The organism is Grimontia hollisae CIP 101886 (assembly GCF_000176515.1).
Lineage (GTDB): Bacteria > Pseudomonadota > Gammaproteobacteria > Enterobacterales > Vibrionaceae > Enterovibrio > Enterovibrio hollisae.
Genome location: NZ_ADAQ01000013.1, coordinates 1 through 115,343, shown reverse-complemented (window position 1 = coordinate 115,343; position 115,343 = coordinate 1). Strand labels below are relative to the sequence as shown.

Genomic DNA, 115,343 nt, shown 5'->3' with positions numbered 1-115,343 from the left:
AAGGTGTAGGTGGCGCCGCTCATTTCGTCAGGCGTCAACCGGTTTTCCCGGGCTTTTTTCGCCAATTCAGCAATTTTCCGTGCCAGACCAGAGACATTCATGGTGTCAGCATCTTTAATCACAGGCACGACCAGCCCCTTGTGATTCAAATCGACAGCAATGCCCAGATGCACCGGTGCACTAAGCACCAGTTTCTCACCACTGACCTGACCGTTGAGTTGTGGGAACTCCTGCAATGCCTTAACCACCGCCCGGGCGATAAACGCCAGCGGCGTCAGGCTGACACCGTATTTCTGTTTGAAATCTGCTTTGTGTTGCTGGCGCACCGCTTCTACTTCATCAAACGAGATTTCCATTCCCTGCGCGACGTGAACAGCATTGTCTTTCGACGACGACATTTGACGGGCAATCTGCTTACGCATGAAGGAAAACGGCACGTCTTGGCCGGTAATCGAAACAGGTTGTGGTTCAGCCTTCATCACTTGTGACGTTGTCACAGACCGAGTCGCGACTGTTTCTCCACCATCCAGATAACCCAGCACATCTTCTTTGGTGATGCGGCCATGCTTTCCGGAACCTTCGATTTGATTGACATCAACATCATGTTCCGTCACCAGTCTCCTGACAGAGGGAGACATGAACGCTATGGCTTCATCGTCAATCGCAGCCATTTCACCTTGCTGTTGTTGTGCAACGAACGCCTGCACATCACGTTTGGTGATTCGGCCATTGCTGCCCGTTCCTTCAATCTCAGACAAGTCCAGATCGTGCTGGCGGGTCAGGTACTTCACCGCAGGTGACAGTAACCCATGACCTTGCTGTGAGAAAGTCTGGATCGCAGCCGGTTTTGAGGGTTCTGAAGCCGTTGTCTGTTGTTCGATGATGTCTTTGGCAGGCTCAGCGACTTTCGCCTCTTCACCTTCCACAGCCATTTCACCAACAGGTTCGCCCACAGTAATCACCTCACCCACCTGGGCGAAGATGTTGGTCAGCACACCTTCTTCCATTGCCGGCACTTCCATCGCCACCTTGTCGGTGGAGATTTCAAACAACACATCACCTTTCTTGACGCTGTCACCCTCGGCTTTATGCCAGGCGAGGATTTCACCTTCTGCGACGGTTTCCCCCAGTTGGGGCATAATAATATCCATATTTGCCTCCGCTATTGTGGGGAACCCGGCCAATCAAGGCCGATGTACTGGGTTTCGGTAAACTCTTCGATGCCTACATATCCGCCTTCACGGCCCAAGCCGCTCTGCTTCATGCCACCAAACGGAGCGGCCGGATCGGAGATCACGCCTTTGTTGATGCCCACGACACCCGCTTCCAGTCGCTTAGCAACGGAGACGGCATGCGCGGTGTCAGAAGACATCACATACGCGGCCAGACCAAAAATGGTGTTATTGGCTTCGGCAATCACCGCCTCTTCATCATCAAAGGGGATGATCACTGCTACCGGACCAAAGATTTCCGTGTGCAGGATTTCTGCATCATCAGGAATGTCATTTAATACCGTCGGCGGATAGAAGTAGCCATTTCCTTCAGGCAACTTGCCCCCGGTCAGGAGATTGGCCCCTTTGGCGATGGCATCATCCACCAGCGAAGCGACTTTCTGTTGGGTGTCTTTGTTAACCAGAGGGCCAATATCAACGCCCTCTACCCGGCCATCACCCATATTCAGCGCTGCCATTTTTGCCGCCAGTGCTTCACTGAATGCAGGATAAAGCGAGCGGGCAACAAAAATGCGGTTTGCAGCAATGCAGGATTCACCCGCATTACGGATCTTGGCCACCAGCGTCTGTTCAACCGCGGTATCAAAATCTGCGTCGTCCAACACCAGAAGTGGCGCATTGCCGCCAAGTTCCATGGAGCTGTTCACCACGCGCTCTGCCGCATTGTGCAGCAGCACACGCCCTACTTCGGTAGAACCGGTAAACGAGACTTTGCGCACCCGCGGATCAGCAAACATCACTTCCGACACTGTTCTCGCGCTTTTTGAAGGCAACACGGAAATAGCATCTGCCGGTACACCGGCTTCCTCAAGCAGCGTTGCCACATACAGCGCAGTCAACGGTGTTTCTGTTGCCGGTTTCAGTATCACGGAGCACCCTGCCGCCAGCGCGGGGGCAATTTTGCGAGTTGCCATCGCCGCTGGGAAATTCCAGGGGGTCACCAGGTAAGCAATACCCACAGGATGGTGAGTCACCATGATGGCTTTGTCACCGTTCGGCGCCGGCGATAAGGCGCCATTCATCTGTACCGCCTGATCGGCAAACCAGCGGAAAAACTCCGATGCATAGTTCACTTCACCACGTGCTTCATTGAGGGTTTTGCCCTCTTCCAGCGTGATAATGTGTGCAATGGTTTCTTTGCGCTCCTGCATCAGGTGAAACGCACGGCGCAGAATTTCAGCCCGTTCACGGGGAGACGTTTTACGCCAGGTATTAAACCCGCGCTCTGCCGCATCTATAGCGTCTTTGGTGTCCTGTTCATCGGCGCCGGCAACATGTACCAGCAAGGATGCATCAGCCGGATTAAAGACCGGAATATCGGCACGGTCGCTGTAACGCCATTCCTCACCGATTTTCAAACCGGTGGGAAGATCTACATCATGTACTCTCATACCTTCACTGCCTCCCACACTTCCGCCACAATACGCTCAACCGACGGAATAACATGGTCTTCCAGGTTATCTGCGGCAGGCAGTGGGATGTGTGGCGTGGTAATCCGTGTTGGTGGTGCATCAAGCTCAAAGAAACATTCTTTGCTGACAATCGAGACAATCTCTGAGCCCCAGCCACATAGCTGCGGGTTCTCTTCGACAGTGACCAGCCTTGAGGTGTTTGCCACATCGTCCAGAATGGTTTTGGTATCAAGCGGCACAAGGGTGCGCAAATCAATCACGGAGCAATCAATTCCCGCTTCATCAGCAAGGATTTCAGCGGCTTTCAGGGCGCGCGGCACCATGGCTGCCAGCGCGACGATAGTCACGTCTTTCCCTTTGCGGATCATGTTGGCCTTACCCAGCTCCACCACATGATCGCCATCCGGCACTTCTCCTTTCATCGCATAAAGGGATTTGTGCTCGAACACGATCACCGGGTCTGGGTCACGTACTGCCGCCGCCAGTAAACCTTTGGCATCAGCCGGATTGGAAGGGGCAACGACTTTGATCCCCGGGATCATCATCGCCCAGTTCTCAAGGCTCTGTGAATGCTGAGCACCAAAGCGGGAACCGGCACCATTGGCGGTACGGATAACAAGGGGGACCTTTACCTGACCATCGGTCATGTAGCGGGCCTTTGCCATTTCATTCGCCACCATATCCCAGCAGACGGCCAGGAAGTCGGAGAACATGATTTCTGCTATCGGCTTTAACCCTGTCATTGCTGCGCCCATGGCGGCACCAAGGATTGCCTGCTCTGAAATCGGTGTATCCCTGACACGGTCAGGACCGAATTCTTCAAACAAACCGACCGTGGCTTTAAACACTCCACCGGCGGCCGCGACGTCTTCACCAAGGAAAACCACATCTTCATCGCGACGCAGCTCTTGGGCAATGCCCGCTGCAACTGCCTCGCGGTAACTCATTAGTTGCGCCATTCCCATCCTCCATTGGCCCAGACGTCTTTAAAACACAGTGATACATCAGGCGCCGGAGACGCTTTTGCTGCTTCCGTTGCTTGATTGATTTCCGCATCCACTTCACTTTCGATATTTGTCAGCACACTGTCTTCCACCCCTTGCTCGGCAAGGCGACTTCGATAAAGCGGGATAGGGTCATACGCCAGCCAGCGTTCAACCTCTTCAGCAGGACGGTATTTGCCCGGGTCAGCACGAGAGTGTCCCTGGTGGCGGTAGGTTTTTGCTTCAATCAGTGAAGGGCCGCCGCCATTTCTGGCCTTCTCAATGGCTGCTGTCGCCACGTCAAACATGGCATCGGCGTCATTACCATCGACAATGATGGCGTCGAGACCATAGGCACTGGCACGGTCTGCGGCGGGATGCTCAACGGCAGTAACGGCACCAATCGGGGTGTATTCCATATAAAGGTTGTTTTCACACACAAACACCACCGGCAGGTTCCAGACCACGGCAAAATTCAGTGCTTCGTGGAAGGCACCAATGTTGGTAGTACCATCGCCGAAAAAGACCACGGTCACTTCACCGGTGCCTTTGTACTGGCTTTTCCATGCACTGCCATTAGCAATACAGAGTTGGGCACCGATGATGGCATACGAACCCATGGCACCATGCTCAACACTGGTCAGGTGCATAGAGCCGCCCTTACCACTGAGAATACCGCATTCGCGACCCATCAGTTCACCAAGCAGTGCCGTCATGTCTGCGCCACGCACCAGTGTGTGTGTATGCCCGCGATAGGTACAATAGGTGTAATCACCTTGCTGCATGGCGACACCAAAAGCCGCCGCAACGGCTTCCTGTCCCATGGCGAGGTGGTTGGTTCCTTTCACAAGGTTTTGGAGAAAGAGATCTGAGGCGCGCTGTTCAAACCCCCTCGCCCGCAACATGGTGCGGTAGAGCGACAGCCGTGTCTCCAGACTGGTTTCCGACATAGTCTGTTCCTTTTGAATATTTCCTGAGTGCGCGAGAGGTACATTTGACCTTTCGCGCCCTTCTTTGCTGCATGGTAATACGCAGCCAAATCAATATTTGTTGGCGATAAAGAGTTCCTGGGCCGGGAACAGCGTGATGATCTCGCAACCGTCGGCTGTGACGACCACTTCCTCTTCAATACGCGCAGCGCCATTGCCATCCGCGGATGGGCAATAGGTTTCAAGGGCGAACACCATACCTTCCTGAAGCTCAAACGGGTTCTCCATCGACACCAGTCGGCTGATAATGGGACGCTCATGAAGCGCCAGACCCAGACCGTGACCAAACTGCAGGCCGAAAGCTTCCATCTCACTGGCAAAACCGAACTGTTCCGCTTTTGGCCAAACTGCCGCAATTTTGTCGGTGGTCATACCGGGACGGATAAGGTCAATCGCCGCATCAATCCATTCACGTGCTTGCTTGTAGGCATCCTGTTGAGCCTGACTGGCGCTACCGACATTCAGGGTACGGTAGTAACAGGTGCGATAGCCCATAAAGGAATGGATGATGTCAAAAAACGCCTGATCGCCGGGGCGGTACATACGGTCAGTAAAGTTGTGGGGATGCGGACTGCCACGCTCACCGGATACGGCATTGATGGCTTCTACATCGTCAGAGCCATTGTCATACAAGAACTTGTTGGCATCGGCGACGCTTTCATTTTCGCGTTTACCCGGCTTGAGGTTTTCCGCCAACTGGTGATAAGCACCGTCTACCATGGTCGCTGCCATATTGAGCAATACAACTTCATCCATGGATTTGATTTGACGCGCTTCCAGCATCACTTGCTGGCAATCACGCACTTCAATGCCTTCGGCTTCAAGCGCTTCAAGCATGGGCTTTTCACAGACATCAATGCCCAGCGGCATGTCTGCAACGCCTTCTTCAACGAGAAGCGCTTTGATGTCTTTTGCTGCGTTTTTAAACAGCCCTGCCTCTTTGGCGACAGAACCACGCAGCCCAAGCATGCCTGCTTTAAAATGCTCTGGCTGAATAAGGCCTTGATAGAGTTGATGGTGTTTGGCCGCAGAGCCGAAGTCCCACAGGTACGGATCTGAGTTACCGGTAAACAGCGTATAACGGGCAATTTTGTCACGTGCCCATTCGCCAATCACGGTGCTGGTGAGATAGCGGATATTGTTGTTGTCAAAACATAATACCGCACCCAGCCCTGAGTTTTTCAATGCATCCCTTGCACGCCCTACGCGATAGCGATGCAAACGATTGAAGTCCACGCGCTGCTCAAAGTCGACACTCATTCTTCCCGGTGCAGGAATGCGCTTTGACCAGTCCCAGCCAGGTTCAATATCTGATTCCCGAATGATTTCCGGCTCTGTTGGTTTCACAATGCTCATAGTTATTACCACTCCATTTTTTGCAAACGTTTGCATTAAATAAGCAAATAATAAGTGGTTGATTGTGAATACCAGAAAGCAGGACAAGCACTAAGCACAAAAAACCACCAACTTGCAAACGATTGCAGCACATAGTAAGTTAGCTGTCAATGCAAACGTTGATGCAATGTTAAAACAATGTAGTCAGAATATGTTGCGCAGGAATGGCGGTTAATTTGGGTATTGACTTTGAGTAAAAATAAAAACAAACGTATTACTGTCAAGGATGTAGCGGCGGCATTGGGTGTCAATCCATCCACGGTTTCACGTGCACTGAGTCCGGAAAAACAACATTTGGTGTCTGATCGTGTGATTGAACTCGTGGAAAAAAAGAGCCGGGAAATGGGCTACACCGCGAATCCGATGGCGACAGCCCTGAAATGCGGTGCAACGAAAACCATTGGTATGATGATTCCTGACATTCTCAACCCGATGTTCCCTCCTCTGGTACATGAAATCCAGCAGCTTACCAACAAGTTAGGTTATACCCTTACGCTCGCCTATACCGAAAATAATCAAGAACTTGCGCTTGAGGAGTTAAAGCGTTTGATCGCGAGGAATGTCGACGGCATCATTCTGGCGTCTGCCTTTCGCAAAGATCCTACTGTCGATTATTGTATCGAGATGGGGAAACCTTTGGTGCAGGTGAACCGTGTAGTAGATAAACAAGTGTCAGATCAGGTACTTGTCGATGATCGGGAAGGTATCTATGTGCTATTTGAACACCTCTACAGCCTAGGGCACAGGAAGATCGCACACATTGCAGGTCCCGCTGATATCTCCCCAGGTTTGAGCCGCCGCCATGCATTTTTATCCATTGCGGATATGTTTGATATTCCAGCTTCGGATGCCCCCGTCATTCAGGCGGAAGCATTTACCGAACAGGCAGGCAGAAATGCCATGGAAATACTGTTGAGTTCAGAACGTGATGTGACGGCTGTCGTTGCAACCAATGACCTGGTTGCACTGGGTTGTATTGAAGCAATCGAAGCGTCAGGCAAACGGGTGCCTGGAGACATTTCTGTGACCGGTTTTAACGATATGCCATACCTTGACTGGTTCCGCATTCCGCTGACAACGGTTTCCCTCCCCCAATCCCAGCTTGGCGATCAGGCCGTTCGTATGCTACTCAGCCAAATCCGTAAAGAGAGTGACAGCAGCTTCCCCCGTAAAGTGTTGCTTCAACCCAAGCTTGTGGTTCGTAAATCAACGGGGAAACCGATAAAACACTGAGCGATTGTATCCAATGCATCCCAAGCCACTGACCTCCTCCAGCAGCTTGGGTTGTGAGCTAGAACTTATAACCCAACATCACTGAAAAAACACTGGGGTCAACGTCCAGGTCAATAGTGCGGGAGACGTCGCCTACGCCTGATGTTGCTGTCTTGATGGTAGCATCAGCCGATATCCAGTATTTTGAATAGGCGAAATCAACAAGCCAGGTTTCATCCAAGTGGACGCTAAAACCAACTTTAACGACACCGCCAAAAGAATCGTCGATATCCACATTGCTTTTGCCACCAAACGCATTGTCATACGACGCGTAGGTTTTGCTATCGACATAATGGGTATAGTTAATCCCCGCTCCGCCATATACAGTCACCGTCTTGTTCACGTCATAGTTGTATAGACCAATAAGGGCCGGAAAAAGGGTTTTGGTTTCACCAACTTCACCAAGCGCAGACCCGGTGCCTTTGGCAACCAGCGCCACCGTTGGCGGATAACCGCCCGCAAGCTGTAATGACCAGTTATCGGTAATAAAGTACTCATAAGTTAGGGCTGCTACGCCATGGTCAGCTGCTTCAGCGAGCACGCCGCCGGGTGTCAGATCGCCGCTCAACTCCCCCGATTGAGAGTGGTAGCCAACGTGGGCATAGCCCCCTTTGACTATCTGTGTACCGGCACTGGCCGCCATCGCCTGATGGCTGGTAATGCCAAGAAGGGTAAAGATTAAAGGTAATGCCACTTTTGCTTTCATTTTCCACCTCGATACTCTGAGTGTGTTTGTAATTATCTCGTCGCCTACTCGCCGTTTCGCGAGAGCGTTTTACCACGGATAAGATCTGCTGCCTTTTCTGCAATCATTACGGTTGGCGCATTGGTATTCCCTCCAATCAGCGTGGGCATCACCGAAGCATCCACAACACGAAGACCTTCGATACCACGGACCTTTAACTCGGGGTCAACCACCGCCATCGGATCGCTATCAGGCCCCATTTTGCAGGTGCCAACAGGGTGATACTGGGTATCCGCCCGGGTGCGGATATCTGCTTCGATCTCTGCATCGTTATTGGGATCAACCGGGTACACCATTTTTCCTCGATACGCGTCAAATGCGCTGGCGTTCAGCAGTTGATACTGCTTTTTCCAGCCTTTGATCATTAACGCCATGTCGGCAGGGTCATCAAAGAAATTGCAGTCAATCAGTAAAGGATCGCTAGGGTTAGCCGACGACAGTTTGACAGTGCCTCGGCTTTTGGGCCTGAGCACAGTGACATGGCAGCTAAACCCGTGTGACATATGGAGCTTTCTTCCATGGTCATCAACCAGCGCTTTGACAAATACCAACTCAAGATCAGGCACGTCAACATCAGGCTCGGATCGAATAAAGCCGATACCTTCTGCGTAGTTACTGGTCAGGTAACCTTGTCGGCTTCTCCGCCATTCGAAGAAAGCCTGGGTCAGCCCTTTAATCGCGGGCAAGGACACACCGAGGGTATCCATGTTCTTTTGACGAGACTCATAGGAAAGCACATAGTCGATATGATCTTGTAGGTTCTCCCCTACACCGGCCAAATCCAGCTCAACATCAATACCCAATGATTCCAGATGATTGGCAGGGCCAACGCCCGATAACATTAAGAGTTGCGGCGAGCCAAACGCTCCGGCACTGACTAGCACCTCTTGGTCGGCATAGGCGACGTGATCTTGGTTCTTGCGGCGATATTTCACACCGACGGCTCGTCCTCCTTCAATCATCACCTTTTGCGTTAACGCTTCGGTCACGACAGTGAGGTTGGGCCGGGATAAATGCGGCGTAAGATAACCTTTTGCGGCACTTCCCCGCTCCCCATTTACCTGAGTAACTTGCGTTGGCATCACTCCGTACTGTTCCGCGCCGTTGATGTCCGGATTGTAAGGAATGCCAACTTCCTTGGCCGCTTCAATAAACGCCTGGGTAATGGCACTGGGCTTTCTAAGATCTGCCACGTTCATCGGACCGCCTTTCCCATGAAATTCATCATCCAGCCGTTCGTTATTTTCCGCACGGATGAAGTAAGGCAACACCTCTTTATAGCTCCAGCCGGGGTTACCCAAAAATGCCCAGTGATCGTAATCCCAGCGGTGACCACGGCAATACATCATGGCATTGATTGAACTGGACCCACCGAGCACTTTCCCTCTTGGTTGATACCCTTTCCGCCCATTTAACCCTTTTTGTGGCACGGTCTCGAACGCCCAATTGGCAGGATGAACGGGGTGCATTAATCCAATCATCCCCGATGGGATGTGGATCAGGGAACTACGGTCAGATTTGCCAGCTTCCAACAAACATACAGAGACACTTGGATCTTCTGACAGCCGGCTCGCCAATACACATCCTGCCGAGCCGCCACCTACAACGATGTAATCGAAATGCTCACTCATGTTGACTCCCTTCACTGACTGCTTTTCTCTACTTCTGCTTTTAATTCGCGTTTCAACAACTTCCCTGTTGCTGTCATGGGCAGTTGCGCCCGAAACTCAATATGGCGGGGATACTTGTAATCCGCGAGTTGGCTTTTGCAGTACGCGATAAGCGCATCTGCATCATCAAAACCGTCATGGGCCACCACGTAGGCTTTCACCTCTTCGCCATAGGTGTCATCCGCTACACCCAGCACCGCCACCATGGCAACTTTTTCATGGCGGATGAGTACTTCTTCTATCTCTCTGGGGTAGACATTCATCCCGCCGCGAATGATGAGTTCTTTTTTCCTGTCGACGATAAAGTAATTGTTTCGCTCATCACGTCTGCCGATATCGCCAGAGAAAAACCAGCCGTCAATGTCCAGCACCTCGTCAGTGGCTTCGGGGCGGTTGTAGTATCCTCTCATCACGTTCGGCCCCCGGATCGCGATTTCTCCCAGTTCACCGACAGCAACCGTGTTTCGCTCTACATCGACGACTTTCATTTCAACACCTGTAACGGGTTGTCCCACGCTGCCAGGCAGTCTGTCGCTGTCAACGTGATTAAATGAAGCAATCGGGCTGGTCTCGGAAAGGCCATACCCTTCCAGCAGCGGAACATTAAAGGTTTCATCGAACTGAGTGAGGATGGCAACAGGCAGAGAAGAACCACCGGACATCGCCATCTTGAGCACCCCCTTAATTCCATCCAGCGACACGTCGTTATCTCTGAGGTAATTGAGGATGCCGATGTACATGGTGGGAACACCTGCAAACACGGAAACACGGTGGTCTTTCATTAATTGTAATACCGCTCCTGGCTCGAAACGCGGGACCAGCACCATACTCGCACCCACCAATATGCACGCATTCATTTGTGCGGTTTGGCCAAACGAGTGGAACAATGGCAAGGTAACGAGTGAGGTATCATCCGCAGTAAGCCAAGACAATCCCACCGCGACACGGGCATTACTGTGCATGTTCCTGTGGGTTAGCTGAGCGCCTTTAGGTCTGCCCGTAGTGCCAGAGGTGTATAAAATAACCGCGGTATCTTGCTCTTCAATATTATTAGCAACAGGCTCATCAGATCCGTTAAGCAATATGGATGAGAAGTCAACGATCTCTGTCTGGCGCTGAAAACCACTGACATCTAACCCCAGTTCATCACCCGCTGGCATCACCCACATCTTTCTGCAGGTTTCTACATTAGTAAACGCAGACACCCCAGATTGACCCATCGGCAATTGTTCGGTGCCTTCAAAACAAAAGTACGCTTTCGCTTCACTGTCCTGAAGGTGGTAGGCAATTTCGCTTTCTTTGAGTAACACATTCAGCGGCACAACCACGCCCCCGGCTTTTAAAATGCCGTAGTAAATGATCGGGAAATATGGAACATTTGGGCAACTGAGTGCGACATTGTCACCCGCTTTAATTCCCTCTTCGCGCAATACATTGGCGACCTTGTTGGAATGCAAATCGAGGTCTTTATAGGTTAACTGTTTCCCACCACAAACCACGGCGGTTTTGTCCGGCGTCTGCTGTGCAAAACGCGTCAGAGCATCAACAAGGTTAGATTCTGCGTGTTCGAAATTCTTTGTGTTCATAGCGTCACTTCGCTCCTCTGTGTTTGACACATCCAGGTTGGTGTCAGGCTGCCTTAAGAAAAAACGCATCACTGCTTTTTGTATTTGCGTGCCATAAGGCGGGTAGAACAGCCCAATAGGATAGAAACGATTTCGTTGAAACACGGCTTTGGCATGGGATAAAGTCCTGAATCCTTCAATACCGTGGTATGAGCCCATCCCGGAGTTACCAATACCACCGAAAGGCAAATCATGGTTGAACGCATGCCAGCCCCAATCATTGATGGTCACACCACCAGAGTGTGTTGTGACCAACACCTTCTGTTGTAACGCTTTGTCGTGGCTGAAAAGGTAAATCGCTAATGGACGAGGACGGGCATTAATTTCATCTAACGCCTGCTCAATAGAGCAATACCCCAATACTGGGAGGATCGGGCTGAACAGCTCTGTTTGCATGAGCGTCATGTCGTCAGAAACTGCGCTGACGATATGCAGCGGGTGCTGCCGACCTGCCCCCAGCTCACCACAAGCAGTTATTACGGCACCTTTTTTCTTTGCATCATCAAGGGCGCTCAGAAAACGCTGATTGGCATTTTCATCGATCAATGCCGTGAAATCCGCACCCCCTTCCGTTTGGGGATGCATAGCGAGATAGTGCTTTTTTACTAATGAAATAAATTCACTGACTTTTTTCTCAGGGACCAAGGCATAATCTGGAGAAAGACACACTTGCCCAGCATTGAACGCTTTGCCATGCGCTATCCGTTTTGCCGCATCATTGATATCAGCATCCGGTGCAACGAACGCTGGAGACTTTCCACCCAGCTCAAGAGTGACAGGAACAAGGTTTTCCGCAGCATTGGCCATGATTTGACGGCCAGATTGCGGCGAGCCGGTAAAAATAAGATGATCAAAGGGTAATGACGAAATTTGCATTGCATTGGGGTGGTTACCGGCGATTACGGTGACATGATCGGTAGCAAATATTTCGCCGATCATACGCTGCAAAACACGGGTCACTTCTGGGCAGTTGGGTGGCATTTTTATCATCGCCCTGTTTCCCGCCCCCAAGGCCGCAACCAGCGGACCGAGTGACAGATAAAGTGGAAAGTTCCATGGACAAATGATCCCAACGACCCCTTTGGGCTGATACACCACCTTGGCGCGGTTGCCGGCAAACAAAAGTTCTGTGCTTCTCCGGCTCGGTTTCATCCACTTTTTCAGCCGATGGAGCAGATGACTAATTTCCAGCACAGGGCCAAGTACATCAATCAACTTGCTTTCAGCCGCTGCCCTGCAGCCAAAGTCCTTATTTGCTGCAATGGCAATCACATCCTGATATCTCTGCAACTGCTTTTTCAATGCTGATAAATGCTGTTTTCGCTCTGCTAAGGTTGGGCAAGGGCAGTGATTATAACCCTCTCTTAGCCGTCCAAATTGCAGCGCTATGGGATCCGAATACTGACTGGCTTTGTTTTCCATTTTCGATGCCTTTGGTTTGCTTCTATAACCTCGCTTCAATAAACCACCCAATGAATGTAAACTAAATGTTAATTCAGGCCAACTTTTTGGCATATTTGGACAAGAAAGTAGCGAATCGCCGGTCTAAAGGCCTGTAGACCAAAAGTTCAGCGGGGCTGACATCATCCCTCTGGTTCTCGCTTTTTCGTTACAAATTCAAGTAAGTGTTACAATTAAAAAGAATCGTGGCGGGTAAATTTTAATCGGGTTCCCTTTTTGAAGAGAGAAAACAACGGATGTTAATCGTTGCTGAATGCGAACAAGATCAAGACCGAAAGTGTCATCCCCTTCAGGACATTTATCGTCTTGTTACAGTGATGGAAAGTCAGGGGGTACAGGCAGAAACCTTGCTGGCGGGCAGTGACATTCAGCTTCAGGATTTGACGACCCCCGACGCAAGAGCCTCTTTCAATCAAAAGCTGAGAGTATTTCGTAACGCTGTCAGCCATGCCTCCAGCCCAGATATCGGTCTTATCGCTGGACAACAAACTCACTTTGCCGACTTTGGTTTTATGGGATATGCATTGATGAGTGCTGACACGTTCGAAGAGGCAGTCCAACTCGGCCTCAACTACATTCGGCTTGCGGGCCCCGTGCTTCAAAAATCTTTCGACGTCGAAGGAAACATCGCGCGCTTTGAAGGCATCGAAATACTGCCTTTGGAAGATCTGTTATCTTTCTATTGTGAATATTGGTTTGGCTCGGTATACACACTGTGCTGTGATATTTTGCAGCGCCCAATGCAGAATCACTGTATGCAGTTTCCCTATCCAGCTCCCAAGTATGTCGACAAATACAGAGAATTGTTTAACTGTGATATCGAATTCAACAGCCCAAAATTGCGGTGGGAGTTTTACGCCAGCGAGCTACAAGAAAAACTGCCCAGCGCCAACAAGCTCACCGTCACTATGTGTGTGCAGTCCTGCGAAAATATGCTGGCCGCCCTGCAAGCGACTGACGATATTGCCGCGCAAGTACAGGCATTTATTCTGCAAAGCCCCGGTAAGTTTCCTGGGGCGGAACAGGTTGCCTCTCATTTCAATTGCTCGCTGAGAACCTTAAACAGAAAACTCTCTGAATCTGGGCAGACTTACCAGAAGGTGCTGGACAACACCCGACAGAATCTGGCGGTAAGATACCTTCAACAAACCAGCATGAAAATCGAAGATATCTCAACACTGGTGGGCTTTTCAGAGCCAGCAAATTTTTACAAAGCCTTCAAAAAGTGGACAGGTAAAACTCCAATTGAATACCGGAATGATGCAAAATAGCGGCAAGCCCGGAAGGAACCGATTTTAAGCAGGTCTTTTCTGGCCTGCCTTTTTTCTAATCACGCCACGGCACACACTCCGTAGCATCGGTATAAAGGTTATGTCTCACTCCATTGGAAGATAGTTCTCTGGCATAAGAAGACTAACCGAGCAATATCAGACTCCCCATCATCAATGCTGAAGTCCTTGTTAACACAATAAGTAGATAAACAAGCGTCAGATCAGGTACGGAAAGTATCTATGCGCTGTTTGAACACCTCTACAGCCTGAGGCACAGAAAGATCGCTTACATTACAGGTCCCACTGATATCTCGCCAGGTTTGAGCCGGAGACATTTCTGTGACCGGTTTTAACGATATGCCATACCTTGACTGGTTCCGCATTCCGCTGACAACGGTTTCCCTCCCCCAATCCCAGCTTGGCGATCAGGCCGTTCGAATGCTGCTCAGCCAAATCCGTAAAGAGAGTGACAGCAGCTTCCCCCGTAAAGTGTTGCTTCAACCCAAGCTTGTGGTTCGTAAATCAACGGCAAAACCCAGAAAGCCGTGATCGGTAAAAGGGAACCAGTGAACACTGGCTCTCTCTACCAACCAACAGGGCTTAGATATCAAGAGGGGGGTTGCTTTCGCATTTCTTCCAACGAGCTGCCCATCCTTATCGGATCTGACAGCGATTCGTGCTCATAAACACTTTCAGTGAATTCAAGAGCATCGTAAAAGCCCCACCCCTGATAGGTCAATTCGTTCGCTATTTCCAATTTATTTTTACCTTCGTGGTGCATATCGACCACTTTGGTAAAGGCATCTTTTTCACTCATGGCTGCTACCCCCAAGGCATAGGACACACCATTAACGTAGTGAGAGAATCGCAGGCAGGGTGTATCAAAACCCTGACGATGCCGATCAATTCATTTGTCTGTAAAAAATAGCAACAGCGGGGTCATTCAAATAGAAGGGGGCTTGCTAAGACGCTGAAGAAATGAACTTGCATCTGACAAACCATCGAGATCTCTCATGAAATTGTAGGCAACAGTTTCAAAACATAGACATTTTGGATAGTCATCTCATTGTTGTATCAAAGTGATCGTACACTTATCTGGACTGTATTGAACAACGTCGAGGAATTAAGTATGTACGACATCAATATTAATAACATACCAGTTAATCTCCACCACCCCCAACAACACATTTTGATAACATTGAGCGCGGTACAACCCAATGAAGCCAATAAACGTGTGTTTTTACAGTGTGTCGATGAATACATGCATCAAAATCACTGCTTTGATTTGTTTGAAAAAATCATTTCTTACCGTCTCAATGAAATCAGACAGGCGCAACCACCGGAAGAGTCATGCGGTAATCTTTATACCCGTCTTACTTCACCCCTTGCTGAATCCATTACTGGTGTAAAGCCACTCAAAAACCTTCCGGATCTGTTCTTCTATATTGAGCGCACTGCAATTGCTTATTATGGAGATATTCTGATGTGCTGGGCGGAATTCAAAACTTATCAGATCAACGAACAGGCAAGACAATATCTGCAGGCATACCGTGAACAGCCAGCATCGGGGGATCAGCTCACCACACTGGAGAATTACCGTTACGAGGTCGTTGCAGATATCCGGAATGATGAGCGTTTATTCATGACCTGCTATTCGCCTTATCCAATGACATTGTCACAAGCTAATGTGCTAATTAATTTAGAAACATTTGTGAAACAACAACATTGGTATGAAATGCTTTACTACCTCAATATTTCGGCATCCGGCGAGCATTTCATCCTTTATCAAGAAAAGGGAGAAAATCCACCATTACTGCTTTCTTCAGCCCTTATTCAACGTTATTCACAACACGATAACTGGCTGACTTTTGATCCTTTTTTCCAAACGGAAAGTTGGACACTGACTTTATCAAATGAGAAAATTGATACTTTGGAAAAGTCTGGCATCTTTTCTAAAGGACTGAAATATAAAATTAACACAGAGAGTGTTGAGAAATTTGATTATTCTCTTTTGCGCACCGTTATAAGAAAACCAGCTGTATGTGAAATTATACGGATGGCCATCAGTGGTCCGAGGGAAAAATTAAATCATGTTCTCTATTTAACGCTTAAATATTTAACACTGAAGCTCGCGGATATTGGTTTAGAAGTGGCGTACACCATTGTAGAACAGCCCTCCATCATTGGTTTTTATCAATCAATCAATAACGACAGTAACCACATTTTGCCGTACGTAGCACTGTGCCAGCAAAAAGTGGCTGGAACGGCCTTAACCACTTATCAGGGTATCGTGTTTACCGGACCGATGAGCCAGGCTTTCGAAGAAAACAGTTTCAGGGATTACAACAAGAGAGTCATTTCCATGCGGAAACTCGCGAGAGCCACAACCAATGCATGATCTAGTAGAAACTATCTCCAATAACTGTATCGCGATCTTTTTGATCGCGATTGCCAGCATTGTCGCGATGTGGGCAACAAACTTTGCCCGCATGTTGGCGAATAATAAGTCGGGTGTAGCCCGGCCTTTATACCTGCCCTACACCCTTTACACTGTATTTATCTCCGCATGGATCTTATCCAATGCCTATTTTCAATCCGGTTTGCTGGTATATTTCGGCGAAACAACAGCCATTTATATGGCCTTACTCGCCAATATTTTCTCCGGATTGGCGTTTACTTTTGCTTACCTTTTCTCATGCCAGTTAGTGTCAGGATCTGCCGGTTTTAGAATCCGTCCCTGGCGCTGGATGCTATTTGCCATGGCCTGTGCCATTACGCTGGTGACCAACCTGATCCCCGGATTGAACGTGGACGCTGTCTATATCAGGGGCATTGGCAATTTTGTTATCCACTTTGGTCCTTTTAGTGCGCTGTTTTTCGGCGTTTTGATTTTGCTTTTAATCCTCACCCTGATCAACTTTGTGCTTTCAAGCCGAAGCAAACTTAAGGTACAGCAGATCAAAGCCAACTATATGGTACTGGGAATGGCGGCATTCATTCTTTCGACTTTCCTTGCCCATTTTTTGATTCCGCTGATAACACAGAGCTTCGCTGGTGCCTGGGTGCCGCCGGCGCTGTCGATCATTGAAGCCTTACTGGTTGGTTATGCACTTCTGCATAACCGATTTTATAGCAGCCGCTTTATCGGAATGTTAACGGTGAGCTTTGTGCTCAATGCGACGCTTTATATCATGCCAATATTGATGCTGGGTCTGGTACAACATTTCCAAATGGATACTCTGGTTGTTGTCACCTGGACAGTGATCACTGGTGTGTTTTGGAACCGTTCACTCAAGTTCATTCGCAGACATGTCAACCGTTTACTCTATAAAGAAAAAGGCAACCCGGTAGAAAATATCTGCAACCTGATCGGTGAGTTCCGTTACTCCACTGATCAAGCTGTAGTACAGTTAAACCGCGTATTAAACGCCAAATCAGGTCGCATCCAGAAAGTAAACAGCAACACAGACTACAACCTGTTTCTCTCCTGTTTCCATGGGGATCGTTCCGTTCTGGTGAAGGAAGAGCTTGAGTATGAAATCAAGCACAAGACATCGGAAGAACAACAAGCGCTTCGCGATGTTGCCTGTGCCATGGTCAAAGCCGGTACATCGCTGGTACTGCCAATCACCAATGAGAAAAACGAAGTCACCCACCTGTATATGGTATCGAAGGAAAAAGAAAACGACTTGTTTTCCAGTGAAGAAATCATGGGTCTGCAACGCTTGTTTGATGAGGCTAACCGTTTTATCGTCACCGAAGACAAAGTGCGGAAATCTCAGGTACTGGCTGGCTCCATAGCCCATGAAATCCGCAATCCGCTAACCAAAATCAAATACCATTTTGAACGCATCGATGCGGACATGTTTGGTGTAAAAAACGGCACACTGTCTCCTTTCGCCTCCCAAGACATGCAAAAGTTATATCAAGAGTTGTCTGAAGGTAAAAAAGCAGTACAGCTCGGAACCCGCTTTATCGATGCGATTCTCGATGAGTTACGCGGGGAAGACATCAGCCCCCGCCTGTTCTCCTATTACTCTGCGGGTGAACTGACTGCACAAACCCTCAAAGATTTCAACTTCAGCAGTGATGCGCACCGCAAGCGTGTTGACCTCAACACAGAGAATGATTTTTTGTTTCACGGTAGCGATACCTTGTACAGCTTCCTCCTGCTGAATTTGCTGAAAAATGCGGTTTATTACTTTGATACCCATCCTGAAAGCCGGGTGAGCATTCGTTTTTCACAAACCGGCGATAACAATACCCTACACGTTATGGATACCGGTCCAGGTATTCCGGCACACCAGCTCGGGTACATTTTTGACGAGTTTTACACCCGGGGTAAAAAACAAGGAAATGGCTTGGGCCTTTCTTATTGTAAGCGCGTTATGCAATCTTTCGGCGGTTCTATCACCTGCCATTCAGAGGAAGGGAAATATACCGAGTTTGTCCTAACGTTTCCTTCCGTTGATGAACAAGAACATGATCAGAAAATCAAGCAACGTATCTGCCAATATGTTACAGGCAAGTCTTGCCTGCTTGTTACGTCTTCCGCAGCAGGAAGCTGGTTGTCACAAGCGTTTGAATCGCTCGGGATCTGTGTAGACCATACGGCGGACATCGATACTGCTTTTTACCAGAAACTGAAAGCACCGGTGGACTTTATCGTGGCCGAGAAATCCATGCTAGAGCGTGATATCAGTCTGGTGAATGCACTGCGAGCCGGCGACTTTGGGTATCATGCACAGATCACCCCAATCCTGACGTTTGGCAACTCAGACACGGACACCCCGCACACTCACGCTTTCGATCACGCCGTTCAGGGAGAAATTAAGGGGATTCCCAACAGGTTAGCTTTTCTAAGAGCATTCGACATGCTGATAAACGAAGGAAAACTCGCGAAACTGGGCAACCTGATTGGAAAACGCGTCTTGGTCGTCGATGACATGCAAGTTAACCGCATGCTGGTAAAAGCCTACCTGGTCAGTGAAGGCATTGACGTTGAAGAAGCCACGTCAGGACAGGAAGCCATTGATAAAGTGAAAGATGGACACTATGACCTTATCTTGATGGATATCCATATGCCGGGTAAGGATGGTATTCAAACCGCGCTGGAAATCAGCAACCTCGACCGCACGCTCCCTATTATCGCCCTTTCCGGCGAGTACAGCGAAGAGATCACTGTGACCATCAAGAATGTCATGCAGGACCACCTTGTAAAGCCAATTACCAAACAGCAATTATTGAAAACATTGACCAAGTGGCTGGCATAACACGTTTCAGCAGCAAACAGCCCAATAAAGTAGGTGATACAAGCCAGAAAATCGATGGGGTATATCAATACCCCATAAACTTTTCAATCAACACTTCGAGCTTTTCTTCCAACTCAGATTCAAAGTCGTCGAGGCTTTTTCCAAAGCCCTGTAAATATTTGCCCGCCTGCTCCCGGTTCATCTTCTTCCCCAAGACGTTAAACTGCATTTCGGGCAAGGATTTATCGTTTCTGGGGACCACAGCAAGGGTGATAAACCCTGTGTTCAGGGTGCTCATGTCATCCAGAATATACTGGCAGAATTCATCTATTTTGCTTGCCCCCTCTGGCCCCAAACAACCCGGTTCCAACCGACATACCACCTGTATCTTCATGTTTTCAGGCATGGTTGCTGCGCTTCCCATCACTGTTTTCCTTATTGTTATCTTTAACAATCAGCGTAGCCCAGACCAAAAGAAAAAGCCCAGCCAAGGTATCAGGGAGATGTACCGAAATGATGGATAATTTTAAAACAATCAGGGCCCTGCCATATAATAGGTATGTAACAAACAACATTCACAACCAGTGAATCATTTCGCAACCGCGTAAAAATGCAAATATTACCCCTATTATTCAATGAGTTAAAAAATCTACCTCCCAACTAATTCACTTAGTTATCCACAGATTCTGTTGATAGGTTCACGATAGGCAGAACCTTATTTTTTCTTTTATAATCATATAATTAATGTAATTTTGAAGAAAAAATAAATTTTTCTTGACCTACAAACCAAAAATGATGCCGAAATAGGTAGCCAGAATTCGATAAAAATTGATAGTTAGATGTCGAACAAACTGTTTGCATATCACCGTGTTACACGACGCTATCATGACCGAGAAAAATGAGACTGACGGTTAGAAATTCAGGTCTGAAACGAAAGTGTTATATCCAGGCAACCCGAAGATGCAAGATTCAGGTTATTGAGTACACAAGGTGCGGAGTTATGACGTGACGTTTCTGCATTTTTCGAGCAAGGCATTGTAGCTATCACGAAATGCTTCACTGGTAAAAAACTCATCGTTAATTTCCAATTTGCGACTCTGATGCCAGCTTTGGGCGCTTGCACCTTGTCCATACGGTATTTTATATACATGGAAATGCTGATTTTGGTGTAAATAGATGAGGTTGGCAGCAACACGCAGGGGTTTCAATGGCTCATTGAGATAAAGTTTGAACTCCCCACTGCAATCATTCACGACATACGAGCCATTGGCACTTCTGATCGCGATATACGGTTTATCTGATTCTGTGTAAGAATCCAGCGACCAGATACCAGTTTGGTTCGTCAGTTGCAAAAACGGCAAGCGTTTATTTTCTGTCACAATGGGAAGACTATCTTGCTCTGAAGGTACTTTATTGATCACATTTTCAATAGCTGGGCGCGCATGGATCACCCTTACTGACGGAGGAACAGTGACGGTTTCCGGTTCTTTAAACCAGCCCGTTAATGCTGCCCAGTCCACCATGCTGGATCCCAGAGCAAGCACGATCACCAACGACGACATGGCCATCGCCGGTAACCAGAACTTTTGTGCCCAATCAATCATCCCCGGCATTTTAATGCCGGATTGGCGCTCCAGCTTGGCCTCCAATAATTCAGCCTCTGACAATGCGTTGCGCAACTCACCGGCTAGCTTTCCTTGCTCTGCCACCGCGCACTCTTTCTGTGCTTTAAACCGGTTACGCTCTTCTTTCAGCAACACCATTTCGCCCTCAAGCTGAGCAACTTTCCGGGAATAATCGATACGATTTGGCGAACTGTTTTCTTTTTTGGACTGAGCAAGCTGGGCTTTTAACAGCTGGTTTAATGCCGACAGTTCATCTCGATCTTTTTTGACCGCAGCCAACTCACGCTCAAGCCCCCCCTTGTGAGGACCAGAGGAAGCCTTAGGGATTGCCAGCGAATGGTCACCCTTCCCCTTGATAACATTTTCGTAAGAATGACGGACAAGATGCATGAGTGCCTTGGATCCGCCTTTATCTGGGTGAACACGAATCGATAGCAGTTTGTAACGCTGTTTTACCGTCGCTTCTGAATCACCAGATTGGGTTCCAAGGATCTCATTAAACGTGGTCATTTTTAGGTGTTAATTCATTTTAGGTGAAAATTTATCGGCTGCGGCTGTCGATGTTTGAGTCCTGAATTGCATCTCTTTGTTGCATATTCTTTATCCATCTGAATTAAGATAGTCCAACGCGTTCACACCGACAGTACAATTGTTCAATGTTTGTCCTACCTCTCTTTTTAACACCCTCCACAAGAAATGTTTCATTAACAAGAAATTATCTTTATCGCCACCTTTGGTGTCATTTCAATCAAACGTGTTATTTTTCATTGCATTCGTCATTACGTGATTTATGATGCATTTGAAAATTTGATGACCCGATGAAGGCTGTTGGAGAGAGATGACATTTGTCATCCGCCGAAGAAGTAAATCTTTCAGGCACTCATTAACGCTCTCTTTAGCGTTTGAGTAAGGACAGTAGCTCGAGGGGACTCTGGAGAGATCCGTTAAATCGGACGCCGAAGGAGCAAGCTCACAATCCATTTCTGGACAGTTTAGAGTGAAACTCTCAGGCAAAAGGACAGAGGAGATAACCGCATTGAACGGCGATCTTTTTGTTGTTTTTTTGCGGCTATTCTCCTCCTTTTAATCTAAAGGGGGATAAATGAACCATTCGCTTCACCAGTTTCTACAATCCATTGATAATGTTGTTTGGGGCCCGCCACTTCTACTCCTGCTTGTCGGTACCGGTGTATATTTCACCTTCCGTTTAGGCGCAATCCAGTTTTCTAAATTGCCACTCGCGCTGTCTTACGTTTTTAAAAAAGAAGAAGGCGTGAGCAGTAAAGGGGATGTATCCAGCTTTGCGGCACTTTGCACTGCCCTTTCTGCGACCATCGGCACGGGCAACATTGTAGGCGTCGCAACGGCATTGAAACTGGGCGGTCCGGGGGCATTGTTCTGGATGTGGATGGCTGCCCTGTTTGGCATGGCAACCAAATACGCAGAATGTTTACTGGCGGTGAAATACCGCGAGAAAGATGCACAAGGCAATATGCTTGGCGGCCCCATGCTGTATTTAGAAAAAGGCGTGGGTCAAAAATGGCTGGCGCGCCTGTTTGCTTTATTCACCATCGGTGTCGCCTGCTTTGGCATCGGCACTTTCCCCCAGGTGAATGCCATTGTTGATGCCAGCCATATCGCGTTTAACATTCCGCACGAAATCACAGCTGTTGCTTTAACACTGCTGGTTGCTGCGGTCACCATTGGTGGTATCAAATCAATCGCCGGCATTGCCAGCAAAATCATTCCTACCATGACAGTTGTGTATGTCAGTGCGTGTGTAGGTATTTTGGTCAACAATGCCGGTGCCATCCCCTCTGCCATCAGCCTGATTATCGAGTCTGCCTTTACTGGCCAGGCCGCAACAGGCGGTTTTGTGGGCGCCTCAATCATGGTTGCTATTCAAGCAGGTGTCGCTCGTGGCGTATTCTCTAACGAATCAGGCCTTGGCAGCGCACCGATGGCTGCCGCTTCGGCACAGACCAATTCTTGTGTGCGCCAGGGATTGATCTCGATGGTAGGGACTTTCCTAGATACTATCGTGATATGTTCAATGACTGGCTTGGTACTGGTACTGACCGGTGTCTGGTCCATGGACATTGAAGGCGCGAAAATGACCACAGAAGCCTTCGCTCTTGGCCTCAGTGAAGGATTTGGCCCAATGATTGTCGCCATCGGTCTGGTGTTCTTTGCCTTCACCACTATTCTTGGTTGGAATTATTACGGTGAGCGCTGTGTCGTTTATCTGTTTGGGAATGGTGCGGTTATGGCCTATAAAATTATCTTTTTGGCGTTGATCCTGTCCGGTGCCTTTATCAAGCTCGATATGATCTGGTTGATTGCTGACATTGTGAATGGGTTGATGGCTATCCCCAACCTGATTGGCCTTATTCTTCTGCGCCACGTCGTTGCCGAGGAAACCAACCTCTACTTTTCAGCGCTTAAAAATGCGGTTTCATCGTCAAAAGTACCGAGTACGACAAACGCTTAACCATATGCCCCACCAAGAAAAACAGCGCCAGTTTTTGGCGCTGTTTTTGTGTCGCAATAATTTACTTTACGCGGACTTTATTCTTAACATATCACTCAACCCCAGCTTGCCGAAAATCGCGTCATAATGGACGAAATTAGGGATCCGGGTGTGGTGCTGTACTTTGGTGCCAACGGCAACAAATTCATAACCCAGGGTGCTGGTTGCCATCTTATCCCACTCGCCATCACCAAAATAAACACGTCGACTGAACGTTGCCCCAGAGTCCTGTTTAGCCCGAAAAGCCGCCAGCGCCATAATCTCACTACGTGTCATCGCATCTGAGCACGACGCAAAGCTCACGCCAGTAATATCAAAGCCTGCTGCCCTAAGCTTAATTTTTGCCGATTCTTCCCAGCCACCGGTGGCTATTGCCAGCACGACATTGGGATGCGCTTTCATATCATTTACAAACTCGATGGCACCGGGTGTGGCAACTAAGCCATTGCTGTTTGACGAAATGTATAGGCGCAGTTTTTGCAAAAACAATGACTTCACTTCGCGCAAGATGCGCATTCTATCTTGACGCACACCCTGCTGTTCAATCAATTCTTCCAACACGCCAACATCAGTAACATGGGTAAACGCCCCCCAATCATCAGTCAACTCAATGCCCATCACTTCTTCTATGGCTGAGCGAAAACAATCAGAGTCAAAATCATAGCTGTCGATCAGTGTGCCATCGACATCTAACATAAACAGGTTCATTAGCGCCAGTCCTCAAATCCAGGATACAGAAACAACCTCAAGGCTGATTTGAATTTGCGCTCGGCGGTTCTTCCCGCGCAATGCGAACATTGTATTTACAAATCCAACATCCAAACAACATTCATTGTTGATATTTAGAGATAGTAGACGCACATCAACAATAGCGCACAGGGTAACACGGAATTGTGACATAGGGATGGATGTTGATGGCACGCCCCCTGTCATAGACAGTGTGAAATTTTGATAACTATAACGAGATAACCGATGTGATCACTCCGATATAAAATTGTGCGCTTCAATGCTAGAAAGTGCCACATTGAGCATAGTTGGAAGCCCGTTACAACATGTTTTATGTAGAGAGAAAAATGTCGTCAAAAGAGTGTCTGTCAAGACTTGAAGATCACAGGATATAGTGGTTTGATCTGCGCCCTGCCAAATCGGGACACAATATAGTGGCCTTCGCTCAAAAAGACGGCAATACTTTCGAGGTGCAATTCATAATGGCTAAAACCAAGTCAGCTTCTGATATCGAATCCACAGGCGTGCTCGCCATTCCCTACCAAGCGACGTCCATGGAAATCTGGGACAGTAAATACCGCCTAAAAAGCAAACATGGTGACGCAATCGATGAGACACTGGATGACACCTTTAAACGTGTTGCCCGTGCACTTGCTGATCTCGAAGAAGAGTCTGTACGTGAAAAATGGTACAACGAGTTTTTGTGGGCGCTTCGTCACGGTGCTATTCCAGCGGGTCGTATCACGTCCAACGCTGGCGCTTTTGAGCACAAGCCTGCAACCTCGACCATCAACTGTACAGTGAGCGGTACCATTGAAGATTCAATGGACGACATTCTGGGTAAAGTCCATGAGGCAGGTCTGACCCTGAAAGCCGGTTGCGGTATCGGTTATGACTTCTCTACCCTGCGTCCACGCGGTGCATTCGTTTCAGGTGCTGGTGCTTACACCTCGGGCCCACTGTCGTTCATGGATATCTACGACAAGATGTGCTTCACCGTCTCTTCTGCCGGTGGCCGTCGCGGCGCGCAAATGGGCACCATGGATATTCGTCACCCTGATGTGATGGAATTCATCCGGGCCAAGCGTGAAGATGGCCGGCTGCGTCAGTTCAACCTGTCACTGCTGATCACTGAAGAGTTCATCGAAGCAGTGAAAAATGACGGCGAATGGCAACTGATCTTCCCTGTGACCGAAAAAGAAGCACGTCAGGATGGCACCGACCTGTATAACGATGACAACATCGTCTGGGCTGACTGGCCAAGCAAAGAAGGTCTGCTAGAAGACGACCAAGGCCGCGTTGCGTGTAAGATTTACCGCACCATGCCCGCACGTAACCTGTGGAACGTGATCATGTCGTCCACTTACGACTACGCGGAGCCTGGCTTTATCCTGATCGATAAAGTGAACCAAATGAACAACAACTGGTTCTGCGAAGACATTCGCGCCACCAACCCATGTGGTGAGCAGCCTCTGCCACCTTACGGCGCGTGTCTGCTGGGTTCGGTAAACCTGACGAAATTCGTTCGCGATCCGTTCACTGAGAATGCACGTTTCGACTGGGAGATGTACCGCAAGGTTGTGGCTATCTTCACCCGTATGCTGGACAACGTGGTTGAAATCAACCAGTTGCCACTGGAAAAGCAGCGTGAAGAGATCCAGACCAAACGCCGTCACGGCATGGGTTTCCTGGGCTTGGGTTCAACCTTGACCATGTTGCGCCACAAATACGGCAGTGCGGCTTCTATCGCTTTCACCGAGCAGATTTCACAGGAGATGGCGATCACCGGCTGGGAACAGGCAGTTAAACTGGCGGCTGAGAAAGGTCCAGCGCCTGTAATGGAACAAGAGTTCGAAGTCACACCTAAGATGATGCGCCAGCGCCCTGAAATGGCCAAAGACGGCATCAAGGTGGGTGACAAAGTAAAAGGTAAAGTACTTCATGCCAAATACAGCCGTTACATGCAGCAAATCGGCGAAGTGCGCCCTGACCTGATTGAAAAACTGGTTGAGACCGGTGGCCGTTTCACTCACCACAGCTCAATCGCACCTACAGGTACAATTTCGCTGTCGCTGGCGAACAACGCAAGTAATGGCATCGAGCCAAGCTTTGCCCATCACTACACCCGTAACGTGATCAAGCCGGGCAAGAAGTCAAAAGAAAGCGTTGACGTGTTCAGCTTCGAGTTGCTGGCCTATCGTGAGCTTATCAATGCGAAAGCGATGCCATACAGCACCAAAGAAGAGGAACAACTGCCAGAATACTTCATCACTGCTGACGACATCACGCCAAGCCAGCACGTTGAGGTTCAGGCAGCCGCGCAGCGTTGGATTGACTCTTCTATTTCGAAGACAGCCAACGTTCCGACTGACTTCCCGTTTGAGAACTTCAAAGACATTTACATGGATGCCTATGACAAGGGACTGAAAGGGTGCACGACGTTCCGCTTCAACCCTGAAGTCTTCCAGGGTGTGCTGGTGAAAGAAGAAGATCTGGAAAACACCACCTATGTTTTCACACTGGAAGATGGCAGCACCTTTGAAGCCAAGGGGAACGAAAAGGTTGAATACGACGGCGAAGTACATACCGCTGCCAACCTTTATGATGCCCTGAAAGAAGGCTACTACGGTAAGTTCTAACCTCAGACATACAGGGAGGGGGTGATTCACCGCCTCCCGAAACAAAGAAGTAATTCGTTATGACACGTAAAATTGAAAGCAAAATCGTTGCATACAAAGTAAAAAGCAAAGAAGTCGCACAGGAAGCTCCGGCGACGCCTGTTGTTGAAGCACCTATGCTTGAAACCATGCACGAAGAAATGCCACGTCCGGAAAAACTGCTGGGGTCAACCTACAAGTTGAAGACACCAGAACACGTTTCTGAGCACTCGCTGTTTATCACCATCAACGATGTGGTACTTAACGAAGGCACCGATCATGAAGTGCGCCGCCCATTCGAGATCTTCATCAACAGTAAAAGCCTGGAACACTACCAGTGGATTGTGGCGTTAACCCGCATCATTTCTGCTGTGTTCCGTAAAGGCGGTGACTGCACCTTCCTGGTAGAAGAGCTGCGTTCAGTGTTTGACCCAAAAGGCGGTTACTGGAACAAAGGGAAATATGTGCCATCCCTGATTGCTGAAATCGGCAATGTGATTGAGCAGCACCTGATGGAAATCGGCCTGTTGAAAAACCCTGAGATGGACGAGCACCAGAAGGCGTTTCTTGAAGCCAAACGTGCAGAAAACGCACCGAAAGAAAGCGTAAAAGAAGAAGCGCCAGAAAATACCGGCTTCCCGCCAAGCGCAACACTTTGTTATAAATGCCACAACAAAGCCGTGATCGTGAAAGACGGCTGCCAGACCTGTCTAAACTGCGGTGATTCTAAGTGCGGTTAACCCGCCAACGTTATCGATTGAAGGCTTCCCGGTGGAAGCCTTTTTGTTTCCTATCATTCCCTCGTTCAACTTTTTCGAATAATCACCCCAGTTTTTTCTGCTATTTTAGATTTAGCCAACCTTCTATACTCTGCTTCAACACGATAAAACACGTGAAAATCATATAATTTAGGAGCGAATAATGGCGAATGTTCTGGTGCTGAAATCAAGCATCCTTGGCGAGTACTCTTCTTCTACAAAATTGATCGACCTGATGACAGAACAATTCAGCGATGACACCTTTGTCATTGAGCGCGATCTCGCTGTGCATCCTGTTCCTGTTTTAGATGGTGAATTAGCGCTGGGACTACGCGGCGCAGAAAACCCATCGCCACGACAACTGGACGCATTAGCGTTGTCTGATCAACTGATTAATGAAATCAAAGCAAGCGATACGCTGGTGATTGCCGCACCAATGTACAACTTCAGCATTCCCACCCAGTTGAAAAACTGGATCGATTTTATTGCCCGTGCCGGTGTGACGTTTTCATACACCGAGAATGGTTCTCAGGGTCTATTGACTGGCAAGAAAGCGCTCATCGTTACCACCCGTGGCGGGATGCATGTCGGCCAGTCCAGTGATCACATCACAGGTTATCTGAAAACAGTGCTAGGCTTTGTGGGTATTACCGACGTGCAGTTTGTGTACGCGGAAGCGCTCGCCATGGGCGAAGAATTTGCAAAAGCATCGATGGAGAAAGCGACCAACGAGCTGATGGCGCTGGTTTCCTGATTTACACTCTACTGCTAACTTAAATGTCCTTATTTAGGGTGCCCTTAGGTTTGCAACATCAAGGGCTCTTTTTTATCCTCTTGGCATTCATCGTTTCTTAAAAGATATCCAGATACCCATGTTCTGTGGGGTTCAGTGACCTTATCGGATTGGCATTGTGCCAGACAGCATGATCATTATTTTTGGCAAACTTTTGTAGATTATATGAACACCACAAAACCAAAACACGCACAGATAAACCGCATTAAGAGAATTTAAAGCATAAAATCTCGTATTATTTGATCTGTACCAAATTACCAAAACCTAACTTGAGAGGTTGCACACGAACCTAATGCTTTCATTCAGCTAACATTCATGTTCCATAGGTATTATATGGTTGTGGGCGCCCCTAAAGACAACCAAGAGGTAAGTAAATGGGAAGAATGTTTAAGGCGCTGATTATTGTTCCAATTCTGGCTATTCGTGTTCCAGCATATGCCGATCAGCCTGACGTAAAACCCCTCCCTGAACACCAACGCTTTGCCTATGAGCAAACTCAGCCTCACCAAGCACTAGCGAAACTGCTCGCGATCCCTTCATTCCGGGCCAGCCATGTGGCGCAACCTTTTTCTGATCTTGATGCCTTGTATCAGGCTGCACCTGACGCACAGCAAGAGTTAGAAACACTGGCTGCGAAGATTGCTCAATCCGTTAACGGCAACGTGCTGAGTGCTGGCCTGAAAGGTAAAGCACGCGCAGTAGAAAAAGTGACGAAAGAGCTCGGGGGCGATGCGTCTTTGCTGACAGATATCGTCCGCATTACTGTGGAAACAGACTCTATCGGTTCACTGAACAAGGCTTATGAGCATTTAGCTGCAAATACCCAGACGGTGGAAGTGATTAACCGTTTTCACTTCCCCCAACCTTCTGGCTATCGCGACCTGAAAGTGTTGGTCACTTTGCCAGAAAGCAAACTCATTGCCGAAGTCCAATTTCACCTTCGTGCCATCTCTGAAATAAAAAATGGCCCCGAGCATTATATCTATGAACAAATTCAAGGTATTGAACGTCATGCAGCATCAGAAGGGCGGGCATTGAATGACATCGAAGTGGTAAAAATTGAGAAGCTCCGTGCCGAGTCACGAAAGATGTACCAATTGGCATGGGCACAATACCAGCCGCTGGGCATGGTAGTATAAACAACCAAGGGCGGATCATCCGCCCTTTTTACCGTTTAAATGGCTGTTTTTTGATGGCTGGTTGAATTGATCAGTACATATCAAACTGCGTGATGTCGACATGCTCACCATTGAGTTCAATAAAACTCTGTGCAGGCACACTATTCCAATGTTGTATGTCTGACTCATAGGGCTCTGAGGCTAACACTACCCCACCGTCAAGAGGCTTAAAAAACAAGGTGGGTGGCACGCCAGTCGACGCATACCGCAGTCCCCAGAACTTTGTTCCATCACTCATGCACAAAGATGCCTTAAAGGGTTCAACAATTCCCTTTGCCCGCAATTCTGCCTCAACACGTGCGATGACTCTCTTCAATGCGCCTTTGGGCGACGCTGCCAACCCATCCTGCAACAGCAAGAGGAAGACCAGTTCACTGTCCGTTGTCCCTCTCCGTTTCAGGTAATATTTCTCTTCCAGTTGCCTCTCAAGATTGAATCTCACCCGCTCGAACGCCGGGATTTGTCCATTGTGCATAAACAGCCACTGATCGACATTAAACGGATGGCAATTCTCCCGTGACGTATTGGTACCGGTAGATGCCCTGACATGGGCCATAAAACGGTGGGATCTCACGTGTCTTGACAGTGAATGAAGATTAGCGTCAGACCAAGCCGGAAGCACTTCACGATAAAGTGCCGGGGTTTCTTTTTCCCCATACCAAGCCACGCCAAAGCCGTCTGCATTTACTGCTGTCACAGCTTTACTGGCTTCCATACTTTGCATCACCAACGAATGGTTGGGCTGATGCAACATTTCATCCAAAAAACAAGGCACTCCCTGATACGCTAACCACCTACACACGGTAATCTCCTTTTAGAGGCTGTTGGCCTTTGGTGATGATTTTTAGTATGACCCAAAACAGGGAAATTGCCTTTTAATATCACACGGTTATTGTTTTTTATCAGCCGGGATGTCCATCCACCCTGGCTTTGAACAGCATTGGGCCAAAGATCAACGCAAATGCACCGAAAGACATCCCCCAGCCAATCGCTGCAATGATAACCATAGTGCTCAGGTATTCTGGCCACAATGCAACACCAGCAACACGTGCAATGGTTGATACTGCCAGCAAGATAAACGCAAAGGCGAAGCGCGGCCCGTGGTAGATTGCCCTGCCAGTGTGTCCCATCGTCACGCGGGCAATCATCGACAGAATAACGCCCGCCATTGCGCCAATGGCAAACAGGTGGATTAAGGTGTGCGATACCCAGGGATTGGTGAGTGTAAAGGCCTTGAAAAGCAGCCCCAGAGGCAGCGCAAGGTAGAACAGATGAAGTGACCACACCAAAGGCTCAGATAATGACTTCACACCCTGCCAGCGCCACAAACGGGCCAACTGTGCAACACCGGCAACCAACAGCAGCGCCAGCTGAATGTTGGTATTAACCAACGGGAAGAAACACAGTACAGCAAGCAGAACCAAAGGCAGGTTCGCCAGAATATCCAGCCACAAAATAGGTTTTGCCTGCACCAGTTGATAGCGTTTCGCGGTGAAGAACGGAATCACCCGGCCACCCATAATGGAAATCAACAACATGTACCACCAGATCATAGCTTCCCAAAGCGCGCTTGAGGAAAAAGGTGGCATGCCTTTCACCGTGGCATAGCTGGCAAAGTTAGCCATCATTGCCACCAGTAACATTGGGATGAAAAACAGGTTACGCCAACGTTTGGCGATCACCACCCGTAAACCGACTTCCCAACCCACCACCAACAAGAATGCCCCGTCAATCAATGCGATGACAAACAAAGGCGTATCTGTCCAGAACAGTATCCTTGGCAATAACCATAATAAGACAATGACACCGAGCCGCCACCCCGAGGTCCCTTTCACACCCGTCCAGGTTTGAACTGCTGTCAGTAAAAAACCCGCGACCACCGCTAGCGCAAAGCCAAATAACATTTCATGCACGTGCCACCAAAGTGGCGGAACATTGAGTGACGTCGTGGCACCGGCAGAAAATATCCATACCCATACCGAAACGGCAAACACGGCATACACAGATGCCATCAGAAAGAAGGGACGGAACCCCAAACGCAACACAGGCGGAATGCGCTCTTCTTTTGCTTTATCGACAATGTTGATCATGATGCGGGTAATCTCACAGCATTAACATGCATAAATTATACATGTTAATAGGTAACAAAAAAGTGTTGCTATATCTAATTGAAATTCAAAGATAACAAGAACAATCCGGCGAGTGTCTGCTTTTTTGGGGCCGGGATCAGTTGCCTGATTTTGGATCAAGGGAGCCGGAAAAATATTAATTTCCTGAGAATCATCCTCGTTTGCAGAATAATTTGCTCAGAAAGAACCAATAAAGATTTCAGGGAAATAATCGTTTCCTAGTAACTGTGCCTAACAACGTCCTATATCCATCTAGCCTATTTTGTTTGGTTTCGGCATTAAACATGTGATTTAGACCGAGGTTTCATTTTGAGCTGTGTCTACAGATTATAAAATTCCACGCATAAAGGTTATGGTCTTAAATATCAATAAGTAAGGAAACTAAGGCTAGGAAAATCGATGAAACAGAGTGCAAAATTAATGTTGGTTGGCGCCATGGCGGTCACTTCAGCGGCACAGGCGGCTGTATTGGAAACCAGTCTTTTTTACAGTCAGGAACTGGAAACTGATACCACTTATGCCACGCTAAGCCAGCAGGTCGTGGGCTGGTATTACAATATCGACCACGCAAACGATGTGTTTGCAAACAGTGGGGTGAACCTACAGTTGAAACCGACAGCCATTCACGATGTTAACTTTCTGACAGCTGATAACACACAAAGCGATGCACGTGTAGAAATGCTGACACAAATTAACGGTGGCCTCCCGTTGGAGACCGGGCATATTGCTATGGCATTAGGTCGTGCTACCGGCTCGATTGGCAGTGCATCGGGTATGTTTGATTCCAGTTACTTCACCGGTGATCGTGTGCGGTTTGTGGGTTTGTCGTATGAGCTTTCACTGAATTCAGCCGCACCATATTGGGCGCAAGTATTGGCACATGAAGTTGGTCATACGCTCGGGGCTGCACACTCGTCTGAGAATACGCGAATTGAGACATATGCCTATCCAGCCGATCTGATTCACCCTTGCGACAGCGGCTTACCTTCGTTAATGTACCCAAATCCTGTCAATACTGGAGATTCGCTGGTATCGATCTCCGGGTCAGCTGATTGCACAGCCGATGGAACGGCAGATAATGTTACAATGCTCAATACCTATGCACCAATGGCGCAAGCGCAGCATACCCCACAAAACAACCAAACGCTCACGTTGGCTGTTGAGGAAGACATTAACGGCCAGCAATTTACCTTCAAGGTCACTCGTTCCAATACAGCGCTCTCCGGAACAGCCACAGTCTACGTTGCTGGGGAAGGTGGAGGTGCTTCGCCTTTGACGGTAAACTTTGCGGCGGGTGAATCCGTGTCAGATGAAGTGACGTTACCTTTTACGCAGGTGCATGGTTTGTTTGACGAACAACAGGCGTTCTCAGTATATGCAGTGGCTGTGTCCGACTCCGAAATGGGCGCACAGTTAATAGATTTATCGGCCGTAAATACCCAGTGGACACAGGATAGCGTTGAGAACGACGAGAATGATGGCGAAGAGCATGTGGCTCCCGATAATAGTTCAGATGATTCGGGAGGTGGCAGCATTGGCTGGGTTTCATTACTTCTGCTTGTGCTGATGTGGCGGAGAAGATAGATTCTTACCCCATATCGACTCATATCAGTAGTCAACGCAGTCTTTCAGGGTGACAAATTCAGTTTCACCCGTTAAGGCTATCTCAGGGTTTCTGCCTTCCTTCCTCAGCTCCAGCATCCTTTTATGGATTTGCCTTGCGTTCTTGAGAGTGGTTGTCGGATACTTGCCTATACGAAATCGTTTATTGGCGCCATTAAAGCGACAACGATACTGAAACGTGATGTTGGCTTTGGGTGAGATTTTAGCAATCAGCCCTTCGCCATCATTCAACTCCGAAGGGCCATCGTAACTGTTTGAATTTGCGATAGCCCTTAATTGTTTGTCTGTTATGCTCATTTCAACATCCCTGAGAAAAAAAGACGCAGCACTCACGAAAAATGGACGCAGTTTTGGACGCAAGTGCAAATGTAAAACGTAGAAAAACGAATTACTTGAATCCAAAAATTAGCATAATAGAGACATTTAATCGACTGAATTTAAAGGGTTAAACCGTGAGCCCTTGGACAAAACAGAACTCTTATGAATAACTCTGAACAACCAACATTCTTCTTCTTTGATTATGAGACATTTGGTACCAGCCCTGCCCTTGACCGGCCTTGCCAGTTTGCAGGCGTCAGGACAGACAAAGACTTCAATATCATTGGCGAACCGCTGGTCATTTACTGTCAGCCGCCCAACGACTACCTGCCGCAGCCTGAAGCCTGTCTGATCACGGGCATTACGCCGCAAACCGCAGTTAAACGCGGCCTGCCTGAGCCAGAATTTATCGCGAAAATCCACGAGCAACTTTCAATGCCGGGCACCTGCGCGGTTGGGTACAACAACATCCGTTTTGATGATGAAGTCACCCGGTACACCTTGTATCGCAACTTCTTTGACCCTTACGGATGGATCTGGCAAAACGGCAATTCGCGCTGGGATTTGCTCGATGTGATGCGTGCAGCTTATGCACTGCGGCCGGATGGCATTGAATGGCCTGTGAATGATGAAGGCAACATCAGTTTTAAACTGGAGCACCTTTCTGTGGCCAATGGCATCGAACACAGCAACGCGCACGATGCGATGGCTGATGTTCATGCGACCATTGAAATGGCGAAAAAACTGAAGGCAGCACAGCCGCGCCTGTTTGATTATCTTTATACCCACCGCAATAAAAACAAGCTGACAGCACTGATTGATGTGGTTTCAATGAAACCGTTGGTTCATGTGTCCGGTATGTTTGGTGTTGAACGTGGGAACACCAGCTGGATTGTTCCTGTCGCCTGGCACCCAGACAACAAAAACGCAGTGATCGCGATTGATCTGGGGCGCGATCCCTCTCCCCTGTTTGATTTAGATGCAGATGCACTGCGTGAACGCCTCTACACCAAACACGCTGATCTGGCGCCTGATGAACTGCCGGTACCGGTTAAGCTCATTCACATTAATAAATGTCCGGTTCTGGCTGATGCCAAGACTTTGCGCCCGGAAGATGCTGCGCGGCTTGGCATTGACCGGCAGCAATGTCTGGAAAACCTTAAAAAACTTCAGGCACATCCGGAAATACGCGAAAAACTGGTCACTCTTTATGCTGAAAAACCTGAATATGCCTCCTCCGGCAATGTAGATGCAGCGCTTTATGATGGCTTCTTTTCACCGGCAGATCGCTCAACCATGGATATCATCCGCCAGACCAAGCCTGAAAACCTGGCGGCGCTGGATATTCAGGTTTCTGATCCGCGAATCAAACCCCTACTGTTCCGCTACCGTGCCCGCAATTTCCCTTGGACACTGACGGACAGCGAGCAGAAACAATGGCATATGCACCGCCGCGACTATTTTGAAGCGGAGCTTCCCGCGTACATGGCAAATCTTGAAGCACTGGCTGAAGCGAACCAAAACGACGAGAAAAAATTCGCCATACTGAAATCGGTTTATCATTACATCGAATCGCTGGTGTCTTAAGCTTGATAAGCCCTACGCCCGCTTACAGAGTGGTATTCGGCAAAAAACAAGCGTAATTTCAACCCAGTTCGAGTTGAACTTTTGTGATTTGAGTCCACACTTTTCTTATAAAGTTCGCAGTGTGGATGATGAAATGGTCACAAAAGTCAACAGTCGCTGTTACCGGTTTTCAGAGGTGGATTTTGAGCCAGAAAGCCGCTCGTTGTATTGGCGGGACAGCAGTGTGACAACCCTGACTTATGAAGAGTGCCGTTTACTGGAAATGCTTTGTTATCATGCAGGTGAAGTGCTTTCGGCCCGGGTGTTATACACTGCAACCTCCCTGCCCGACTCTTCTTTTTCACAACACCAGAACAGTATTTGCTCACTGCTGGCGAAAGCATACCGGCAGGGTGAAAAAGTGCTGCCGCTCGACGTTGTTGGTGATCACGGGTACCGCATAGCGCTACCTCAAAAAACGTATCAACGCCAGCAAGAATTGCCACCGGATCCCTCTACACCTGACGAACTGGATATCAACATCGGCGATATTGTGGCTGACAGCAAGTCTAATTCAAAAACACACCTCGCCTTTATTGGTGCATTGGCAGCACTGATTACCATTGCAGGCAGCGCTATTTATTTCCTTTAATGCCTCAAATGTAAACACATAAGCCATGTGCCCGATGCTTACCTGTTATTCCCAAGGGTAAGCGTCATGAACTTTCAACGTGCCTGATCATATTAACATGTGATCTTCTTCAAGTTTTGCAAGGCATCGTCACCTAACTCGTAGTAAAATAATACGCCTATCGGCTTTCTAAACATTGCGGGTATTCCAAGTGAACTACTTCACCGGTTTTGTATTGATTGCATGTTATTACGCAATCGGCAGCTTTCTGACCTCGCTGCTTCACCTCCCATTTCCGAGTAGTATCCTGAGTATGCTGTTACTTTTCGTTAGTCTCACTACAGGCATCGTTCCGGGAAGGTGGGTCAAAGAGGCCTGCACAATGCTTATCATGATCATGCCACTGTTTTTTATTCCTGCCAGCATGGGATTGATGGAGCACTTCCAGCTTGTCATCTCTGATTCCCTGCCTTTGCTTGGTGCAACCATCGTTAGTTCAATCCTGGTTCTGGTGGTGATGGCAAAACTGTTGGATAAACCTAGGGAGGGCCAATAAGTCATGTGGATGCTAGCCACCCTCATTGTCTATTTCCTGGTCAGACAGATTGCCCTAAGGTTCCGCCACCCGATATTCAACCCACTATTGATGAGCTTGATGGTGTTAATGCCCTGGGTCATTTACAGCGGCGACAGTTATCAAACCTATTTCGAACAAAACAAAGCGATCCACTTCATGTTGGGCCCGGCAGTCATTGCACTGGCGTATCCCCTGTATGAGCAACTCCATGTCATCAGAAGGCACTGGAAAATCATCCTTGTCGCCTGTACGTGTTCAAGTTTGGCTTCGATGATGGCAGGCGTGTTTTTCGCACTTTGGACCGGGGGAAGCATGCAAATTGCTGCTTCTGTACTGCCAAAATCTATCTCCACACCTTTTGCATTGAGCACAGCCGCGAACATTGGCGGCATACCCGCGGTAACTGCCGCACTGGTTGTGGTGGCAGGCTTGTTTGGTGCATTGATTGGATACCCCCTTCTTAATCTTCTAAACGTGAAATCAACACTGGCACGAGGGCTGTCGATTGGTGCAGTATCCCATGCAATTGGCACCGCAAAGGCCGCAGAATCCAATTATCAGGAAGGAGCGATGAGCTCGCTGGCGCTGGTGATATGCGGCATTATTACCACGATTCTGGCGCCTTTCGTTTTCACGCTTATTGAACTGGTTATTGGTCACACCACAATATGACTGACTTCAAATGAAATCGAAATCATGTGAGTTCACCCTAATTTATGTAATGGATATTCAAGTTACACCAATGAAGTGACTAAAATCACATTAAAATATCTTGCGTTCACATTAGAATACTCTCCCATAGAACGAACATTGGAGCGATCATGCGAGCTAGCATTCAGGAAGCCATTCAAGCTTTACCCTCTCCACTGAAAGAAGCGGTGACAAAGATTGTCTCTGCACCAACATTTGATGCCACTATCAGCGCGCAAGACTTTGCCGCCCTGTTGGAAGAAACCGGCCTGTCAGACAAAGAGGCACGTGTTGCCCTGCTTCCTATCGCAGCTGCGTATTCTGTTGCCCCTATTTCAAGGTTTTACGTCGGCGCGATTGCACGCGGTGAGTCTGGCCGTCTTTATCTGGGGGCGAACATGGAATTTGAAGGTGTTCAGTTGAATGCTTCCGTTCATGCAGAGCAATCCGCCATTAGCCATGCCTGGTCGAAAGGTGAAAAAGGCCTGACCGACATCACCATCAACTACAGCCCATGTGGTCATTGCCGCCAGTTTATGAATGAGCTGAAAGGCGCAGACAAACTGGAGATCCAACTGCCGGAGCGCGATGCTAAACGGCTCCATGCCTATCTGCCTGAAGCGTTTGGCCCGACAGATTTGGGGATCGACCAGCCACTGCTCACCCAAGTAAACCATGGGCTGGTTACCGAAGAAGCCGATGAACTGGTTAAAGCCGCCGTTGAAGCAACCAACCGCAGTCATGCGCCTTATACACACAACCTCAGTGGTGCTGCAATCCGTGATAACAAGGGTAATATCTACAGCGGGATGTACGCAGAAAATGCCGCATTCAACCCAAGTCTGCCTCCGCTTCAGGTGGCGCTGAACATCATGAATCTGGCTGATGTACCCTTGGCTGAGGTTAAGGATGCGGTATTGGTCGAAACCGCCAACGCGAGCATCAGTCACTTGCAAGACACACAGGCCATGCTGGAAGCGATAAATCCCGATATTCCGCTGAGTTACCTGGCGCTTTAGCCCCTGACAGTGGTGAAATAGCAAGAAAGCGCTGGATATTCCCAGCGTTTTTGCGTTTTCTCCTTCCCATGTGCGATTTTTTCGCTAGTATCTGAACACTTTTTCTCTTTCCTAAATGCTCATGAGCCAAAATCACAACCCTCTTTTAGGCGCAAGTTGGATGCTAACCGCTGGCTTGTGCTTTGCCATGGTTAACAGCCTTGCCCAGTACGTCAGTTTCAAGATGCAACTGCCTTCAACGACAGTCGCCTTTATCCAGTACTTTATTGCGTTGATTGCCATGTTTCCCTGGCTAAAAACCATGGGGATTCGCCAGGCGCTCAAAACAGAGCATTTTGGTATGCACTGCCTGCGGGTCTTTTTCTCTGTGATTGGTATTCAGCTTTGGCTTTGGGCCCTGGCTTATCCTGTACCTATCTGGCAGGGCATTGCGTTGTTAATGACCTCTCCCCTTTTTGCAACCATTGGCTCTGGTCTTTTTCTGGGTGAACGCGTTGGCGCTGCGCGCTGGTTTGCAACACTAAGCGGTTTTGTTGGGGCCATGATCATCCTTGAACCCTGGGCCGACGATTTCAACTGGGCGACCCTGTTGCCCGTCGGCGCCGCTTTTTTCTGGGCGACCTATTCATTGATGGTGAAAAAGCTTTCCCACCATGATTCTCCTACCACCATGGTGGTTTATCTGTTGTTGCTCATTACCCCTTTCAACTTGCTTCTGGCTGCGCCGGAATGGACCATGCCAAGTGGTCAAGTCGTTTGGTTAATGCTGTTGGGCGCCGGTTTGCTGACCGCACTGGCACAATGGGCGATTGCCAAAGCGTATGCGGTTGCCGATGCCTCGTTTGTTCAACCTTTTGACCATGCGAAACTGCCACTGAACGTGTTGTTTGGCTTTCTGGTGTTCGGCTGGGTGCCACCAGGTCGTCTGTGGCTTGGTGCGGCTATCATTATTGCCGCGGTTTTCTTTATTACCCATTGGGAAACCCGCAGACCGTCGAACCGATAAGTCAAACGGCAAACATTCTTTTTAAACCGTCCTGACAGGACGGTTGTTTATTACAGCCACATTGGCCCAAAAGTAAGCATTCTGGCCGCATTAACACAATGAACAAACGATTGCGCAAACGATTGCTTTCGGTAAAATTGTGAACCGTCATTAGAATAAATGGAAGAGAGTCATGATTGGTACTGCAACCCGCCCTGGCGCAACCCGCGTTCTGTTATTGGGCTCTGGTGAACTCGGCAAAGAAGTTGCGATTGAATGTCAACGCTTAGGCATTGAAGTGATCGCGTGTGACCGCTATCCCGATGCGCCCGCAATGCAAGTGGCGCACCGTAGTCATGTCGTGGATATGCTGGATGGCGACGCACTGGCTAACATTATTGCCCAGGAACAACCAGATTATGTCGTACCCGAAATCGAAGCCATCGCAACTGATCGATTGGTTGCTTTAGAGAAAACCGGTGTCAACGTGGTGCCGACTGCCCGTGCCACCCAGTTAACGATGAACCGTGAAGGTATTCGCCGTTTAGCCGCGGAAGAGCTTGGTCTCCCAACCTCTCCGTATGCGTTCGCAGATACCCAGGAAGACTTTGAAAGAGCCATTGAAAACGTCGGCTTCCCCTGTGTTGTCAAGCCGGTAATGAGCTCCTCCGGTAAAGGCCAGAGCGTAGTAAGATCCCTCGCAGACATTCAAAGCGCATGGGAATATGCACAAGAAGGTGGCCGCGCAGGACGGGGAAAAGTCATCGTTGAAGGATTTGTCGATTTCGATTACGAAATCACCCTGCTGACGGTCAGCGCCATTGACGGCATTCATTTCTGCGCCCCCATCGGTCACCGTCAGGAAGACGGAGATTACCGTGAATCCTGGCAGCCCCAGGCAATGAGCGAAAAAGCACGTAAAGCTGCCGAGGATATTGCCAGAAAAGTCGTCACTGCATTGGGGGGTTATGGCCTGTTCGGGGTCGAACTGTTTGTTAAAGGCGACGAGGTGATGTTCAGCGAAGTCTCTCCACGTCCGCATGACACTGGCATGGTCACGCTGATTTCACAGGATTTGTCTGAGTTTGCTTTGCATGTCCGCGCATTTCTGGGGTTGCCCATCAACGCTATCCGTCAATTCGGCCCGTCCGCTTCCGCCGTGATTCTCGCCGAGGGGACATCAACGAATGTCAGCTACCAGGGATTGTCTGAAGCGTTACGCCATACTGATAGCCAAATTCGCCTGTTTGGCAAACCGGACATCAATGGCCGCCGCCGAATGGGTGTGGCGCTGGCACGCGATAACAGCATTGATTCAGCCATCAATAAAGCAACCGCTGTTGCGGGCGCAATTCAGGTTGATTTTTAAAGTCAGTTCGCCGGAAAGACAAACGCCACCGCTTTTTGGTGGCGTTTTAATATTCTTATTCTGACGCGATCAGCCAAACTTCTTCTGCACAGGAACGCATGCCTTTTGCGCTTGAAGGCCTGTGGCAATCTTCATTCCGATCCAGGCGTGTGATCTTACAGCCATCGAATAGCTGGCGAATCTCCTCTTCAGGCACAGAAAAAGGAGGGCCGTCCATTTGTTCCTGCGGATAATCCATCGTCACCAGTAAAATACGACCACCGGGAGCAAGTAAAGACAGCAGGCGTTCAGCATACTGTTGGCGCATTGACGCGGGCATGGCAATCAATGCCGCGCGGTCATAAATCAACGGATAAGAGCCCAAGGGCGCAGAAAAATAATCGCCGCTGTAAATAGACACTTCATCAAACTGGTACAGTTTCATCACTGGACCGAGGGTTGTCACCGTTGGTGTATACAAATGCTCTGAGAAGAAAGCGCGTACCGCAATTTCGCTCAGCTCCACCCCCACCACTTCATCATGTTTGGACGCCAACCAGCTTAAATCTATCGACTTCCCGCACATGGGAACAAACACGGTTTCATCCCGTTTGGGGCGCAGTTGCTGCCAGTACTTAACCAATAATGGATTGGTATCAGTAAGGTGAAAGCCAATACGGTTCTCTGCCCATCGGCTGTGCCAGAATTCGTGATCCATCTTCTCTTCTCTATCAATAGGGTCTGTTGACCTTAAGCCAAGGTGGCATCTTAGCAACCGATTCGCCAAGGAAAAACCTCTTTTGCTTCTCCCCTCAACCAATCATTTCCGTGATCAACTTCGCGATGTTTTTCACTTTTCTATTGTTTTTTGATGAATTCATAATTACTGTATTCATATACAGTATTGGATGTTCATACAGGAAATAATGATGAAACCGTCTTTTGCGTTCAACCAATCCGCCAGTCACCCCAACACGAATTGCTCGGTTGTCAGGACACACTATGCCCATTTAGCTACTCGAACACGGTGTTACGGGCAAGCACACAAAAGTACCGTGGATCATTTACAGGTTTCCTATGATTTAATTTCGGTGAATATCTACCAGAACAACCTGAGTGAGCTGGCGTATCTGTTGAGATTGCTCAAGCGTTTGTCAGAAAGCCACAAATGGATCACCTTGATCGCACCGCCAGCAAATTTTTCATTGTCTCTTTTTACCCAAGCGGGTATTGACCAATCTCAGATCCGAATTGCGCGCCCAACCGCTTCCCATAATGCGGCGGCATTGATGGCAAAAGCCCTGAAGTCCGACACATCGGCTGCTGTCATTGGTTTTGGTCATTTCAACCAGTTCGCCAATATCATTGCCAACCAACCGGAACCACATACCCCAAGTTTTGTGATTTCTGGTATTCCTGAACAACTGCATTAATGATGGACGGTGTAAGCAACAGCAACTCTTTGGGGATGGCGTTTAGGCTTAAATTCCAATTGCACAGATTCAAAAGCTAACCTGGAGGAAGTCTTGATCTCCCCGAAATTGGGTAATGCTCGCTCTGGTTTTATGTCGGATTTTCTCCAGTTCATCAACATCCAGTGCATAAGGAAGAAAAACATGCAGCACCACAATATGCTGTTTTCTGGCTTTTTCCACCAGTGTGATGATATTTGACACGTCACTGTAGATTGAAGACAACGAGCGTGTTACTGAAGGCATGAATGCTTCGTTTGGAAAAAAACCAGCCCGAAAGCTGGTTGGTAAAATGTTTGGTGGGCGAACTGTTACAGTGCTTTGTACAACACCTTGTTGCCTGCCTGAACACGCTCAACAATCCCTTCTTCGCTCAATTTCTTCAGTGCACCGGTTGCCCATGAAGCGGCTTTCGCTTCTTCTTGGCCGGCTGCCAGGCCAATGGCTTTAGGGTTGATGCCGTCAGCATTCTGGCGAACGATGTCCAGGACTTGTTGCTGCTTTGGCGTTAGTGAAACGCTCACAGCTTTTGGTGCGGCTTCCGTTTTTTTCTGCTCAACTGCCGGTTTAGCTGTGTTAGTGGCTTTCACCGGGACGTCTTTTTTCTCAACAACGACGGCAGATTTGCCTGCTTTGATGTGTTTTTGAAGCTTAAGCTGAACTTTGCGTTTATGAGAGATTTTCATTAAATCGTCCTACTCCGACGTAATGCATGGCAATATACCGACAGCAATCAAAAGCGGATTGCTGAAAAAAGCCTGTTTAGGAATGCGTTGACTTCCGAAACTGGCCTGTACTCTTTAATCCGGTATACAGCCGGGTTAAAAACAAAGCGCGTTTTATATCAAAATTCCATGCTGTTTTGTAGCACTAAGCGGAATCGGCAATACAAAGTTGAGCCAACTATCAGAAACTCTGTACTATTTTGTTTGCATTTCGACCAAGGAATTTAGGGTAGCTCGGCGTGATCGATCTAAGCTTTACGAATGTACTACAGGAAATATAGCACACAGTGAGTAAACGATTGCTGATCTATCCTCCGCACCAACAAGTGGGTAAATTTTTCCGCATTGCTGTCTTGTTACTGGCAATGGTGGTCGTCACACTTATTCTTATGAATCCGCAGGTAAAACCCGTGCCTGCGCTTATCGGCCTGTTCTTGCTTGGCTCACTCGGTATGTATATCGGTTACATCATCGACCAGCAACGGCTCTCTTTCTCTCTCTCTGCCATGCATATCCAGCACCATACCCCAAAGGGAGGATGGAGCGTAAAGTGGCGTAACATCAACCAGATAGGTATTCCGTCCGTTTCCCAAGAAGGCTGGCATCACTCCTTGCCTTGGTTCGGTATAAAGCTGGAAGATTATGAGCCATTCCTAGAGGGGATCAGTTACCGCCTGGCAGGACACATCATTATGGAGCAACGTGGGTTGCTTCTCAGTGCCTATCGCAGAGCTGAAGAACCAGTGAGCAATAAGCTTGAAGATATGATGTTTGATGACACTCCGTATGTGTCGTCCCGTGGCAAGGTATACAAAGGATTGATTGCCATGTTGGCTAACCGGATGAAATACACGCGGGAATTATTGGGATACGATATTTTTGTCAGTGCAGACTTGCTGGACAGGCCGCTGGAAGATTTTGTTGGCCTGACACGTCAGTATCTGGCATCTGCGGGCAGCGAGCCCGCAGCGGGCTAATCATCTGTTTATTGCCCGATTCTGTTACCAGATAGGCATATTGTCAGCAACATACGGGTTCTGCTGGCGCTCAATACCAAATGTCGACGTCGGCCCGTGCCCCGGCACAAAAGTAATATCATTCCCCAAGGGGAAAAGCTTATCCTTGATGGAACTGATGAGTGTCGCGTGATCGCCTTTCGGAAAATCAGTACGACCGATACTGCCATTGAACAGCACATCCCCAACCCATGCGATACGGTCTTCTTCACTGAACAATACAATATGCCCTGGCGTGTGGCCCGGTGTATGAATCACTGTCAATGTGCTCTCACCGATTGTCACTTCGTCTCCGTCTTCCAACCACTGGTCGGGATCGAACGCTTCAGTGCGGGCAAAACCGAACATCTCGCTTTGGGCTGGCAACGCCTGAAGCCAAAATGCATCCTGCTTTTCCGGGCCAATCACAGGCACGTTATACGCTAAGCGCACCTCTTCAGTACCGCCAACATGATCCAGATGGCCATGGGTCAACAGCACTTTCGTCACTTTCACGCCAAGATCATTTACTTTGGCTACCAGCTTGGACACATCGCCCCCAGGATCGACCAGTGCAGCTTCGTGGGTTTTATCACACCAAATGATAGAACAGTTTTGTTGAAACCCTGTCACGGGGACGATTTCGTACTTCAGAGCCATAAGAAAATCCGTATAAATGCAAAAATCTACGGAAGCATATCACGCTCACGTTTTCATTTTAACGGGCGTCGTTTTCTTCTACAGCAAGAGACAGCGGAGGAGACGTCGGCAGGAGGTCCTGTTCAAAGAAAGCCTTGTAATTACGTAGACGCTTTTCTCGGTTCAATGCTTGCTACCAACTCCGTACAGGCCCGGTATCCACATGGATAAAGCCACTTTTCGGGTAGTAACCTACCCCACCGGCCTGAAGCTCAACGGCAGCTTTACGCAATTTTGACAAAGGTACGTCTTCAATAAAGAAATCGATGGCTTGCCCTGTCATGTGATAACTCTTCTTCGCCTGACCACCACCACGTTTACGCAGCATTTCATTCGTAACCGGAGAACGGTAGCCTGACACCATTGTGATGGGATTTCTGGCATCCACGAAGTCGTAAATTGCGGCAAGCTGATCATATAGCCGTGGATCCATGTCAGTAGACGCGTTGCGCCGGTGATCCCGGCACAGATGGTTCAATGATCCCAACTCAGATTCAAGGTAAGTTTGACCATTAAAATAACAAACATCGACATGTTCACGCGTATTAACGCTGAACATGTCCAAATTACGAGGTTTCCCTGCAGTCAGCGGCAGAGCAAATGCCGGCTGCGGTAAAGCCGCCGTGACTAAACACGCAACACTGCCTAACAAAAGGCGGCGGCGTTGTGTATCCAAATCATCCATTACAACTCACTGTTTCCCAAAAACCAATAAATTCAAATAAAAGAATGCTAATTGCGCAAAAGTATGCGCTTTTTTCTGGTGTATTTCTTCAGACGGCCGAATCTAGCGAGAATGAAAACGTTTATCAAACCCATATGCGTGTCAAATATGAGAAGTATGTTGTCCAAATCGACATTTAACCATGATTTTTAGTTGGTTTTTAAGATTGTCAGAGCTTTGTAAAAATGTGTTATTGAGGCGTGGATCACGCTGACCCGTCTTGGATTGGGAATGCAAGCAATGTTGCCGAACCCCAGGGCTAATGGTTTTGGGCGGTCAGAGAGAGGTTAATCTTTCGCTTTGGGCGCGCATCATAGCGGTACACATCTTCCCTAAACTGCACTTTCCCCTCTTCTACCCATGCGGTCTGGTAGATAGTATGAACACTGATTTTCTGGCGCAATGATACCCATTTTGTTTCCGGAATACGTTGGTAGTATTCATAATCCCCGAGGCGTTTACCTGATTTGTTCAGCAGTATTTCAGCCAGGATTTCTGCTTTCTGCACGCGAATACAACCGGAGCTGTAAGCCCGGCGGGATTTGTTAAACAGTTCTTTTGCCGGCGTATCATGGAGATAAATCGCATTGCCATTAGGCGTATTGAATTTGTAGCGCCCCAACGCATTAAAGCTGCCGGGTGATTGCTGCAAGCGGTATGGGAAGCTATTGGGGCTGACGGTTTCCCAATCAATCTCTTCGGCGGAAATCACTGAACCATTGACCCAACTGCTCAGCACGGTATAAGAATGTTTGTTCAGGTATTCGTTGTCTTGTTGCACTTTAGGCAAAATATCTTCGCGCATGATCTTTACCGGTACATTCCAGCTTGGGTTAAAAACAACCGAATCAAGGCGTGATTCAAACAGGGGGGTACGCCTGCTTGGTCTTCCGACAACCACTTTACTGTCAAGAATCAATTTACGATCAAGCCAAAACTCCATTTCGTAGTTTGGAATGTTGACCAATATGATCTTTTCACGCTCCGTCGGCCAAAGGCGCAGGCGCTCCATATTAAGGGCAAGTATTTGAATGCGGGATGATGGGGACATGTTCATCCACCGGCGGGTGTTATTACCAATCACACCGTCTTTTTTCAGGCCATGGTTTTCCTGAAAGCGTTTCACTGCCTCCACCAGCGTGGCGTTGTAATGGTTGACCTGATCTCTTTTCAGACGCTGTGCATCATACGCACTGAGCGCTCCTTGACGTTCCAGATTGGTGATCAGGCTGCCAGGATCTTCCAGCCTATCTCCCAGCCGAACCAGGCCACCCTGTGTAAATTCCGCCCAATGCGCTGATTTGTTGTCCTGAAGCGCCACGATCGCACTAGCCATCTTGCGATATTGTGAGGTATCCGGACGGAGATCATACACAAAATCATAAAGTTGGTTTCTGCCAGCATAAACAATCAGCTTGTTGGATTGTGTGAGTGTCGGGCTTGGCAAGGGTTGGGTGATATCTGTACCGAAATACCAGCTTTTGCCGAATTCAGGTATCGACGCTATATAACTGATCAGTGCAAGTAGGCTATCGGTGGCAAACACGTCATAGGCACGCCAATCACCGTTTGTGCGCAATTCGCGAAGGAGTATCGCCCTCCATTCGAAATCTTGGCTGATCCCTGCCAGGGAGATAATATTGATCTGGGTTTCGAGCTCGTCTTTCGCGCGGTAATCATGCCAGATTGGGGTAAACGAAAAGTATTCGTAGATTCTGGCAACATCGTCAGTATATGCGACAACACCGGGCTCAGGCTCAACTTGCTGGACCCACATTATCGCTGGCTCTGAGGTGCTTTTTGGCGACGCTGTCATTTCCAAAGCAATGACTGACATTGGAGCAGCAATGTATATAAACAATGTCAAAAAAAGCGTATGGGAGAAAAACATGCGCAACCTCCGAGATAGAGATCTTAGTATGGCAAATAACGCAGTTTTCGCTGGCGGTTTTTTTTATGAATATGAGAAAACAAAGAGTTAGAAATACTTCATCCTAAAGCATGACCCAATGATTATCCCAATTAACATTAGATGATTGATATAAAAGACTTTTTCTTTCCTTTTTAATGACCAAGCGACCACTTCCTGAACTCAAGGCGAAATGTTCACCTGCCCCTGCTGCACCAGCAGCATCAACCAATGCTCCCATCTCAACCAATGCCCCTGACGCCAGATCCCAAACGCCAAAACAATTTCCCCTCGGCGACGTTGCAATGATCTGCGAATCAGTACATGCAACACTACCGATGTATTGTTTAAACCGCATCCATTCTTCCACACTGGCCTTCAAAGGGGTAATTTCACGTCCTTTTCGTTTTATTGCCAACAATGGAGAAATGTTGTCGGTTTCACCTTTATATTGCTGGGCAAAAACAATGTCTCCTGCGTGGCTTATCGCCAGATGACGGATACTAAGCTTGGGATCAGATAAATAGTACCGCTCCTTCACATGTCCTGATTTAATGTCCAGCAACACCAGTGAAGGTTGCATGGTATCGAGATTGACCGGTTTCCTGCCTTTGGTGAGAATGCCGCCGACCGCCACTGCCAGTGTCTTGTCATCCAATACTCTAAGCTCATGGGGGCCCACACCAAAGCCCGTTATTTCACCCTGCCTCACCAACCTACCTGAAGACTCGCTTAAATACATACCGATGACTCCCTCACTGGAAGCTTGTTCCCCCTCCACCACAAAGAGATGATTTCGGAGCGTATCTCCATGCCCATAAAAGAATTTCCCCTCCGGAGGAGGCATTGCATGCAATATTTGACCGGATTGAATATCGAAAACAAGCAAAAAGCTACCGGGCCTGCGCGAGAAAACATACCCACGTGCTTTGTCATGGCTAATGGCTAAGCCATGTCCACGATCGGGTAAGGGCATTTGGTAGCACACATCCCCGGCAGCATTGATTGCGGTTACAGCATAATCTCCAGCAATCGTTTTCGAGCAACCGATATAAACGGGGAGGCCACTGTTATGTTGACGGCATTTCAGCCATCCAAACACACCAGCAGAAAAAATGCCCAGCGAGGAAAATAACAAACGCCGCCTCGTTACGCTCACCGTCACGGGTTAATCTCCATCGGTTGCATTAAAGCCGACAACTACGCCAAGACTTGGCCCAACTTCATCACTCAACGCGACCTGGAGGTAATGAAGGTGATTGGCTGTTACCATCAACGTCTGGTACTCCGCTTTTTCTTCGAGCAAAGGGGCTATTGCCTTCGAATCTGGCACGCTTTCAATCGCCTGCAATAGATGCTTTGTAACGCGATCAGAAAGTAACTGGTGGCCTTTTTGAGCCAGTAGCGGTTGCAATGTTTTCTGGTTACGTTGCAGCAAAGCAACCAATCCCGTTTTTAAAAGGCTAAGGGACTGCCCAGAACGCCATGCCTGTGCTTGGTAAGGCTTGGGAAAGCCAGGTTTCCCCATGGGCAATGACAAGGTTTTCGCAATCGCATCCAATTGTGTTGCCATGCCTGCCAATATTGCAGCCTCATGCTGCTTACTATCAACGCCCTGCCAAGGATTGTTTTTCCACGCTCTATGCATCTCTTGCGCTGACTGGTACACACGTGCAGCGACGGCTTGGGCCAAAGGGCAGCGTGAGGGCATAGCCCCAACACTTGCCTGGTCAAAAAGAAGCCACTCCATCGCCCCAAGCCCTTGAACAGCTACGCTTTTCCCAGACAGGGTTTCCGTACTGACAGACTCCTTACTTTTGATCAGCTGGTTCAGTTGGCGTCCTGTGGTATTTTTCTTGTCTGGATAAAACTGAAGACTCCAGCTCACTGACATTGCCTGTTCATTACCCGCATTACCGCCGACAAAAGGTTGCCAGTCATGCATGGCTTGTATCCAGTCATCTTGAGCATTTTTTAGGCTGTTTTGGTTAATGTCTTTGCATAACGCCACAACACTTTTCTGTAATGCCAATGTAGATGTCAAAAACACAGAAGAAGCTTGTCGCTGGATTAACCACAGTGGATCGCTATTCCTCCTATCATTAGCCTCACTATGACACCCCGTAAACAGTGACATTGTCATAGCAAAACCCCAACGCCACAAAATTGACGTGCTACATGTATTCAATGACATAGGCTTTCCATTTAAAGTGAGTCGAGGAAAGCAACCAGTGCTTCTCGTTTTTCCTGGTCAAAGCCGAGCACATGCTGCTTGCTCAGCTCCGCCTCACCACCATGCCAGAGCACGGCTTCAAGGGCGCTTCTGGCTCGTCCATCATGCAAGAACTGGGTGTGTCCATTGACTTCTTCGGTATAACCAAGCCCCCAAAGCGGCGGGGTTCGCCACTCCTTACCACTGGCAATAAACTCTCCGCTGTTGTCTGCTAATCCCTCCCCCATATCATGAAGTAACAGATCCGTGAAAGGATGAATAACCTGGTTGCTCAGCGCTGGCCGCGCCGGATTGTTCCCGGTTTTAAGGATGGGTTGATGACAGCTGCCACAACCTGCTTCCGCAAAAAGTTGCTCACCTTGCTGGACCTCGGGATCGTCAAGGTTGCGCCGCTTTGGCACCGCAATATGTTGGGTATAAAACTCGACAAAGTTCAGAATTTTTTCGCTCACTTCCGGGTGCCCACCATTTGGCACTCTTTCGCAAACATCTTGCGCTGACGTGCAGTCTTCGCTCATGAATAAATGGCTGGTCAGCCCCAGATCACCGTTAAATGCGGCAGCATTTTGCTGCATCAGGCTCGGTTGGCCAGCTTTCCAGCCAAAACGCCCTAACACGGTTTTGTTAGCTGCCACATCCCATACTTGATTTAACCGCCCAGAGATCCCCTTCCCTTCTGACGCTTGCTCAGCAGCAATGGCTTTCAATGTTTCTTCCGGAATATTCTCCAATAGGCCTAACCCAATCATAGGCGGTGCAACCCGTACTGACGTCTGGACCTGAGGATGCAATTCACCGTAACCGAGATGAGTAATGGTCAATATGGGCTTTCTGAGTTCAACAGTATACCCATCCACAAAAGTTTCCATGTGCGTTTCAAAGGTAAAGCTCACCTGCCCTTCAGCCTTTTCTCCGGGTAATGCAAAATCCTGCAATTGGCCACCATAAGTGGGTTCTGGAATTTTTCCACCAACTGTCAGCGATTTTTTCTGTTCGTCAGTTAAAGCAGGAATACTCAATCTCACCAGCATTGATACGGCATTGGCGTCTCCGGGTTCAGGCAAGTGACCCCGCCCATCTTTAATATGACAATTCTGGCAGCCATTGGTGTTAAAAAGTGGCCCAAGGCCATCACGGGCATCGGTTGACGCCGGGGCGCTGACCCATGGGTTGCGGAAAAAGCTGTTACCGACGCTAAAGTTGATGCGCTCAGTCATGGGAAGGTTTGTCGCTGGCTGAGAAAAAGCGTTTGGCCCCTGCTTGGTGGTTGTTGTGTCACCACCGGATTTGATATCTGCCGCTGATACCTGAACAGCAACCATGAGCATCAATGACGGAAAAAGATGGGATAACTTCATCGCAATATCCATAATGCGTAGATGTTGTTGAAATGACAAAAGCCTCCAAAATCGGAGGCGACACTTCGGCGCGGTTAAACCAAGATCAGAACTCGTGGTCAGCAGTATCTGGATTCAGGTTGCTGATACCAATCTCACCGGCCAGCAGTTCAATGCTTTGGGTTTGAGCAACCAGCGCAGAAATAGCGTTGTTAACCAGCTTGTGTCCCACCGCATTGTCAGAAGCAATCAACTGGTCAAAATAAACATTGTCTTTTTCCGCAGACTCCACCAGCGCATATACCGCTGAGCGTGCGCTGTCGAAGTTGGCTTTAATGTCTGTCGCGGCCTTATCATTCTTCGCTCTCACCATGTCCAACAAAGAAGGACCAGAGAGTTCAGAGCCATCAATGCGTTGGTAGGAACCAGTCAGAACGTTGTATATGCCCAACTCATTGTAGAAATGCGAATTGTGGGTATTGTCAGAGAAACAATCATGTTCATCTTCTGTTGAGTTGGCTTCCAGCGCCACTTTCATCCGTTCGCCCGCCAGCTCTCCCAGTGACAGAGAGCCCATACCAAATAGCATCTTACGAAGACCATGCCTGGCATCGTTTGCGATCAGTTCGGCGCGATAGTTATCTTTTTTATCCGCAGCCCACTGGCTTTCCATCCAGGCCAAATCTTCAACCAGTAACTCTGACGCGGCTTTCAGGTAATCACGGCGGCGCTCGCAATTTCCGTTGGTACAGGCTTCACCATAGGAAAAATCCGTGTATGCGCGGTTTCCCGCTCCCGCATTCGTCCCATTCAGATCTTGCCCCCAAAGCAAAAACTCAATGGCATGGTAGCCACTGGCCACATTGGCCTCAGAGCCACCAATTTCATTAAGCGAAGCAATCAGCTCAGGCGTAATAGTAGACACATCCAAGGTTTCACTGCCTACGGTTAACGACATATTGGCAACAATATTGGCAACGGCGCCAGGGTTACCCAACTCGTACTGGTAACCCTCCGCGACATAATCTATCAAGCCTTCATCAAGTGGCCAGGCATTCAGTTGCCCTTCCCAGTCATCAACAATAGCGTTGCCAAACCGGAATACTTCTGATTGTTGGTAAGGCACACGCGCTGCCAACCAAGCTTTTTTCGCCGACGCCAGAGAGGCATTTGATGGGCTTTTAATCAGTTCGTCGATGGCGGCATCTAGTTGCTTGGCGGAAGTGTGCGCATCGACAAATACCGCGTGGGCCAAATCAGCATAATGTGAGACGACATCATTGGGTGTGGGTGTTGCAGCATTAACGGTAGAAGACAAAATCCATATCGAGCAGGCAATGCCCAGTGATAAACGGGTCATAATCATTCCTTGAATATGTAGGGTTGTAACATTTCATTGCAAGAGATAACAATTATTACACTCAGAATAACGCAAACACAAATGATATTGAGAACTTTTACTGTTTAATTAATAGAAAATCAATAACTCTTGTTTTTACTGTGAGTTAGATGATATTGAAATGTCTCTGGGGTTGATAACGGTCTACTGGCAAGGAGAATCAATGACATCGGTGACGGCTTTACATCAAATATCTTGAGACGGGTTATCCATAACGTGTAAGGTTGTCCTAAAGTGAGAAGCAATGACGGGTATGCGATGAACCTTTTTTGATATCCAATGAATTCTTATTGGTTTCTTTTAGATATATACCCAATTTGCGTCACCCTATTCCTGTTTAAAAGGGCTTTAAATGTTGCGCTTTTATACAGATAATTCCGGCGACATTTTATATCCTGCAGTACAAAGGAGAGGCTTCTATGGAGAAGCACGAAGAGGTGCTGGTTGCACTCAGACAAATCATTCGCGCCATCGACCTGCACTCTAGAAAACTGAATAAAGAAGCAGGCTTGACTGGCCCCCAACTGGTCTTGATGAGGGCCATTCAGGAGCTGGGTGAAGTTACCATCCGTAAGCTTTCCAATCACACCAACATGAGCCAGGCCACAGCGACAACCATTCTTGACAGATTAGCAAGTCGTAATCTCATTGTGCGGATCAGAAGCAATCTGGACAAACGAAAAGTTCATGCGCACCTGACGCCCGAAGGCTTAGCGGCCCTTGAACAAGCCCCCAAACCTTTGCAAGAGAGCTTTATTTCCCGCTTTCAGGCATTGGAAGAATGGGAACAGTCATTATTGATTTCGTCTGTGCAGCGGATCTCTTCGATGATGAACGCCGACAGTATCGATGCGGCCCCACTGCTCGAGGTCACTTCCCTGACCTCTGCCGAAAAAAGACGCGAAGAACAGAATCATTAAAACAAGAAGAGCCCAGCCGGGCTCTTCTTGTTTGGTACCTACACCTTATCAAACGGCTAAGGCACACCGTGACCTTTGCTTGCCACCCATATGCGATACCACTGTTCGCGACTGAGCGATAATGACATCGCTTTTGCTGCTGACTCCACACGCTCAATTTTACCAGAACCGACAATGGGCAGCGGTTTGCTAGGATGGCGTAACACAAAAGCACCAATCTAACACTAAACCCTGCCACGTTTCATGAAGGAAACAGGCCATTGGAAACGGGTTAACCCATATCTTTCGTAAGCCTGTTCAGTATATATTCGAGGGATTAAAAGGAATGCTGGGAAGCACTATGACCATCAGAAAAGCGCAACATGCTGACTTACCTGCGATCAATGAGATCTACAACCATTACGTTACACAAACCTGTATTACTTTCGACTACGACCCTTGGACACTCGAGCGTCGTCAACGCTGGCTGGACAAACTCCAACGCAGCAATGGGTATTATCATGTACTGGTTAAAGAAAGTGAGAGCGGTGAAATTGTAGGTTTTGCCTATAACAGTGAGTTCCGTGAAAAACAGGCGTTTAACGTCAGCAGTGAAATTACCATTTATCTCCATCCTGAGCGCAGGGCCAAAGGGCTGGGCTCTGAATTGATGGCAGCGCTTTTGGAAGAGATCGCATCATCACCAATCTGTCGCGCCTATTCCTTGATCACCTTACCCAACACAGCCTCGATGAAACTGCACGAGAAATTTGGCTTCAAACAAGTGGGTCTCTTAACAGATGTTGGATACAAATTTGGACAGTTCCACTCTGTCGCCATGTTGGAAAAAATAACGTCATGACAAAAAATCAGGTACAACACCGTTAATCTACATGCTAAACATCAGGTGGCTTTTCGAATGAAGATCGCCTGACATTTAATACAGAATCAAACCTCACCGAAAGACTGATAATACAGACAATCCCTTTTGATTCACGTATCGGCTTACATAAAGACGTTCATCTATCCCAATGACTTTTAAAGGTTAATTTAAATTTCTTTTAAATTCATTGTGTTAATAGTTAACCCAATAATATTACCGTCAAAGTCCCCCCTTTTAACGTCAATTGTTTCCTACACTTACAAGGATACTTATTTGCGGGATTTATCGTAGGGCAATGTCGACATGAATATTTCATCAAAAATAAAAATGGCGTTTGTTGCTATCAGCGCAACAGCGGTAATAGCCACAGCGGGGCTACTCGCTACCACGGCCATTGATGCATCAACAACGGCCATGGAAAAACAGATAGAAAATCAATTACTTTCGGTGCGGGAAGTGAAAAAGTCTGAAGTGGAAAACTACTTCACCAATATCAGTAAACAGCTAATAAACTTGGCAAACTCGACCATGACAGAAGACGCCATGGTGCAATTTTCACAAAGCTTCAACAGCGTCGCGACAGAAACGTTTCCCAAATCCAATCAGGCCGCGATATTGAAAGACTATTACCAGAATGCATTCGCCGCTGTCTATCAGGAAACCAACAACGAACCAACAAATGCACTAACCCACCTCAACGATATTGACCTAAACGGATTATTGCTTCAACAGGCGTATATCGGCCTGAACAAAAACCCTCTCGGTAGCAAACACCTACTGGATAAAGCTAACGATGGCACGATATACAGTGAAGTACATGAGGTGTTCCATAATAACTACCGTACCTTCCTGGAATCCTTTGGGTATTACGATATTTTCCTGATCGACAATGCCGGTAATGTGGTTTATTCCGTGTTTAAAGAACTCGACTACGCAACCAACCTGCAAACTGGTCCTTATAAAAACAGTGGGCTCGCAGAGGCATTTATCAGTGCGAAGGATTTGAATAAAGGTGATTTCGCCTTCGTCGACTTTAAACCTTACTATCCGTCATACGACAGCCCAGCATCGTTCATTGGCACCCCAGTGATCAAGGGGGGTAGACATGTGGGTGTGTTAGCGTTCCAAATGCCCATCGACACTATTAATAGCATCATGACATCTAATGGCAAGTGGCGTGAGAACGGCATGGGTGAATCTGGCGAACTGTTTTTAGTGGGTTCTGATGGTTTAATGCGGTCTCAAGCGCGGATGCTGGTGGACAACAAGGATGAATACCTAAAACACCTCGGAGAAACGGGGGTTTCACCCAACGTCATCGAACGCATATCAACCACAAATTCATCAACAGGCCAGCAACCAGTAAACTCTAAACACGCTGACCAGGCACTCGATGGTAAGAAAGGATTTGTTACCTCTGAAAACCATCTTGGAAGTACTGTATTTGCGGCTTACACACCCATTAAAATTCTTGACACACAATGGGGGCTGATCGCAGAAATCAGCAAGCAAGAAGCACTGGCGAATGTTCATGCCTTGCAATCTACCTTACATCAGGCTGCTGGCATCACGGGCATTGTCATCATTGCTATCGCGATGATATGTGCCTGGTTGATGGCTTCCAGCATCAGCAGACCCATTGTGGCACTAACGCATCATATTACAACTATCGCCACCCACCACGATCTGACTGTGCGGCTAAATACAAAAGGAAAGGACGAAATCGCACAGCTGTCATCGTCAATGAATGCTATGCTTGATGACTTTATGCGCTTGATTAAAGGTGCTGACAGCACAGTTAAATCTCTGGGCATTGCTTCTTCCGATATTCAGGAAAATATCAGCTCTATGCGCTATGAAGTCGACCAGCAAGCGGCCAACTCAAGCCAGGTAGCAGCAGCGGCAACCGAGATGAGTGCGTCTATCTCTGAAGTCGCTCACTTTGCCAACACCGCCTCAGTGTCTTCCGAAGATGTCATGCAGTCAGTGAAGCAAAGTGCTGACGTAGGAAAACAACTGGTGCATGAAATATCGTCCCTTTCAGAGAAAATGAATGAAGCCACACAATCGATGGAGCAACTTTCTTCTGAGAGCCATTCCATCGGCTCGGTATTGGATGTGATCCAAGACATCGCAGAACAAACTAACCTACTGGCGCTCAATGCAGCGATAGAAGCGGCACGGGCAGGTGAACAAGGCCGGGGGTTTGCTGTTGTCGCCGATGAGGTGCGCTCTTTAGCGATCCGCACACAAACCTCAACCGAAGAGATCCGGGCGAAAGTAGAATCACTTCAGGCTGAAACCAAGAAAGTAGTCAATGGTATCCATGGTGCCAACCAATTCGTGGCGAGCAGTGTAGACAATTGTAACCGTAACAATGACATGCTTGAGCAAATCACGAACATGATGGCGGACATCAATGATATGAACACCCAGATTGCCACTGCTGCTACTGAGCAGTCATCCGTAACAGAAGAGATCACAGAGAATGTCACCAACATTGCCCGTTCATCAGAAAACGTCTCTGAACGCACCGTCAGCACAGACGATACCGCGCTTAGCATCAATGAACAGGCGAAGAAACTGACCGAACAAATTGGTATATTCAAAATTGCCTGATGAAGACACCTGAAACGCAAAAAGGCCAGCATCTGCTGGCCTCAACTTTGGGTGTTATCCGTTACTCTGCGATTTCCAACGATTCCTGAATCGGACTGCTGGTTTTCGCCATGTCACCGAAGCCCCGCAACCCAACAACGTGTACGTGCTCTTTATCGTTAAAGATCTTACGTACCAGCTTATAGGTAGTACCCTGCTCCGGACTGATATTTTCAGGCGCAGCAATCAGAAGCTGCATATCCAGACGGTGACAAAGCTCGAACAGGGTCGAGATTGATTTTGCATCCAGACGTGCCGCCTCATCAAGGAACAGCAGACGGCAAGGAATAACATCCTTACCACGTAAGCGTCGGGACTCTTCTTCCCAGCTCTGTACCACCATCAGCAGGATAGCCTGGCCGGTACCGATCGCCTCACCGGTTGACAGTGCGCCGGACTCTGCCTGCAACCAACCGTCTGTACCACGGTTTACTTCGATACCCAGCTCCAGATAATTGCGGTAATCCAGAAGCTCTTCACCGAGAACCTGCGGCGAACGCTGACCCAGATCGATATGCGGGTTCAGACGCTGGAACAGTTTAGCCATCGCTTCCGAGAAGGTCAGGCGGTTGTTACCAAACAAGTCCTGATGCTGCTCCGCTTTCTCCGCCAGTCCTTCAAGTAGCTGTGCATGGGTTTCGCGGATAGAGACATTCAGGCGCACCCCTTTCACCTGACCAAAGGCGATGTTGGATAAGCCTTGGTTCAACAGGCGGATACGGTTTTGCTCGCGCTGAATCGTCTTACGGATGATGTTGGCCACCGACTCAGAGCTGATTGCCAGACGTTTCTCACGCTGGGTCAGTTCTTCGGTCAGGCGTGCAAGCTCGACTTCCATCTCTTCAATCGCTTCGACCGGATCGTCAGTACGAATGATATCGTGACGGATACGCTCACGCAGGTGCTGGTAAACCGCAACATAGAACAGCACCTTGCGCTCTGGTCTTGCTATGTCTTCAGAAGCACGCAGGGCATCACGCAGGGTTTCATTGTCCGCCACCGCCAGACGCAGCGCTCCCAGTGACTTATCCGACAGCGAACGCAGTTCTTCGGCAGACATGTACGCCATTTCACGACGATTCAGTTGCTTCTCTACGTTGCTGCTGCGGGCAATTTTCAGCACATCCATCCAGCCCGCTTTTGCGTTGACCACAAAGGTACGCAGATCGGTGTATTCCTTGCCTGCTTTTTTCAGCGTTTTCACCAGAGATTTCATCTCCAGCTCAATCGAGGTCAGGCCTTTCTCCAGCTCGCTCTTACGGTTGCGGGACTGGGAAAGCTGGGCATTCAGTTCGTCACGGCGGATACGTGCGCGCTCTTCTGCCTCAACGTCGGCACGGACACCCAGTTCTGCCAGCTCACGTTTGAATTCCGCAACAGTTTCCTGTTTCGCCTGATGCGAGCTCTTCAGGGAGATCAGCACCTGATTGTACTGGTTCACTTGCTCACGCACCTGCTTCACCTGTTCACGTGAACGGGTACGCGCACGTTCTGCATCAACCAGTTTCGCTTTCAGCTGCTCGTTCAGCTCACTGCTTTTATCCAGCAGCGCTACCGCATCGGCATAACCAAAGTGGTGACGGCGCTCAACCAGATCAGACAAGGCAAACAGTGTCTTTTTCAGTGTTTGCAGGGTTTCGTCTGCCTGAAGATAGGCTGCGCTCAAGGCATCGAACTGCTCTGGGTCTGCGTCCAGTGTTGAAACCAGATTCTCCAGCTCCGCCAGCGCTTTGCCGTGTTCACGGGTGAAGTGACGCGCTTCGTCTGCCTGAGACAGGCGAGCTTCCACTTCCTCCAGACGCGCTTCCAACGTGTCATCTTCCAGCGCGTTCACGACGTGCTGGAGCTTGTTTAACAATGCAATCGCTTCTTTTGCACCGGTTAACTGGCTGCGAACCTGTTGTTCGCTTTCACGCAGTTGTGCCAGTTGGCGCTGGACGTTGCTCCGTTGCTCGCGCAGATCTTTCAGCGCCGCTTCCGGGTCTTCGTTGAACGCCACATTCATGTGGTTAGACACGAACTGGTTGAAGCTTTGGGTCAGTCGCTGGAGCTTCTGGGCATCAAACGAAGCTTTGGCGTAGTTCTCGACCAGTTCTTCACGTTTTTCACGCAGGGTTTCTAAACGATGCTCACGCGCCGCACGACCAAACAGCGGAATTTTCGGGAAACGTGAATAACGAAGCTGGCGGTCATTGAGATGAACACAAACCGCATCTTCCAGTTCTTCAACGTCAAACACGCTGTCATCAAAGCCGTCTGCATCCCCTTCAATGATGTACAGATCTTCCGGGCAGTCATCCAGATCCAACAGCTTGTCTTTAATACCTTTCAGGTCCGGCACCACAATCGCGTGGCGTGCAGGACCATAAAGTGCTGAGAAATACGGTGCGTCATCGAGGGTAATGTCATCGTAGATTTCTGACAGCAGCGTACCGCCCAAGGTGTCCGCCAGAGATTGCAGACGCGCATCATCGCTGCCGCCTGGTTGTGCCAGACGTTCGATTTCTGCTTCCAGCGCCTGTTTCTCGGCTTGCAGCTTGTCGCGGGTGGTGATGGTTTCACGCTCATCCGCCATCACGCGCTGCATGGTATCCAGCACCGCCTGACTGTCGTAAAGCTCTTCGCCGGTTTGCTCGGCAAGCTTTTCCAGTGCTTCCTGAGCGGCAATCCAGGCTGGTGCCACTTTTTCAAACTGGGCAGCTTTTGCGTTGATGTCATTTTCACGGCGTTGCAGTTCACGAACTTTCTCGGCTTGCTCGCCCACTGCGTCTTCCGCTGATTCCAAACGCGCCTGCTGGCGTGCCATTTCCAGCTCTACCGCTTCTTCCGAAGTGACAGTTTCATTGAACTGGCGCTGGTATTGCTCAGACAGGGTTTTTGCTTGCTGGAGACTGCGCATCTGACGTTCGAGATCGCGATGTTGTGAAGTCAGCTGTTCAGCATTCGCCGCTAGGTTGGCAAATTCGCGGCCTTTGGCAATCACTTCACGCGCTTTCTCACCGGCATCAGAACGGCTGACTTCGCCAGCAATGCTGCGAACCAGCTCAAGACCACGCTCAAACTGTTTCGCGGCAGCAGAAGACAAATCCAGCTTGTGCTTGAGGCTGAGAAGCTCAGACGTTTGCGCGTCTTCCTTCGCCTTCAGTGACGCCAGATATTCAGCGGCATTCTCTTGAGAAAGCGCATCATTGCCTGTCAGCTCACGGGCTTTTTCCAGTGCTTTAACCGCCTGTTGGTATTGCAGTGCACGGGTTTGCTGCATGTCCAGCGCTTGCTGGTAATCTGCCAACTGAGTTTTCAGACTGTCCACTTCCTCTTCGCTGAGGTGCGCCTGCTCTTCTGCCATGCTGAGCTGTTCAGTGGCTTCTTCCACCACCATCATCTGCTCTTCAAGGCGGACTGCCAGCTCTTCGAGATCTTCCTGGTAGCGTTCCACTTTCTCTTGTTGGCGCACCGCTGTCTGCACCAGTTGCAGGTGATCCGATGCCGCCTGATAGTCTTGCTCCAGATGAGTCTGGCTTTCGGTCAAGGCATCCAGCTCATCAGTCATACGACCGAATGTAGCTTGGAAATCATCCAACTGGCGACGGGAGCCAAGCAGCTCACCACGGCGTTGCAGGGCCAGCTCAAGCTTCTTACGACGCTCGTTGGCATGGCGCATATAGTCTGACGCAACATAGTTGGTGGACTCAGTGATCAGGTGTTTAAACAGGTCACGGTCACGTTGGGTCAGCTTGATCGCTTCCAGCGTCATACGGTTTTCGCGAAGCGCCACTTCCATGTCCTGGAAGGCTTTCTTCACACCGCCGTTTTGAGGCAGCAGGTAGTCACGCAGAGACTTGGTGATAGCGCTTGAAATGCCCCCATACAGCGAAGCTTCAATCAGGCGATAGAACTTGGAGCGGTCACTGCTGTTACGCAATTTCTTCGGCAGTGCGCCGAATTCAAACATCTGCGCATGATAGTCGGTGACGGAACTGAACGCCTTGAAATGTGCCGTGTCGTAGTCCGCCAGTGCGTCTTTCACTTCATTCAGTTGACGAACACGCACCTGATTAGCGGACACATTCTCAATCAGGATATCTGTTGGCTTCACGCCTGAAGGCAAACCCTGAACGATGAAGGGCTTGATATCCACTTTCTTGTCACGGCCAGCAACCTGCTGCAAACGCACACCAAACAGGATGCGCTGGTTACGTGAGTTGACCACATCCAGCGCCGCATAACAGGCGCCCGGCTTCAGTTTACCGTGCAGGCCTTTATCACGTGACGCAGACGAGCTTCCGGCTTCGGTGGTGTTACGAAAGTGCAGCAGGCTTTGGTCTGGGATCATGGCTGTGATGAACGCCGCCATGGTAGTGGATTTACCTGCGCCGTTACCGCCGGAAAGGGTTGTGACCAGATTATCAATGTCAAACGTACGGGCAAAGAAACCGTTCCAGTTGACCATGGTCAGCGATTGAAATTTACCGCGTTGGGTCATGCCTGCGCCTCCTGATCGTGCTCTGTACTTTCTTCATCGAACTCTTCATCTTTTAGTAGACTGGTTTGCACGTGTTCTTGCGGGTGGATCACCGCTTCACCGTCGCGGATCAGGCGAAGCTGCGCCTCACGGATATCATCGCCAGCACGCACATCCGCACCAAAACGGAAGGTCGCTTCGCTGACGCGGAATTTCCCATTTTCACCAATAGGCACAATCATGCCGATACGGCGAAGACGGCGCAGGGAGGTCTTCACTTTGTCGAACAGTTTTTCACGATCAAGATCTGAACCTGACGCACGCAGTGTCACCAGTTTCATCAGTTTCTTTTCGTCTGCCAGTGTCAGCAGCTCGTCAAACAGCTCCTGGGTGGTAAAAATCCCTTCCTGTGCCAACCGCTCCGGGCTTAGGTACAGGAAACACAACACCTTGCCCACCAGCATGTCGAGCTCTGACAGTACACTGCGGCCAATCAGTGACGTCGAACGAGGTCGCAAGTAAAAGAAACCTTCCGGCGCACGAACCAGTTCCGTGTTGTAGCGCTGGTAGAAATGCTGCAGGGGCGTTTCAAACTCAATCAGGTAGGCGTGATTGTCCAAATCTTCGCTGGCAATATGGCGGCCAGCACGCAATGCACTATCCAACGCCGGAAACAACGGATTGGCAATCGCCTTGGCCAATTCTTCCGGCATAAATTCTTCAATATTTATCGATGACATTTGCTTGTACCTTGGCTCCATAATCGTTAATTGCCTGCCAGTCCGGCTGGATTGCATTCATATCAGACTGCGAATAACCGAGGCGAACCGCCTGGTTGATCACGAGTCTCGCTAAATCGAAATGGCGGGCTCTTGGGTGTTGAGCCAGATAGTTTTTCAGTACCACGCCCAAATCAATGCCTTCACCTGTTGCGCGGTGTCGGGAAAGCATGTCTGCAATTTGGTCACTCAATTGGTCGTTAACCAGTGTCAGTTCCTCAAATTCAACCTCTGCCGGCATTTCGCCTGTCACTTCATCGTCGCGAAGCACCAGAGCCTCGTCGCGCATATCGCGCAGACGCTCTGCATCAGCAAACGTCAGGAACCATGGGTTATCAAAATATTCTGTCACCGACTGGCGCAAGCGCTGGCTGAACGCACGGTTCTTGTCCATGTCGATGGCATTACGAATAAATTTGTGTACGTGACGGTCATAACCGATCCACAGGTCAATCGCCTGCTGACCCCAGTTCACAATCCGATCCAGCTTCATTTGCAGGCTGTAGATCATCGCATCAACAAACTCCAGATCATCACGACCCTGAACCTGCTCTTGAATGTTCAACAACTGGGATTGCAATTGGTCTCCCGCGGATTGCAGGGTGTCCTGGAGTTCACGCAATGTACTGGAGGTTTCGTTCAGGAGATGCTCACAATTGGCAATGGCGGCCTGCCAATCCTGATTCAGCAGTGCTGCAATATCGTCTTTCACTTTCTGCTGTTGTTCATCCATGGTGCGCTGATTCAAATCGATACGATCGAAGATTTCCGCCACAGAATACTTCAACACGCCGTAAACATTTTTTCGCCAGAACTCTGCATCACCGTTTTCTTCGGCGGCACCCAGCGCTTTATCAATCTCATCTGCGACCATAGACAGTTGAATTGACAATTTCAGGGAGCTGTACTCACGATGACGCGCATAATAATCGCTAATCCCCAGCGCCAACGGCGTGAGGCGGTAAATACTCGCGCCGTCTGTCATTTCACTGGTGAAACGGCTCAGCAGGCGACTGCGTACCAAGTCGTTGATGGCATTGTTCGCGCGGAACGCGATGGTTTCGCTAGCTTGATCGAATTGGTCACTGACGATACGGAATGCATCAATCAGTTCCCCTTCCCCTAGCTCCTCCTCATAGCGCTCGCTGCTGAGCACAGCAACGGCAAGGAGAAATGCCAGCCGTTCCGGCGGTAGATTGAGAGAGAAATCGTTCGTTTTCACCCAACCGACCAACTCAGGAACAGTCTGAGAGAATTCGCTCATCCGTTTTCCTTGTTGTCTACTTATAATCGTTATGCTTCGAGGGGACGCTGCGCGTACACGTGAATGTAGCGGCCCAACGAGATAAAGGGTTCCTGGCGGCAGAGCTTCTGCTCCATCGCCACGACCTGTTCAAAGGTAAATTCACCCGTTCTTGTGTCTTTCATATAGTCATGGAACGTGCGGACACCACTTTTCCCCAAAATAGTAAAACCTGCTTCTTCTATCCATTGGTAAACGTCTTCCGGCTGGAGACCTTTCTGAGGTTGGAGTTTAAAGCGTTTACGATACGGCATGCCTTCTTCTACATGGGTCAGGTTGCCGCAAATAAGGTTTTTAAACAGCAGGCCATTTTGGTTGTAGAACATGACTGACGCAACACCGCCCGGCTTAACTTGTGACAATACAACATCCAGCGCGTGACGTGGCTCCGCAAGCCATTCCATCACAGCATGGAAAAGCATCAAATCGAACTGTTTATCAACATGCCGTGCGATTTCCTGCACCGGCGCATGCACGAAGCGATATTGCGGCAGAAGGCCCGCTTCTTCGATGCCTTTTTCCGCCAGAGCGAGCATCTGTGAAGAAAGATCACACAAGGTGACGTTGTGCCCCCGACGTGCGATTTGTTGCGATAACTGCGCCAAACCGCCTCCAGCGTCCAAAATGTCTAGTGAACTGGCTTCGCCCAAACGGTTAAGTATGGATTCGAGATCTTGCCAAACAACGGCTTGGCGGATTTCTCCTTTGCCTGAGCCATAGATGTTTTTAACAAATTTGTGGGCAATGTCGTCGAAATTTCTATCCTCTGTCACAGTGCCTTCGTTATCATTGTCTGCTAAGGGGGTTATTTTCGCACAAGGCTGCCGTTAATAAAGGCCTGATGCACTTTCTGACCCCTGTTTGACTATATTTCGGGCGACATTTCATGTTTGAACTAAAAAAACTCATATCAACTTTACTGATGCCCTTGCCTGCGCTACTGCTTATTGGATTCTTCGGCCTCTTTCTGATCTGGTTTACGCAGCGAAAAGGCTTCGGCTCTTTTTTGGTTTTTGTTTCGTTGCTGTTAATCTTCCTCACGTCTTTCCAACCATTCACATCGTCACTGCTGATCAAACTCGAAAGACAATATCAACCTTTCCTACCAACGAAAGAGCCGGTTGACTATGTGATGGTACTGGGCCACGGGCATGTTGTTGATGATGAGCTTCCCCCCACATCAGAATTGTCACGTGTGGCTTTGATGAGATTGATGGAAGGTATCCGCATTCACTTTATGTACCCGACCTCCAAATTGATCCTGTCAGGCTACGATGGTGGTTATGAAGTCAGTCACGCCCGTATGTTGGCGCGTGTCGCGCTGGCGATGGGGGTTAACAAGAACAACATTCTGCTGCTGGAAACCGCCAAAGATACGTGGGAAGAAGCATTTCAGGCAGCATCTGTGGTCGGTGACAGCAATTTGGTACTGGTGACCTCCGCCAATCATATGCCACGTGCCGTATATGAGTTTCAAAACGCAGGTTTGAATCCCATCCCGGCCCCCACCAACTTTATGGCGCAAAAAGAGATCCGCCAGCCTTGGATTAAATATGGGCCACGGGCGCAGTACCTTGAGCAGTTTGAACGCTACTGGCAAGAAAATCTGGGACAGATCTGGCAACGTCTTCGTGACAAAGTCTCACAGCAAGAAGCGGTAATGCAAGGCGATCCTGTGACATCTCCCTCATCGGGTGAATAAACTGTCATGGACATAAAAAGCCCCCCAATAATTGGTTGTCCAACTATTGGGGGCAGTTCATTTGAGGGGCGTTGTTCTTATCCGTGGTCGCTGAGGCTTACTGGGAAGCAACCCACTTTCTTACTACGTCTAAATCTTCCGGCGTATCTACCCCAGGTGGTGGCGCTTCAACCGCCACATCAACATGGATCTTCTCGCCATACCAGAGTACGCGGAGCTGTTCGAGGCACTCAATGTGTTCAATCGGACTGGGCGCCCAGTTGATATACGTCTTGATAAAGCCGGCACGGTAGCCGTAGATACCAATATGACGCTTCAGGTTTTGGTGAATTTCCGCCGGTACTTTGGCAAAGTTGTCACGATCCCAGGGGATAGTGGCACGGCTGAAGTATAGTGCGTAGCCATCTTTATCCGTGACCACTTTAACAGCATTAGGGTTGAACACTTCATCCTGGTGATCGATATTCACCGCCAGCGTCGACATGGGGGCATCGCTGCGCGCCAGGTTTTCTGCCACCTGACGGATCACACTGGGCGGAATAAGCGGCTCGTCACCCTGCACGTTGACGATGATCTCGTCGGCCTCAAGACCGTATTTCTCAACCACTTCCGCCAAGCGCTCGGTACCCGACTGGTGATCCTCCCGCGTCATGCACACTTCACCACCAAAAGCATTAGCCGCATCCACAATGCGCTGGTCGTCAGTCGCGATAATGACCCGTTCTGCACCGGATTTAATGGCCTGCTCATACACCCACTGGATCATGGGTTTTCCGCCGATATCGACCAGGGGTTTTGCCGGTAAACGGCTCGATGCATACCGCGCCGGGATCACCACGGTGAATCTCATTGTTTAACCTCGTCAGAAGACATTTCGCGCGCTTCTGTGGTCAGCATGACAGGAATGCCTTCACGGATCGGATACGCCAGGCGGTCAAACTTGCAGACCAACTCGTTTTTTTCTTTGTTATAGTTGAGCTTTCCCTTGCACGCAGGGCAAGCCACGATTTCAAGCAGTCGGTGATCCATATCCATCCTTCACTTTCATGATGTTGTTTAAAATGTTGGCCGTATCTGCGTCGCTGAACACAGCATCTACTGGCAAATACCACCAATTTTCAATCTCTGGGTGCTGGTTGATAAAAGCACGGCATTTCACGGCGTCTTTCTCGGTCATCAGCAAATTCTGGCCTTTCTTTGCCAGCACGTCCAATTGCGCATACTCAAACGCTTTATGATCGGCAAAAGGCTCGCAATGCACCGGGTTGATACCTAACGTCTGGAGCGTATTAAAAAAGCGCTGGGGGTTGCCAATGCCAGCAAAAGCAACCGGTGCTTTGAGTGATTGTGCTGAAACCCGTTCGCCGGTTTTGAGGTTGATGAATTTCGCAGGCTTTAGCGTCATCGCCACTTCGCCGGCGTGTGCCTCACCGCCGTTACAAACCACAAAATCAACGCTGCTTAATCTGTCGGTTTGTTCACGGAGCGGGCCTAACGGCATGTAATGCCCATTCCCGAAACGACGCTCGCCATCAACAATCACAAATTCGATGTCACGGCCCAGTTTGTAATGTTGGAGGCCATCGTCAGTGATAACAATGTCGACTCCCAATGGCAGTAACGCTTTGACGGCATCGCTGCGGACAGGTGAGATAGCAACAGGGGCCTGGGTACGCTGATAAATCAGCACTGGCTCATCCCCCGCCTGCTCAGTGCCTGTGTTTTCATCGACAATAAATGGATAACTGCCTGCCTTGCCACCGTAGCCGCGGGACACCACACCGGGATTAAAACCCTTGGCTTTCAGCTGTTCAACCAGCCAAACCACCACCGGTGTTTTACCGTTCCCACCGACGGTGATGTTACCCACCACAATCACAGGCACAGGGGCTTTGTACGCGCCATTGGTTCCAGCAAGATATGCTGCCCGGCGCTTTTTCGCAATCGCGCCAAACAGCTTGCTGAGAGGCCACAGGAGTGGCGCCCCAATCCAACCTAGCGGGTGGTTGTCAAACCAGATTTTTTCGACCAGCCCTGCCAAGCCTTATTCTCCAAACTGGATGCGGTGCAACTGGGCGTAAGCACCTTCTTTCGCGAGCAACTCAGCGTGAGTACCACGCTCAACAATTTCACCCTCATCAACCACCAGAATTTGATCGGCGTTTTCGATAGTTGAAAGTCGGTGTGCAATCACCAGTACAGTACGATCTTTCTGGAGTTCATCCAACGCCGCCTGAATAGCGCGCTCAGATTCGGTATCCAGTGCCGATGTCGCTTCGTCAAGAATCAATACCGGCGCGTCACGCAACAGTGCGCGGGCTATGGCAATTCGCTGGCGCTGACCGCCAGACAGACTCACGCCATTTTCGCCGATCACCGTATCAAAACCGTTATCCATACTGCGGATAAAGTCAGAAGCGTAAGCCAAATCTGCCGCCCGTTCGATCTCTTCACGGGTGTATTTGTCTTCTGCGGCATACGCGATGTTGTTGGCAATGGTGTCATTAAACAGGTGCACGTTCTGGGAAACAATCGCCACCTGCTCACGCAGGTTACTCAGGGTGTAATCTTCAATTTTTACGCCATCGATTAAGATCTCACCGCTATCGATGTCGTAAAAGCGGGTCAGCAGATTGGCAATGGTACTCTTACCCGAACCGGAACGGCCCACCAGAGCCAGTGTTTTTCCTGCTGGTAAATCAAAGGTCACGTGGTTCAGCGCCGGCGCATCTTTGGTTGGATAGGTGAACACAACATCATTCACTTTAATGTCGCCTTTCACGCGCTCTGCAACGTGTTTGCCGTTGTCTTTCTCGGTGTCCATTTCCATCAGTTCGAACAGGCTATTACACGCTGCCATACCACGCTGGAACTGGGATGTGACATTCGTCAGCGCTTTGAGGGGGCGCATCATTCCAAACATGGCGGCGAAGACAACCGCAAACGTACCTGCGCTCAATTCACTGCGGATAGCATCGGTATTTGCCAGAACCAGAACAGCCACCAGCGCAAAAGACGCAATCAACTGAATAACCGGGTTCGCAATCGCCTGTGCCGATACCAGCTTCATGGTTTGCTGGCGCATGCGGTTAGACACTTCTTCAAAACGTGTTTTTTCGACATCCTGTCCACCAAAACTCAGCACTACCTTATGGCCTTTCAGCATTTGTTCTGCTGAAGAAGTCACCGATCCCATCGCTTCCTGCATGTTGGATGAAATTTGGCGGAACCGTTTGGAGACAACGCGGATGGCAATAGCCACAATGGGAGCAATGATCAACAAGATCGCCGAAAGCTGCCAGCTGTTATAAAACATCAGGATCATCAAGCCAATGATAGACGCCCCCTCACGTACCAGACTGACTAAGGCACCACTGGTGGCATTGGCTACCTGTTCTGAATCATAGGTAATGCGGGAAAGCAGCGCACCGGATGATTCTTTATCAAAGAAACTGACCGGCATTTTCATGAAATGGTTGAACATACGGCGACGCATCGTCATCACGACATTGCCGGATACCCAGGAAAGACCATATGCAGAAACAAAGCTTGAAATACCGCGCACCAACATCAGGCCAACGAGATACAGCGGCATCCATGTAAGAAAATCACTGTCGACGGCATCATACGTAAAGCCTTCGTCGAGAAGTGGCTTAAGCATAGACACCATCAATGTGTCACTCGCCGCATTCACAACCAGTGCGATGACGGCAACCACCAGACCTATTTTGTAATTTGAAATGTATGGCCAAAGCTGTTTGAAGGTTTCCCAGGTGGTTTTATCTTGGTAGTTTGATGACATTTTATTGGCTTATCTTCTTGCAAGTAGCGGCATTCTACTCTTTTATTTGGGGTGGTCCAAACATCTTCCTGTACCAAAAAGGCTCGAGATCAAGACGTTGGCTACTTACCCACCACCCCTTGTTTGAGAAATGTACACCTACCTGACCATGTTGTCCGGTTTCATACCAAGAAATTTTACGTTCATGATACCTGTCGACAACACCGGGATTAGGCAAGTTCCAGGGTGTATAACGCCCGGTGGATGCAATCGCTACATGGGGGTTTACGGCATCAAGAAATGACGGCGATGACGATGTCTTGCTGCCATGATGGGGAACGATCAGCACATCCGCACGTACTTCAATAGTTTTGTCTACCAACCCGTTTTCCTGCGCTTTTGGCAGATCACCCGTTAACAGCACCGAATGTTGGCCGTCGGATACCCGAATCACGCAGGAATCCTCATTTCTGGCATCGTTGCGGAGCATGCCGGGGGATAACACTTCAAACCTCAATCCCTGCCATGCCCAGCTCTCCCCTGCCAGACACGGCAGATAGTCCGCAGAAATTTCCCCGCTCCTCACCCATGCAGGCTCAAGGTGCTCAATGACCCATGAAGCACCACCGGCGTGATCATTGTCGCTATGGCTCAATATCAAACCATCCAGTGATGTCCTGCGACGGGATAGCACCGGCTCAAGTACGGATTGGGCAATCGTACCGGATTGCCATGCTGCGCCCGTGTCATAAAGTATCGCGTGGTGATTCTTTTCAATCAGAACAGCGAGGCCGTGCCCGACATCAAACACATCCAACCGCCAACTGTCCGGGGAGATTTTAGGATGCCGCCATGACACTAAGGTGAGCAACGCAACAGCCCCCAGCACCGGGATCCGAATTAGCTTGAATGTCGTCAGCCCGTAAAGGATCACCATCACGGCCAGAATGAATGTCAACGGAATATTCTGGATATCCAGCCAGCCCATATTAGCCTTGTCCAGTATTTGGGTGATCGGCCACAGTGACATATCCGCCATTTGCCAGAACAGTTGGGCAACGGGAAACCATTCCATTACCAGCGCTATCAGTATCAAAGGCACCGTCAGTAAGCTGACGATGGGCACCGCTATCAGATTAGAAAACAGGGATAAGAAACTGACACCACCAAACCATACCCACATCACCGGCAGCATCCCAACCAACAAATAACATTGCATTCTGAACAGTTGCCAGATGTAACCCCGGATACCTTCAGCGTTATTCATTTGTCCGGAAAAGGTCATCATACAAAGCACGAAAACCGCACCAAATGACAGCCAGAAACTGATGGAGAAAACGGAAAGCGGATCAATCACCAGAACAACGGTTAACACCAATAACAATGTATTGAAAGGGCTCACGCTGTAACCGGATAACCTGATTGCTGTGTAAACGGACAAAGCAACCAGTGCCCGCAGCGAGGTGAGGCTGAAGCCAGCGAGCCAGGCATAACACACCGCCGTTAATAGACCCACAAAAGAGGGGATCCATAAACCATGGTCTAATGGGGTAAGAAATGGCCTTAACCATTTTGTGACAGTGTAACCGAAAAAGAATGCAAGACCGATATGAAGACCTGAAATAGCAAGAAGGTGGGCCAACCCGCTGTTTTGTAGTTTTGTCCAGTCCTCGCTTGTCAGCAAGTCCCTTTCACCAAAGGTCAGCGCGATCAGAAACCTGCCGTTTTCAAAGGCATTAAGCGTTGGCCGTACACGGTCAAACAAAGATTGCCTGACAGAAACCGTTCCATCACGTAACCGGGCCGAGAGCACAGAACCTTTAGCATGAATGTGCTTGGACAGAAAATAGGTCTCAGCATCAAAACCCGCTTCGTTTACCCTGCCATAAGGTTCCCTGACCCGGGCAGTGATTTCCCATCGCTGCCCTTGCTTTACCGGTGATTCACTGCGCCAGTACAGCCGGATCCTGAACTGTTCAAATAGGGTTAGTTTTTGCCCATTCACCGTGTCGACATCAAAGATTACACTTGTTTGTTGCTTTTCCCCGGTAAAAAGGCTGCCAACTTTGCCTGCTATGGTAGTATTCTGAGTCACTGTTAACGCGTGACTAATTTTATACATGTGCAGTGTCGCAGCACTGAAAGCAACCAAACACCCCATGGTAAGACCGATAAAAAATCGGGAAATGCGTTTGCGTTGGGCAAGGGTGACAACAAGAAATCCCAACACAACAAAGGGTTCTGGGAGCACTGGCCACCCTCTAAGCGAGACAATAGCCACTACGATGCCGAACATCACCTTCATGTCGGCAGCCGTTTCGTGTGAATTGAAGATCTATGCCAAGAAAAATAATTAAAAAATTTCTCCCCAGACACGATGTGATCCGGAAACAAAAGGCACTCGCCGTCTTCGGCAACCTGCTTTATGACCCAAACCTCTGGTGCCTGAACCGTCGTTCGGCGTCTGGTGCCTTTGCTGTTGGCCTGTTTATGGCCTTTGTTCCCCTTCCCAGCCAGATGATCATGGCCGCTGGTCTCGCTATATTGCTTGGCGTCAATCTCCCTCTCTCTGTCGCACTGGTCTGGATCAGCAACCCCATAACCATGCCGTTGATTTTCTGGGGGGCGTATAAAGTAGGCACTCTTTTGATGGGTGCGCCCAGCCAGCACTTCCAATTCGAATTGACGTGGGAATTTTTGTTTAACCAGATGAATCAGATTGGCCCCCCTTTCCTTCTGGGCTGTTTTGTCTGTGGTGTGGTATCTGCGTTAATCGGCTATTTTGGTGTACAGGGTATTTGGCGATATTCTGTCGTGAGAAGCTGGCAAAAACGCCGCCTACGCCTGCCAAAAATCAATGCGCTCAAAAAGAAATAAGAAGTACGAAATAAACAGATGGCTAAAAAATACCCTGCTTTGGCAGGGTGTTTTTTCTTTCAGGTTCAGGTTGCGAGCCGTTAAACGCCCTTTCCAACCGAAAATGTAATCGTGGAGATTGTCACTGTTACCTTGCGCTCAATACTGATGCTGGTTGCAGCTTGCAGGCACGCTGTGCCGGATACCAGGTAGCCAGAAGGCTTAATACAATCGCGGTGACAGACACCAGAATCACATCGGTCATTTGTAATTGCGTGGGGAGAAAATCGACAAAGTAGATGTCCCCTGACAGGAAATCCTGCCCGGTCAGTTTCTCAATGCCTCCAACAATCGTGGTCAGGTTCAGCGCAATCAGGCACCCTGCCAACGAGCCAACCAGGCTCCCCATCAACCCGGAAAGGAATCCGTGCCAGACAAAAATAGCGCGGATAAGACCGTCCTTCGCCCCCATAGTCCGGAGCACAGCCACATCGGCGGCGCGATCTTTTACCGCCATCATCAAGGTAGAAACGATGTTAAAACAGGCCACACCAATCACCAGCACCATCACCAGATACATGATGGCACGCACCATCTGGATATCGCGATAGAGGAAACCATATTCTTGTGTCCAGTTTTTGAGGTACACATATTCTTTCAGCGTTTGCCCTACTTCACGAACGATTGCCCTTGCTTCCAGAGGCTCAATCACCCGCAGTGCCACACCGGATACCGCGTCCCCCATATCCAGATATTGTTGGGCATCCTGAATCGGTACCAATGCCAGACCGTGATCAACCTGACCGCCCAAACTTAAAATCCCGGAAACCTGAAGCCGGATACGTTGTGGTGCACGAAGTTTAAGTTCCGGATCCGGTGATGGCACCAACGCCGTCACCCAGTCACCAACCCCCACATTCAGGTTGTCGGCAATGCCTTTTCCAAGCACAACGGCGTTGCTACCTGGCTTGAGCGTTGACCAGGCATTATCCAATACATAGTCGCCAATGTTACTGACTCGGCTTTCCTGCACGGGATCAACACCGCGAATTTGAACAGGCTTGAGGCTTGCGCCTTTTTCCAGCAATGCAGTAAAGGTGACATACGGTGCCCCAGCCGACACCTTGGGGTTTGCTTCCGCTGTGACTTTCATCTCTTGCCAGGCTTTCACCGGCGCATCTACCCCTTCTAATTCCGCATGAGGGATCACCGCTAAAACCCGATTATTGAGTTCGCGTTCAAAACCATTCATCGCTGACAGGCCAACGATAATCACCATGACCCCAACAGAGATCCCGATCATGGAGGAAACAGAAATAAACGACACCAGCTTGTTGCGCCGTTTTGCCTTGCTGAATCTACGCCCGATAAACAGTGCCAGGGAATCTATCATGACGCCACAACCTCTGCCCGTGCTTCCACAAACTGGCCATCCAGCATCGACAGCTGGCGATCCAGCTTTTGTGCCAGTTCGCGATCATGGGTGACCACCAGAAACGCGGTATTGAACGCCTTATTGAGTTCACGCATCAAATCATAAATGTCGAGCGCAGTTTTATGGTCCAGGTTGCCAGTAGGTTCATCGGCCAGAACCAATGCAGGTCGGTTCACCACGGCGCGAGCAATGGCGACTCGCTGGCGTTCGCCACCAGACAACTCAGAAGGACGGTGTTCCGCGCGGTGTCCCATTCCCACCGCTTCCAGCATTTCCATCGCACGACGTTTTGCTTCCGCCGGTTTTTCACCACCAATCATCAAAGGCATGGCAACATTTTCCAGTGCAGTGAAATCTGCAAGCAGGTGATGGAACTGATAGATAAAACCAATGCTTTTATTGCGCAGGGTAGCTTGTTCAGAAGCACGCATTGTCATCAGGTCTTTGCCATCGAAATAGACATTCCCTGACGTCAGGGTATCTAGCGCGCCCAAAATGTGCAGTAACGTGCTTTTTCCCGACCCGGACGCACCCACAATGGCGACCAGTTCACCTTTTTCAATCGAGAACGATACACCTTTCAGAACATGGGTTTCCAGCGTCCCTTCCTGATAGGTTTTAGTGACATTGGAACAGGTTAATAATGCATTATTCATAACGAAGCGCCTCGGCTGGACGAACGGATGCCGCCTTCAACGACGGGAAAAGGGTTGCAAGAAGACTCAGTGCAATGGCACCGATAATGACAGAAACGACTTGAGCAGGCTTGAGCACAACCGGGAGCAACATTCCACCGCCCAACAGGCTGAGGTTCAATGCGGCCATGATTTCATTAATATTCAAGGCAAGAAACGACCCAGCTATGCCTCCCAGCAACGCACCAATCACACCGCTGCTGGCGCCCTGTACCACAAAAAGCGCAACAATACTTTTATGGTGCATCCCCTGGGTTTTCAAAATCGCCACTTCAGATTGTTTTTCCATCACCACCATAATGAGTGCGGAAATGATGTTAAACGCCGCCACCAGAATAATCAGGCTCAGCATCAGACCCATCATGTTCTTTTCCATTTTGACTGCCTGAAAAAGCTCACCCCGCAGTACACGCCAGTCTGACCATTCATAGCCCATGCTTTCTGCGATTTTTTGCAATTCAGGCACATCAAAAGGTTCAGCAACAAACAGACGCAAGTCCGCGGGTTGTGTGCGCGGCAGGCGCATCAGACGGCCAACATCATTGAGGTTGGCGAACATCAGTTGCGCATCAACATCCGTTGCTGTGTCATAAATTCCGGTTACCGTAAAGTTACGCTGCGAGGGAATGCGTCCTACCGGGGTAAACTGGCTGGCGCTGGTGATCATAACGCGCACTTTGTCGCCGACTGAAACATCCAGTTCCCTGGCCGTTTTTCTCCCCAGAACCAGATTGTAACTCCCTGGTTTCAGTGAATTAAAATCGCCACGGACCATAAATTCACGGATCGGCTCATGGCCGCCAGCATCGATACCCAATAGACGTCCCGCAGAAATAGATTTGGCGCTTTGTACCACAGCATCAGTACTGACAATTGGCGCGGTATCCGTCACGCCTTCCAGGCTGGCCAGCGTGTTAACATCCGGCGCATGCTGCGCATCGCCCACAACAATCGCTTGAGGGATCACACCAAGGATACGGTGCTTTAGTTGCCCCTCAAACCCATTCATTACAGAAAGGACGGTGACAAGCGCCATCACGCCAATGGTAATACCTGCGGTCGACATGTAAGAGACAAAACGGCCAAATTTGTCCCCTGAGCGTCCACGAAGATAGCGAATTCCGATAAACACCGGTAAAGGGTGAAACATAAATGAGATCTCAATACCTTGTTAGCCTGTCGCTATGCACAGCCTAAATGGAAACTAATCTGTGGCATGAAGAATACCTTTAAGGTCAGCCAATTGCTACGAAACCACACGCTGAACCCGGTAATCAGATGCTTTTGGCGACGAAACGTTCCATAAATTGAATACCTATAACTACCTGACGCATCTAAGTGCAGTAAAAATAAACACTTCTTTACCCGTCTGATTGGGTAAATACTGTCACTACAGGTATAATCAATAACTAAGCAGGATTTTAGGGTTTGATGCCCCGGGAATATCAATGAGCCAGGATGAATACTTTTCCGTACATGCGCACCTGAAGATCAACGTCGATGTGCTGCCTGACGATGAACATATCCCTTCAGAAGCCGAATTTGGCCGGGAAATTCCTCTCGCATTTCGCATCGCCAGTGAATGTGGCGACCTCGACAGCAGCGTTGAAAAAGAGATCCAAGCCCTCCAGCACGATGAAGGGCACGCGCTGACCAAATTCCTACATGCACAAAACCAGAAAATCAACTTGCTGCTCGGTTTTATGCTGTCGCAACAGGATGATCCCAACTTGCGGTATCAAACTGAAACGTTTGGTGCCAGCAGCCTGACATTCATCGCCCGAAAAGCGTTCAAGAAGGGGCAGCATGTTCGTCTGAAACTCTTTCTTGAGAACCCTCCCTCAGCGATTTACTGTTACGGTAGCGTCTATGGCTGCAAAGAAAAGAACGGTAAGTTTGCTGTTGGCGTGAAATACATTCGCCTGCAAGAAGAAGACAGAGACGTATTGATACGTGCCGCTCTGCACCAGCAACAGAAGTTACTCCGACAACGCGCATTGGAAAGAAACAGCTAAGCCTCAGAATTCATGACTAACAACACCTTATTTAATTTATCTGCTCCTGAAAAAGCAGGAGATACCCGTGTCGTCGCCAACCTCCATGGCGCTTCCCTTCCATTAACCGTCGCGACACTCGCCGAACAGCAAAACCGTTTTATCCTGATGGTGGTGCCGGACAATCAGACTGCCCTAAAACTGCAACCTGAAATCAAGCAGTTTACCGGTCAGGAATGCCACGTGTTCCCCGATTGGGAGACGCTGCCTTACGACAACTTTTCTCCGCATCAGGACATTATCTCCGATCGTATCGCCCGCCTTTACCAGCTGCCGCAGCAGACGTCAGGGATTTTGCTGATCCCGGTCAGTACCCTGATGCAGCGTGTGATGCCTCATTCCTTCCTGGTGCAGCACGCACTGATGGTGAAGAAAGGCGACCGCCTGTCGCTGGAAAAACTGCGTCATCAGCTTGAGCTTTCCGGCTATCGTCATGTTGATCAGGTCATCGAGCATGGCGAATACGCCAGCCGTGGATCAATCCTTGATTTGTTCCCCATGGGGTCAAACCAACCATACCGTATCGACTTTTTTGATGACGAAGTCGACACCATCCGCGAGTTCGATCCTGAAAACCAGCGTTCTACTCAGGAGCTGGACAGCATTAACCTGCTTCCCGCGCATGAGTTTCCAACCGATGACGACGCCGTTGAACAATTCCGCGTCCGGTGGCGTGAGCGCTTTGACGCGCGTCGGGAACCCGAATCTATCTACCAGCAGGTCAGCAAAAAAATCTGGCCAGCCGGTATTGAATACTGGCAACCGCTGTTTTTCGATAAAACCGAAACCCTGTTTGATTACCTGCCGAAAAACACCCTGTTGGTCACAAAAGGGGATTTAGAAGCCTCTGCCAAACAGTTCCTGAAAGACGCAGATTACCGGTATGACCAACGCCGCGTTGACCCGCTGCGCCCCCTGCTGCCACCTAACGAGATTTGGCAAACCATTGATGAGCTGTTTGGTGCATTCAAACGCTACCCGCGCATTAAGGTGCAGTTCGACCAGACTGAATTAAAAGCGGGCCGCACCAATGCGCCGGTTTCAGCATTGCCTGAGCTGACTATCAACCAACAACTGAAAGAGCCGCTCGGCACGCTTCGCCAATTTACCGAAGCGTTTACCGGCAAGATTGTGTTCTCCGTGGAAACCGAAGGCCGCCGTGAAGCCATGCTGGATTTGCTGGCACGCATTAAAATCCGCCCTATGGTTTGTGGTTCGCTCAGTGAAGCGCTCGACTCACCAACAGATTTTTCGATGGTGGTCGGCCCGGCAGACATCGGTTTTCAATGTGAAAACCCCAACTTTGCACTGATTTGTGAGAGTAACCTGCTGGGTGAGCGCGTTGTCCAACAACGCCGCCGCGACAACAAGAAAACCACCTCCAGTTCAGACACCATTATCCGCAACCTTGCCGAGCTGCAAATCGGCCAGCCAGTTGTTCACCTGGAGCATGGTGTCGGCCGCTATCTGGGTTTGCAAACTCTCGAAGCCGGCGGTATCACCACCGAGTACATGACATTGGAATACCAGCAAGGGGCCAAGCTCTATGTGCCTGTTGCTTCCCTACATCTGATTAGCCGTTACAGCGGCGGCGCAGAAGAATCAGCCCCCTTGCACAAACTGGGTGGCGAAGCGTGGGAGAAAGCCAGAAAACGGGCGGCTGAAAAAGTCCGCGACGTGGCGGCTGAGTTACTGGACGTTTATGCCAAGCGGGCAACAAAGCCAGGCTTTGCCTTTAAGCATGACCGCGAGGCTTACCTCGATTTCTGTGCCGGATTCCCGTTCGAAGAAACAGCCGACCAGAAACAGGCTATCAATGCTGTCCTGTCTGACATGTGCCAGCCGATTGCGATGGATCGTTTAGTGTGTGGTGATGTGGGCTTCGGTAAAACAGAAGTCGCCATGCGCGCAGCCTTCCTTGCGGTCAACAACAGCAAACAGGTCGCGGTTCTGGTTCCGACTACCCTGCTTGCCCAACAGCATTTTGAAAACTTCCGCGATCGCTTTGCCAACCAGCCCGTTCGCGTTGAAGTGCTTTCCCGCTTCAAATCGGCCAAAGAGCAAAAACTGATCCTTGCTGATGTGGCAGAAGGGAAAGTCGATATCCTTATCGGTACCCACAAATTGCTACAAAGCGACGTGATATTCCACGATCTCGGTTTGTTGATTGTCGATGAAGAGCACCGCTTTGGTGTCCGCCAGAAAGAAAAAGTGAAGGCAATGCGTGCAAACGTCGATATCCTCACGCTGACGGCAACACCGATCCCACGGACGCTGAATATGGCGATGAGTGGCATGCGCGACCTGTCTATTATCGCCACTCCACCTTCACGTCGTCTGGCGATAAAAACCTTTGTCCGTGAACGCGAGAGTTCACTCATCCGTGAAGCCGTGCTCCGTGAAATCATGCGTGGTGGGCAGGTTTACTTCCTGCATAACGACATTGACTCGATAGAGAAAACCGCCAACGAGCTCGCTGAACTGGTGCCGGAAGCACGGATCACTGTCGCACATGGACAGATGCGAGAACGCGAGCTGGAACGTATCATGTCCGATTTCTACCACCAGCGTTTCAATGTGCTGGTGTGTACCACCATTATCGAAACCGGCATCGACGTGCCAACGGCCAACACCATTATCATGGATCGAGCCGACCACTTGGGCTTAGCCCAGCTTCACCAACTGCGTGGACGTGTTGGCCGTTCCCACCACCAGGCTTACGCTTATCTTCTGACACCGCACCCTAAACGAATGACCAAAGACGCCGTCAAGCGGTTGGAAGCCATTGCATCACTGGAAGATTTAGGCGCAGGATTTACGCTGGCAACCCATGACTTGGAAATTCGTGGTGCCGGTGAATTACTTGGTGATGAGCAGAGCGGACAAATCCAGTCGATTGGCTTTACCCTTTATATGGAAATGCTTGAGCAAGCCGTTGAAGCACTGAAAGAAGGGAAAGAACCGTCACTTGACGATCTGCTTAATCAACAAACAGATATCGAGCTTCGTATTCCCGCGCTATTGCCAGACAGCTACATTCCGGATGTGAATACACGACTGTCACTGTACAAACGTATTGCGGGCACCAAAACGCCTGACGATATCGAAGAGTTGCGTGTTGAGCTTATTGACCGCTTTGGCTTGCTGCCAGAAGCGGCAAGCAACTTGCTCAAAATACAACTGCTCAAACTACACGCAGCGAAACTGGGTATACGTAAGATAGACGCACATGATCGAGGCGGTGTGATCGAGTTTACTCAAAACGCGCAAATTGATCCCGGCTTCCTGGTGGGTCTGTTACAATCCCACCCGAGCCGTTATCGATTCGAGGGACCAACCAAACTCAAAATCGCCGAATCACTCACTGATCGCCGAGAGCGGGTTGCATTCATCGAAACACTTTTAAACCAATTTGCTGAAAATTTATTGGTTGCCTGAACAGGCAACCGGCTTTTAAAACGGAGTAATGCTTTGAAAAAGCTGATTATCCTGCTGCTTTGTGCCATGAGCTGGCCTTCTTTTGCAGAACGCTTGTTTGATGTTGAAGTCATCGTATTTAAGCGTAACCAAAACCCAGATGCGGTTCAGGAAAACTGGCCCGATGCGCAGCCGGACATTAACCTGAATAATGCGATATCAGTGTTCGACTCCCAAGCCCTTGCAGCACGTGGTCTGAGGGTACTGCCAAAGAGTCAATGGCAATTAAATGCAGAATATGACCGTCTGGCAAACCATGCCGGCTTCAAGCCTCTGGTTCATGTTGCCTGGCGCCAGAACGACGGCGGGCGTGGTATGATGCCAAAATTGCGCTTTACCGCTGGCCGTAACTTTGGTGACAGCTTCTATACAGATGGCACATCCAAGGATGCACTCATCACGACCAGTGAGTATGCACCTGACAGTAACCAGCCAACCGAAAAAATCAGCGGCCCAATGTACGAGCTGGATGGTTTTATCCGTGTTTATGTGCAGCACTATCTGTTCATTGAAACCGATCTGGCACTGCGTGAGCCTGGCGAGCGAAAAGTACTGGAAGAAGTGCAGGCGGTACCAACATCCTTGGAAAACCAGACAATAACGGATGTCGAAAATATCGTGGCGGATAACGCGATATCAGACACCGAAGGCAGTGCGCTGACCGGTCTGCAGAAACTGGAACGTACTTACTCTGTTGAGAAATACCTGAAATCTTACCATTTCGAACAGAAACGTCGCATGCGCAGCGGCGAGATCCATTATCTCGACCATCCACTGATGGGCCTGATCATTAAGGTTACCCGCGTCGACTAATGGCTTCAGGTATTCTATCTTTTCTATCCAGCGCCCTCCTATGAGGGCGTTATTTTCATATTCAGTATCCAAACCTATAACCTTAATGGCAGGCCGGGACGATGATGCAAGCAAACCTTGAATTCCAAACCGACCGACTGACTCTCCGGGCGTTAAAGCAGGTTGATGCCATCCCGCTCAAAACGGCCATTTCAGAGTCGGCAGATACCATCAGTCCCTGGCTGGATTGGTGTCACGAAGGATTCGACACTCTGGATGCTGAAGCCTGGATCAACCGGAGTCGCCAGGGTTGGTTGACGGGGGCAAGCTATGAACTTGCTGCCTTTGAAAGTGAGACCGGGGCACTGATCGGCTGTGTCTATGTGTCCAACATCGACAGCGTGGCCAACATGGCAAACCTAGGTTATTGGATTGCCACTAAGTATCAAGGATATGGATACGCACTCGAGGCAACAGAAGTCGCCACGAACCTCGCCTTCAGTCACCTGTTGCTAACCCGCCTGGAACTTGTGATGGACCCTGCTAACCAAGCCAGTATCCGCATTGCCGAAAAGCTCTGCGCTACCTTCGAGTGCCGCGCACGAAACCGCTATATGTACGATGGCAAAGCCCGCGAAGGTTTGGTTTATAGTCTTATCCCTGAAGACGTAATAATGTAAAAAAGCTGCCAAGGCAGCTTTCTAATACCCTTTTACAGATGGGATCAATGCAACTTAAGCGAAGGGCGAAGCACACGGTTGATACGGCTCACCACCATCATCAATCCCGTTTTAATCACGCCATGCAAAGCAATCTGGTGCATACGGTACAGCGAAATGTAAACTATGCGTGCCAGACGACCTTCAACCATCATTGAACCGCGGGTCAGGTTGCCCATCAGGTTACCCACTGTAGAGAAGCGGCTCAGTGAAACCAATGATCCATGGTCTTTATAAACATAAGATTTGAGTGCTCGGCCAGTCATTTTTGCCACAATATTTGAAAAACAACAGCTCGCCATCTGGTGCGCAGATTGGGCGCGTGGTGGCACCATGGAGCCATCCGGTTGTTCACAAGCCGCACAGTCGCCAATAACAAAGATGTCGTCATCACGGGTGGTCTGTAGCGTTGGTTTAACGACAAGCTGGTTAATGCGATTGGTTTCCAATCCTGCAATATCCTTCAGGAAGTCCGGAGCCTTGATTCCAGCAGCCCACACCATGATTTGTGCAGGGATTTTGTCGCCGTCTTTGGTGGTCAGGCCATCCTTTTCTGCCTTCACCACCATGGTTGCCGTACGTACATTCACACCCAGCTTAATCAGCTCCTGTTGCGCCGCCCCTGAAATCCGCGGTGGCAATGCAGGCAGGATGCGCTCGCCGGCTTCTACCAGTGTCACGTTCAGCTTGGAGCTGTCCAGATCCTGGAAACCATAGTTGTGTAATTCTTTAACCGCATTGTGAAGCTCCGCAGAAAGCTCAACACCCGTTGCTCCCCCACCAACAATGGCGATATCGACAGTGCCGTTACCAGATTTTGCATGCAACTTAAGAAACTCATTGTTCATTTCATTGCGAAAACGGCGGGCTTGCTCTGGTGTATCAAGGAAGATGCAGTTATCACGAACACCGGCAGTATTGAAGTCATTTGAGGTTGAGCCGATAGCCATCACCAAAATGTCATAGTTCAGCTTCCGCTCAGGCATCAGCAGTTCGCCGTCCTCTCCATCGTGCAATGCCGCCAATGTAATCGTTTTATTATCGCGATCGATACTGGACAAGCTACCCAACTGAAAATCGAAATAGTGGTTTTTAGCGTGGGCACGATAACTGATTGCATCCACGCCTTCATCAAGAGAACCAGTTGCCACTTCATGCAAAAGTGGTTTCCAGAGATGGCTGGATTTACGATCAACAAGAGTGACCTTGGCGCGCCCTTTACGTCCAAGTGTGCGTCCCAGTTTGGTTGCCAATTCAAGACCACCCGCACCACCACCAACTACAATAATCTTGATCACGATTACTTCCTTACCATAATTTAAATTCGAAAAAAATTGTCACACCCCCGCGTATTTCATGCCGCAGGATGAAGATTAGGTCAGACAAATCCGGTCGCTTTTCTGGTATGAGCTCTGCTCTGGAAGGGAGAGGTAAAGCGCCGTTGTTTCAGCGTTAAACGCATGCATCTTTCATTTGTATTTTATTTGTTGCATGCCGACATCATTAAATTTATGACGTGATACCACTTTTTGTTGAGCCATTATACAGCTCACTTGATCTCAATCAATTTTTATATCTACAAGCCACGCCAAGGATAGCGAAATCAATCGGATGTAAAGATACATCCTTCATTCCGCAACATTTGAAAACGAAAGAGCATCGGCTTTTAACAACCGATGCTCATGATATTTAACAGTACGAGTTACGCGTTTTTAAATGCTTTCATTGCCTGAAGGTGATGGGAAATACTCTTAAATTTGTGGGTCTGGGTGTCATCCCAGACGATGTCATAATACGGACTCAACACGGCCGCTGAACGCGTATTGTCCAATATTTCATCCGCCTTCGAGAGCACAACCATACAACGTCCTGCATTCTTGCCGCGGAAGTTGTCAACACACTTGGTGGCGATATCCTCGTACTCTTCCGGTCTGTCGATGCGGCCTTCCATATTTTCCTGTGGAAACAGGTTGGGATTAAAGATCACCTGCTTGATGCCACTCAAAAAGCCGATACGCTCCGACCAAAAGCCCCCCAAACCGACACCACAGATCAATGGGGCCTTGTCATCAGACAATGCCAGCTGCTTATTCACCTCTTTCAAAAGGTGCTGCATGTCATGTTTGGGATGCAGTGTACTGTAATTGATAAACCGAACGTCCGGGTCAATGAACTGAAGTTGCATGACCTTTTCATGGTTTCCTGGGCTGGTTGAGTCAAAGCCATGAAGATAAATAATCACAGAAAATCCCTCTTACTCATCACTGGTTTTTCCAGCTTGTTATCTTACCCAAGCAGCTCGCGTTGAAACGCTAAGGACATACGATTTGCACATTGCTGAAGACAGTCCTTTCAAGTGGCTTGGGCACAAAAATACTATCACCCAATCACACATTTTAGTTAGGGTTTAAGTTGAAACACGGGTGTGGCTCAAGGTTTTCAAGCCCCGCAGGTGCATAAAGCAGCAATCAGTTTAATACATCGGTGATATCCGCGCTGTATGAGGCCAGTTTGTCACGGAATGCAGCCCGCTGTTTATCTGACAGGTGGCGATCCAGGCGCTGTAGCAATTCATAACGGCGGGCATAGTAAATCGCCATATCATTCTGGTGTTGTTCACTGTCGAACGCGAGAAGGTGAGTGAAATACGTATTGATTCGCTGTTCCAGATCCGGAGCATTCCTGTTCATCAAAATCCCTTCTAACTCAGCCACCAACGTATTCCTGATGGAATAAAACACCGGACGCATTTCAATTTGGTATCTTGCCATTTCGAGAAATTGCCGTTGCTGTTTGTCGTTGACTGACTGGACCCAAAACTCCGCGCGCGCTATCAGCTTTTCCTGCCGACGTTTATACTGTGCTTCCAGATCTCCCTCATTGGCTTTTTCTACTGCTTCTTGAATATTTTCATTCACTGTGTCTAGCCAGACTTTCGCCTGTTCATCACTGAGTGATGAAATCAGGTTTGTCAATGCCGGTGTCAGGCCAGACAATGAATCATAAATCACTGCATTCACCTGCTGGTGGTATTCACGAATTTGAGGGTAAGACAGAGGTGTCGCCATGTCCGCTTCCAGCTTGTGCAACAGTCGCTGGATCTTAGGGAGCTCAGATTGGCGGTGCCACTCATGAAAAGCAGACAAATCTGTATCCAGCTGCTTTTGCTGGCTGGCATTCAAGTCAACATAGTCAGAGAGGTAATAGTCAATCCAGAACGGCAGTGTGTTGTAAGCAAACTGGTTAGTGCAGGCGGAAAGAATGACAACCGCAGTGACAGAAAGAAGGAAGGGTTTTATCCGTGATCTCACCAGTTTCATTGCGGTTTTGCTCCTAAGGGTTGCTTACTGCTGCCTACTTACCGTGGCAAAGACGCCTCCGCTTTTGCGAGGAAATCATCTCTGCGTTTCTGATACAGCGGTTCACCGTACAATTGGAATCCAAGGGCATACCACAACGCACCTAAATAATCCGCGACAGGTTGCCAGCGCACACAGGCGCTTTGCCATTTCTCGACCACTTTGATACGTCTTATATGACAATAGCGATCCACTAAGGTTTCAAGATCCAGCCCGTTTGCAAGTGAGGTCATCACCAAATCTAATGCCGGATCGCCCAAGGCGGCATATTCCCAGTCGAGAATTTTTATCTCCCCGCTTTTTTCCTGCACCAGATTGTAATAACCCAGATCGTAGTGGCAGGTGGTTAATTCGAGGCCGCTCGAAAAACGGTTCTCCTGAAAATGCCGGTGCAAAGCAATAAGACGCGGGCTTTTGAATTCTTTCTCCAGGCTGTTGAAATACACAGCCCCTTTATCAAAAGGATCAAAGCGGTTATTCAGCGGCGGCAACCCATGGACACGGTCCTGAAGTTCAGCCATGGTCTCAAGTGACACATGTTCCAAGGTAGAACCGTCAATCCAGGGGTTTAATAAGCCATTATTGAAATATTTAACCGGCGGCGCAGCTAACCCCTGATCTGATGCCGTTTTCAGCGCATTAAATTCATGGCTTCGTGAAAGACCAAATGCTTTGGCAGACGCCGCTTCTGGCCGCCAGACGAAACGGCGTCCATCCTCAGTCGTCAGTTTCAGGCAGCGATTACTGAGGCCGCCGGAGAGAAACGTGGCATCGACAATAATAAAATCAGGCCGCAGCGTTTCAATCACTGCGGCCTTGTCGTTATCTTCTTGCGTAAGCAACATTTACCATCCGATCAAGGATTTGGACAACTTCTTACGAATTTCTGTTTCGTCTGCCCACTCTATCAGGCCGGTTTCAAGATCCATCAGGCGCATGGTCATTTTGTAGTAAACGTCTTGGTCGCTGCCATCGCGCTTGTTGATGCTCGACAGGTTACCATAAAGCATATATTGCGCACCCACCATTTTACCAAACTGGATTGCCGTTCCCGGATTGACCAATGCATCGTTGTTTTGGAAGTCCAATTGTTCACGGACAGCTTCAACGCGGGTCATGTCCACAAAACGGAACCTACCAGAGTTGATCAGGCGGGTGCTGACGGTGTCGGTGATAGATTCAGTATCAATGTGTTCGGCCGTTTTATTTTTGATGGATTCAACAAAGACGATCGGACGGCTGTCACGGGTAATGGCTGTAACAGAGCCCGAAGACAGCATGCTGTCTGTCATGTCTGCCGCGATTTTTTGCAAGTCTGTCGAACCAAAATCGATGGTTGTGGTTTCCACTTCCTGAGCATCACCATAGCTTACCTGCCTGGCACATCCTCCCAAGATGAGTGCAGCACCCATCAGCACAATTAGGCTTTTTTTCATTGGTATACCTGTTTATGTTTAGTTGTTATCACTGATATTTCTTAGCGAAACACGAAAATTCTTGGCGTCTGGATTCAGGGCGGCGCCCTGAAGCGTCACCGACTGACCGCCATAAACGACAAACTGCCGCCATGGTGATCTGCCACTGTCAACCTCCAGACCCTGCGCATCGTACCAATTGAAACGGTACTGCAGGTTTTGCGATTTATCGCTCTTGTTCGTAACCATGACCTGGGCCAGCAGCCTTCCATTCACCATACTACTTTTCGCATTACCAAATTCGAGATTTTGCGCCAGTACCGAATTGCCGAGCACCACATTCTGGTTGCTGCTATCGATACTGAGACCAGTGGTGGTGTTAGCACAACCTGTCAACAGCATGGTGGCTGAAAACAACATTGCTGCATATTTCATCCTATGCCTCCTAATATCCCCTGCCAATGAACCACCTTGTCTCCCTGTCTGGATAGCCAGACCAATGTGGTTTTTCCTGGTTCTACGTTCACGTTAATGGCTTGTCCATCAGCATTTACCTGATACTGACCTTGTGTGTAAAACCCGCTATAAACACCAACACTTTCGGGTAATGTCTGCCAACTGCGGGTATCCGGTTGTTCGCTCAGCACATTAAAAATGTTAACCACGACGTTGCCAAGGCCACTTTCATCGTTCTCTGCCAGAGACTTTCGCAGCTCATTTTTTGCCACAACCCTAAGGATTTGCCTTACCGCCATGGCTGGCATTGCCTCGTTAAGTGCCTGTTGTGCCATGCCGTTGATGTTTGCCAGTTGCTGTGGCTGTACAACCTGACTGTCAACAGTCAAAGCCCTTTGTGGCGCCGCTTGGTATGAGCGGTAATATGGCAAGCTGACAGTATGTGCTGCCAGATCACCATGGCTGTCCGGTAGCCATAAAGGCAAGCGCCAGAAATCCCGGGCATTGACCACGCCCTGCTCGCTCAGTATGACTAACTGTCCTTTTGACCGGTCAGGACGTTGATATTTCCCGTACTGTTTCTCCAATAACCTGAGTTCATCCCGGCGCCCCTGCCTGAACGCAATACGCATGGCCGCTTCCGCAATGTATTTATTATCAGGTTCAACGGCCATCGCACGGCTGTAGTCAATAAAAGCACTGTTCAGGTTTCCTTCTGCTTCATAAAGCAGGGCAGAAAGATAGAACAGGTACCCGTTTTGCACAAAACCCAGCGTTTGACCGGCATCCGGATAGCGTGACAGCACTGCACCAAGGTTTTCATTAATGCCATTCTGTTGTGCTGTTCTGCTGGCACTTTCCAGCTCATCTTGTCGGATTTTTCGTGCCCGCTCCTGAACCAGGTTTGCTCGGCGCACCTCAACCAAAGCGCCTTGCACGTCATTATTTTGCAGGTAGCCCAGTGTCAGGTAAAGGTGCAGGAAACCCAGCTCGTAATCCGGCGGTGTGTAGCGGATCATGTTGTCGTTAGTGATCAAGGCACCGAGTTGATCCACGCCTTGGGACAACTGGATGATGGCCGCCTCTTGCTGTTTTGTGGCAGCAATATCTGCCCGCTCGAACGAGGTTTTGCTCAGCGCAGTGTCACCGGCAAGAAGCGCTAGCCGCCCTTTTTCCATGCCATCAAGGATTTCGCCATCAGGCTGTTCAGGTAACGATGCCAGTGCCTGTTGATACTCGCCGTTAGCCAACAATGTGTGCGGTTGCTGGAGTGCAGCCGAATAGTGGCTGAACAGCCCCTGCGCAGACAGGTTGGCACATCCAACCAGGCTGAATCCCAGGCAACACGCCACCAGTTTTTTTAAAACAGACGAATAGGCCCTGCGCCGGTCAGCGAGGGCCGGAGAATCATGTCGAATCATTAACCGATCAGCATAGGTCCCAGAGGGCGGCCACCAACCAGGTGCATGTGAATGTGATACACCTCCTGACCGCCATGATTATTGCAATTCATGATCAGACGATAACCGTCTTCGGCAATCCCTTCCTGCTCAGCCAGTTTACGCGCCACAGTAAACATGCGACCCAATGCCAGCTCATCTTCTGTTTCCACGTCATTCACGGTCGGGATCAGCTTGTTGGGAATGATAAGGATATGGCTTGGAGCACGGGGGTTAATGTCACGGAATGCAGTCACAAGATCGTCTTGGTAAACCACATCAGCAGGGATTTCCTTGCGAATGATTTTACTGAAAATGGTCTCTTCAGCCACGGGCAACTCCAAATGAATGATGTACGAAGCTGTAAGTATGCTAGACAGAAAGAATATGAGCAATAATGAACGGTGTTTTTATCCTAGTTAGTGGCTGCCACCTGAGATGTTTAATTTTTGTAACAACTCCCCCTCCAAATCAGAAACACATTTCAGCGTCATTTATAAGCATGACGTTGATTATTGACCTCTCTCTCAGGATATTTGCGTATCACATCAAAGGTTAGAAAGTCTTGACCTTTTTACCTGTAAAGTTTTTGAAATACTGGCGGATGACAAGATCAGTAACGCGTTTAAACACACGAATCTGCTGCGAAATACATCCGCCGGTGATAGACATGTTAGAAAAATACCCCTTGGCGGCATCATTCAGCGGGTTTCTTGCTTTTTATGTTGAACCCGGATTTCGGGAGACACCGGATACCTGCCGGTGGGAGGAATATCAATGGCTAAAAAACGACAAAGCTCCGTCATTCGTCGCATGTATGCCGGGTTTGCGGTGCTTGCCGTGAGTCTGGTTGCAACCAATACACTTAATCTTAATAGTTCTCAGGACATCCACGAACAACTAGAGATCGTCACCTCAAAAGCCCTTCCCCTCGTCTCTTTATCGAATGAAGCCAGCGTGAGCCTGCTGGCTGCCGACAAGATTTTCAAAGACTACCTGACCAGCAGCAACGTGGCGCAGAGTGAGCAGGTACTTGAAAACTTCGACGTGGCGCGGAAAAAATTTGATACCGCCGTCAACAACCTGAATCAGGCGGCCTCAGGCCAGGAAGCCCTGGCCGCGAAACTGGAAGCGTTGCGTGGCATCGAAAAGCGGTATTTTTCTGAAGCCTCTGAAGCCATTGGCAATTACCAGCGCCAGCAAACCGCAAAAGAAAATGGGATAAAAGCCGCCCGCCAGTTCCAGCGTATGAACACCGCACTGGCTTTGGGCATGCAGGATTTTGTCGCCAACAATGGCTCAACCACCCTCAAGATCATTTCCAAAACCTACTTTAAAAAGCTACAGGAAACCGAAACCCACACCTCTGATGCCTTAGCCAGTGACAAACTGGAAGACGTAGAAAAAGCGATGAACGGCAACCGCCGCAGTGTCAAACAGCTGAACTATTCGTTCCGCTCCCTGACGGCACAATTGCCAGAGCTGAAAGAGAAGTTCCAGAAAGACATTGATGCCTTCACCCGTGATGTCAGCCGTGAAGGTGGTGTGCTTGACCAGCATTATGCGTATCTTGTCGCCACCAACGAGCTCTACACCAATATCGGCAACCTGGCTGCGGAAGTCGATAACGCCATGGCAATTCTGGATCAATTCCGTAGCGAGGCTGAGAGTGTGATGGCGAACTCGATTCAGGATGCCAACAATACTTTCCAGAATGGGGTTCGACAGACCATCGTTATCGGCGCGCTGATACTGGCGATAACTGCCTTTATCGGCTGGCATATTGCGCGCAGTGTCCGTAAGCCTCTGAGCAGCACGCTACAGGTTCTGGAAGCGATCACTGACGGTGATATGACCAAGCGTATTGATGTGAAAGAGCACAACGAATTTGGTCAGCTGGCCGATCACATCAACACTCTGGCGTCCAACCTGCAAGGTATTCTGCGGCAGCTTCGGGATGCCGCACAGGAACAGGCCGAAGTCGCCGCAGCAAACCAATCCACCACCCAGAATGCGAAAGCACAGCTTAACGAACAGCGCCAGCAGACTACGGCCGTCGCGGCTGCCATGACCGAAATGGAGCATTCGGTTCAGGATGTCGCCAACAGTGCCCGTCAGACCATGGAAAAAGTGATGGAAGTGGGCGAAGCGGCATCAAAAGGCCGTGAAATCATGACCCGCAATATCAGCACCACCCACCAGCTTTCAAGCCGTCTGGATGATTCGGTCGCCGTGGTGTCTTCCTTGCAGGAAATGACCGCCAATATCGAAAGCATTCTCGATGTGATCAGCAACATCGCAGACCAGACCAACCTGCTTGCCCTCAACGCTGCGATTGAGGCTGCGCGTGCCGGTGAGCAAGGTCGTGGCTTTGCAGTGGTGGCAGATGAAGTACGTGTGCTGGCAAAACGCACATCTGATTCGACATCAGAAATCGAAGAAATGATCAGCAAACTGCAATCACAATCCCGCGAGGCAGTTCAGGTGATGCAAGAATGTGTCGAGGAAATGGAGAACAGTGTCACTCAGGCATCCGACGCCAATTCTGCCATGGAAGAAATTGAATCCATCATTCTGATGATCAGCGATATGAGCAGCCAGATTGCTGACGCCGCCTCTGAGCAGAGCACAACGTCTGCGGATATTGCCCGCAACGTCGAGCACATCAGCGTGATCGCAGACAGCAGTTATTCCGCAATGCAAGATGTCGCGGGTGCCAGTGAGAGACTGGACCAGCAAGCCGTCAACCAGAACGAACTGGTACACAAATTCACGGTTTGATCTTTCCCTATACCGAAAAGCGGAGGCTTCATCCGCTTTTTGGTTGCTCCCTACCTGATATTCCCATCAACATCCGGGTAATGTCTGCCGCACTGACTTCCTCACAATGAGCGTTGTTAGTGCCTGACCACAAGGGCGTGAAATCATCCCTGCCCTCTTTTTCTGCGGCGGCGCGTAATGGGGCCATTTCAATCGATGCATAGGGAAACACGGGCGCACACGCGTTGATATAACCGAGCGATGCCATAGCACCGTTGACAATGCCCCGTGCCGGACGCCCTGAAAAGACATTGGTCAATGCCGTATGTTGCGCCGCACTGGATTTTAACGCCTGACGATGAAGCGCCGAAGTATTAGCCTCATGACAAAGCAGATACGCCGTGCCCACCTGTACAGCAGCAGCCCCCAGAGACAAGGCATGCTCAACGTGCCCCCGTGTTGCGATGCCCCCAGCGGCGATGACAGGCAAACCAACAGCGTCAACCACATCCTGAAGCAAATCAAACGTTGGCCGTTGGGAGTCCAGTGATTCTGTAAGAAACATCCCCCGGTGACCACCCGCTTCCACACCCTGTACAATCACAGCATCACACCCGTGCTGTTCCAGCCACACAGCTTCTTCCACCGTGGTGGCAGAAGAGAACACTTTCGTCCCCCAGCCTTTCACCCGATCAAGTAAAGACGGCTCCGGCAGCCCAAAATGAAAACTGATAATAGGCGGGGCATAAGGTGCAATCACATCTGCAATCTCGTGACTGAATGGCAATCGGCTGGCGCGGTTATCCAGCGTGTTTTCATCAATACCATAGCGCGTGAAGAAAGGTTTGAGCTCGGCCCGCCAGCGGCGGTGACAAATCTCATCAAAAGGAAGTGAAGGATGGCAGAAGAAATTGAGATTATAAGGATTACTACTGGCCTCCCTAAACTGTTCGATTTCATCGACAATTTGCTCTGCAGATAACATTCCGCAGGGAATCGAACCCAGCCCACCAGCATCATTGACAGCAATGGCTAAGCGGCTGTTTTGTACACCTGCCATCGGTGCCTGAACCAAGGGAATGTCTATCCCTAGCCACTCAGCGAAATCCAATTTTTCCATATTCCAGTTCCTTTGCCCGGTTGGCTGTTAAACATTCAGTGCCGCCAAACCATAAACCAAAACCATCCGTTGCCTGATAAATAAGGCATTATTTTGACGATGCCTTCAAACAATAAATGCATTAATACGCATATTGATTTCGAAATACACTCAAAAGTGTTCTGTAAACAGGGGCAAACAAACAACCCTCCACTCGTACGCAGCCAACATACAAAACGTCACCACGCCCCGAAAATGAGAGAAAGAAGATGAAATAAAAGCCCTTTTCCACTATCATCCTGCCGCCTGAGCGCAAGCGTTTGCGTTTTTATTTCACATTCCTTGCTAACAGGCGCCAATCCGATTTTTAGCTATGGAGGGACGCCTTGATGACCACACTTACGATTACTCGCCCTGACGACTGGCATGTCCACCTTCGCGATGGCGATGTACTGGCAGATACTGTCCGCGATATCAGCCGTTATAACGGCCGCGCACTGATCATGCCAAACACCGTTCCTCCTGTGACCAATACGGACATGGCACTGGCTTACCGCGAACGCATTATGGCGCAAAAGCCTTCCGCACAATTTGAACCGCTGATGTCACTGTACCTGACCGACAACACCGCCCCTGACGACATCCGCAAGGCGAAAGCCTCCGGTGCGGTGGTCGCGGCAAAACTTTACCCGGCAGGTGCAACAACCAACTCAGATTCCGGTGTCACCAACGCAAAGAACATTTACCCTGTTCTGGAAGCCATGCAGGACGTCGGCATGCTGCTATTGGTACACGGCGAAGTGACCCATCATGACGTGGATATCTTCGACCGTGAAAAAGCGTTCCTCGAGACGGTTCTTGCGCCAATCGTGAATGACTTCCCAGGCTTAAAAATCGTGCTTGAGCACATCACTACCGCCGATGCCGTAAACTTTGTAAAGAATGCCAATGAAAACGTGGCGGCGACCATTACTGCCCACCACCTGATGTATAACCGCAACCATATGCTGGTTGGCGGCATCAAACCTCACTTCTACTGCCTGCCCATCCTGAAACGTAATACACACCAGAAAGCCTTGGTTGAAGCTGCGACCAGTGGCAGCAAAAAGTTTTTCCTCGGTACTGACTCTGCGCCGCATGCAAAAGGTGCGAAGGAATCAGCCTGTGGGTGCGCTGGCTCTTACACTGCACATGCAGCGCTTGAGCTCTATGCTGAAGTGTTTGAGCAGGAAGGAAAACTGGAGAACCTGGAAGCATTTGCCAGCTTTAATGGACCCGATTTTTATGGCTTGCCACGGAACACCGACACCGTCACTCTGACGAAAGAAGCGTGGCTGGTCCCTGCCACCATGCCATTTGGCCAGGACATTGTTGTGCCAATCCGTGCCGGTGAAAATATCCGCTGGAAAGTGAAGTCATTCACCTAAAACAGAAAACGTGGAAAACAGTATACACCTTGAAGCAAATAACGACGTACTGTACTCTCCCAGTGCTGTAAACGTATACATTGATTGAATATCTCTGCATACAAGCGAAATAACGTGTCTTTTCGCTGACAAGCTGTTTATCAATTTGTCATCGTTACACAGTAAGTGTTCAATACTTCTCGTTTAAGTTTTTAGCCAGTAAGGGCGTGCTATGGCGACGATCAAAGATGTTGCAAAGGAAGCTGGCGTTTCCGTCGCGACGGTTTCCCGTGTACTCAATAAATCTCCTAAAGCGAGCCAAGCCTCTATCGACTCGGTCACTAAAGCCATGAGTAAATTAGGCTACCGGCCCAATGCAGCCGCACGCGCACTGGTTAGCCAAAGCACCAATACCATGGGTGTGTTGGTCGGTGATGTCTCTGACCCCTTTTTTGGTACGATGATCAAGTCGGTAGATCGCATTGCGCATAAACAGGGAAAGCACTTGTTAATCGGTAACGGATACCATAACGCCGACGATGAACGCCGTGCTCTTGAGTTGCTGATCCACAGCAGGTGTGATGCGATGGTCATTCACGCCAAAGCACTGTCAGATGAAGAATTGGTCGGCTACGCGAATGAAGTCAAGGGGATGGTACTGATCAACCGCCATATTCCTCAATTGGCGGGACGTTGTATTTCACTCGATAATGAAAAAGGCGCCTTCATCGCGACCGAGTATTTAATACGACACGGGCACAAAAACATTGCCCATATTGCATCGTCTCATGATATCGAAGATACCCATCAACGCTTGCAAGGCTATCAAGCTGCACTGAATGCACACGGTATTGAACTGCCCAAAAGCTATATCGAATACGGCGAACCAAACAGTGATGGCGGCGAAATCGCAATGACTCGGCTTCTCACCAAATCGTTAGCCTTTACAGGCGTGTTTGCCTATAACGACTATATGGCCGCCGGGGCGCTGGCGGTATTGGAGGAAAACGGCATCAACGTGCCCAAGGATATGGTCTTGGTGGGCTTTGATGACGGTTTAATTGCACGCTTCGTCCGTCCTGGGTTAACCACTATTCGTTATCCCATCGAAATGATGGCAGAACGTGCGGCAAAATTAGCGTTAGCACTGGCGAGCGGAGAAAACATCGAGGCAGAACCGGCAATCTTCAGCCCAACATTAGTGCGTAGAAATTCGGTTTAGTTAGTCCACCGTATTTAACTCGAAATACGGGCCAAAACATGCAACGGTGCGCGTTGATGATCAAATAAGCGGTGAACTTGCGCTAAATACAACTCTGCTGTGGCAATCGCGTCATTGAGTGCATTATGTGCCTGGTAGTCCGGTAAACCGTGTGCCGCTCTTACCGAGCTCAAACGCCAATCGCGGCACACCTGTCTTAACTGCTCACGATATTGTTCGATTTTTAATGTATCGAGCCAAACCAGTGGTAAATTGATTTGTCCATAGTGCAGAGTGAGATAACGCGCTAAAAAGCGCTTTTCTATTACGCTACCATGAGCCACTATGACTTTCCCTTTCATTACATCAAACAGTTGCGAAAACGCATGGTGCTCACTCACTCCACAATTACGTAGTGTTTCTGGCCTTAGGTGATGAATTCTTGCCGATTCATATCCGTTCAAAACAGGCTGATTCACCAATATATGGCGAGCACTGCTCAAGCGGATTTGGCTCTGGCGGATCTCAACCCAGCCCATACTCAGGACCTTATCTTGCTCTGGGTCAAGACCACTGGTCTCAAAGTCCAATACCAGCGTGTCAAGTGACTTAAGATCTGAAGATGCACTTGGTAGTGGCATATCAATCAACGCACTCAACGAAGATGGCCACTGTTCCCTTGTAAGGTAATGGTGCTGTGCGCAAACTCGCTCATTGATTAACCCTTCCGCTTTCCATGAATTTCTCTTAAACATGTTAAGACCCAAACTTCATTTTTAACGCGTCTTGATAACCACCAATAATACGAAACGCATCTTTCAAATGTTGACGTTCAAAACTGCCAAATCGCTCAGGATAAATCGCGTTGCTGACACCATGTCCTTCTCTAATACAGTGGAGATGATGTGTATAGCGCAGTTGCGTAACATAGCGATAAGCGCCGATCAAATCTTGATAAGAGCTTTCGTTGATGAGTCCTTGGTCATAGGCAAATTGAATTCGCTCCTCCGTCGAATTCATTTCTCCCCCCTCACTGAGCGCATAAATTCTTGCCATGTCTACCAGCAAACCAATCGCTGCTTTTTTGATATTCAGCATTTTTCCATCACTCTGATCCCTCTCTAACACTAAGTTATTGAATATGCCAAGTGGTGGTCGCTCTCTGAGTAGATTTCTAACCAAGGCAGACATCAGGCGCGGGTTGTGTGTCACGCACTGGTGACGATGTTGTTCTAATTGCTCAAACAGGCTTTCATCTCCCGCTATCAAACGTATTTCTAAAAATACATTCAGGTTGAGCAACATGTCATATTCGGGGTTGTTCGCCCATTTTCGGTAATATTGCCGCCAGATATAAAGTGGTTGATTCCATTTTGACGTCGCAGCCATAAAACGCCCACTGCACAGTGAGTATCCACATGCTGCCAACCCTTTACAGACAAACATGGCGAAATGTTGAAAGTAGATCCTATCCGCTTCTGTCGCGCAATCTTCGAGCACCAAAGCGTTGTCTTGATCTGAGCCTAAATGCACTTCCGACCTTGCATGCGATCCTGCAACGATCCAGGCATAGCGACAAGGTGGCTTGCCAATGGCCTGCTCAGCCATCTTCAACAATTGAGAAGTAAACACATCGTAAATCATCGTCAGCACTTGACCAATAGTCTGCGCGGGCATACGCGCTTCGACCATCGCCTCAAATACCGATTGGCGCAACGGGGTTAGCGTTGCTAATGCATCTAACGTATTGCAATTGCGAATTTTTTCAATCAGGTAGATGGCTTGTACGCCATGTTTTTGCACTAATTGCTTGGGCGTAACCAAACCAAGGACATGCTTATCTGCATCGATGATGGGGACGTGTTGGACATTGTGCTTCATCATCAGATTAACCGCAGAGAGTACCAATTCATCTTGCCTGAGAGTGTAGGGGTCAGGTGTCATCACATCGCGAATTGGGGCAGAAACATCCATGGCTTCTGCTACGACGCGATTGCTGAGATTGCGCTGACTGACAATGCCTACCAGCGCACCATCATCAAGAACCAATGCGCAGGTACTGCCTTGGTGGTCACGCATCTGTTTTGCCACTTGCTGAATCGATGTACTCGGTGTCACCGTCACCACATCGCAATAAGCGACCTCTTTTACCGGCTTAAAATAGATGCCCTTCCCTGCTTCCATCAACTCACTGTCAACCCGGGATTTTAGACGGTGGTTGGCGCTACTGGAGAGTTGATCGACAACAGATTCAAAATTAACGAGTTTCTCGAGCAACGACGTATAGTTAAACCTGTATACCAAGCAGCTTTCAACGGTTTCAATGCTGTAGTTGTCTTGCGCTAAATTAAAACCAAACAGGTCATTTTTACCAAGTCGTGACCTGAGATTACCATTGGGAAAACGCTGCTCGATCACACCTGAACGGATGATATACAAGCTACGATCGGAGACATCGTTTAGCGTCATTTTTTGTTGTTGTCCCCAAAACAAAATATCCGCTTCACAGGCGATACTGTCTAACGTCTCATCCGGCAACTGAGAGAAGGGGTCAATCGTTTTAAGAAACGCAACAACATTAGGTAGCAAAGTAGAATCCATCTGCTCTCCATCCCCCGTCATAAGAAAAGAAATAACAAACGAAAAACGGTTCAAAACAAAAAAGCTCCGCCAGTGATCGCGGAGCTTCATTAACCGTTTACTTACCAGAAGAGTGTATAAAGCACGGTGAGTATGATCATAATGCCGTATGACGCGATGTTAAAACTACGATCAGTCGCAAACAAAGAGGCTGTAACGCTGATACCTTTTGGATCGTCATCGTTAACAGAAGTACTCAGACTCGTGAACGCAATCACTACAATAGTGAATAACAAGGTATATAGCATCTGATTCATGAATGGCATTGATAGTGGCATGAATTTTAAGAACAACGCGAATGGAATCGACGCAATCACACCAACAATGGCACCTTTACTGGTTGTTTTCTTCCAGAATAGACCCAGCAGGAACACGGCTAGAATACCTGGGCTAACCAGACCTGTGTACTCTTGAATATATTGAAATGCTTGACCGATACCCCCTAGCATTGGGGCGATAAAACAGGCAATGACAAGTGCACAAACCGCAGCCGCACGACCCACGTTAACCAGTTTATGGTCACCCGACTCTGGTGCAATGTACTCTTTGTAGATGTCCATCGTAAAAATGGTTGCGGTTGAGTTAAGCATAGATGCCAGTGACGACACGATAGCAGCTGCCAGTGCCGCAAAGACGATGCCTTTCACACCAACAGGGAGAAATTGAGTCAACCAAGGGTACGCTTTGTCCGCATGTGCCGCGCTAGGTAAATTTGATGCCCCTGCTTCTCCAAGACCCGCCATTAATTGTGCATCAGAGGTGATGACATACGCAGCGATACCTGGAATAACCACAAGGAATGGAACAATAAGTTTTAAGAATGCGGCAAATACGATACCTTTTTGCGCTTCCGCGACGGACTTCGCTGCCAATGTTCTTTGGATGATGTACTGGTTGAACCCCCAATAGTACAAGTTGGCTACCCACAGACCACCAATCAGTACTGCGATACCAGGCAGGTTCATATATTGTGGGTTGCTTGGGTCAAGGATCATCTCGAAGTGACCGGGTGCTGCTTCCGCCATTTTTGACATACCGGCTAACCAACCATCAGCACCTCCAATGTAGCTCACTGCCATAAAGGTTGTCATAAAGCCACCGAGGACCAGGAAGAATACCTGAATCACGTCTGTCCATACGACCGCAGATAGACCACCATAAACTGAGTAAACCAAAGCAAACAGAGCCAGACCCACAATTGAGTACATTAATGGGATGCCCAGAATCGTTTCCAGCGCCAAACCACCCAAGTACAGTACAGAAGTGAGGTTGACAAAAATGTAAAGTGAAATCCAGAAAATCGCTAAAATGGTTTTAAGCTGCTTATTGAAACGCTTCTCGACAAACTCGGGGATAGTGTAGATGCCCTTTTCAATAAAAATAGGCAAGAAGTATTTACCGACGATAATCAACGTAATGGCTGCCATCCATTCGTATGACGCAATGGCCAAACCAATAGAAAAGCCTGAACCAGACATACCGATAAACTGCTCGGCAGAAATGTTAGCAGCGATCAGGGATGCCCCAACAGCCCACCAAGGCAGAGATTTGCCCGCCAAGAAATAGTCTTCTGTACTTTTTTGAGCCCCTTTTTTATCACGGGAAACCCAAAGCCCGACACCAATAATAATGGCGACATAAATGGCGAATACCATTATGTCAATACCGCTAAGGCCATGCGTTATATTAGACATTTGTTTATCCTATAGTAACTTCACTTACGCCACGCAGTGTAAACGATACCATACAAACAAAACGCAACTAAAATCACATATATTGATGAATCTTTGTTCTAAACACCTATAAATGGTCAATGTACGCAAATACATAACTGAATATTTTTTGCATAGAATTCATTGAATATACATGAATGTAAACGATAACAAACAAGGCCAATAGAAAACGTCACAGCATATCCATGATTGTGTTCACTTCCCTTGGCGCAGTCATTGATGGAGAGGCTGTTTGGTGGGTAGATGATGCAAAAAAACAAAAAAGGCAGGCATGTAACCCACCTTAAATACTCTCTAAAATTCAAACTGATACACTGTCTGATGCTGGTAGCAGTCCCCTGCTCTCAACACCCCATTGTTACATCCCCACCCGGGTTTGTTTGGCCCGTCTGGAAAGTATTGCGTTTCCAAAGCCAGGCCGTCATAGCGTTCATAGGTTTTACTCGCACCCGGCGTACCCGCTAAGAAATTCCCTGAATAGAACTGGATAGCAGGTTTGGTGGTCTTGACCTTCATCACCACGTCTTCATTTGGGGCAACCAAAATCGCGACGACAGACTCACCATCCGTCACTTCAGGTTTGAACACAAAGGCATGATCGTAGCCACCAGCCGTTTTCTGATCCTGCTCAGCCAGAAATTCTTGGCCAATCGGTTTTGGCTCAGTGAAATCAAAACTGGTACCTGAAACAGGCTTTTGTTCACCGGTAGGAATTAACCCCGCATCCGTTGGCAAGTAATGCGCTGCGTGAAGCTGCAATGTGTGATCCAAGCTTTTCGCGTTGCTCGCTTCACCCGCCAAGTTAAAGTACGCGTGATTGGTTAAATTCACTGGCGATGTTTTATCGGTTGTCGCTTCATAGGCAATAACCAACTCATTCTCGTCAGTGAGCGTATACGTGACCTTAACATCGAGCTTGCCCGGATAACCTTGGTCACCGTCGGGTGAGTGAAGCGAAAAAATCACATGTTGATCGCTTTGTTCTTCGACTTTCCAGCGGCGTTTATCAAACCCATCCAAGCCTCCGTGGAGTGAGTTTTCACCGTTATTGATACCCAGTTGATACTGCTTACCCTCTAGCTCAAATTGACCTTTTGCAATTCGGTTGGCGAATCGGCCAACAATGGCACCAAAGTAAGCGTCTTGCTTCATGTGCTCTGCCATATTCGGCGAACGCAATAACACTTCACGCGTTTCACCATTCACTGGCAGCGTACAGCTCAACCACGTCGCACCAATATCCATAAACGATGCTGTCATGCCATTCGCGTTAGTCAGATGGATCAGATTTGCAGCATGACCGTCAAACGATGGCGTTTGCGACATCGCTTGTTTTAGTTGTTCAAAATATGCCTTCATTATAGGTCCTTACAACACTTCAACCAGACCTGCACCATCTTTGGCTTGGCAAACATAAATCGAGGCTTTTAAGCCCGTTGCCGCCGGATATTTCGCGTCTACGGCTGCTTTCACTTCGCCAACCAGTGCCGGTGGTACAAGCGCTACAATACAGCCACCAAAACCACCACCCGTCATGCGCACGCCGCCTTGCTCGCCAATCACGTCTTTCACAATCTCAACCAACGTATCGATTTCTTCTACCGTGATTTCGAAATCATCGCGCATGGATGCATGTGACTCAGCCATCAGCTCGCCCATGCGCTTCATGTCGTGTGCTCGTAGCGCTTGCGCCGCTTCAACAGTGCGATCGTTTTCTGTGATCACGTGACGGGCGCGTTTTGCCACCATTTCATCGAGCTCAGCGACTTTCTCATTGAACTGTTCAATCGTCACATCACGCAGCGCTTTCACGCCGAAGATACGCGCGGCTTCTTCACACTGCTGACGACGAGTGTTGTATTCGCTGTCTACCAAGCCACGTTTTTTATTCGAGTTGATGATCACCACCGCCATGTCTTTTGGCATAGAGACCGCTTGGGTTTCCAGACTGCGGCAGTCCAATAGCATGGCGTGGTTTTCACGACCTTCCGCTGAAATCATTTGATCCATGATGCCGCAGTTACAACCGACAAATTCGTTCTCGGCTTGCTGACCGTTTAACGCGATTTCCGCTTGGCTGATCTCAAGATTGAACAGCACTTTAAAGGTTTGGCCAATCACCACTTCCAATGCCGCGGATGAGCTCAATCCTGCCCCTTGAGGCACGTTACCGCTCACCGAGATATCCGCACCGGTGAACAGGTAGCCGCGCGCAAGAAGGCACTTCACCACACCGCGGATATAGTTCGCCCACATTTTGTCTTGTTGGAAAGTGATTTCCTGGGTGATATCGAATTCATCAACTGCATTGCCGTAATCCACTGACACGACACGAACGATATTGTCTTCACGCTTTGCTGCCGCCACTACGGTTTGGTAGTTAATGGCACATGGCAAAACAAAACCGTCGTTGTAATCGGTGTGCTCACCAATCAGGTTCACACGGCCGGGCGCTTGGATGATATGGCTGGGCGCATAGCCCAACACTTGTTCGAAAGACGCTTTAACCGCTTGGATTAGATCAGACATATGGGATTCCTAAACGTAAAATTTGCTTACTTCTTTTCATCAATGCTTGCAGCTAAGTGACACGTCAACAATGAAGAAGGTTACTGTTCTTTGTAGTGCACATCACTGACATCACGCAGACGCTGCGCCGCTTGCTCTGCAGTAAGATCGCGTTGACTTTCTGCCAGCATTTCATAGCCCACCATGAACTTACGAACGGTGGCGCTGCGAAGCAGTGGCGGGTAAAAGAGTGCGTGAAGCTGCCAATGGTCGATGTCGGTGCCTTGTTCAAAGAAAGGCGCGTAGTGCCAACCCATTGAGTATGGGAAAGCACATTGGAATAAATTGTCGTAACGGCTGGTCAGTTTTTTGATGGCGACGGCAAGGTCATCCCGTTGCGCATCATTCAACTCATTCATTCGACGGATGTGCGTTTTCGGCAGCAACATGGTTTCGAATGGCCACGCCGCCCAATACGGGACAAGCGCCACCCAGTGCTCAGTTTCAACCACAATGCGCGAGCCATCTTTGAGTTCAGCCTGCATATAGTCCACCAGCAGGTTGCTGCCATGTTGTTGGTAGTACGCTTTTAGATTTTGCTCTTTGCGTTCAATTTCATTGGGTAAAAAACTGTTCGCCCAGATTTGTCCATGTGGATGCGGTTGGGAGCACCCCATGGTTTCGCCTTTGTTCTCGAACGCCTGAACCCAAATGTAGTCTTTACCCAGTTCTTCGATTTGTTCGTTCCATGTGTCAATCACACCACGGATTTTGTCGACGGGTAGCTCTGGTAAAGTTTTACTGTGATCAGGAGAGAAACAAATGACACGGCTCAAACCGCGCACCCCCTGAGTTTTAAATAGTGGATTGTCTGACTCTGGCGCCTCTGGCGAATCCACCATCAACGCGGCAAAATCGTTATTAAACACGTATGTGCCTGAGTAATCTGGATTGACATCACCAGAGATACGCGTATTGGTCGGGCAAAGGAAACATTTATCGTCGTAGCTTGGTAGCTCATCCAGTGCTGGCTTCTCATCCGCACCACTCCAAGGACGTTTTGCACGGTGAGGGGAAACCAGAATCCATTGCCCCGTCAGTGGATTGTAACGACGGTGGGGGTGATCCACTGGGTTAAATTCAACATTCGACATTTTATTACTCAACTCTTAAAAATGCTCCTAAATGGACTTCTCAAAAGCGTGAGAAGCACAACAAACAGCGCTGCGGCTTCAATCACGCAGGGGAATAGCCGTTTGGATTCTTTGACTGCCAGTTCCACGTATCGGCAGTCATGTCAGCCACGCTGCGTGTTGCCTTCCAGCCCAATTCGCGCTCTGCTTTTTCCGTGCTCGCCCAGCATTCGGCAATGTCGCCAGGGCGACGCGGGCACAATTCATACGGCACAGGTTTACCGCAAGCGGCAGCGAAGGCTTCAACCATCTCAAGCACGCTGGAGCCTTTACCTGTACCCAGGTTGTAAATGTGCAAACCCGGTTTCTCGCCCACGGACTTGAGGGCAGCGATATGACCATCGGCCAAATCCATGACGTGGATGTAATCGCGTACACCAGTGCCATCTGGTGTTGGGTAATCGCTTCCAAATACCGAAAGTTTTTCTCGGCGGCCAACGGCGACTTGGGCGATAAACGGCATCAGGTTATTTGGGATGCCTTGCGGATCTTCACCCATAGTGCCCGATGGGTGCGCGCCAACTGGGTTGAAGTAACGCAGCAACGTGATGCTCCAGTCATTTTCTGCGTGAAACAAGTCGCTCAAACAGGCTTCCACCATATATTTGCTGCGACCGTAAGGGTTCGTTGTCGCCCCGGTTGGAGAGTCTTCGGTGATAGGCACAATGTCAGGATCGCCATAAACCGTTGCCGATGAGCTGAATACGATGCTTTTTACACCCGCTTTACGCATGCTGCGCACCAACACCAAGGAGCCATTGACGTTGTTATCGTAGTATTCCAGCGGTTTTGCCACTGATTCCCCCACCGCTTTCAAGCCCGCGAAATGAATCACCGCCTGAATGTCATGTTTGGCGAACACCGAATCCAAAAACGCCTCATCACGAATGTCACCTTGGTAAAACATAGGCTGTTTACCGGTGAGCGCGTCAATACGGTTTAACACTTCCAGTTTGGCGTTACACAAGTTGTCAACGATAATGGGTTCTATACCTGCGTTAATCATCTGAACGCATGTGTGGCTGCCGATGTATCCCAGGCCGCCTGTCACAAGAACTTTCACTTTTGCTTCTCCACTCACTGCTTCCTGTTTGATATCGCGCCATGATGCTGATCGAACCCAATGTCAATCACATCAATGTCAATACACTCGTCCCTTCACTGGATAAAAGTCTAGCAACCAACACCTACTCCGTTCTGTGATCAATCTCAAGCAGTGTAAACGTTTCCACAAAATAAGACGAATAGATGGCTTCTCCGTTCTGTTTTAGTTAAATCAAACTAAGGGAGTATTGTGTTTTAAATGTGAATCATGGCAATACAGCTCTCTTTCATTGAAAGCAGCGTTTTACTAAAAATTTGTACATCCCTAAGTGGCTGTTTACAATGCCCAGATGATTAAACTCTCACTTGGACAGTGAGCAATGCCAACGGGAAGCGTACATGGCAACACTAAAAGATATCGCCACAGAAGCGGGGGTCTCACTGGCAACCGTATCGCGGGTATTGAATGACGATCCGACGTTGAGCGTTAAAGAAGAAACCAAACACCGCATTTTAGAAATTGCAGAAAAGCTGGAATATCGTACCAGCAGTGCCAAGAAAACCACCAAAGAGATAAAGCAAAAGCATCACTTTTTGGCCTTGTACAACTACAAGCAAGAAGCAGAAGTGAATGACCCCTATTACTTGTCAATTCGCCATGGGATTGAAACCCAGTGCGATAAACTGGGCATTTCGCTAACCAATTGCTACAACAGCGACATTGATGTTGAAATGCAAAAGATCACCGGTGTCCTGTTAGTCGGAAAAATCGACCAAAAGGTGATCAGTGAATTACCTAAGCGTTTAGCCGATAGCATGTGCTATATCGACTTTTCTGATCCCACCAGCCCTTATGATTGTGTTGATATTGATCTGGCACGGATAAGTAAGCAAGTTGTTGATTTTTTTGTACATCAAGGCTACGAACGTATCGGTTTTATTGGTGGTCAGGATGAACCCAACACCGCAGACATTCGTGAAAATGCATTTGTGGAATACGGTCGCCTGAAAGGTGTGGTCTCTGACGGAGATATTTACCGTGGCGATTTCTCCAGCCTGTCCGGTTACAACTTAGCAAAAGAGATGCTGGCGAAAGGTGATTTCCCTAAAGCGATGTTCATTGCCTCAGACTCCATCGCGATTGGTGTGCTGCGTGCCATTCATGAATTTGGTTTAAACATTCCCGATGATATTGCGCTTATCAGTGTCAATGATATACCCACTGCCCGCTTTACTTTTCCGCCGTTATCCACTGTTCGTATTCATTCTGAAATGATGGGGATTCAGGGCGTAAACCTATTAGTAGAAAAATACCGTGACGGCCGCGCTTTGCCTCTTCAAGTGTACGTTCCAAGCAAACTCAAACTACGCGGCACAACGCGATAAAAAACCGACTCAAATCTGCTTAAATAACGCACTGAATTTTCAGTGCTTTATTATTTCCCTTTCTATTTCCTACCGAAATTTTACTGTTATTACTTTCCAAAACGGTTGAAAACGCATTCCTTTACGCTGATCACATCCTGCTCAACATTGGTCATATAAAACGTGACCAAGTTAAAGTAAAACGTTCCCACCGATTTATTTTAGTAAAACTTTTACTAATATCTTTCTCAGATTATTCATAAGCATTTTTCACCAGATACCGGCAGCAGTTATTGGGTTTATGTTGAGGCATAGCGAAACCAAACCGCATTCCAACATGATCACACTATGCCGAGGGGGAGATCGAAACGTGAACAATTGGGAAAACTTCCAACATCTGCACGAAAATCGTATGGCGCCACGTGCGTACTTTTTCTCATACGATTCTGTGCAAAGCGCACAAACCTTTCAACGAGAACTAAGTCGCCGCTTTATGTTGCTCAGCGGCCAGTGGACATTCCGCTATTTCACCAATCCCATGTTGGTGCCCGAGGCGTTTTACTCACAAAAGATGAATGATTGGGGGCAAATTACCGTCCCCAACATGTGGCAAATGGAAGGCCACGGCGACCTGCAATACACCGACGAAGGTTTCCCTTTCCCTATCGATGTGCCATTTGTGCCAACCGATAACCCAACGGGCGCGTACCAGCGTACATTTACACTTGGTCAGCAGTGGGATAACCAACAGACCATCATCAAATTTGACGGTGTGGAAACCTACTTTGAAGTGTATGTTAACGGCAAGTATGTTGGCTTTAGCAAAGGCAGCCGACTCACCGCGGAGTTCGACATTTCCAAGTTCGTCCAACAAGGCGAGAACTTACTCTCTGTGCGCGTGATGCAGTGGGCTGATTCCACCTATATTGAAGACCAAGATATGTGGTGGACTGCGGGCATTTTCCGTGACGTTTACCTCATCGGAAAGGAGCACGTTCACGTCCAAGACCTGACTGTTCGCACCGATTTCACTGACGATTACCAAAGCGCGACCTTAAGCTGTCAGGTAGAACTGGAAAACCTTTCGTCCACTCTCGCATCAGGTTATACGCTGGAATACGCGCTGCATGACAAAGGCACTGTCGTTGCCAGTGGTCAATGCGAATCACTCACTATCCAAAACAACAGTTCAACAAGCTTTGCCATTGATATGGTGAACCCAACGCATTGGACGGCAGAAAATCCTTACCTTTACCATTTGTTCATCACCTTAAAAGATCACCAAGGCAACGTGGTGGAAGTGATTCCTCAACGCGTTGGTTTCCGTGATATCAAGGTGCGCGATGGTCTGTTTTACATCAACAATCAATACGTGATGCTGCACGGTGTGAACCGTCATGACAACGATCATCTAAAAGGCCGTGCTGTAGGCATGGATCGCGTAGAAAAAGATCTGATGTTGATGAAGCAGCACAACATCAACTCAGTTCGCACCGCGCACTATCCAAACGATCCGCGCTTCTATGAGCTGTGTGATATTTATGGCCTGTTTGTGATGGCAGAAACCGACGTTGAAACCCACGGTTTTGCCAACGTTGGCGACCTGAGCCGCATCACCAACGATCCCGCGTGGGAAGCGGTGTTTGTCGATCGCGCAGTGCGTCATGTTCATGCGCAAAAGAACCACCCTTCTATCATCATGTGGTCACTCGGTAACGAATCGGGTTATGGCTGTAATATCCGCGCGATGTATGCCGCGACCAAAGCAATTGATGACACCCGTTTGGTTCACTACGAAGAAGACCGCGATGCTGAAGTCGTCGATGTGATTTCGACGATGTACTCACGCGCCCAGCTGATGAATTACTTTGGCGAACACCCACACGAGAAACCGCGCATTATCTGCGAATACGCACACGCGATGGGTAACGGACCGGGCGGCCTGACAGAATACCAAAATGTGTTCTATGCACATGACCACATTCAGGGTCACTACGTCTGGGAATGGTGTGATCACGGCATTCTGGCCCGTGATGAACACGGTCAGGAGTTCTACAAATACGGCGGCGATTACGGCGACTACCCAAACAACTACAACTTCTGCATGGATGGTTTGATTTACCCAGATCAAACTCCGGGCCCAGGTCTCAAAGAATACAAACAAGTCATCGCGCCTGTGAAAATCTGTGCCGTTGAGGGGTGCAATCACCGATTCATCGTAGAGAATAAATTGTGGTTCTCCAACCTCGATGATTACACCATCACTGCTGATGTTCGTGCCGAAGGTGAAACCCTGCGTAGCGTGCAATTTAAGGTGGAAGGTCTACCCGCAAACAGCGCACGTGAAATAACCATTGAATTGCCAGAGCTGGACGATCGCGAAGCGTTTATTAACTTCACAGTACGTAAAGACAGCCGCACACTTTACAGCGACGCGAACCACGAGATCGCGGTGTATCAGTTCCAGCTAAAAGAAAACACTGCTTCTGTACCCGCATTTATCAATCACAACGCACAACCATTAGTCGTTAACGAAAGTCGGTTGGAACAGGTAATTGAAGGCTATAACTTCACCCTCACCTTCTCCAAAGTGAATGGCAAGCTGACTTCTTGGCGCGTAAATGGTGAAGAGCTGATTCAATCTGAGCCAAGACTGAACTTCTTCAAGCCAATGATTGATAACCACAAACAAGAGTACGAAGGCTTGTGGCACCCCGCGCACTTACAAATCATGCAAGAGCACTTCCGCACGTTGAATGTGGAAGCAACTGGCGATTCGGTAGTCATTACCACCACCAGCATCATTGCGCCGCCAGTATTCGATTTTGGCATGCGCTGTACCTATCGCTACCAAATCAATGCTCAAGGCCATTTGAACGTGGAACTGAGTGGCGAACGTTACGGCGACTACCCGCATGTGATTCCTGTGATTGGTTTGGATTTGGGCATTAACGGCAGCTTCGACCAAGTGAGCTACTACGGCCGGGGACCAGGAGAAAACTACCAAGACAGCCGTCAGGCAAACATCATTGATGTTTACCACAGCACCGTCGAGGACATGTTCGAGAATTATCCATTCCCACAAAACAATGGCAACCGCCAACACGTGCGCTGGGCATCACTCACTAACCGTCACGGCACAGGGTTATTGGTGAAACCTCAGCAAGAAATCAACTTCAGCGCGTGGTTCTACACCAATCAAAACCTGCATGAAGCGCAACATACGATTGAGCTGGAAAAGAGCGGTTACATCACCCTTAACCTTGATCACCAGGTGATGGGATTAGGTTCCAACTCGTGGGGCAGCGAAGTACTCGACTCTTACCGCGTGTACATGGACTCGTTCCGCTACGGTTTGACGCTGATGCCACTTCAGACGGGCGATTGCAGTGCACAAGCCATGGCAAACCATGATTTTGACAACGCGTTTTTCACTCAATCCAACACTCAACCAGTCAACGAGGCGTAACCCATGATCGTGTTAGACAGCTTGGCGCAATTCAAACAGGTATATCGCAACGGTCGCAAATGGCATCGCTGTGTGGAAGCCATTAGCAATATCGGCAACATCAACGATGGCGTGATGCACTCGATTGGCGATTCGCTGGTTTACATGGTGGAAGATGGCATCGCAAAACAAACTGAAACGTTCATCGGCCACCGTCGCTACTTCGATGTGCATTACTACCTCGAAGGCCGTGAAACTGTTGAGTTTGCCGATAAAACCGCATTGAAGCTTGAACAAGCTTATCGTGATGAAACCGACCGAGAATTCTTTTCCGGTCACGGTGAAACACGCGAGCTTTGCGAAGGCCTGGTGGCAATTTTTGAAAACAGCAAAGCCTACCGCTTCCACGGAGACAACCGCGTAAGAAAAGTGGTGCTCAAAGTGACCATCGAAGATGGCTACTTCCTGAATAAATAAAACAAGAGAAGGGCTGTATGCCTAGCATGACAAGCCCTTCCCCCTCCAATTCCAACGTGATTCACCGGAGATAGAACATGTCTGAATCCCAACGCAATACGATAGGCAAATTCGGGTTGTTGTCCCTCACCTTTGCCGCAGTATTTAGCTTTAACAACGTCATAAATAACAACATTGAGATCGGTTTAGCTTCTGCGCCAATGTTCTTTCTGGCGACCATTTTTTATTTCATCCCTTTCTGTTTGATCATCGCCGAATTCGTCTCTTTAAATAAAGATTCTGAAGCCGGTGTTTACGCATGGGTGAAAAGCTCACTCGGCGGTCGCTGGGCGTTTATCTCTGCCTACACGTACTGGTTCGTCAACCTGTTTTTCTTTACATCACTGCTACCGCGCGTTATCGCTTATGCGTCGTACGCGTTCTTGGGCTATGAATACATTCTGACGCCATTCACCACTACCGTACTCAGTATGATTCTGTTCGCGTTTGCCACCTATGTATCGACGAACGGCGCGAAAATGTTGGGGCCAATCACGTCGGTGACTTCCTCCCTCATGCTGCTACTGACGATGTCGTACATTTTGCTCGCTGGCGCAGCGTTGATCGGCGGCGTAGAACCGGCTGATCCGATCACCGTAGAAGCGATGATCCCTGATTTCAGCTGGGCGTTTTTAGGCATTACAACGTGGATTTTTATGGCGGCTGGTGGTGCAGAATCGGTCGCGGTTTACGTAAACGATGTGAAAGGCGGCTCGAAATCGTTCGTTAAAGTCATCATCATCGCCGGTATTTTTATCGGTGTGCTTTACTCGATAGCCTCTGTGCTGATTAACGTGTTTGTTCCTTGCGAAACCCTAAAATACACAGGCGGCTCGGTGCAGGTATTTGAAGGTTTGGCTGCGTACTTTGGTTTGCCAGAGGTGTTGATGAACCGCTTTGTAGGCTTGGTATCCTTCACGGCCATGTTTGGCTCGCTGCTGATGTGGACAGCAACGCCGGTGAAAATCTTCTTCTCTGAAATTCCAGAAGGCATCTTTGGTAAGAAAACCGTTGAGTTGAATGAAAACGGCGTGCCTGCGCGGGCGGCGTGGTACCAGTTCCTTATCGTCATTCCATTGATGATCATCCCAACACTCGGTTCAGATACCGCTCAAGATCTGATGAACACTGTCATCAATATGACGGCGGCGGCATCGATGCTACCACCACTGTTCATTATGTTGGCTTACCTGAACCTGCGCTTAAAACTGGATCATCTAGAGCGCGATTTTAAAATGGGTTCACGCAAGATGGGCATCGCCACCGTCTCCGTGTTGATCGCTATCTTTACGGTTGGTTTCCTGGCGTCCACCTTCCCGACAGGTGCTGACATTATGACCATCATTTTCTACAACGTTGGCGGTATTGTGATTTTCCTTGGCTTCGCTTGGTGGAAATACAGCCAATACGAAAAGTCATTGAACAAGGAAGAGCGTATAAAAGAAGCCAAACCAGCTTCCCATGCAGTATAAAATTACACTCTCAATAACCAAAGCCTGTTGGCTTTAGGCACCCTGGGCACCGCATGGTGCCCTTTTTATATTTGAGCCGGGATTTTGCGAACTGCATTATAAGGCCCCAGACCTGATACTAGCGAACGAGGCTGAGTATCTGTTTAAACACAGGATGACGGCAGTCCTGCACCAGTTCATAAAGGCACATTTCCAACCCCGTGATCGTTACACCATTGTCTTTCGAACGATTTATACCAAGCTGCACATTGGACAATGTACGTGAAGAAACACACTCACTGACAAGCTCAACATTAAAACCGGCATCCACCAAGCCTCTTGCTGTTTGATACACACAGATATGCGCCTCAATACCACAGATTAACCAGGTATCTGCTTTCATCGCCTTAACGGCTTCAAGAAATTCCGGTGCTTCACAGGCATTAAAAGTGAATTTGGATATAGGATCGACACCATCAAGGTGAGCCTTAAGCTCATCAACTGTGCAACCTAATTTGTCGGGATTTTGTTCAAGCAGGATAATCGGCAATCCGAGCGCCCTTGCTCCTTTCACTAGCGTTTCACAGTTGGCAATGACTCGTTCACTGTCATGGACTAAGCGGGCAAGCTTGCCCTGAACATCCACGACAACAAGCCCCGTATTCTTCCGTGATAACATGCCCCCTCCTTGGCTTATGTAGAATCGACAATCTGATCGAGATGAAAGTAGAAAACTTACCAGAGCTGTGTCTCATAGCCTTGTTATGCGCGCCTTGCACCAAACGCCACCTGATACCATAATTAGGTACTTTTTGGTATTTCTGGAGAAAGGCACATGGCTAAAAACACAAGTATCACTCTTGGTGAACACTTCGATAGCTTTATTACAAGCCAAATACAAAGTGGCCGTTACGGCTCAGCAAGTGAAGTCATTCGTTCTGCGCTACGTTTACTCGAAAACCAAGAAACCAAACTACAGTCACTCCGTCAATTACTTGTTGAAGGAGAGCAAAGTGATGACGCTGATTATGACATTGATAGCTTCGTCAATGAACTCGATAGTGAAGAAAACCGTCGATGAAACTATTTAATCTGACTGTCGCCGCTAAAACCGATTTACGGGATATTGCTTTATTCACTCAACGCCGCTGGGGAAAAGAGCAGCGAAATGTTTATTTAAAGCAATTCGATGACTCATTTTGGCTTTTAGCGGAAAATCCCGATATCGGTAAATCATGCGATGAAATCCGAGAGGGATACAGAAAATTTTCCCAAGGTAGTCACGTCATCTTTTATCTGCAAACAGGCCGCCAACAAATCAGGGTAATCCGAATTCTTCATAAGAGCATGGATGTTAACCCAATATTCGACGCATAGTCGCGTTGAGGTGTGAGGCACGCAATGCCTGAGTTTCCGCATACCACGCCAGCTTGGGTTAACCGAATAATGTCTAATGGCCCTGCCACTCGATTGGCAGGCAGCGGTGAGACCGCAGTAAGAGACCTTCTATATGTGTTTGCCGTAAGCAACGACTTAACGGCGAAAGTGACAGAACGAAGTAGACAGCTTTGTTGTTCGAGAGCATTGGCTGCTGGCGCAGCCAAAAGAATGCTATTGCCTATTGACCGGAGAAGGGCTCATATGTGTTAGGTTTACCAGCCCGTGTCATAAGTTTGATTGTTCAAGCGCTCCATTTCTCTTTGATTTTGCAAATCCTGCTCTTTTAGCCGCTGACTAGATTCTGGGTCAACCGGAAGAGCTAATGGAACTTTAAAAGCAATCTTACTTAATGTTGAGTTAGATTCAGAGGAGGTCGCTCCTCCACCAAACGATAAGACTGAAGCCACAGTCAATTTCCCATCGGCAGATGTATCGGAGTTCTCTGCTACAGATATAGCAATATCAAAGTCTACCGTGTATATATTTTGCCCATCACTTAATGAGGATACATGTGACTCCGATGACTTCGGGCTAATTCTAATCGCAGGGTTTAAGCTACCGCCAGCCTGACGAATTTCAGACTGTGCCTCTTTAACACCTTGATTAATTTGAATCAAAGCTTCTTTGACAAACTGTTGTAATTCCATAAGGGTTCCCTCCTCTCCCTAAAAACCTAGCCCTGTAAAGGTGAGCAACGCAATACCGAAGCCGCCGCATACCACCTTAAACACTAAAACCAACGCATAATGAAAATGCCACGCGTTGCGAATCCCTCTTGAACAGTTAGTTGCCCATCTCAAAGCCCAGTGCTAACATTTGTACACACACCAACAAAGGAATAAATCATGGACACTAGAATTCAATTTCGTGTTGATGAAGAAACAAAACGCCTAGCTCAACAAATGGCTGAGAGCCAAGGTCGCACTCTGAGTGACGCATGCCGTGAACTTACTGAGCAACTCGCTGAACAACAAAGAAAAACATTATCTCACGATGCATGGCTAACTGAACAAGTAAACCTAGCATTTGAGAAGTTTGACTCAGGAAAATCCGTTTTCGTTGAGCACCAAACTGCTAAATCTCGAATGGAAGAGCGCAAAGCCAGAATCCGTAATCGAGGTAAGCAATGATTTTATGGGAAGAAGAGTCACTTAATGATCGTGAAAAGATCTTCGAGTTTCTCTATGACTTCAACCCTGATGCGGCAGAAAAGACTGACTACCTCATTGAAGCCAAAGTAGAAAACTTGCTTGAACAACCTTTAATGGGTGTACAACGAGATGGCATCCGCGGACGATTGCTCATTATTCCTGAGATTTCGATGATTGTCTCTTACTGGGTCGAAGGCGATATCATCCGAGTTATGCGTGTACTCCACCAGAAACAAAAATTCCCTGCGGATTGATTGCTTCCTCTGGGGAACTAACGAATGACATGGATTCCCCCTCACGAGGATTTGCCACACTTAGGTGTTGCATCAAATACCGGAGGTAACCATGTCTTCTCAATTCTTTTGTGGCGTTGACCTCGCCAAACACCACTTCTCCCTGCACGCGGTTGATGACCGAGGAAAGGTCATTCTTCACAAATCCGTATCACGCGCTAAATTGCTGACTACATTAGCAAATATGTCAACCATGCGTATAGGCATCGAAGCGTGCTCTGGGGCGCATTATTGGGCAAGAGAGTTCATCAAGTTAGGCCATGATGCCCGAATCATGGCCGCTAAATATGTTGCCCCTTACCGTACTAAAGGCAAGAATGACCTCAATGACGCCATCGCTATCTGCGAAGCGGTTCAGCGCCATGCCACCCGCTTCGTTCCTGTTAAATCACCTGAACGACAGGCGATTCTCTCCATCCACCGAATGCGGGAACATTGGGTTCAAGAACGCACCGCGCTCATTAATCGCATTCGTGCCCTGCTCGCTGAGTTTGGGATAGTTATCCCCACCGGACGCCACGCGATTCAACGTGATGTTCCGCTTATTCTCGAAGCCGCGGATAACGGACTGCCTGATATTGCTCGTGCTGTGCTCGGTGATTGTTTTGAGCATCTACAAGTACTCAACCAACGCATCGACGACACCGAACTGTGCTTTGACATGGTGACCAAGGCCAGCCCCAATGCGCAGCGTATTCTTAAGGTTCGAGGCATTGGTCCTCAAACGGCAACCGCAATTATTGCCACCATTGGTAAAGGCGAACAGTTCGACTCCGGCAGAGACTTTGCCGCCTGGCTTGGGCTGGTGCCCAAACAGTATTCAACTGGCGGTAAACCCAGACTTGGGCGGATAAGTAAACGCGGTGACAAATACCTACGCACGCTCTTGGTTCATGGCGCGAGAGCCGTCATTACGAACTTGGGTGAAAAACAGGACAGGCTCAGCGTCTGGGGGAGAAACGTCCTCGAACGACGAGGAATGAACCGCGCCATTGTCGCTTTAGCAGCCAAGAACGCCCGGATTATCTGGGCACTGTTACACAACCAAACTGAGTATCAAGACTACGCCGCCTAAGTAAGAGGCGGCGCAAGGAAACACACCAACCGGGTCATTGCAGACGCAGCTGATGAGGAAAGGTTAAGACCATTTGCAGAGAGCCTGTTAATGCGGCGGGCACATTGATGCCTTCTAACGAATGAGGCACTGCAACCGCGCAATGTCATCAGGGCCATGACGTGAGTCAGCGAAAGGCCGAATGTAGAGCGGCAGTCCAAAACCTATCTTCAAAAGTTTAGCGGATGTTTGACGAACGGGGGAATCCATGTAGCCGCGTTAAGTGGTGAACAACGCCACCACCTAACCTAAACCATTGTGCCGTAAACACTTAAGCCGAATTAAACCAAAAATGCCAAGCGTTGTGAATCCCTCTTAAACAGTTTGATACTCATTGAGCCTTCTCCTCCAACTTAACCGTCCGGCTAAGCTGGAAGGCGACGAAACCAAACGGAGAAGACTCAATGAGATTCTATAACCAACAGCATGATTATTACTGCGGCATCGATCTGCATGCGCGCATTCTTTATGTCTGCATCCTCGATTCTGCGGGCAACAAGCTGCTTCACAAGAAAATCGATGCCAATCCTGACGCGCTTTTAGATGTTATCGCGCCTTACCAAGACCAGATTGTTGTCGGCGTCGAGTGCATGCATTGCTGGTATTGGGTCAGTGACCTATGCCTCGACTACGCCTTTGATTTTGTACTTGGTCACGCGCTTTACATGAAGGCGATTCACGGCGGGAAAACTAAAAACGACCGCATTGATTCCTATAAGATTGCTTCTCTTCTCAGGGGCGGTAACTTCCCACTTGCTTACGTCTACCCCAAAGCCATGCGTGCCACCCGTGACTTACTTCGCCGTCGAACCAAGATCATGCGTCACGGCGCAGACTTAAAAGCGCATGTTTTTAACACTTTCAGTCAATACAATCATCCATCGCCTAACCTTCAGCTGCGCTATCCGTATGCCCGAGAGGAAGTCCGCAACCGATTCGATAAACCTGCCATTAACCGCAACATTGATCTCGATTTGAACGTGATTGCCTTTTACACCAAAGAACTTGCGAGCGTTGAACACTTCATCGAACAGAACGCCAAACAACATAACCCGCAGGATTACCAACTGCTGCAAACCGTCCCTGGCATTGGCCGTATTCTGGCGCTGACCATTCTTTACGAAATCGGCAATATCCAACGCTTTCCGACCGTTCAGCAGTTCGCGTCTTATTCCCGTTTAATTAAATGCAAAGCTGAATCCGCGGGAAAGCAATATGGAACCTGCGGCAATAAGATCGGCAACGCACACCTTAAATGGGCCTTCTCCGAAGCTGCTGTCCTTTACCTTCGTGGCAATGAAAAAGCGAAGAAATACCTCACACGTTTACAAAAACGCATGAGCAAAGCCAAAGCCTTGTCTGCACTCGCCCACAAGCTGGGGCGCTGTGTTTACTTTATGTTGAGGAATAAAACCGTGTTTGATGAACAGAAGTTCTTACCTGAATAAGTCGCACAATGGGGTGAGCTGAACGTCTAACTGGTGCTGAGAAGGAGCACGTTGCTGACTGAGTTCACTGGGCATTAAGCCCTCATGGCCTGCTGTGCCAACGGTTGTCCAAGCCCCTTTGCTTTGATTAGCCGCCCCATTGTTGCGCCCCCAAACGAACAACAAAGTTGCTTACACCCAACCTGAGCCTGAAGATAACTGGAAAACCATTGTTTAGCCTTCTTTTTGAATAGTGCCAGCTTGGGTTAACCGAATAATGTCTAATGGCCCTGTCACACGACTGGCAGGCAGCGCTGAGACCGCAGTAAGAGACCTTCTATATGTGTTTGCCGTAAGCGACGACTTAACGGCGAAAGCGACAGAACGAAGTAGACAGATTTGTTGTTCGAGAGCATTGGCTGCTGGCGCAGCCAAAA

At 48.8% G+C, this 115,343-nt stretch carries 97 protein-coding genes, 3 pseudogenes and 1 riboswitch (1 of these 101 running past the window's edge); of the genes and pseudogenes, 42 read left to right on the top strand and 58 right to left on the bottom strand.

Annotated features, from left to right (window positions below):
• The 5 genes from VHA_RS13550 to VHA_RS13530 form a co-directional block, all read right to left on the bottom strand.
• On the bottom strand, positions 1 to 1,151 hold the 5' portion of the coding sequence (locus VHA_RS13550) for a dihydrolipoamide acetyltransferase family protein (RefSeq protein WP_005505229.1). It extends 259 nt beyond the left edge of the window; only the first 1,151 of its 1,410 coding nucleotides appear in the window; its start codon is at positions 1,149 to 1,151; the stop codon falls past the left edge of the window.
• Between the two features lie 11 nt (positions 1,152 to 1,162).
• Complete coding sequence (locus VHA_RS13545; protein WP_005505228.1) at positions 1,163 to 2,623, bottom strand: NAD-dependent succinate-semialdehyde dehydrogenase; 1,461 nt, start codon at positions 2,621 to 2,623, stop codon at positions 1,163 to 1,165.
• Complete coding sequence (locus tag VHA_RS13540; protein WP_040529006.1) at positions 2,620 to 3,603, bottom strand: alpha-ketoacid dehydrogenase subunit beta; 984 nt, start codon at positions 3,601 to 3,603, stop codon at positions 2,620 to 2,622. Before VHA_RS13540 ends, VHA_RS13545 begins: the two co-directional genes overlap by 4 nt.
• Positions 3,591 to 4,577: a thiamine pyrophosphate-dependent dehydrogenase E1 component subunit alpha gene (locus tag VHA_RS13535; RefSeq protein ID WP_005505224.1), complete on the bottom strand. Its 987-nt coding sequence runs from the start codon at positions 4,575 to 4,577 to the stop codon at positions 3,591 to 3,593. Before VHA_RS13535 ends, VHA_RS13540 begins: the two co-directional genes overlap by 13 nt.
• A gap of 90 nt (positions 4,578 to 4,667) precedes the next feature.
• Positions 4,668 to 5,972: a M24 family metallopeptidase gene (locus tag VHA_RS13530; RefSeq protein WP_005505222.1), complete on the bottom strand. Its 1,305-nt coding sequence runs from the start codon at positions 5,970 to 5,972 to the stop codon at positions 4,668 to 4,670.
• A 228-nt stretch (positions 5,973 to 6,200) separates the two neighbouring features.
• Between VHA_RS13530 and VHA_RS13525 the strand changes: the two genes are divergently transcribed.
• Entirely contained in the window at positions 6,201 to 7,244 is a 1,044-nt protein-coding gene (locus tag VHA_RS13525; RefSeq protein ID WP_005505220.1) for a LacI family DNA-binding transcriptional regulator, read from the top strand.
• A 58-nt stretch (positions 7,245 to 7,302) separates the two neighbouring features.
• On the opposite strand, the gene VHA_RS13520 is transcribed toward VHA_RS13525, so the two are convergent.
• The 4 genes and pseudogenes from VHA_RS13520 to VHA_RS19300 all read right to left on the bottom strand — a co-directional run.
• Positions 7,303 to 7,989, bottom strand: a complete 687-nt coding sequence (locus tag VHA_RS13520; RefSeq protein WP_005505218.1) for an OmpW/AlkL family protein — start codon at positions 7,987 to 7,989, stop codon at positions 7,303 to 7,305.
• 44 nt (positions 7,990 to 8,033) lie between these two features.
• Positions 8,034 to 9,659 carry a GMC family oxidoreductase gene (locus VHA_RS13515; protein ID WP_005505216.1) on the bottom strand — a complete coding sequence of 542 codons (1,626 nt, stop codon included), beginning with the start codon at positions 9,657 to 9,659 and terminating at the stop codon, positions 8,034 to 8,036.
• Positions 9,660 to 9,670: 11 nt separating this feature from the next.
• Positions 9,671 to 11,284, bottom strand: coding sequence for a long-chain-fatty-acid--CoA ligase (locus VHA_RS19305; RefSeq protein ID WP_040529229.1), 1,614 nt, complete (start codon positions 11,282 to 11,284; stop codon positions 9,671 to 9,673).
• Positions 11,285 to 11,437: 153 nt separating this feature from the next.
• Positions 11,438 to 12,745: pseudogene (locus VHA_RS19300) on the bottom strand (coniferyl aldehyde dehydrogenase); the annotation flags it as partial.
• A gap of 275 nt (positions 12,746 to 13,020) precedes the next feature.
• On the opposite strand from VHA_RS19300, the gene VHA_RS13500 reads away from it, so the two are divergent.
• A complete protein-coding gene (locus VHA_RS13500) occupies positions 13,021 to 14,055 on the top strand; it encodes an AraC family transcriptional regulator (protein ID WP_040529005.1) in 1,035 nt (344 codons plus the stop codon).
• Positions 14,056 to 14,394: 339 nt separating this feature from the next.
• On the top strand, positions 14,395 to 14,604 hold the full coding sequence (locus VHA_RS13495; RefSeq protein ID WP_005505208.1) for a substrate-binding domain-containing protein: 210 nt from the start codon (positions 14,395 to 14,397) through the stop codon (positions 14,602 to 14,604).
• Positions 14,605 to 14,662: 58 nt separating this feature from the next.
• On the opposite strand, the gene VHA_RS13490 is transcribed toward VHA_RS13495, so the two are convergent.
• Positions 14,663 to 14,872: a hypothetical protein gene (locus VHA_RS13490; RefSeq protein ID WP_005505206.1), complete on the bottom strand. Its 210-nt coding sequence runs from the start codon at positions 14,870 to 14,872 to the stop codon at positions 14,663 to 14,665.
• Positions 14,873 to 15,184: 312 nt separating this feature from the next.
• Here VHA_RS13490 and VHA_RS13485 point away from each other — a divergent pair, with 312 nt between their 5' ends.
• Positions 15,185 to 16,453 carry an acyl-homoserine-lactone synthase gene (locus VHA_RS13485; RefSeq protein ID WP_005505204.1) on the top strand — a complete coding sequence of 423 codons (1,269 nt, stop codon included), beginning with the start codon at positions 15,185 to 15,187 and terminating at the stop codon, positions 16,451 to 16,453.
• Positions 16,446 to 19,328: a hybrid sensor histidine kinase/response regulator gene (locus tag VHA_RS13480; RefSeq protein WP_005505202.1), complete on the top strand. Its 2,883-nt coding sequence runs from the start codon at positions 16,446 to 16,448 to the stop codon at positions 19,326 to 19,328. Before VHA_RS13485 ends, VHA_RS13480 begins: the two co-directional genes overlap by 8 nt.
• 64 nt (positions 19,329 to 19,392) lie before the next feature.
• On the opposite strand, the gene VHA_RS13475 is transcribed toward VHA_RS13480, so the two are convergent.
• Together VHA_RS13475 and VHA_RS13470 are read right to left on the bottom strand one after the other, a co-directional pair.
• Positions 19,393 to 19,731: a hypothetical protein gene (locus VHA_RS13475; RefSeq protein ID WP_040529002.1), complete on the bottom strand. Its 339-nt coding sequence runs from the start codon at positions 19,729 to 19,731 to the stop codon at positions 19,393 to 19,395.
• Between the two features lie 574 nt (positions 19,732 to 20,305).
• On the bottom strand, positions 20,306 to 21,442 hold the full coding sequence (locus tag VHA_RS13470; RefSeq protein WP_005505197.1) for a J domain-containing protein: 1,137 nt from the start codon (positions 21,440 to 21,442) through the stop codon (positions 20,306 to 20,308).
• A 411-nt stretch (positions 21,443 to 21,853) separates the two neighbouring features.
• A riboswitch (glycine riboswitch) is annotated at positions 21,854 to 21,964 on the top strand.
• Positions 21,965 to 22,034: 70 nt separating this feature from the next.
• Between VHA_RS13470 and VHA_RS13465 the strand changes: the two genes are divergently transcribed.
• Positions 22,035 to 23,423 (top strand): alanine/glycine:cation symporter family protein, encoded by a 1,389-nt coding sequence (locus tag VHA_RS13465; protein WP_005505194.1) that lies wholly within the window; start codon positions 22,035 to 22,037, stop codon positions 23,421 to 23,423.
• Between the two features lie 66 nt (positions 23,424 to 23,489).
• On the opposite strand, the gene VHA_RS13460 is transcribed toward VHA_RS13465, so the two are convergent.
• On the bottom strand, positions 23,490 to 24,170 hold the full coding sequence (locus VHA_RS13460) for an HAD family hydrolase (RefSeq protein ID WP_005505192.1): 681 nt from the start codon (positions 24,168 to 24,170) through the stop codon (positions 23,490 to 23,492).
• Positions 24,171 to 24,670: 500 nt separating this feature from the next.
• Here VHA_RS13460 and VHA_RS13455 point away from each other — a divergent pair, with 500 nt between their 5' ends.
• From VHA_RS13455 to VHA_RS13440, 4 genes are all read left to right on the top strand, one after another.
• The gene (locus VHA_RS13455; protein ID WP_005505191.1) at positions 24,671 to 26,827 is read left to right on the top strand and encodes an adenosylcobalamin-dependent ribonucleoside-diphosphate reductase; all 2,157 of its coding nucleotides are present in this window, start codon (positions 24,671 to 24,673) and stop codon (positions 26,825 to 26,827) included.
• 59 nt (positions 26,828 to 26,886) lie between these two features.
• A complete protein-coding gene (locus tag VHA_RS13450) occupies positions 26,887 to 27,585 on the top strand; it encodes a TSCPD domain-containing protein (RefSeq protein WP_005505189.1) in 699 nt (232 codons plus the stop codon).
• Positions 27,586 to 27,766: 181 nt separating this feature from the next.
• Positions 27,767 to 28,357, top strand: a complete 591-nt coding sequence (locus VHA_RS13445) for an FMN-dependent NADH-azoreductase (protein WP_005505187.1) — start codon at positions 27,767 to 27,769, stop codon at positions 28,355 to 28,357.
• Positions 28,358 to 28,770: 413 nt separating this feature from the next.
• On the top strand, positions 28,771 to 29,535 hold the full coding sequence (locus VHA_RS13440; RefSeq protein WP_040529000.1) for a nucleotidyltransferase family protein: 765 nt from the start codon (positions 28,771 to 28,773) through the stop codon (positions 29,533 to 29,535).
• A gap of 70 nt (positions 29,536 to 29,605) precedes the next feature.
• On the opposite strand, the gene VHA_RS13435 is transcribed toward VHA_RS13440, so the two are convergent.
• Positions 29,606 to 30,376, bottom strand: coding sequence for a class II glutamine amidotransferase (locus VHA_RS13435; protein ID WP_005505183.1), 771 nt, complete (start codon positions 30,374 to 30,376; stop codon positions 29,606 to 29,608).
• A gap of 100 nt (positions 30,377 to 30,476) precedes the next feature.
• On the bottom strand, positions 30,477 to 31,664 hold the full coding sequence (locus VHA_RS13430) for an NnrS family protein (protein WP_005505181.1): 1,188 nt from the start codon (positions 31,662 to 31,664) through the stop codon (positions 30,477 to 30,479).
• A 438-nt stretch (positions 31,665 to 32,102) separates the two neighbouring features.
• Between VHA_RS13430 and VHA_RS13425 the strand changes: the two genes are divergently transcribed.
• Positions 32,103 to 33,287, top strand: a complete 1,185-nt coding sequence (locus VHA_RS13425) for a zinc-dependent metalloprotease family protein (RefSeq protein ID WP_005505180.1) — start codon at positions 32,103 to 32,105, stop codon at positions 33,285 to 33,287.
• A 27-nt stretch (positions 33,288 to 33,314) separates the two neighbouring features.
• Here the strand turns inward: VHA_RS13425 and VHA_RS13420 are convergent.
• Positions 33,315 to 33,623 (bottom strand): annotated as a pseudogene (locus VHA_RS13420) (Arm DNA-binding domain-containing protein); the annotation flags it as partial.
• Between the two features lie 183 nt (positions 33,624 to 33,806).
• Here VHA_RS13420 and sbcB point away from each other — a divergent pair.
• The 7 genes from sbcB (at position 33,807) to purT (ending at position 40,481) form a co-directional block, all read left to right on the top strand.
• Positions 33,807 to 35,231 carry an exodeoxyribonuclease I gene (gene sbcB / locus VHA_RS13415; protein ID WP_005505178.1) on the top strand — a complete coding sequence of 475 codons (1,425 nt, stop codon included), beginning with the start codon at positions 33,807 to 33,809 and terminating at the stop codon, positions 35,229 to 35,231.
• Positions 35,232 to 35,352: 121 nt separating this feature from the next.
• Entirely contained in the window at positions 35,353 to 35,862 is a 510-nt protein-coding gene (locus VHA_RS13410; protein ID WP_040528998.1) for a winged helix-turn-helix domain-containing protein, read from the top strand.
• Positions 35,863 to 36,052: 190 nt separating this feature from the next.
• Positions 36,053 to 36,397, top strand: coding sequence for a CidA/LrgA family protein (locus tag VHA_RS13405; RefSeq protein WP_040528996.1), 345 nt, complete (start codon positions 36,053 to 36,055; stop codon positions 36,395 to 36,397).
• A 3-nt stretch (positions 36,398 to 36,400) separates the two neighbouring features.
• On the top strand, positions 36,401 to 37,090 hold the full coding sequence (locus VHA_RS13400; RefSeq protein WP_005505175.1) for an LrgB family protein: 690 nt from the start codon (positions 36,401 to 36,403) through the stop codon (positions 37,088 to 37,090).
• A 149-nt stretch (positions 37,091 to 37,239) separates the two neighbouring features.
• Positions 37,240 to 38,127 (top strand): cytidine deaminase, encoded by an 888-nt coding sequence (gene cdd / locus VHA_RS13395; RefSeq protein WP_005505174.1) that lies wholly within the window; start codon positions 37,240 to 37,242, stop codon positions 38,125 to 38,127.
• Between the two features lie 121 nt (positions 38,128 to 38,248).
• On the top strand, positions 38,249 to 39,133 hold the full coding sequence (locus VHA_RS13390) for a DMT family transporter (protein WP_104439929.1): 885 nt from the start codon (positions 38,249 to 38,251) through the stop codon (positions 39,131 to 39,133).
• A gap of 172 nt (positions 39,134 to 39,305) precedes the next feature.
• Positions 39,306 to 40,481: a formate-dependent phosphoribosylglycinamide formyltransferase gene (gene purT, locus VHA_RS13385; protein ID WP_005505171.1), complete on the top strand. Its 1,176-nt coding sequence runs from the start codon at positions 39,306 to 39,308 to the stop codon at positions 40,479 to 40,481.
• Positions 40,482 to 40,536: 55 nt separating this feature from the next.
• Here the strand turns inward: purT and VHA_RS13380 are convergent, their stop codons facing one another.
• The gene (locus VHA_RS13380) at positions 40,537 to 41,178 is read right to left on the bottom strand and encodes a thiopurine S-methyltransferase (protein WP_005505170.1); all 642 of its coding nucleotides are present in this window, start codon (positions 41,176 to 41,178) and stop codon (positions 40,537 to 40,539) included.
• 337 nt (positions 41,179 to 41,515) lie between these two features.
• Between VHA_RS13380 and VHA_RS13375 the strand changes: the two genes are divergently transcribed.
• Entirely contained in the window at positions 41,516 to 41,893 is a 378-nt protein-coding gene (locus VHA_RS13375; RefSeq protein ID WP_226926522.1) for a hypothetical protein, read from the top strand.
• A 69-nt stretch (positions 41,894 to 41,962) separates the two neighbouring features.
• Here the strand turns inward: VHA_RS13375 and VHA_RS13370 are convergent, their stop codons facing one another.
• Entirely contained in the window at positions 41,963 to 42,178 is a 216-nt protein-coding gene (locus tag VHA_RS13370) for a hypothetical protein (protein ID WP_005505168.1), read from the bottom strand.
• Positions 42,179 to 42,243: 65 nt separating this feature from the next.
• Positions 42,244 to 42,618 carry a hypothetical protein gene (locus tag VHA_RS13365; protein ID WP_005505167.1) on the bottom strand — a complete coding sequence of 125 codons (375 nt, stop codon included), beginning with the start codon at positions 42,616 to 42,618 and terminating at the stop codon, positions 42,244 to 42,246.
• A 326-nt stretch (positions 42,619 to 42,944) separates the two neighbouring features.
• Between VHA_RS13365 and VHA_RS13360 the strand changes: the two genes are divergently transcribed.
• Positions 42,945 to 43,634 carry a DUF2982 domain-containing protein gene (locus VHA_RS13360; protein ID WP_040528994.1) on the top strand — a complete coding sequence of 230 codons (690 nt, stop codon included), beginning with the start codon at positions 42,945 to 42,947 and terminating at the stop codon, positions 43,632 to 43,634.
• Between the two features lie 24 nt (positions 43,635 to 43,658).
• Here the strand turns inward: VHA_RS13360 and VHA_RS13355 are convergent, their stop codons facing one another.
• From VHA_RS13355 to VHA_RS13325, 7 genes are all read right to left on the bottom strand, one after another.
• Positions 43,659 to 44,312, bottom strand: a complete 654-nt coding sequence (locus VHA_RS13355; RefSeq protein ID WP_005505165.1) for an MBL fold metallo-hydrolase — start codon at positions 44,310 to 44,312, stop codon at positions 43,659 to 43,661.
• A gap of 172 nt (positions 44,313 to 44,484) precedes the next feature.
• A complete protein-coding gene (mepK, locus tag VHA_RS13350) occupies positions 44,485 to 45,036 on the bottom strand; it encodes a peptidoglycan L,D-endopeptidase MepK (RefSeq protein ID WP_005505163.1) in 552 nt (183 codons plus the stop codon).
• 298 nt (positions 45,037 to 45,334) lie between these two features.
• On the bottom strand, positions 45,335 to 46,966 hold the full coding sequence (locus VHA_RS13345; protein WP_040528992.1) for a L,D-transpeptidase family protein: 1,632 nt from the start codon (positions 46,964 to 46,966) through the stop codon (positions 45,335 to 45,337).
• A 103-nt stretch (positions 46,967 to 47,069) separates the two neighbouring features.
• On the bottom strand, positions 47,070 to 48,149 hold the full coding sequence (locus VHA_RS13340) for a DUF1513 domain-containing protein (protein WP_005505159.1): 1,080 nt from the start codon (positions 48,147 to 48,149) through the stop codon (positions 47,070 to 47,072).
• A 3-nt stretch (positions 48,150 to 48,152) separates the two neighbouring features.
• Positions 48,153 to 49,121, bottom strand: coding sequence for an imelysin family protein (locus VHA_RS13335; protein WP_226926553.1), 969 nt, complete (start codon positions 49,119 to 49,121; stop codon positions 48,153 to 48,155).
• A gap of 68 nt (positions 49,122 to 49,189) precedes the next feature.
• Positions 49,190 to 50,575 carry a di-heme oxidoreductase family protein gene (locus VHA_RS13330; protein WP_040529225.1) on the bottom strand — a complete coding sequence of 462 codons (1,386 nt, stop codon included), beginning with the start codon at positions 50,573 to 50,575 and terminating at the stop codon, positions 49,190 to 49,192.
• Positions 50,576 to 50,660: 85 nt separating this feature from the next.
• A complete protein-coding gene (locus VHA_RS13325; protein ID WP_005505148.1) occupies positions 50,661 to 51,914 on the bottom strand; it encodes an imelysin family protein in 1,254 nt (417 codons plus the stop codon).
• A 458-nt stretch (positions 51,915 to 52,372) separates the two neighbouring features.
• Here VHA_RS13325 and VHA_RS13320 point away from each other — a divergent pair, with 458 nt between their 5' ends.
• Positions 52,373 to 52,873, top strand: coding sequence for a MarR family winged helix-turn-helix transcriptional regulator (locus VHA_RS13320; protein WP_005505147.1), 501 nt, complete (start codon positions 52,373 to 52,375; stop codon positions 52,871 to 52,873).
• Positions 52,874 to 52,929: 56 nt separating this feature from the next.
• On the opposite strand, the pseudogene VHA_RS18725 reads toward VHA_RS13320, so the two are convergent.
• Positions 52,930 to 53,091: pseudogene (locus VHA_RS18725) on the bottom strand (aldo/keto reductase); the annotation flags it as partial.
• Between the two features lie 122 nt (positions 53,092 to 53,213).
• Between VHA_RS18725 and VHA_RS13315 the strand changes: the two are divergent.
• Positions 53,214 to 53,714 (top strand): GNAT family N-acetyltransferase, encoded by a 501-nt coding sequence (locus tag VHA_RS13315; protein WP_040528990.1) that lies wholly within the window; start codon positions 53,214 to 53,216, stop codon positions 53,712 to 53,714.
• 324 nt (positions 53,715 to 54,038) lie between these two features.
• Positions 54,039 to 56,354, top strand: a complete 2,316-nt coding sequence (locus tag VHA_RS13310) for a methyl-accepting chemotaxis protein (protein WP_005505144.1) — start codon at positions 54,039 to 54,041, stop codon at positions 56,352 to 56,354.
• Positions 56,355 to 56,415: 61 nt separating this feature from the next.
• Here VHA_RS13310 and mukB read toward each other — a convergent pair whose 3' ends face one another.
• From mukB to cmoM, 4 genes are read right to left on the bottom strand one after another with little or no spacing between them, the layout of a single operon-like run.
• Positions 56,416 to 60,876, bottom strand: coding sequence for a chromosome partition protein MukB (gene mukB, locus VHA_RS13305; protein WP_005505143.1), 4,461 nt, complete (start codon positions 60,874 to 60,876; stop codon positions 56,416 to 56,418).
• Complete coding sequence (gene mukE, locus VHA_RS13300; protein ID WP_005505141.1) at positions 60,873 to 61,595, bottom strand: chromosome partition protein MukE; 723 nt, start codon at positions 61,593 to 61,595, stop codon at positions 60,873 to 60,875. The genes mukB and mukE overlap by 4 nt, the downstream gene beginning before the upstream one ends.
• Positions 61,576 to 62,898 (bottom strand): chromosome partition protein MukF, encoded by a 1,323-nt coding sequence (gene mukF, locus VHA_RS13295; protein WP_005505139.1) that lies wholly within the window; start codon positions 62,896 to 62,898, stop codon positions 61,576 to 61,578. The genes mukE and mukF overlap by 20 nt, the downstream gene beginning before the upstream one ends.
• A 29-nt stretch (positions 62,899 to 62,927) precedes the next feature.
• A complete protein-coding gene (gene cmoM / locus VHA_RS13290) occupies positions 62,928 to 63,710 on the bottom strand; it encodes a tRNA uridine 5-oxyacetic acid(34) methyltransferase CmoM (protein WP_005505137.1) in 783 nt (260 codons plus the stop codon).
• 113 nt (positions 63,711 to 63,823) lie between these two features.
• On the opposite strand from cmoM, the gene elyC reads away from it, so the two are divergent.
• On the top strand, positions 63,824 to 64,639 hold the full coding sequence (elyC, locus tag VHA_RS13285; protein ID WP_005505133.1) for an envelope biogenesis factor ElyC: 816 nt from the start codon (positions 63,824 to 63,826) through the stop codon (positions 64,637 to 64,639).
• A gap of 97 nt (positions 64,640 to 64,736) precedes the next feature.
• Here elyC and kdsB read toward each other — a convergent pair whose 3' ends face one another.
• The 5 genes from kdsB to VHA_RS13260 are packed head-to-tail and all read right to left on the bottom strand — an operon-like array spanning position 64,737 to position 70,725.
• Positions 64,737 to 65,489: a 3-deoxy-manno-octulosonate cytidylyltransferase gene (gene kdsB, locus VHA_RS13280; RefSeq protein WP_005505131.1), complete on the bottom strand. Its 753-nt coding sequence runs from the start codon at positions 65,487 to 65,489 to the stop codon at positions 64,737 to 64,739.
• On the bottom strand, positions 65,486 to 65,668 hold the full coding sequence (locus VHA_RS13275; RefSeq protein WP_005505130.1) for a Trm112 family protein: 183 nt from the start codon (positions 65,666 to 65,668) through the stop codon (positions 65,486 to 65,488). The genes kdsB and VHA_RS13275 overlap by 4 nt, the downstream gene beginning before the upstream one ends.
• Complete coding sequence (gene lpxK / locus VHA_RS13270) at positions 65,649 to 66,680, bottom strand: tetraacyldisaccharide 4'-kinase (protein WP_005505129.1); 1,032 nt, start codon at positions 66,678 to 66,680, stop codon at positions 65,649 to 65,651. The genes VHA_RS13275 and lpxK overlap by 20 nt, the downstream gene beginning before the upstream one ends.
• 3 nt (positions 66,681 to 66,683) lie before the next feature.
• Positions 66,684 to 68,441 (bottom strand): lipid A ABC transporter ATP-binding protein/permease MsbA, encoded by a 1,758-nt coding sequence (gene msbA, locus VHA_RS13265; protein WP_005505128.1) that lies wholly within the window; start codon positions 68,439 to 68,441, stop codon positions 66,684 to 66,686.
• Between the two features lie 34 nt (positions 68,442 to 68,475).
• On the bottom strand, positions 68,476 to 70,725 hold the full coding sequence (locus VHA_RS13260) for a DNA internalization-related competence protein ComEC/Rec2 (RefSeq protein ID WP_005505127.1): 2,250 nt from the start codon (positions 70,723 to 70,725) through the stop codon (positions 68,476 to 68,478).
• Between the two features lie 32 nt (positions 70,726 to 70,757).
• Here VHA_RS13260 and VHA_RS13255 point away from each other — a divergent pair, with 32 nt between their 5' ends.
• Positions 70,758 to 71,297, top strand: a complete 540-nt coding sequence (locus VHA_RS13255) for a DUF2062 domain-containing protein (RefSeq protein ID WP_005505126.1) — start codon at positions 70,758 to 70,760, stop codon at positions 71,295 to 71,297.
• Positions 71,298 to 71,424: 127 nt separating this feature from the next.
• Here the strand turns inward: VHA_RS13255 and lolE are convergent, their stop codons facing one another.
• The 3 genes from lolE to lolC are packed head-to-tail and all read right to left on the bottom strand — an operon-like array spanning position 71,425 to position 74,556.
• A complete protein-coding gene (gene lolE / locus VHA_RS13250; protein WP_005505125.1) occupies positions 71,425 to 72,669 on the bottom strand; it encodes a lipoprotein-releasing ABC transporter permease subunit LolE in 1,245 nt (414 codons plus the stop codon).
• Positions 72,666 to 73,367 carry a lipoprotein-releasing ABC transporter ATP-binding protein LolD gene (lolD, locus tag VHA_RS13245; protein WP_005505124.1) on the bottom strand — a complete coding sequence of 234 codons (702 nt, stop codon included), beginning with the start codon at positions 73,365 to 73,367 and terminating at the stop codon, positions 72,666 to 72,668. Before lolD ends, lolE begins: the two co-directional genes overlap by 4 nt.
• Positions 73,360 to 74,556: a lipoprotein-releasing ABC transporter permease subunit LolC gene (gene lolC / locus VHA_RS13240; protein WP_005505123.1), complete on the bottom strand. Its 1,197-nt coding sequence runs from the start codon at positions 74,554 to 74,556 to the stop codon at positions 73,360 to 73,362. The genes lolD and lolC overlap by 8 nt, the downstream gene beginning before the upstream one ends.
• A 298-nt stretch (positions 74,557 to 74,854) precedes the next feature.
• Between lolC and VHA_RS13235 the strand changes: the two genes are divergently transcribed.
• The 4 genes from VHA_RS13235 to VHA_RS13220 all read left to right on the top strand — a co-directional run bounded on the left by VHA_RS13235 (position 74,855) and on the right by VHA_RS13220 (position 80,409).
• Positions 74,855 to 75,421 (top strand): PilZ domain-containing protein, encoded by a 567-nt coding sequence (locus VHA_RS13235; RefSeq protein ID WP_005505122.1) that lies wholly within the window; start codon positions 74,855 to 74,857, stop codon positions 75,419 to 75,421.
• Between the two features lie 12 nt (positions 75,422 to 75,433).
• Positions 75,434 to 78,898, top strand: a complete 3,465-nt coding sequence (gene mfd / locus VHA_RS13230) for a transcription-repair coupling factor (protein ID WP_005505121.1) — start codon at positions 75,434 to 75,436, stop codon at positions 78,896 to 78,898.
• 33 nt (positions 78,899 to 78,931) lie between these two features.
• Entirely contained in the window at positions 78,932 to 79,750 is an 819-nt protein-coding gene (locus VHA_RS13225) for a peptidoglycan binding protein CsiV (protein ID WP_005505120.1), read from the top strand.
• A 101-nt stretch (positions 79,751 to 79,851) separates the two neighbouring features.
• On the top strand, positions 79,852 to 80,409 hold the full coding sequence (locus VHA_RS13220) for a GNAT family N-acetyltransferase (protein ID WP_005505119.1): 558 nt from the start codon (positions 79,852 to 79,854) through the stop codon (positions 80,407 to 80,409).
• Positions 80,410 to 80,453: 44 nt separating this feature from the next.
• Here VHA_RS13220 and VHA_RS13215 read toward each other — a convergent pair whose 3' ends face one another.
• The 8 genes from VHA_RS13215 to hinT form a co-directional block, all read right to left on the bottom strand.
• Entirely contained in the window at positions 80,454 to 81,746 is a 1,293-nt protein-coding gene (locus tag VHA_RS13215) for an NAD(P)/FAD-dependent oxidoreductase (protein WP_005505118.1), read from the bottom strand.
• Between the two features lie 404 nt (positions 81,747 to 82,150).
• The gene (gene ycfP / locus VHA_RS13210) at positions 82,151 to 82,690 is read right to left on the bottom strand and encodes an alpha/beta hydrolase YcfP (protein WP_005505117.1); all 540 of its coding nucleotides are present in this window, start codon (positions 82,688 to 82,690) and stop codon (positions 82,151 to 82,153) included.
• A 226-nt stretch (positions 82,691 to 82,916) separates the two neighbouring features.
• Positions 82,917 to 83,768 carry a DUF6279 family lipoprotein gene (locus VHA_RS13205; RefSeq protein WP_005505115.1) on the bottom strand — a complete coding sequence of 284 codons (852 nt, stop codon included), beginning with the start codon at positions 83,766 to 83,768 and terminating at the stop codon, positions 82,917 to 82,919.
• Positions 83,769 to 83,806: 38 nt separating this feature from the next.
• Positions 83,807 to 84,652 carry a phosphotransferase gene (locus VHA_RS13200; protein ID WP_005505114.1) on the bottom strand — a complete coding sequence of 282 codons (846 nt, stop codon included), beginning with the start codon at positions 84,650 to 84,652 and terminating at the stop codon, positions 83,807 to 83,809.
• A complete protein-coding gene (gene lpoB / locus VHA_RS13195) occupies positions 84,653 to 85,243 on the bottom strand; it encodes a penicillin-binding protein activator LpoB (protein ID WP_005505113.1) in 591 nt (196 codons plus the stop codon).
• An 18-nt stretch (positions 85,244 to 85,261) separates the two neighbouring features.
• On the bottom strand, positions 85,262 to 85,657 hold the full coding sequence (locus VHA_RS13190) for a YcfL family putative periplasmic lipoprotein (RefSeq protein WP_005505112.1): 396 nt from the start codon (positions 85,655 to 85,657) through the stop codon (positions 85,262 to 85,264).
• A complete protein-coding gene (locus tag VHA_RS13185; protein ID WP_005505111.1) occupies positions 85,654 to 87,099 on the bottom strand; it encodes a COG3014 family protein in 1,446 nt (481 codons plus the stop codon). Before VHA_RS13185 ends, VHA_RS13190 begins: the two co-directional genes overlap by 4 nt.
• Positions 87,099 to 87,449, bottom strand: coding sequence for a purine nucleoside phosphoramidase (gene hinT, locus VHA_RS13180; protein ID WP_005505110.1), 351 nt, complete (start codon positions 87,447 to 87,449; stop codon positions 87,099 to 87,101). The genes VHA_RS13185 and hinT overlap by 1 nt, the downstream gene beginning before the upstream one ends.
• A 445-nt stretch (positions 87,450 to 87,894) precedes the next feature.
• Here hinT and VHA_RS13175 point away from each other — a divergent pair, with 445 nt between their 5' ends.
• Entirely contained in the window at positions 87,895 to 89,898 is a 2,004-nt protein-coding gene (locus tag VHA_RS13175; RefSeq protein WP_005505108.1) for a methyl-accepting chemotaxis protein, read from the top strand.
• 28 nt (positions 89,899 to 89,926) lie between these two features.
• Here the strand turns inward: VHA_RS13175 and VHA_RS13170 are convergent, their stop codons facing one another.
• The gene (locus tag VHA_RS13170) at positions 89,927 to 90,997 is read right to left on the bottom strand and encodes an NAD(P)H-dependent flavin oxidoreductase (RefSeq protein ID WP_005505106.1); all 1,071 of its coding nucleotides are present in this window, start codon (positions 90,995 to 90,997) and stop codon (positions 89,927 to 89,929) included.
• 368 nt (positions 90,998 to 91,365) lie between these two features.
• Between VHA_RS13170 and pyrC the strand changes: the two genes are divergently transcribed.
• Both pyrC and VHA_RS13160 read left to right on the top strand, forming a co-directional pair.
• Positions 91,366 to 92,403 carry a dihydroorotase gene (gene pyrC, locus VHA_RS13165; protein ID WP_005505090.1) on the top strand — a complete coding sequence of 346 codons (1,038 nt, stop codon included), beginning with the start codon at positions 91,366 to 91,368 and terminating at the stop codon, positions 92,401 to 92,403.
• A gap of 211 nt (positions 92,404 to 92,614) precedes the next feature.
• A complete protein-coding gene (locus tag VHA_RS13160) occupies positions 92,615 to 93,604 on the top strand; it encodes a substrate-binding domain-containing protein (protein ID WP_005505088.1) in 990 nt (329 codons plus the stop codon).
• Positions 93,605 to 93,618: 14 nt separating this feature from the next.
• Here VHA_RS13160 and VHA_RS13155 read toward each other — a convergent pair whose 3' ends face one another.
• The 7 genes from VHA_RS13155 to galE form a co-directional block, all read right to left on the bottom strand.
• Positions 93,619 to 94,338 carry a 3'-5' exonuclease gene (locus VHA_RS13155; protein WP_005505086.1) on the bottom strand — a complete coding sequence of 240 codons (720 nt, stop codon included), beginning with the start codon at positions 94,336 to 94,338 and terminating at the stop codon, positions 93,619 to 93,621.
• A 1-nt stretch (position 94,339) separates the two neighbouring features.
• A complete protein-coding gene (locus VHA_RS13150; protein ID WP_226926520.1) occupies positions 94,340 to 96,274 on the bottom strand; it encodes a DUF294 nucleotidyltransferase-like domain-containing protein in 1,935 nt (644 codons plus the stop codon).
• Positions 96,275 to 96,285: 11 nt separating this feature from the next.
• Complete coding sequence (locus VHA_RS13145; protein WP_040528988.1) at positions 96,286 to 97,917, bottom strand: sodium/sugar symporter; 1,632 nt, start codon at positions 97,915 to 97,917, stop codon at positions 96,286 to 96,288.
• 333 nt (positions 97,918 to 98,250) lie between these two features.
• Positions 98,251 to 99,315, bottom strand: coding sequence for a galactose-1-epimerase (galM, locus tag VHA_RS13140; RefSeq protein ID WP_005505080.1), 1,065 nt, complete (start codon positions 99,313 to 99,315; stop codon positions 98,251 to 98,253).
• Positions 99,316 to 99,324: 9 nt separating this feature from the next.
• Positions 99,325 to 100,485: a galactokinase gene (gene galK / locus VHA_RS13135; protein WP_005505078.1), complete on the bottom strand. Its 1,161-nt coding sequence runs from the start codon at positions 100,483 to 100,485 to the stop codon at positions 99,325 to 99,327.
• An 80-nt stretch (positions 100,486 to 100,565) separates the two neighbouring features.
• On the bottom strand, positions 100,566 to 101,618 hold the full coding sequence (locus VHA_RS13130; protein ID WP_005505068.1) for a UDP-glucose--hexose-1-phosphate uridylyltransferase: 1,053 nt from the start codon (positions 101,616 to 101,618) through the stop codon (positions 100,566 to 100,568).
• Positions 101,619 to 101,700: 82 nt separating this feature from the next.
• Positions 101,701 to 102,720 (bottom strand): UDP-glucose 4-epimerase GalE, encoded by a 1,020-nt coding sequence (galE, locus tag VHA_RS13125; RefSeq protein WP_040529220.1) that lies wholly within the window; start codon positions 102,718 to 102,720, stop codon positions 101,701 to 101,703.
• 380 nt (positions 102,721 to 103,100) lie between these two features.
• Between galE and ebgR the strand changes: the two genes are divergently transcribed.
• The 4 genes from ebgR to VHA_RS13105 all read left to right on the top strand — a co-directional run bounded on the left by ebgR (position 103,101) and on the right by VHA_RS13105 (position 109,502).
• Positions 103,101 to 104,087 (top strand): transcriptional regulator EbgR, encoded by a 987-nt coding sequence (gene ebgR, locus VHA_RS13120; protein ID WP_005505059.1) that lies wholly within the window; start codon positions 103,101 to 103,103, stop codon positions 104,085 to 104,087.
• A 349-nt stretch (positions 104,088 to 104,436) separates the two neighbouring features.
• Positions 104,437 to 107,535 carry a beta-galactosidase subunit alpha gene (ebgA, locus tag VHA_RS13115; RefSeq protein ID WP_005505057.1) on the top strand — a complete coding sequence of 1,033 codons (3,099 nt, stop codon included), beginning with the start codon at positions 104,437 to 104,439 and terminating at the stop codon, positions 107,533 to 107,535.
• Positions 107,536 to 107,538: 3 nt separating this feature from the next.
• Positions 107,539 to 107,991: a beta-galactosidase subunit beta gene (locus tag VHA_RS13110; RefSeq protein WP_005505055.1), complete on the top strand. Its 453-nt coding sequence runs from the start codon at positions 107,539 to 107,541 to the stop codon at positions 107,989 to 107,991.
• Between the two features lie 77 nt (positions 107,992 to 108,068).
• Positions 108,069 to 109,502 carry an amino acid permease gene (locus tag VHA_RS13105; protein WP_005505053.1) on the top strand — a complete coding sequence of 478 codons (1,434 nt, stop codon included), beginning with the start codon at positions 108,069 to 108,071 and terminating at the stop codon, positions 109,500 to 109,502.
• 118 nt (positions 109,503 to 109,620) lie between these two features.
• Here VHA_RS13105 and VHA_RS13100 read toward each other — a convergent pair whose 3' ends face one another.
• A complete protein-coding gene (locus VHA_RS13100) occupies positions 109,621 to 110,160 on the bottom strand; it encodes an isochorismatase family protein (RefSeq protein ID WP_005505051.1) in 540 nt (179 codons plus the stop codon).
• A 156-nt stretch (positions 110,161 to 110,316) separates the two neighbouring features.
• Between VHA_RS13100 and VHA_RS13095 the strand changes: the two genes are divergently transcribed.
• Together VHA_RS13095 and VHA_RS13090 are read left to right on the top strand one after the other, a co-directional pair.
• A complete protein-coding gene (locus tag VHA_RS13095; RefSeq protein WP_005505050.1) occupies positions 110,317 to 110,562 on the top strand; it encodes a type II toxin-antitoxin system ParD family antitoxin in 246 nt (81 codons plus the stop codon).
• Positions 110,559 to 110,858, top strand: coding sequence for a type II toxin-antitoxin system RelE/ParE family toxin (locus VHA_RS13090; protein ID WP_005505048.1), 300 nt, complete (start codon positions 110,559 to 110,561; stop codon positions 110,856 to 110,858). The genes VHA_RS13095 and VHA_RS13090 overlap by 4 nt, the downstream gene beginning before the upstream one ends.
• 275 nt (positions 110,859 to 111,133) lie before the next feature.
• Here VHA_RS13090 and VHA_RS13085 read toward each other — a convergent pair whose 3' ends face one another.
• Entirely contained in the window at positions 111,134 to 111,568 is a 435-nt protein-coding gene (locus VHA_RS13085) for a hypothetical protein (protein ID WP_050778565.1), read from the bottom strand.
• A 198-nt stretch (positions 111,569 to 111,766) separates the two neighbouring features.
• On the opposite strand from VHA_RS13085, the gene VHA_RS13080 reads away from it, so the two are divergent.
• The 4 genes from VHA_RS13080 to VHA_RS13065 all read left to right on the top strand — a co-directional run bounded on the left by VHA_RS13080 (position 111,767) and on the right by VHA_RS13065 (position 114,927).
• On the top strand, positions 111,767 to 112,051 hold the full coding sequence (locus tag VHA_RS13080; RefSeq protein ID WP_005398409.1) for a type II toxin-antitoxin system TacA family antitoxin: 285 nt from the start codon (positions 111,767 to 111,769) through the stop codon (positions 112,049 to 112,051).
• Positions 112,048 to 112,326 (top strand): type II toxin-antitoxin system RelE/ParE family toxin, encoded by a 279-nt coding sequence (locus tag VHA_RS13075; protein ID WP_005505046.1) that lies wholly within the window; start codon positions 112,048 to 112,050, stop codon positions 112,324 to 112,326. Before VHA_RS13080 ends, VHA_RS13075 begins: the two co-directional genes overlap by 4 nt.
• Before the next feature lie 91 nt (positions 112,327 to 112,417).
• Positions 112,418 to 113,440 (top strand): IS110 family RNA-guided transposase, encoded by a 1,023-nt coding sequence (locus VHA_RS13070; protein ID WP_005505044.1) that lies wholly within the window; start codon positions 112,418 to 112,420, stop codon positions 113,438 to 113,440.
• 443 nt (positions 113,441 to 113,883) lie between these two features.
• Positions 113,884 to 114,927, top strand: a complete 1,044-nt coding sequence (locus VHA_RS13065) for an IS110 family RNA-guided transposase (protein WP_005505042.1) — start codon at positions 113,884 to 113,886, stop codon at positions 114,925 to 114,927.
• Between the two features lie 213 nt (positions 114,928 to 115,140).
• Here VHA_RS13065 and VHA_RS19150 read toward each other — a convergent pair.
• A partial coding sequence (locus VHA_RS19150) for a hypothetical protein (RefSeq protein WP_040528980.1) occupies positions 115,141 to 115,343 on the bottom strand: 203 nt, incomplete at its 5' end.

Bases quoted from the DNA above. Each gene is read 5' to 3' on its own strand.
- VHA_RS13545 (WP_005505228.1), bottom strand. From the start codon at position 2,623: ATGAGAGTACATGATGTAGATCTTCCCACCGGTTTGAAAATCGGTGAG.
- VHA_RS13540 (WP_040529006.1), bottom strand. From the start codon at position 3,603: ATGGCGCAACTAATGAGTTACCGCGAGGCAGTTGCAGCGGGCATTGCC.
- VHA_RS13535 (WP_005505224.1), bottom strand. From the start codon at position 4,577: ATGTCGGAAACCAGTCTGGAGACACGGCTGTCGCTCTACCGCACCATG.
- VHA_RS13530 (WP_005505222.1), bottom strand. From the start codon at position 5,972: ATGAGCATTGTGAAACCAACAGAGCCGGAAATCATTCGGGAATCAGAT.
- VHA_RS13520 (WP_005505218.1), bottom strand. From the start codon at position 7,989: ATGAAAGCAAAAGTGGCATTACCTTTAATCTTTACCCTTCTTGGCATT.
- VHA_RS13515 (WP_005505216.1), bottom strand. From the start codon at position 9,659: ATGAGTGAGCATTTCGATTACATCGTTGTAGGTGGCGGCTCGGCAGGA.
- VHA_RS19305 (WP_040529229.1), bottom strand. From the start codon at position 11,284: ATGAACACAAAGAATTTCGAACACGCAGAATCTAACCTTGTTGATGCT.
- VHA_RS13500 (WP_040529005.1), top strand. From the start codon at position 13,021: ATGTTAATCGTTGCTGAATGCGAACAAGATCAAGACCGAAAGTGTCAT.
- VHA_RS13490 (WP_005505206.1), bottom strand. From the start codon at position 14,872: ATGAGTGAAAAAGATGCCTTTACCAAAGTGGTCGATATGCACCACGAA.
- VHA_RS13485 (WP_005505204.1), top strand. From the start codon at position 15,185: ATGTACGACATCAATATTAATAACATACCAGTTAATCTCCACCACCCC.
- VHA_RS13480 (WP_005505202.1), top strand. From the start codon at position 16,446: ATGCATGATCTAGTAGAAACTATCTCCAATAACTGTATCGCGATCTTT.
- VHA_RS13475 (WP_040529002.1), bottom strand. From the start codon at position 19,731: ATGGGAAGCGCAGCAACCATGCCTGAAAACATGAAGATACAGGTGGTA.
- VHA_RS13470 (WP_005505197.1), bottom strand. From the start codon at position 21,442: ATGACCACGTTTAATGAGATCCTTGGAACCCAATCTGGTGATTCAGAA.
- VHA_RS13465 (WP_005505194.1), top strand. From the start codon at position 22,035: ATGAACCATTCGCTTCACCAGTTTCTACAATCCATTGATAATGTTGTT.
- VHA_RS13460 (WP_005505192.1), bottom strand. From the start codon at position 24,170: ATGAACCTGTTTATGTTAGATGTCGATGGCACACTGATCGACAGCTAT.
- VHA_RS13455 (WP_005505191.1), top strand. From the start codon at position 24,671: ATGGCTAAAACCAAGTCAGCTTCTGATATCGAATCCACAGGCGTGCTC.
- VHA_RS13450 (WP_005505189.1), top strand. From the start codon at position 26,887: ATGACACGTAAAATTGAAAGCAAAATCGTTGCATACAAAGTAAAAAGC.
- VHA_RS13445 (WP_005505187.1), top strand. From the start codon at position 27,767: ATGGCGAATGTTCTGGTGCTGAAATCAAGCATCCTTGGCGAGTACTCT.
- VHA_RS13440 (WP_040529000.1), top strand. From the start codon at position 28,771: ATGGGAAGAATGTTTAAGGCGCTGATTATTGTTCCAATTCTGGCTATT.
- VHA_RS13430 (WP_005505181.1), bottom strand. From the start codon at position 31,664: ATGATCAACATTGTCGATAAAGCAAAAGAAGAGCGCATTCCGCCTGTG.
- VHA_RS13425 (WP_005505180.1), top strand. From the start codon at position 32,103: ATGAAACAGAGTGCAAAATTAATGTTGGTTGGCGCCATGGCGGTCACT.
- sbcB (WP_005505178.1), top strand. From the start codon at position 33,807: ATGAATAACTCTGAACAACCAACATTCTTCTTCTTTGATTATGAGACA.
- VHA_RS13400 (WP_005505175.1), top strand. From the start codon at position 36,401: ATGTGGATGCTAGCCACCCTCATTGTCTATTTCCTGGTCAGACAGATT.
- cdd (WP_005505174.1), top strand. From the start codon at position 37,240: ATGCGAGCTAGCATTCAGGAAGCCATTCAAGCTTTACCCTCTCCACTG.
- VHA_RS13390 (WP_104439929.1), top strand. From the start codon at position 38,249: ATGAGCCAAAATCACAACCCTCTTTTAGGCGCAAGTTGGATGCTAACC.
- purT (WP_005505171.1), top strand. From the start codon at position 39,306: ATGATTGGTACTGCAACCCGCCCTGGCGCAACCCGCGTTCTGTTATTG.
- VHA_RS13380 (WP_005505170.1), bottom strand. From the start codon at position 41,178: ATGGATCACGAATTCTGGCACAGCCGATGGGCAGAGAACCGTATTGGC.
- VHA_RS13370 (WP_005505168.1), bottom strand. From the start codon at position 42,178: ATGCCTTCAGTAACACGCTCGTTGTCTTCAATCTACAGTGACGTGTCA.
- VHA_RS13365 (WP_005505167.1), bottom strand. From the start codon at position 42,618: ATGAAAATCTCTCATAAACGCAAAGTTCAGCTTAAGCTTCAAAAACAC.
- VHA_RS13355 (WP_005505165.1), bottom strand. From the start codon at position 44,312: ATGGCTCTGAAGTACGAAATCGTCCCCGTGACAGGGTTTCAACAAAAC.
- mepK (WP_005505163.1), bottom strand. From the start codon at position 45,036: ATGGATGATTTGGATACACAACGCCGCCGCCTTTTGTTAGGCAGTGTT.
- VHA_RS13345 (WP_040528992.1), bottom strand. From the start codon at position 46,966: ATGTTTTTCTCCCATACGCTTTTTTTGACATTGTTTATATACATTGCT.
- VHA_RS13335 (WP_226926553.1), bottom strand. From the start codon at position 49,121: ATGTCACTGTTTACGGGGTGTCATAGTGAGGCTAATGATAGGAGGAAT.
- VHA_RS13330 (WP_040529225.1), bottom strand. From the start codon at position 50,575: ATGAAGTTATCCCATCTTTTTCCGTCATTGATGCTCATGGTTGCTGTT.
- VHA_RS13325 (WP_005505148.1), bottom strand. From the start codon at position 51,914: ATGACCCGTTTATCACTGGGCATTGCCTGCTCGATATGGATTTTGTCT.
- VHA_RS13320 (WP_005505147.1), top strand. From the start codon at position 52,373: ATGGAGAAGCACGAAGAGGTGCTGGTTGCACTCAGACAAATCATTCGC.
- VHA_RS13315 (WP_040528990.1), top strand. From the start codon at position 53,214: ATGACCATCAGAAAAGCGCAACATGCTGACTTACCTGCGATCAATGAG.
- VHA_RS13310 (WP_005505144.1), top strand. From the start codon at position 54,039: ATGAATATTTCATCAAAAATAAAAATGGCGTTTGTTGCTATCAGCGCA.
- mukB (WP_005505143.1), bottom strand. From the start codon at position 60,876: ATGACCCAACGCGGTAAATTTCAATCGCTGACCATGGTCAACTGGAAC.
- mukE (WP_005505141.1), bottom strand. From the start codon at position 61,595: ATGTCATCGATAAATATTGAAGAATTTATGCCGGAAGAATTGGCCAAG.
- mukF (WP_005505139.1), bottom strand. From the start codon at position 62,898: ATGAGCGAATTCTCTCAGACTGTTCCTGAGTTGGTCGGTTGGGTGAAA.
- elyC (WP_005505133.1), top strand. From the start codon at position 63,824: ATGTTTGAACTAAAAAAACTCATATCAACTTTACTGATGCCCTTGCCT.
- kdsB (WP_005505131.1), bottom strand. From the start codon at position 65,489: ATGAGATTCACCGTGGTGATCCCGGCGCGGTATGCATCGAGCCGTTTA.
- VHA_RS13275 (WP_005505130.1), bottom strand. From the start codon at position 65,668: ATGGATCACCGACTGCTTGAAATCGTGGCTTGCCCTGCGTGCAAGGGA.
- msbA (WP_005505128.1), bottom strand. From the start codon at position 68,441: ATGTCATCAAACTACCAAGATAAAACCACCTGGGAAACCTTCAAACAG.
- VHA_RS13260 (WP_005505127.1), bottom strand. From the start codon at position 70,725: ATGAAGGTGATGTTCGGCATCGTAGTGGCTATTGTCTCGCTTAGAGGG.
- VHA_RS13255 (WP_005505126.1), top strand. From the start codon at position 70,758: ATGCCAAGAAAAATAATTAAAAAATTTCTCCCCAGACACGATGTGATC.
- lolE (WP_005505125.1), bottom strand. From the start codon at position 72,669: ATGATAGATTCCCTGGCACTGTTTATCGGGCGTAGATTCAGCAAGGCA.
- lolD (WP_005505124.1), bottom strand. From the start codon at position 73,367: ATGAATAATGCATTATTAACCTGTTCCAATGTCACTAAAACCTATCAG.
- lolC (WP_005505123.1), bottom strand. From the start codon at position 74,556: ATGTTTCACCCTTTACCGGTGTTTATCGGAATTCGCTATCTTCGTGGA.
- VHA_RS13235 (WP_005505122.1), top strand. From the start codon at position 74,855: ATGAGCCAGGATGAATACTTTTCCGTACATGCGCACCTGAAGATCAAC.
- mfd (WP_005505121.1), top strand. From the start codon at position 75,434: ATGACTAACAACACCTTATTTAATTTATCTGCTCCTGAAAAAGCAGGA.
- VHA_RS13220 (WP_005505119.1), top strand. From the start codon at position 79,852: ATGATGCAAGCAAACCTTGAATTCCAAACCGACCGACTGACTCTCCGG.
- VHA_RS13205 (WP_005505115.1), bottom strand. From the start codon at position 83,768: ATGAAACTGGTGAGATCACGGATAAAACCCTTCCTTCTTTCTGTCACT.
- VHA_RS13200 (WP_005505114.1), bottom strand. From the start codon at position 84,652: ATGTTGCTTACGCAAGAAGATAACGACAAGGCCGCAGTGATTGAAACG.
- lpoB (WP_005505113.1), bottom strand. From the start codon at position 85,243: ATGAAAAAAAGCCTAATTGTGCTGATGGGTGCTGCACTCATCTTGGGA.
- VHA_RS13190 (WP_005505112.1), bottom strand. From the start codon at position 85,657: ATGAAATATGCAGCAATGTTGTTTTCAGCCACCATGCTGTTGACAGGT.
- VHA_RS13185 (WP_005505111.1), bottom strand. From the start codon at position 87,099: ATGATTCGACATGATTCTCCGGCCCTCGCTGACCGGCGCAGGGCCTAT.
- VHA_RS13175 (WP_005505108.1), top strand. From the start codon at position 87,895: ATGGCTAAAAAACGACAAAGCTCCGTCATTCGTCGCATGTATGCCGGG.
- VHA_RS13170 (WP_005505106.1), bottom strand. From the start codon at position 90,997: ATGGAAAAATTGGATTTCGCTGAGTGGCTAGGGATAGACATTCCCTTG.
- pyrC (WP_005505090.1), top strand. From the start codon at position 91,366: ATGACCACACTTACGATTACTCGCCCTGACGACTGGCATGTCCACCTT.
- VHA_RS13160 (WP_005505088.1), top strand. From the start codon at position 92,615: ATGGCGACGATCAAAGATGTTGCAAAGGAAGCTGGCGTTTCCGTCGCG.
- VHA_RS13155 (WP_005505086.1), bottom strand. From the start codon at position 94,338: ATGTTTAAGAGAAATTCATGGAAAGCGGAAGGGTTAATCAATGAGCGA.
- VHA_RS13150 (WP_226926520.1), bottom strand. From the start codon at position 96,274: ATGAAGCTCCGCGATCACTGGCGGAGCTTTTTTGTTTTGAACCGTTTT.
- VHA_RS13145 (WP_040528988.1), bottom strand. From the start codon at position 97,917: ATGTCTAATATAACGCATGGCCTTAGCGGTATTGACATAATGGTATTC.
- galM (WP_005505080.1), bottom strand. From the start codon at position 99,315: ATGAAGGCATATTTTGAACAACTAAAACAAGCGATGTCGCAAACGCCA.
- galK (WP_005505078.1), bottom strand. From the start codon at position 100,485: ATGTCTGATCTAATCCAAGCGGTTAAAGCGTCTTTCGAACAAGTGTTG.
- VHA_RS13130 (WP_005505068.1), bottom strand. From the start codon at position 101,618: ATGTCGAATGTTGAATTTAACCCAGTGGATCACCCCCACCGTCGTTAC.
- ebgR (WP_005505059.1), top strand. From the start codon at position 103,101: ATGGCAACACTAAAAGATATCGCCACAGAAGCGGGGGTCTCACTGGCA.
- VHA_RS13110 (WP_005505055.1), top strand. From the start codon at position 107,539: ATGATCGTGTTAGACAGCTTGGCGCAATTCAAACAGGTATATCGCAAC.
- VHA_RS13105 (WP_005505053.1), top strand. From the start codon at position 108,069: ATGTCTGAATCCCAACGCAATACGATAGGCAAATTCGGGTTGTTGTCC.
- VHA_RS13100 (WP_005505051.1), bottom strand. From the start codon at position 110,160: ATGTTATCACGGAAGAATACGGGGCTTGTTGTCGTGGATGTTCAGGGC.
- VHA_RS13095 (WP_005505050.1), top strand. From the start codon at position 110,317: ATGGCTAAAAACACAAGTATCACTCTTGGTGAACACTTCGATAGCTTT.
- VHA_RS13090 (WP_005505048.1), top strand. From the start codon at position 110,559: ATGAAACTATTTAATCTGACTGTCGCCGCTAAAACCGATTTACGGGAT.
- VHA_RS13085 (WP_050778565.1), bottom strand. From the start codon at position 111,568: ATGGAATTACAACAGTTTGTCAAAGAAGCTTTGATTCAAATTAATCAA.
- VHA_RS13080 (WP_005398409.1), top strand. From the start codon at position 111,767: ATGGACACTAGAATTCAATTTCGTGTTGATGAAGAAACAAAACGCCTA.
- VHA_RS13075 (WP_005505046.1), top strand. From the start codon at position 112,048: ATGATTTTATGGGAAGAAGAGTCACTTAATGATCGTGAAAAGATCTTC.
- VHA_RS13070 (WP_005505044.1), top strand. From the start codon at position 112,418: ATGTCTTCTCAATTCTTTTGTGGCGTTGACCTCGCCAAACACCACTTC.
- VHA_RS13065 (WP_005505042.1), top strand. From the start codon at position 113,884: ATGAGATTCTATAACCAACAGCATGATTATTACTGCGGCATCGATCTG.